Below are 114,531 nucleotides of genomic sequence, written 5' to 3' on the forward strand. Positions count from 1 at the left end.
CGAGGTCCTCGCGCAGGGCGTGTGCGAGCTGGGCCGCGCGGGCGCCGATCTCGGCGAAGGAGCGACGGTGCGGCTCGGCCTCACCGGTCCAGGTGGTCACCTGTGATGTCCCGTGGATCGTCGACCCGTGGGTCAGGATCCTCGAGATCAGCAGCGGTACGTCCTGCATGGTGCTCAGCACGGCGTCCTCCCGGGGCGACATTGCCTGCGCGGTGGTAAGAGTTGCGCTGATTCTGCGCACATACCGCTTGGTATGTCACTAGGACCGGGCGATCGATCACGTCACGGCTGCCGACGGAACCGCTCACCGGCGGCCGACACATCCGCTCAACTACGGACAAGCCCCAGCTCAGCGTCCTCGCGGAGCTTGCCGAGCGCGCGGGAGACGGCCGACTTCACCGTGCCCACCGAGACGCCGAGCACCTCGGCCGTCTGGACCTCGCTGAGGTCCTCGTAGTACCTGAGGACCACCATCGCCCGCTGCCGGGCCGGCAGCCGCATGATCGCCCGCCACATCGCGTCGCGCAGCGCCTGCTGCTCGGCCGGGTCGTCGCCGCCGGGCACCGGCTCCGGCTCGGGCAGCTCGTCGCAGGCGAACTCGTCGACCTTGCGCTTGCGCCACTGCGACGTCCGTGTGTTCAGCAGCGCCCGGCGCACATAGCCGTCGAGGGCGCGATGGTCCTCGATACGCTCCCAGGCGACGTACGTCTTGGCGAGCGCGGTCTGCAACAGGTCTTCGGCGTCGCTCGGGTTGCCGGTGAGCGAGCGGGCGGTACGCAGCAGCACCGGCTGGCGGGCCCTGACGTACGACGAGAACGACGGGTACGGAAGGGTCTGCGCCGCTGGTGCAGCGGCCTTCGACGCGCTGGTGCAGACGAGTGTGGTCATGGCTCAACGCTATGAGCGGGGCCACCTCCAGCGGATCGGCCGCAGGTCCCGAAGCGGGGTCCCCCTCAGGTTGTAGGGGTAGGGCTTGCTGCACCTCCTGTAGGTGGAGCGGAGGACCCGGGGTACTGCGGGTTCACCCCTGAGGGCCGGCGGTCAGTACGAGCCCCGACGTGGGCACGCCCGTCCCCGCCGTCACCAGGACCCGCTCCGCACCCGGTATCCGGTTCACCGCCGTCCCCCTGATCTGCCGGACGGCCTCCGCCACCCCGTTCATCCCGTGCAGGTACGCCTCCCCCAGCTGCCCGCCGTGCGTGTTGAGCGGCAGGCGTTCCTCGGCCACGAAGTCCGGTGCCTCGCCGGGTCCGCAGAAGCCGAGCTCCTCCAGCTGCAGCAGCACGAACGGTGTGAAGTGGTCGTAGAGGATGCCCACGTCGATGTCGGCCGGCGCGAGCCCCGAGGTCCGCCACAGCTGCCGGGCCACCACCGCCGTCTCGGGCAGGCCGGTCAGGTCGTCGCGGTAGAAGCTGGTCATCTGCTCCTGCGCGCGTCCCGCGCCCTGGGCGGCCGCCGCGATCACGGCCGGCGGGTGCGGCAGGTCGCGGGCCCGTTCCACGGAGGTGACGACGAGTGCCTGTCCGCCGTCCGTCTCCTGGCAGCAGTCCAGCAGCCGCAGCGGCTCGGCGATCCAGCGGGACGCGGCGTGGTCGGCCAGGGTGATGGGCCGGCCGTGGAAGTAGGCCGCCGGGTTGGTCGCCGCGTACCTGCGGTCGACGACGGCCACGTGCCCGAAGGCCTCCGGTGTCAGGCCGTAGGTGTGGAGGTAGCGCCGGGCCGCCATCGCCACCCACGACGCCGGGGTGAGCAGGCCGAACGGCAGCGCCCAGCCGAGCGCCGCGCCCTCCGCCGACGGCTCCCGGTGACGTACCCCGGAGCCGAAGCGGCGGCCCGAGCGCTCGTTGAAGGCCCGGTAGCAGACGACCACGTCCGCCACTCCCGCGGCGATCGCCAGGGCCGCCTGCTGGACGGTGGCGCAGGCCGCGCCGCCGCCGTAGTGGATCCGGGAGAAGAAGGAGAGCTCGCCGATGCCCGCCGCCTGGGCCACGGTGATCTCGGGGCTGGTGTCCATGGTGAACGTGACCATCCCGTCCACGTCCGCCGGGGTGAGGCCCGCGTCCGCCAGGGCCGCGCGCACCGCTTCGACGGCCAGGCGCAGTTCGCTGCGGCCCGAGTCCTTGGAGAACTCGGTGGCCCCGATGCCGGCGATGGCGGCGTGCCCGCCGAGTCCGTCCCGCCCTCGCAGGCTCATCCCGGAACCCTCACCGTCACCGTGCCCGTGACGTGCTTGCCGATGCCGTTCGCGCCGACGACCCGGACCGTCACCAGGTCCCCGTCGGCCTCCTCGACCGTGCCCGTCAGCACCATCGTGTCCCCGGGGTGGTTGGGCGCGCCGAGCCGGATCGCCACCCGGCGCAGCTGCGCCCGGGGCCCGAAGTGGTCGGTGATGTACCGGCCGACCAGGCCGTTGGTCGTCAGGATGTTCATGAAGATGTCGGGGGAGCCCTTCCGCCGGGCCAGCTCCGGGTCGTGGTGCACGTCCTGGTAGTCCCGGGAGGCGATCGCCCCGGCGACGATCAGGGTGCGGGTGATCGGGATCTCCAGGGGCGGGAGACGGTCGCCGGCGTTCACCGCGTCACCCCCTGGAAGACGGGCAGCACCAGCTCGTCGTCGTACCGCCGGAATTCCAGCCGCACCGGCATCCCGACGCGCACCTCGTCGTACGGCACCCCCACCACGTTGCTGACGATCCGCACGCCCTCCGCGAGCTCGATCAGCCCGACCGCGTAGGGGGGCTCGAAGGCCGGGAACGGCGGGTGGTGCATGACGACGTACGAGTAGACCGTGCCCTCGCCGCTCGCCTCGACGGTGTCCCACTGCGGGGAGCCGCAGCTGTTGCAGCCCGGCAGCCAGGGGAAACGCAGGGTGCCGCAGCCGGTGCAGCGCTGGATCAGCAGCGCGTGGCGCGCCACGCCCTCCCAGAAGCCGGCGTTGTCGCGGTTGACGACGGGGCGGGGGCGACGTTCCTTCGGGTCCTTCGGCCGGCCTGCGGGGGCGTATTTGAGGATGCGGAAGCGGTGGGTGCCGGCGAGTTCGCCGCCCGCCCTGATGTCCGTGCGGGTGGTGACGAAGTAGCCCGTCCCGAGCTTCGTGGTCTTGCGGCCGGACACCGACTCGATCACCGAGTCGAAGGTGATCTCGTCCCCGGGGCGCAGGGGGCGGAGGTACTCCTGCTCGCAGTCGGTGGCGACGACCGCGTCATGGCCCGACTCGTCCAGCAGGCCGAGGAGTTCTTCGTACGCCGCCGTGCGTTCCGGGCGGCGGGAGAGACCGGCCATGGTCCACGCCTGGAGCATGGTGGGGGGAGCGATGGCGTCCGGGCCGGCGTACGCCGGGTTGGTGTCGCCCACGGCCTCGCACCAGTGCCTGATCATCGGCTCGTTGACGGGGTCCCGGCCGACCCCGGTGGCGGCGGCCGGGCGGCCCTCGTAGGCCTTCAGGCGCGCCTCTAACTCGTCGTGGACCTCCGGCTCACCAGTCACAGTTTCTGACTGTCCGTCAGATCAAGTGCCTCGTCAAGCCCCCGACAGACACCGAAAACGCCTGCGCGGCGGTACCGAATCACCGCCGCCCAGGCGCTTGTCACCCCACGAAGCACACCCACACAGGACGCGGGCCGATGCCGGCACACCGGCCCGCTCAGCTCACCACCACAGCGGGGCGAAGCTGACGGCGGTACTGGCGTTGCCCTGGTTGACGGCCGTGAACGCCGAGCCGTTGACCTGGGCCGTGCCGCTCTGGTTGGAGGCACCCTCGCCGACGGCCTGCTGCCGGGTGGTGGCCGAGTTACCGAAGTTGTCGCCGCCGACGCCGCTGCCGAGGATGCCCTGCTCGGCCTCCGTTCCCGTCCGGCCCTCCACCCCGGAGCGCCGCATCCGCTCCCCCTTTCCTTTTTCGAACGTACGTACGAAACTAGGAGCATGGCCACCACCGACCGGCAGGCCACGACGCTGGCCCTCGCACACGCCCTGTCAGCCGCCGAACGCGGACTGGCCGTCATCCCCCTGTCCCGCGCCAAGCTCCCGGCGCTGCGCTCCCCGCACCGCGACGACCCCGTCCCCTCCCCCTGTCACGGCGAGTGCGGCCGGCTCGGCCACGGGGTCTACGACGCCTCCAGCGACCCGGCGCGCATCCGCGAACTGTTCGCCGCGGCGCCCTGGGCGACCGGTTACGGCATCGCCTGCGGCCTGTCCCCGCACCATCTGATCGGCATCGACCTGGACGTGAAGACCGGCACGGACTCCTCTGCCGCCCTACGGGAGCTGGCGCTGCGACACCTGTTCACCATTCCGCCGACGGTGGTCGTCGTGACCCCGTCCGGCGGGCGTCACCTGTGGCTGAGCGGCCCGCCCGACGTGGTCGTCCCCAACTCGGCGGGCCGCCTCGCCCCCGGCATCGACATCCGGGGCGCCGGCGGCTACCTCGTCGGCCCCGGCTCCCGCACCGGCCAGGGCGTCTACGCCGCGGCCCCGGGAACCGCCCATCTGGCCCCCGCCCCCTGCCCGCGCTCCCTGCTGCGCCTGCTCCTCCCGCCGCCCCGCGCCCACCACCCCACACCCCCGGCGACCGGCGGCCACGGCCAGGGCCTGGTGCAGTTCGTCCTCGCCGCGCACGAGGGCCAGCGCAACACCCGGCTGTTCTGGGCGGCCTGCCGGGCCTACGAGGACGGCATCGGCCCCGCGCTCGTGGACGCCCTGGTCGAGGCCGCACTCAATACCGGCCTGTCCGAGCGCGAGGCCCGGGCGACGATCGCGTCGGCGGCACGGATGACGGGGCACCGGCCGTGAGCGGCACCCCGTCCATGAGCACCGAAAGACCTCCATGCAACAGCACGTCAAATCGCCGGCCCTGGCGCTCGCCCGCCTCGTCCTGGCCTCCGGCCGCTCGGTGGATCTCGCCGAGCTGCGGTTCACGTCGACGTACGGCGACCTGCTGGAGGGCTATCCCTGCAAGCCGGTGAACGACCTGCGGATCCGAGGGCTGCTGCGCGCCGCCGAGCGGGCCCGCCCCGGCACACCGGTGCACCTGGTCCCGCCGCCGCGCGCATACCCCGACCAGTACGCGGGCGGCCTCGGGCCCGTCGAGGTCCTGCCCGCCGTGGCCTGCGTCGGCGCGTTCCACTCCACGGCTCTCGATCCGGCCCGCGACCCGGTCGCGTACCGCTCCCGTCTCACTGTTGTCTGGTTCCAGGCCACGCCTCGCCTGCCGTCGGGCTGCGACGCCGAGCCCGCGCTGCGGGACCTGGACTGGACGGGACTGGCCCGGGACGCCCGGGCGCTTGCGTAGGGTCGTCCAATGAACGTTTCCCGTACCCAACTGCTGTGCTGGCAGCTCGAGTTGACCTGGTCGTTGTTCGAGTACCACCTGGAGCGGCTGGAGCCGGAGGACTTCCTCTGGGAGCCCGTGCCGCACTGCTGGACGATGCGCAGGGGCCCCGACGGCACCTGGGTACCGGACTGGGCGGAGACCGAGCCCGACCCCGTGCCCGTCCCCACCGTCGCCTGGGTGAGCTGGCACATCGGCTGGTGGTGGAGCGTGGCCCTCGACCACGCCCAGGGCCGCCCGCCCCGCGACCGCACGGACGTCGTATGGCCCGGCGAGGGCACACCGACCATCGAGTGGCTGCGCGGCCTGCGCACGCAGTGGCTGGCCGTCCTGGACGGTCTCACGGACTCCGACCTGGACGCCGCGGCACGGTTCCCCTGGCCGAACGACCCCCAGTACACCGTCGCGCACATGGCGGCCTGGGTGAACGCGGAACTGATGAAGAACGTGACCGAGATCGGCCACCTGCGAATGCTACGCGCGGCGTCGGCCTGAGCAGGACCGCGATGCCGCTGTCGGTCTTACGTCCAGAACACAAATGGCAGGCCTGTGACCTGGGACAAAGCGGTTCGTTGAAGCGGGCATGCGATCTCGTCTGCTCTCCCGTGCCGCTGCTCTGCTCGTCGCGCTCGTCATCCTCCAGGGCGGTTCGTCCGCCCTGGCCGCCGAACCCGGCGGCGGTCGTGGCGGCGGTGGCGGCAGCCGGTCGGGGGCGATCGATCCGATCACGCCGTTCTCCCAGGGCGCCTCTGCGCTCGCCGGGATGGCCCAGCCGTTCTACAACGCGTTCAGCCAGGCCGTGTCAACGGGCCCGAGGGTCTAGGGGGTTCCGGGCGGTGCGTGACATCGTGGTGGCATGAGCATCGACGTTCGGCCGGCCACGGTCTTCGAGGACGTCCGTACCGTGCTGGGGCCCAAGTCGCCCGGCGCGAACGTCTGCTGGTGCCTGAGCTACCGGATCCCCTCCAAACGCAACAACGAACTGCGCGGCCCGGCCCGAGGCGAGTACGTCGCCGAGCTGTGCCGCGCGGATCCGCCCCCCGGCGTGCTCGCCTACGACGGCGACGAACCGGTCGGCTGGGCCGCCGTCGCCCCGCGCGCGGACACCTCCTTCGCCCGCAACCGCAAGATCCCGCACGTCGACGACCTGCCCGTCTGGTCGCTGTGGTGCGTCCGGGTACGCCCCGGTCACCGGAAGCAGGGCATCTCGCACGCCCTCATCGCCGGCGCGGTCGAGTTCGCCCGCGCCCACGGCGCACCGGCGGTCGAGGCGTACCCCCTCGACAACGGCGACGCCAAGGTCGACCTGACGATGGCGTACCCCGGCCTCCGGAAGAACTTCGAACGCGCCGGCTTCAGCTACGCGGCGGACACCACCTCGGTGCTGGCCGGCCATCCCCGGATCCTGATGCGGCTCGACCTGCGAGGCCACAGGCGCACGTAAAGGCCCGACCGCTGGCGACGGGGGATGCACCAGCGGTCGGGCTATGGCCAAGGGTAACAAGCGCTTGCCCATGGGAGTCGACGGTTCGTCAGCAAAGCCGGGGTTGTGACTCGTATCACTCAACTGCCTTGGTTACGGGGCCTGTTGTGCGGCCGGGCACCGTCAGGGCTCGCACGGCGGGTCGTACGACAGCCGGGGCAGGTACTCGCGCCAGGTCTCCGGCGTCAGCACGCCCCGGGTCATCGTGCAGACGCGGCGTGCGGCCTCGTCGACGTCCAGGTTCCAGAGCCGGATGGTGTCGGTGCCGCTCGACACCCCCAGCATGTGGTTGCTCGGGCTGAACGCCAGGAAGGTGCCGCTCTTGGCGTTGGGGCTCATCGACTGGCCGATCGGGCCGGCCTTGGAGGGGTCGGAGACGTTCCAGAGCCGGACGGTGCTGTCGTTGCCGCCGCTGGCCAGGGTGCGGCCGCCCCGGCTGAAGGTCAGTGACACGACCGCCTCCGTGTGGCCGGTGAGGCTCCTGCGCTGCGAGGCCTTGGAGGGGTCCTCGATGTCCCAGAGCCGGACCGAGTTGTCGTCGCCGCCGCTGGCCAGCGTGTGACCGTCGGGGCTGTAGGCGAGGACGTTGACGGCTCCGAGATGGCCCTTGAGAGGGGCGCCGCGTAGCACGGCACGTCCGCGGTCCGTCGCGTTCCACAGCCGGATGGTGCCGTCGGCACTGCCGCTGGCGAGCGTATGGCCGTCCGGGCTGAAGACGAGGGAGTTGACGTACCCCTTGTGACCGGTGAGGGGCGCGCCGATCGGACGGGGGCGGGACGGGTCGCCGACGTCCCACAGCTGGATGGTGCGGTCGTCGTAGGCGGTCGCCAGGAGGCGCCCGTCCGGGCTGAAGGCCAGCGGGTCGGCGAACCGGATGCGCAGGGGGACGGGCGACCCGTGGGGGACGGGGCGGTCCGGATCCCCGACGTTCCACAGCTGCACGGCCCGGTTTCCCGTCACCACCGCGAGGGTGCGGCCGTTGCTGGAGAACTCCAGGGAGCGTACGCCGCCCTTCGGCCGGAACGGTTCGCCCATCGGCACCGGCCTGCCGGGCTTGCGCACGTCCCACAGCCGGACCCGTCCGTCGAGCGCCGCCGTCGCGAGCACCCGCCCGTCCGGCCGGAACGCTCCGGTCCGGCCGATCATGTCCGCCGTCGGCAGCGACCACAGCCGGACCTTGTTGTCGCCCGTCCCGGTGGCGAGGGTGCGCCCGTCGGGGCTGAAGCCGAGCGCGTACATCTCGCCGCTGCTGCCCGCCAGGGGCCCGCCCACCTGCGACGGGTACGCCGGGTCACTGACCTTCCACAGACTCGCCGTGCTGTCCGCGCTGGCGGCGGCGAGCATGTTGCCGTCGGGGCTGAAGGCCACGGACCACACCGCCCCCGTGTGGCCGGTGAGCGGCGCTCCGATCGCTGCCGGGCGACGCCGGTCGGTCATGTTCCAGAGCCGGACGGTCTCGTCCGCGCTGCCGCTGGCGAGCGTACGGCCGTCGGGGCTGAAGGCCACGGAGTGCACCGTGTCGGTGTGGCTGGTCAGCGGCTCCCCGACCGGCTCCGGACGCCGGGGCTGCGTCACGTCCCACAGCCGGATCGTGCCGTCATCACCACCGGCCGCCAGCGTCCGGCCGTCCGGGCTGAACGCCACCGAGCGCACGGCGGCCTTGTGCCCGGTCAGCGGCTTGCCCAGGGCCTTCGGACGCTTCGGGTCGGCCACGTCCCACAGCCGTACGGTGTGGTCGTCGCCGACGGAGGCCAGCGTGCGCCCGTCCGGGCTGAAGGCGATCAGGTAGATCGTGCCGTCATGGCCGGTCAGCGGTCGGGCGAGCGGCTGCGGCTGGGCAGGGTCTGTCACGTCCCACAGCCGGATCGTGCCGTCGTCGGCGGCGCTGGCCAGGGTGCGGCCGTCCGGGCTGAAGACCGCGCTGCTCACCCAGCTGGTGTGGCCGGTGAGCGGCTTGCCCAGGGGCTTCGGGCGCTTGGGGTCGGCCACGTCCCACAGCCGTACGGTCCGGTCGTAGCTTGCGGTGGCCAGGGTCCGGCCGTCCGGGCTGAACGTCGTGAGGTAGACGGCGCCGGTGTGGCCGACCAGCGGCGTGGCCAGCGGGGCGTTCACGATGGAGATCAGACGGCTGTTCGCGCCCTTGTCGTCCGGCCGCAGCCGGTGTGCCACCAGGTCGAGCTGCGCCGACAGCGACGGATCCGTGTACTGGACGCGATCGGCCTGGGCGAGCACCTGCTCGAACACGGCCTCGTCCCGCTGCTTCCAGGCGACGACGGCCGCTCCGACGGCCAGCACCGCCAGCACGACCAGGGCCGCCACCGCGCTCCGGCTGATCCAGATGATGCGCCTGCGCAGCCTGACCGAGGCGGCCAGGAACTCCACCGCGCTGCGGGTCAGGAACGTGTCCCCGGCGGATTTCGCCCACCCGTGGGCCTGTTCCAGACGGGAGCCCCGGTAGAGCAGTGAGGTGTCGCGGTCGGACTCCTCCCAGGCCCGGCCGTCCTCCTCCAGGCGCTGGCGCAGCAGGTTGCCCTGCCGGTCCTCGTCGATCCAGTCGCGCAGCCGCGGCCAGGCGTGCAGCAGCGCCTCGTGGGTGATCTCCACGGTCTCCGCGTCGAGCGTCACCAGCCGGGCGCGGACCAGCGCCTCCAGGGACTCCTCGGTCTTGCCGGGGTCGGTCGACTCGTCCGCCAACTGGCGCCGGGTGCCCCTTCTGCGCGTGGCCTGGGTGTCCTCACCCAGCCGGACCAGCCGGAGCAGGAGCAGCCGGGCCGCCGTGCGCGCCGCCGGGTCGAGTCCGGACCAGGCCCGCTCGGCGGTCGCCGCGACCGCGCCCTGGATGCCGCCGGCCGCGCGGTACCCGGCGAGCGTCAGCCGGCCCGCCTTCCTGCGCTGCCAGGTGGCCAGCAGGGCGTGCGAGAGGAGCGGCAGCACTCCCGCGTCGTGCTCCCCCACAGCCCGAAAGGCGTGGGAGGGACCCCCACCGCGCGGGCCGTCGGCGCTCACCTCCCGGACGATCAGCTCCGCCAGGCCCGGCTCCAGCTCCAGGCCGACGGCCTTGGCCGGGCCCGTCACCGCCTCGCGCAGCTCCGCGGTGGTCAGGGGTCCGAGCACCATGTGCCGGTGCTGGAGCGCGTCGGCCAGTTCGGGATACCGGAGGCACCGCTCGTAGAAGTCGGCCCGTATGCCCAGCACCACGACCGCCGGGGCCGGGTCGCCGTCGCCGCCCGGCGAACAGGCGGCGTGCAGCACCTCGACGAACGCACGCCGCTCCGCCTCGTCGGGGCAGAGGGTGAACGTCTCCTCGAACTGGTCCACGATGACGACCGGCCGCGCGCCGGCCGGCGCCTCGCGCCGCGCCCAGGCGGCGACGGCGGCACGGATGTCACGGACGTCACGGCCCCTTTGGACGGGTGGGTCCACCGTGGTGCTTCGGACCCGTGGGTCCGCCGTGGTGGTGGCGACGGGGCCCTCGCCGGTGGGTTCGTCGGCCGCGATCACGGCCGAGACGACCGGGCCCAGTTCGGGGATGCACCGGGTCAGCTCCGCCAGCGGATCACCGCCGGGTACGAGCTGCACGACCTCCGTGGCCCGGCCCTCCCCACCGCCGTCGTCACCGCGGTCGCCGTCCTCGCCGTCGTCGTCCAGCGCGCCGTCCCGCAGTGCGGGCACCAGCCCGGCGTTCAGCAGCGAGGACTTCCCCGCCCCCGACGCACCCACGAGCATGACCAGGCCGCCCGTCTCCGCCACGGCCCGGAGCTGGGCGACGAGCGCGTCCGTGCTCCGCTCCCGGCCGAAGAACCACCGGGCGTCCTCCCTGCGGTAGGAGGCCAGGCCCCGGTACGGACACACCCCGCCGGGCGCCGGCGGGCCCTCGGCGGCGGACCGCTCCTGCTCCGCGGACGCCGCGCCGCGCTCGCCGACCGGGTCGGCCACCGCGGCTTCCCACAGCCGCTGCCACTGGCCGAGGTCGTACAGGCCCGGGGACACCGGCGTGGGCCGCGCCCGCCGCGCCTCGGGGATCAGCACGTGCAGCACCGCCGCGAGGGCGGTGAACTGAGCGGGTACGTTCCGTGCCCGGCGCCAGTCGCTGATGCGCTGCGCGGACACCCGGACGGGACGCCCGCGTTCGTCGACCCGCTGGAGCCGGACGACCGCTTCGGACACACGTTTGAGTGGAGGGTTCCCGGCTTCCTTGTACAGCAGTGCGAGGCGCTCCGCGAAAGCGGTGCGTGCCCCGGAGTCGGAACCCAAGGTCTCCACTCCTTAACTCCCCGCGCCTGGACGTCCGGACCGGAAAACTCACTCTATATGTCTGACCTGCGGTAATACCGCCTACCCGGAACCGGAGACTCCTCGTCGGTGGCCGAAACTGGCAGGATCCGGACGCAGCAGCGCACTCATCCGGTCGACTTCCAGCGAAGTCGGACGACCGCGACCCCACCGTTCGGCACCGGTCCCCACGAGGGGAGGGACCGGTGCCGGACGACGTGGTGATCCTCCCCACCAGGCCGCGCTCTGCAACCCCGGACGACTGACGACAACCCTGGATAACTGACGGACCGTCAGCTATGGTCGGCCTGCCGTTCGCCTGCCGCTGCCAAGGCCGGCCTGCCGTACCGCTTCCGGAGCGACGTACAGGGGTGAGCACAGTGCAGACACGTCCCGAGAGCCCACGACCGCAGGGCGCCCCGCGCTGGGTGGCGATGTTCCACCAGCCGGCCACGCAGACCTGGCGGGCAGCCGCGGAGTCGCCCCACCGCTCGCCCGTGCTGCACGCCCTCGGCGAGATGACACAGACCCTGCGGGCGCGTGGGGAAGAGGTGACCTGCGCCCTGTGGGGGCCGAAGGACGGCGAGTGGCACCGGTTCGACACGCCCCTGAAGCAGGCGTCGCGGTCCCAGCCGGGTCCGCAGGCCTCTGCCTCCGAACCGACCAAGCTGGCGCAGCGCATGACCGGCCGCCGCCACCAGGTCCTCATGTCCGGGCTGAGCAGGGCGGGCCTCTACGACCTCTCCCCCGAGGACGAGGCGACCGTCCAGGAACTCGTCGAACGGCTCGACGAGGCCGCCGTACGCCGGGTCGCCCACTGGCTCGCGGCGGCCGGCGCACGCTAGCCGGGCCGGTTCAGCCGGTCTCGCGCTGGGCAGTCAACACCTCAGGGCCCGCCGGCTTCCTGTATCGGCCGGTGGGGGACGAGGGGGATGAAGGGGATGAAGGGGCAGAAGATCTCTGTCGACCGCGAGCTCTGCTACGGCTCCGCCGAGTGCGTCCACAGGGCCCCGGCGGTCTTCGAGTTCGTCGACGGATTCGGTGTCGTCCGCCCGGGCCACGAACAGATGGGCGACGCCCCGGAGATCCTGGAGGCGGCGGAGAAGTGCCCCAGCCAGGCCATCAGCATCACTGACGCGTCCTCGTCACCGGACGGGCCGTAGCGAGGACCGGTGCCGGTACCGAGCCTGCTCGCGGTCTTCGCCCACCCCGACGACGAGTCCCTCACGGCGGGCGGCACCCTCGCCCGGCACGCGGCGGGCGCCCGCACGGCGGTCGTCACGGCCACCTGGGCGTCGGACACCCCGCGCGCCGCGGAACTGGCCGACGCGCTCCACATCCTCGGCGCAGACAAGCCACGCCTGCTGGGGTACGCCGACTCCCGCGTCCCGCGGTCGGCCCCGGGCAGACCACGCCTGTGCGACGCCCCGCTCGACGAGGCGGTGGGCGGCCTGGTCGCGCACATCCGGGACTTCCGCCCGGAGATCGTCGTCACCCACGACGCCTACGGCGGCCTGACCGGTCACGAGGACCATGTGCACACCCACCGCGTGACCCTGCTTGCGGTCCACGCCGCCGGACTCGAACGCCTCTACCCGGACGCCGGGGAGCCCTGGCAGCCGAGCGCCCTGTACCTGTCCACGCACCCGCACTCCGCCGTCCGGGAGTGGGGCGGACACCTGGCCCCCGCGGGCAAGGCGTTGCGCACGGTCCCGGACGACCGGGTCACGGCGACCGTCGACGTCACCCCCTGGCTGGACCGGAAGATCGCCGCCGTACTGGCGCACCGCACGGAGGTGCGACGGGGCGCCGCCCCGGGCCTGATCGCCGCCTTGCCGGAGGCCGAGCGGGGGCGGTTGCTCGGTACCGAGTGGTACGTCCGCCACGAGCTTGTCGCGACGGCGGGGACGGGGACGGAGCTTCTGCCGTAGGCGGGTGACCGGCTCAAGTCAGGGCCCCGCTCGCTCAGGTCGTCGATCGGCTCAGCTCAGTGCCCCACCGGAAAAGGCCACCGAAGCCCCGCCAACGCCCGGGCCCTGGCCTCCACGACGGCCATCCGGGCAGCGCGCTCGGCCCGGTCCACATGGGCCGTCTGCCCGGTCACCTGCCCCTCCCACTTCCGGTACAGCAGCCCCACCTCGCCCGAGAACCACCCCCGGCTCACGGCGTTCAGCGCGAGCAGCAGCCCCGTGTCCTCCGAAGCGGGCAGCGCCATCCAGCCGCCGAGGGCGAGCAGCAGTTCCCGCCGTACGAACAGCGACGCCGGATGGACCGGTGCGAGGAAGCCGTTGGCCTTCCAGTGCTCGAAGACGGCCCCGCGCTCGATCGGCCCCTGGTCGGGGTCGCCGGGAAAACCGACCGTCGACCCGTCGGGCATGAGGTCCAGTACCCGCGACGTCGCCCACCCGAGGCTGCGGTCGGCCTCCAGCGCCGCCAGATCCCGCGCGAGCGTGCCCGGCGGCAACTGGTCGTCGGCGTCCAGGACCTTCACGTACGCACTCTCGGCATGCGCCAGCGCGATGGTCCGGGCGACACCGGGCCCCCCGGCCCGGCCCTGCCGGAACGTCACCCGCTCGTCATCGGGCACGTACGGCCGTACGGCCTCGCTCTCCCCGTCCTCCTGGATCACCCACTGCCAGTCCCAGCCCTCCGGCAGCCACTGCTCGCACAGGGACTTGTGGGCCTCCGGCAGAAACCGGGCCGACGGGCCGTGCACAGCGGTGACGACGACGATGCGCCGGCTCACGCCGGCACTCTCGCTGCCACGACGGTTCTTGGCGGCCTCAGCACTTCTTCAGCGTTCCCTTGGTGTGCACGACTTCTGAGTCACAGACCCAGCCCTTGGTCTGGGTGCCGACGATACGACCGTAGATCCACTTGTTCCCGTAGGAGTTGTTGACGTAACACCAGTAGTAGAACGTCGTGCCCTTGACGAAGGTGCCCACCTTGCCGCACTCCGTGTACGGCCTGGTACGGACGTTGGCGGGCCCTGGCCGCTGCCGACGCCGAAGACGGCATCAACACTCAGCTGGTCCGGTCGCGGAATCTCTGGTCAGGACCCCGGTGCCGATGGCACCGGGGCAGTTGACGTGCTCGGACGCGGGCGCTGCCGCAACCCCAGGTCTCCTGTTGCGAATTGGAGAGAGGGCCCGGGCCCGTGGTGGTCAGCGATCTCTGCCGAGCAGCGCGGCGCCGGGCGTCCTCAGTCGTGCGGGTGCAGGACGACCTTGGTGTAGCCCTCCGTCCGCTTGTCGAACTTTTCGTACGCCGTCGGCGCCTGGTCGAGCGGCAGCTCATGCGAAACGACGAAGCTGGGCTGCGCACGGCCCTCGATGATCATGTCACGCAGCTGACGGTTGTAGCGCTTGACGTTGCACTGCCCGGTGCCCACGCGCAGCCCCTTTTCGAAGAGACGCCCGATGGCAACCACCAGCATGCCCTGCTTCGCCTGCTCGTCCGGTCCGCCGGGGTCGCGCGGGACGTACAGGCCCGGCACACCGAGAGCGCCCGTCGGCCGGACCGTCTCGACGAGCGAGTTCAGTACGGTCGCCGGTTCCTCGCGGTCCTCGCCACGTGCCTGGGCCTGGTAGCCGACGGCATCGATGCCCTTGTCCGTGCCTTCACCCGCGGTCTGCTCCCTGATCTGCTCCACCGGGTTGCCCTGGGTGAAGTCGATCGGTACGGCGCCGATCTCCTCCGCCTTCTGCAACCGCTCGGCCACCCGGTCGACCACGAACACCTTGCTCGCGCCGCGCAGGATCGCCGAGTAGGCGGCCATCAGACCGACCGGGCCACCGCCGTACACGGCGACGCTGTTACCGGGGCGCACGTCGGCCAGCTCGTTGCCGTGGTAGCCGGTCGGGAAGATGTCCGCCAGCAGGACGAAGTCGGTTTCCTTCTCGGTGCCCTCAGGGAGCTTCAGGCAGTTGAAGTCCGCGTACGGCACCCGTACGTACTCGGCCTGGCCCCCCACGAAGGGTCCCATCGCCACGTAGCCGTACGCACCGCCGGCGAAACCAGGGTTCACCGTCAGGCAGAAGCCGGTGAAGCCCGCCGTGCAGTTCTTGCAGAAGCCGCAGGCCACATTGAAGGGCATGACAACGCGGTCTCCGCGGCTGAGCGACGTCACACCGTCACCGGCCTCCTCGATGACGCCGAGGTTCTCGTGGCCGAAGACGATCCCCGGCTCGGCGGCCGTGCGGCCCTCGTACATGTGCAGGTCCGACCCGCAGATAGCGGTGGACGTGACACGGACGATCACGTCGTTCGGGTGCTGGATTCGGGGATCCTCCACTTGCTCGATCGCGACTTCGAACGGTCCCTTGTAGACGACGGCCCTCATGATCGAACCCTTCCACTGGGTGTGGTTGTTCGCTCACAGATCGGAACGGAGGCGCCGGGGGACCCGCTGCATCCGTCGGGACCAGGTCCCCAGCCTTGCAGCTCACCGGTCTTCTGTGTCTTGGCTCATACTCCAGCCTGGTGCATGATGAGATGATTTGCATCTAGAGGCTGCAAAGTCCTATTCCGCACCACTTCGGAAGGATTCAAAACCTTGTCGCGACGTCTCGGCACGCTCCTCGTCCCGGTATCCGGCCTGTCCGGCACGACCTATCCGGAAGGGACCCGGGTGGCCATACGGGGCAGCGGAGGCTCCGTCGACGGATTCGTCGACGGAGACTGGCTGCCGCTCGCATGGTGGGAGTTCGCGGACACCCAGCCCGAGGGCACCCCCGACACCCTGGCGTAGCGCCCGGCACGGGCAGGGGCGTGGTGCCCGGCCGGGGCGTGTCAGCCGGCCCGGGTCCCGTTTCGGTGTGCGGCGGGCCGGGGACTCGGAACCGGACAGCAAGGCCGGCCGGAGCGCGTGTGCGGCCAGCTGACTGCGCCTGCGCGCCGACCTTCGGTGAGAGGACGCGGCCATGGCGAAGATCCTGACGGTGCTTTATCCGGACCCCGTCGACGGCTACCCGCCCAGGTACGCCCGGGACGAGATTCCCGTCGTCAGCGGCTATCCCGGAGGGCAGACGGCGCCCACCCCCCAGAGCCTCGACTTCAAGCCGGGTGAGCTGGTCGGCTGCGTCTCCGGTGAACTGGGCCTGCGTCCGTTCCTCGAGGACCGGGGCCACACACTGGTCGTCACCTCCGACAAGGACGGGCCCGACTCCGTGCTGGAGCGCGAGCTCCCCGACACCGACGTGGTGATCTCGCAGCCGTTCTGGCCCGCCTACCTCACTCCTGACCGGATCCGGCGTGCGCCGCACCTGAAGCTGTCGATCACAGCCGGGATCGGTTCGGACCACGTGGACCTTCCGAGCGCCATCGAACACGACGTCACCGTCGCGGAGATCACTTACAGCAACAGCATCAGCGTGTCGGAGCACGCGGTCATGCAGATCCTCGCCCTGGTCCACAACTACCTGCCCGCCCATGAGTGGGTCACCGCCCGCCGAGGGTGGAACGTCGCCGACAGCGTCTCGCGGAACTACGACCTGGAGGGCATGGACGTCGGCGTTTTCGGTGCCGGACGGATCGGCCTGGCAGTGCTCCGCCGGCTGCGGCCGTTCGAGGTGAAGCTGCACTACAACGACGTGCACAGGTTGCCACCGGAGCTCGAGCGGGAGCTGGGGCTGACCTGGCATCCGGACGCCCGTTCCCTGGCGGCCGCCGTGGACGTGCTCTCCATCCACGCGCCGCTGCACGCCAAGACGGTGAACCTCTTCGACGACGAGATGCTGGCGACCATGAAACGCGGGTCGTACATCGTCAACACGGCTCGCGCGCTGATCGTCGACCGGGACGCCGTGGTACGCGCTCTGGAGCGAGGCCATCTGGCCGGCTACGCCGGTGACGTCTGGTACCCGGAGCCACCGGAAGAGGACCACCCGTGGCGCACCATGCCGCACGAGGGCATGACACCGCACGTATCCGGTTCGACGCTCTCCGCGCAGGCCAGGTACGCGGCCGGCGTGCGGGAAGTCCTGGAGTGCTGGCTGGACGGCCGCCCGATCCGTCAGGAGTACCTCATAGTGGAGGGCGGCAGGCTTGCCGGGACCGGGGCTCGCTCCTACACGGTCTGACACGTCCACCCACCGTGATCACCACGCAGAAGGGGTGCCTCCGTTGAGAGACACCCCTTCTGCCCTGCAAGGTCTATGACCTCGGCGGAGGCGGTGGGATTTGAACCCACGGTGACATCGCTGCCACGACGGTTTTCAAGACCGTTCCCTTCGGCCGCTCGGGCACGCCTCCCCGCGCCGGCCGTGATCGGCGGCGCGGGGACAAGGGTAACGGGTCGGTGCAGGCCGGTGTGGGTCAGTTGTCGCCGATGCGCGAGCCCAGGGTCACGTCGACCGTGTGCTGCTTGCCGTCGCGCTCATAGGTGATCGTGACCTTGTCGCCCGGCTGGTGGGTCCAGATCTCGCCGATCAGGGTGGGGCCGGAGTCGATCACCCGGTCGTCGAGCTTGGTGATGACGTCGCCGGGCTTGAGGCCCGCCTTGGCGGCCGGGCCGCCCGGCTCGACCGGTGCGGCGGCGCCGCCCGCGCCCTCCTTGGAGATCTGCGCGCCGCCCGAGGTGTCATCCAGGGAGACGGACGCGCCGATCTTCGCGTACACCGGCTTGCCGGTCTTGATCAGTTCCTGGGCGACGTACTCGGCCTGGTTGATCGGGATGGCGAAGCCGAGGCCGATCGAGCCGGACTGGCCGGTGCCGAAGCCGCCGTTGCCGGTGGACTGGATCGCGGAGTTGATGCCGATGACGTTGCCCTGCGCGTCCAGCAGTGGACCGCCGGAGTTGCCCGGGTTGATCGAGGCGTCGGTCTGCAGGGCGCTCATGTACGACGCCTGGCTGCCGCTGCCGTCACTGGAGGCGACCGGGCGGTTCTTGGCGCTGATGATGCCCGTCGTCACCGTGTCGGACAGGCCGAAGGGGGCGCCGATCGCGATGGTCGCGTCACCGACGGCCACCTTGTCCGAGTCGCCGAGGGTGAGCGGCTTCAGGTCGTTCGGGGTGTTCTTGAGCTTGATGACCGCAACGTCGTAGCCCTGCGCGTGCCCCACCACCTCGGCGTCGTACTTCTTGCCGCTCGGGAACGTCGCGGTGAGCTTGCCGCCGTCCACCGCGCCGGCCACGACGTGGTTGTTGGTGACGATGTGTCCCTGCTTGTCGAAGACGAAGCCCGTGCCGGTGCCGCCCTCACCGCTGTTGCTCTCGGCCTCGATCGTGACCGTGCTCGGCAGCGCCTTGGCGGCCACGCCCGCGACCGTGCCCGGGTCGCGCTTGACGTCACCGCCGCTGGTGGAGGCCGAGACCGTCGTCGAGCCGCTGTTCTCGTCGTTGTTCTTGGCCAGCGTGTAGCCGAGACCGCCGCCCAGGCCGCCCGCGGCCAGCGCGGCCACCAGGATCGCGGCGACCAGACCGCCGCGGCCACGGCCGGACTTCGGCGCCGGCTGCTGGTACGAGGAACCCCAGCCGCCGCCGGAACCGGAACCGTCGCCGCCGTACGCCGGGGAGCCCGGCGGCGGGGGCGGGGGCCAGGAGGGGTCGGGGGCGGAGGAGGAGACGCCGTGATGCGCGACGTCACCAGGAGCGCCCTGGCCGTGGGCGGACTGCCCCTGGGATTCCTGTCCGTACGGTCCCGGTCCCTGGGGTGCCTGTCCCTGCGGCGGCTGTCCCTGGGGGGCCGGAGCAGCGGGAGCGTCCACCGGCACGGGGGGTGCGGACGGGGCGGGGGGTACCGCGGTGCCCTCGTTCTCGGTGCTCACAGCTTCTCTCCTCGATCCACGGCTGTTTCCTGGGGCGCACTCGGTCACGCTTTTTCACGCTGGCGACGGTCCGGCGCGATACAGCTGTGCTTGTCCCTTTGTATGCCGTCAGCTTTTCCCACTGGCCGTCAGAGCACCATAAGCGGTGGCTGTGGGTCCGGGGCCATTCTTTATATAGGGCATTACTGACGAAAAGGATGCAATTCCAATGCCTCCGTCCGGACCTGTGAATCCGCCGGGTCCGTCCGACCAGACGCGTACCCGCGTGCGGTGGCACCATGACGCGGTGACTCACGCACGGCAGCATGGGATTCAAGTCGTCGCCCACCGCGGGGCCTCCGAGGACGCTCCGGAACACACCCTGGCCGCATACACCAAGGCGATCGAGGACGGCGCGGACGCCCTGGAATGCGATGTGCGCCTGACCGCCGACGGCCACCTGGTGTGCGTACACGACCGCCGGATCAACCGTACGTCCAACGGCCGCGGCGCGGTCTCCGCCTTGGAGCTCGCCGACCTCTCCGCCCTGGACTTCGGCTCCTGGAAGACAGGCGAGGCCTACAAGGGGCGCGACGAGGACCCCGACTGGGAGCACCGCCCGGAGGACCGTGAGGCGACGTCCGTCCTCACCCTGGAGCGGCTGCTCGAACTCGTCGCCGACGCCGGACGCCGGGTGGAACTGGCCATCGAGACCAAGCACCCCACGCGCTGGGCGGGGCAGGTCGAGGAGCGGCTGCTGGTCCTGCTGAAGCGGTTCGGACTCGACGCCCCGGCCACCGCCGAGGAGTCCCAGGTGCGGGTCATGAGCTTCTCGGCCCGCTCGCTGCACCGCGTGCGTGCCGCCTCGCCGACCCTGCCGACGGTCTACCTGATGCAGTTCGTCTCGCCCCGGCTGCGCGACGGACGCCTGCCCCTGGGCGTGCGGATCGCGGGCCCGTCGCTGCGGATCGTGCGCAACCACCCCGTCTACGTGGAGCGCCTGAAGCGGGCCGGCCACCAGGTGCACGTGTGGACCGTGAACGAGCCCGAGGACGTGGATCTCTGCGTCGGCCTGGGCGTCGACGCCATCATCACCAACCGCCCGCGCGCTGTGCTCGACCAACTCGGCCGCTGAGGTCCCACGGAGGTCCGACTCCTGGAGTCCGGCGGATGTCCGGAGGGGTCCGGCGGCAGTGGTCGACCACACAAGTCCCACCAGACCCACGCACACCTCTTGACCCCACCCATTGACGGGCGAGATCCTCGCGTCTCGGCCAAACCGATGAAATCCAGCCACACGATTACAAGGAGTGCTCCGGCGCGTTCGGTCCGTATTCGATCGTGGCGAATGCGTCACAGGACGTTGATTGGCCGGTTTCCGGTACAGGCCAATGGGGCATCCACACCGTGGCGTGGGGCGAAGGAGGTCTCGGGGGTGGCGTTGGTGGTGGCACAGGAGGTGCCCACGTCGTCGAGCATGGCCGTACCCCATGGCCCTGCGGGCGTGGGGGAAGCGAGGCACCGTATGCGCGCGCAGTTGCGCAGAGGTGGCGTAGCGGAATCGGTCATCGACGACGCTGTACTGATCCTTTCCGAACTTTTGAGCAACGCGTGCAAACACGGCAGGCCCCTGGGCGACGCGCTCTCCGGCGACGGTGACGTCCGTGCCGCGTGGCGCGTGGACCCCTCCGGCCGGCTCATCGTCGAGGTCACGGACGGCGGTGGCCCGACCCGCCCCGCCCCGGCGACCCCGTCGGTGACGGCACACGGCGGCCGCGGGCTGAACATCATCACCGCGCTGGCCGACGACTGGGGTGTCCGGGACGACATCCGCGGCGAGGTCACCGTGTGGGTCGTCGTCCACGCCGACGTGTACGACCCGGACGCCGGCCACCGCCGCGACGACTTCGCGACACGGGTCACGGCCCCGGCGGTGTCCCAGATACCCGGGCTGGACTTCGCGGACGCCTTCGACGACATGGACTGACCCGGCGCCGGCCGGACACGGCCTTTCCGGTCCCTCACGGTCGTCTTCGGGTCCCTCACGGTCCTGTTCCAGTACCTCACGGCCTTCTTCCGGGTCCCTTCCGGGGCGCCGCACCGCGCGCCGTTGTCCACAGGACCGGTGTTGTCCACAGGACCCCGTCACCCGTGGCGCGAACGGCTAGGCTCGCGACCGTACGAGACGAGCCGTAACCGGGAGACCCATCGATGGCCAAGAAGCGACCCCAGACGAAGGCCAAGCGCCCGCAGCTCACGGACGGAGAGATCCCGGTCGTCGGCGCCCGCGAGCCCTGCCCCTGCGGCAGCGGCCGCCGCTACAAGGCCTGTCACGGCCGGGCCGCGGCCCACGCCGCGACCGAGCTGGTGCACCGCCCCTTCGAGGGCCTGCCCGGCGAGTGCGACTGGGTGGCCCTGCGCGAGCTGGTCCCGGCGGCCACAGCCGGGCTGACGCTCAAGGACGGCCTCCCCGAGGGCGTCCCGGCGGTCACGCTGGCCACGGTCCTGCCGATGGCCTGGCCCGCCCTGCGCCGCGACGACGGCTCGGTCATGCTCGGCCTCCAGAACGACACCTCGTCGGGCGACATCAGCCGCGACCTCGCCGACATCCTCCAGCGCGCCCTTGAAGCCGAGCCCGGCACACCGGTGCAGGGCCGCCGCGCCCCGGCCGACGGTCCGCGGCTGCAGGATCTGCTCGACCCGGAGGGCGCCTTCGAGCCAGAAGTGCACAGCGGCTTCGAGTTCTGGGTGCCGGATCCGGAGAACGCCACCCCGGAGGTGACCGCCTCCCTGGAGCGGGCCAACGCCGCGGCCATCCCGACCGTCAAGCTCCAGGGCGTGGACGCCGCGTACTGGTGCGAGACGCCCGAGAAGAACCATCTGCGGTGGGTCATGCCCCACCCCGAGGAGCAGCTTTTGGACGCTCTCGCGCGGCTGCACGCGGCGGGCCGGTCAAGCCTCGGCGAGGGCACCCGCCTGGTGGGCTCCTTCCGCGCTCACGGGCTCACCGTGCCGGTCTGGGACCTGCCGAGCGGGGTCACGGCCGAAGACGTGGAGAAGCCGGCGGCGGAGTTCGCCGAGCGCCTCGCCGCCGCCCTGGCCACGGACGCGCCGCTCACCGCGGACGAGCGCCGCGCGCGTGGCGGCCTCACCAACCGGCAGGTCACACTCAGCTGACGGATCGTCACAGGGCCCGGTCCGGCCGCTCGGCCGGCCGGCCGGACCCTCGTGCTCCGGACAGGTGACGCCCTTCACAACTCCCGGCCGGGACAAGCCAGTCGGTGACTGGAAAGGGCGAGACCGAATTTGCGAACCGCCGATCTCTTGTTACCGTTCCTGTAGCCCGGTTGCTGGTGCATCCCCCGTCGCCAGCAACCGGGTCTTTCTCTGCGCGCGACGGTTCACGGAACGCAGCCTTTCGTCAACTGCCCGCTTCCGTAGGCGTGTTGCTCCCGGAGCGCAGCAGCAGCGGCCCCTGGCCGGCCTGTCGGGCGAACTCCGCGACCGCCGTGTACGCCGCCAGATCCCCGCGCGCGGGCTCGCGGGGCGTCTCACACGTCCCCGGCTCGTCCTCGGCACCCACCGCGCACGTGATGCGCACGGTCCGGGCGCCGGGCCCCATCAGGCTCAGTACGGCGTCCAGCGCCTCGCCGGTCGCATTGCGGTAGTAGGTCCGCGCCCAGGTGTCCGAGGCCTGCGTCACGACACAGGTCTGCGCCTCGACGCCGTCGGGGGTGGAGAGTTCGGGGCCGCAGCGCGCGGTGGTGGACAGGCCCGGGCCGAGCGCGGGGAGGCCGGCCGCGGCGGAAGACGCCTCGCCGTCCGCGGACGGCGAGGAGGAACGTACGGCGTCCCGTCCGGAACCGGACACGGAACCGCCGCGCACACCGGCACCGCCCGCCGAGCCCCCGGAATGTGTCGCATCCCCTGAATCCGGGGACCCAACGGAGAAATCCGGGGACCCCGCGGACGCCACCGCCAGCGGCAGTGCGACCGCGCACGCCGCCACGACGCCCGCGAGGGCGAGCAGTCGGAACTTCCGGGGTGGGAACTTTCGGGGTCGGACTTTTCGGGGGTCCCGGGAGCGGCCCCGGGAATGACGCGGCATGGCCCCGGAACATAACGCGCCGGGCCGGAACCCGGGCTCGGCGCGCCCGACAGCCCTAGAACTCGGGCGCGCTCACACCCGTACGAGTGAGGGCCTCGACCACGGCGTCCACCACGGCCTCCACATCGGGCACCCACGGCGAGGCCGAGCCGGGCAGTGGCGCCCGCTCCCAGCGGATCTCGCCCTGCCCCGTCTCGGACGGCGGCAGCGCCAGGTAGCCGCCCTCGCCGTGGAAGCGGAGGGAGCCGGGCACGAAGTCCTTGGCGTAGAGCAGTTCGCCGAGCTGCTCCATGGAGTACGGCTTCACGAGGATCGCCCAGCGGGCGGAGGACGCGACGACCGGGCCGAGCCGCATGCCCATGCTGTCGAGCGCGTCGAGGGCGCGGGCCGCCGGCAGGGCGGGCAGGGAGACCGCGCAGGGCGCCTTGCCGCCGGTGGCCAGGACGATCGGCGCCGTGGGCCGGTTGCCCCACCACCAGCGCACCATGCGCCCGTCCGTGGTGGCCGCGAGCAGGCCGGGGTCGAAGGGGTGCGCGCCGGGAACCGTGCATTCGGGGTCCGGACAGCCGCAGCGGCTGCGCCCCTCGGGGTCCGCCGCCACGCCCGGGAGTACGGGCCACTGCCATTGGGTCGCGTAGGTCAGGGCCGCGCCGATCAGCTCAGGCCTCCCGTCGCTGCGCTGGGACAGGAGCCTGCGTCGCCTTCCGAGGATCTCGCGCATGAGCGCTCGTTCCTTTCCGTTGCACGCCGGCAACACCGTGGTCCACATCACATCATGTGTCGATCACTTCACTGTGCGTACCTGTTGGCGCATCACACCCCTGCCGTGCGCAAGGGGAACCCCTATGGGTCGAGCATTGACTGCCTCCGCGGCCGTCCCGCCCATACTGCGTCTATTCAAAAGCACGGGCGTGGCGTAGGGGTGGCGAAGTATGGCGTTTGCCGTCGCGCGTATTTCTCTCCGCCTCCGCCACGGGAGGATGGGGCACGGTCGTCGGTGGCTAAGACGCTCGGCTCCGTCACCAGGTTCCGGGTAGTTCTCAACCACCCCTGGCCTTCACCGAGTACGTACCCATCGCGACCGTTGTGACGCTCCGTCGAGCAAGCCCAGTCGACCGCAATAAGCCGTCCCATGCGGCAGTTTTAAGCCAACTTTACATTTAGGCAAGAAGAAGGGGAGTTGTCCCCTCGGACCTCACGGACACCAGGAATCCCATCAGGACAATGCTGGACATCTCCTCACGAGTGCGTGTACATGTGGAGACACTGCTAGCGGCGCAGAATGACATGGGGGTTTGCGATGCTTTTGAGCAGTACGCGCTGGTCGGAAAGCCGGACGCCATGAACGCCCCGCACCCTCCGAAAGTGGCTGGAATCGATTCAACGGTTCCCTCGCCCGCACACACTGTCGCGCCCGTCGCGGCGGGCGGTACGTCCCCGTCCGCCCCGGCAAACCCCCCGGCCCCGCCGGGCGCGGTACTCCAGGACCGTCTCGCCGGCTGGGTCTCCGACCTCACCACCCTCCACGAACTGACCGAACGCCTGGCCCGCACCTCCGCGCTCGACGAGGCGCTCCAGGAATTGCTGCGGGCCGGCGCCGCCCTGGTGGGCGCCCGCCGCGGCCTCGTCGTCCTGGAACCCGGCGACGGCCTCGGCCCGGACACCACCATCGGCCTGGGCCTGGCCCGCGCCGACCTCGGCCACATCGAGACCGTGCCCCGCAGCGCCCTGTCCTACGGCCGGATCCTCGACGGACTGCCCGGCGGCGAGGACGGCATCACCGAGCCCGACCTGTTCGCCGAGGAGGGGATCGACCCCCGCCACCGCGAGGTCGCGGCCCGCCTCGGCTACGCCGCCAGTCACGCCCTCCCTCTGACGACCGAGTCCGCCGGCCGCCTCGGCGCCGTCGTATGGCTCTACGACGAACCCGCCGAACCGAACGAGCGGCAGCGCCACCTCGTCGGCCTGTACGCCCGGTACGCCGCCGAACACCTGGCCCGGCTCCTGGAACTGGAGCGCACGCGCGCGTCCATGGCGACCATGTCGGATGAGCTGCTGCCCGCGCGGCTGCCGCGGGTGGCCGGTGTCCAGCTCGCCGCCCGGCACCGCACCGGCCCGCGCGGCGGCGGCGACTGGTACGACGCGCTGCCGCTGCCCGACGCCGCCCTCGGCCTCGCCGTCGGGTCCGTCACCGGGGCGGGTCCCAGCGCGGTCGCCGCGATGGGGCGGCTGCGGGCGTCCCTGCGCGCCTACGCCGTGATGGAGGGGGAGGACCCGGTCGCCGTCCTGTCCGACCTGGAGCTGCTGCTGCGGCTGACCGAACCGGCCCGCTCGGCCACCGCCCTGTTCGGCTACTGCGAACCGGCCGCCCGCAAGATCACGCTGGCCGGTGCGGGACACAGCCCGCCGCTGCTGCTTGGACAGCGCCGCACCGAGTTCGTGGAGACGTCGGTCTCCGCCCCGCTGGGCATGCTCGCCTGCTGGGAGGCGCCGAGCGTGGAGATCCTCGCCGAGCCCGGAGAGACCGTTCTGCTGTACACCGACGGGCTGCTGCACCGCACCGGCGAGACCACCGACCGCGCCTTCGCCCGGCTGCACACGGCGGCGGCCGGAGTTCCCCGGGCACTGCGGCGCGACCCCGGCGCCATCGCCGACCACGTCCTGCGGAGCGTGCTGCCGGACGGGCTGGACGCGGCCGACGGTGCGGAGGACGTCGTGCTGCTGGCGGCGCGGTTCGAGTAACGCTCCTCGTCATAGCCCTGAGGACGCTTCCGCGCCGCCGTACAGTGGAGGGCGGTCCAGTGCCGTATCGAGGAGGATGACCGCCGTGGCAGAAGAGCCTTCGGACACCCCGGAGACTGCCGAAGAAGAGCCGATCAAGCAGCGGAAGAACGGACTGTACCCCGGCGTGTCGGACGAGCTTGCCGAGAACATGAAGAGCGGCTGGGCGGACACCGAGCTGCGTGATCTCCGGCCCATCCCCCAGGCCGCCGAGACCGCCGCCCGCCGGGCCGCGCTGTCCGCGCGCTTCCCGGGCGAGCGGCTGGTGATCCCCGCGGGGAACCTCAAGACCCGCTCGAACGACACCGAGTACGCCTTCCGCGCCTCCGTCGAGTACGCCTACCTCACCGGCAACCAGACCGAGGACGGCGTCCTGGTCCTGGAGCCCAAGGGCGAGGGCCACGAGGCGACGATCTACCTCCTGCCGCGGTCCAACCGGGAGAACGGCGAGTTCTGGCTGGACGGCCAGGGCGAGCTGTGGGTCGGCCGCCGCCACTCCCTCACCGAGGCGCAGAAGCTCTACGGCATCCCCGCCTCCGACGTGCGCGAGCTGGCCGGGGCGCTGCGCGAGGCCACCGGTCCGGTGCGGGTCGTGCGCGGCTACGACGCCGGCATCGAGGCCGCGCTGACCGACAAGGTCACCGCCGAGCGCGACGAGGAGCTGCGGGTCTTCCTCTCCGAGGCGCGGCTGGTCAAGGACGAGTTCGAGATCGGCGAGCTCCAGAAGGCCGTCGACTCCACCGTGCGCGGCTTCGAGGACGTGGTGAAGGTCCTCGACAAGGCCGAGGCGACCTCCGAGCGGTACATCGAGGGCACGTTCTTCCTCCGCGCGCGGGTGGAGGGCAATGACGTCGGCTACGGCACGATCGCCGCGGCCGGGCCGCACGCCTGCACGCTGCACTGGGTGCGCAACGACGGGCCCGTGCGGTCGGGCGATCTGCTGCTGCTCGACGCGGGTGTGGAGACGCACACGTACTACACCGCCGACGTCACGCGCACACTGCCGGTCAACGGCCGGTTCAGCGAGATCCAGCGGAAGATCTACGACGCCGTGTACGAGGCCCAGGAGGCCGGGATCGCGGCGGTGCAGCCGGGGGCGAAGTACCGGGACTTCCACGACGCCGCGCAGCGGGTGCTGGCCGAGAAGCTGGTCGAGTGGGGGCTGGTCGAGGGGCCGGTGGAGCGGGTGCTGGAGCTGGGGCTCCAGCGGCGGTGGACGTTGCACGGGACCGGGCACATGCTCGGGATGGACGTGCACGACTGCGCTGCCGCGCGGACCGAGACGTATGTCGACGGTGTGCTGGAGCCGGGGATGTGCCTGACCGTCGAGCCGGGGCTGTACTTCCAGGCCGATGATCTGACGGTGCCGGAGGAGTACCGGGGTATCGGTGTGCGGATCGAGGACGACATCCTCGTGACGGAGGACGGCAACCGGAATCTGAGTGCGGCGTTGCCTCGTCGGGCGGACGAGGTCGAGGCGTGGATGGCCTCCGTCAAGGGCTGAGTTCCGGGTGTGGGTGTGGGGGCTGGTCGCGCGGTTCCCCGTGAGGTGACGCCATCCGGCCAGCGGCCAAAAAACCGCAGGTCAACGGTAGTTGGCGTGTGAGATCATGGCCGACCTTGCCGGTCCGACTCGGGGAACAGGCGCGATCACCATGAAGAACGTCCAGACGGCGCTGACCATGCAGGACGCCATCCTCACCCTTCAGAAGTACTGGAGCGACAACGGCTGCATGATCACGCAGCCGTTGAACACCGAGGTCGGAGCCGGTACGGCCAACCCGGCCACGGCGTTGCGGGTGCTCGGTCCCGAGCCGTGGAGCGTCGCCTACGTGGAGCCGAGCGTGCGGCCGGACGACTCGCGCTACGGCGAGAACCCCAACCGGCTCCAGACCCACACCCAGTTCCAGGTCATCCTCAAGCCCGACCCGGGCAATCCGCAGGAGCTGTACCTGGGCAGCCTGAAGGCGCTCGGTGTCGATCTGGGCGCGCACGACGTGCGGTTCGTCGAGGACAACTGGGCCTCACCCGCGCTCGGCGCCTGGGGGCTGGGCTGGGAGGTCTGGCTGGACGGCATGGAGATCACCCAGTTCACCTACTTCCAGCAGGTCGGCGGTGTCGCCCTGGACCCGGTGTCGGTGGAGATCACGTACGGCCTCGAACGCATTCTGATGAACCTTCAGGGCGCGTCCCACTTCAAGGACATCGTCTACGCGCCGGGCATCACGTACGGGGAGGTGTTCGGGCAGAACGAGTACGAGATGAGCCGCTACTACCTCGACGACGCCGATCTCGACACCAACCACCGGCTCTTCGAGGCGTACGCGGCCGAGGCCCGGCGCCTGCTCGACCTGGAGCTGCCGGTCCCGGCGTGCACGTACGTGCTCAAGTGCAGCCACACCTTCAACGTGCTCGACGCGCGCGGCGCGATCAGCACCACCGAGCGGGCCAAGGCGTTCGCGTTGATGCGCGGCCTGACGCACGAGTCGGCCAAGCTGTGGGAGCGGCGGCGGGCCGCGCTGGAGCATCCGCTCGGGGTGGCGGCCGCGCCGGCCCCGGCCCGGCGGGCCGCGCTGCCCAAGGTGTCCGGCGTCGAGACGCTGCTGTTCGAGATCGGCGTGGAGGAACTGCCGTACGCCGACGTCCCCGCCACCACCGAGGCGGTGCGCGAGTCGGTGACCGCCAAGCTGGCCGCGACCCGCCTGCGGCACGGGGCGATCACCGTGATGGCCACGCCGCGCCGGATCGTGATCACGGTCGACGGCGTGCAGCCGCGCGAGCGGGACACCATGCGCACCGTGCGCGGCCCCAAGGTCGCCGCCGCCTTCAAGGACGGCGCTCCGACGCCTGCCCTGCTGGGCTTCGCGCGCAGTCAGGGGGCCGAGCCGACCGACGTGCGGATCGTCGACGTCAAGGGTGTCGAGTACGTGGCCGTCACCCGGCACGAGGAGGGGCGTCCGGCCGTCGAGGTGCTCAGCGATCTGCTGGCCGAGGTCGTGTCGGGGCTGCGTGCCGGCCGCAACATGCGGTGGAGCGATCCGGGTCTGTCGTTCTCACGGCCCGTGCGCTGGCTGCTCGCGCTGCTGGGCCGTACTCCCCTGCCCGTGGTGGTCTCCTCGCTCGCCGCGGGCGACACGACGCGGGTGCAGCGCCAGGCGCCCTACCCGGTCGTCCGCGTGACCTCGGCCGAGGGCTACCCGCACTTCCTGCACATGCACGGCATCCTGCTCGACCGGGAGGCCCGGCGCGGCGCGGTGGTCCGCGGTGCCCTGGAGGCGGCGGCCGAGGTGGGCGGGCGGATCGACGTGGCGGGCCAGGCCGATCTGATCGACGAGATCACCGACATCCTGGAGTTCCCGTATGCCGTGCGGGGGTCGTTCGACGAGCGCTATCTGGAACTGCCCGCGAGCGTCCTGACCACCGTGATGCGCAAGCACCAGCGCTATCTGCCGGTGCTGGACGGCGAGCGGCTGATGCCGCACTTCGTCACCTTCGCCAACGCCCTGTGCGACGACGACGTGGTGCGGGCGGGCAACGAGGCGGTGCTGCGGGCGCGTTACGAGGACGCCGCGTTCTTCTGGCGGGCGGATCTGAAGGTGCCGCCGGCGGAGTTCCGACGCCGACTGGACAAGCTGACGTTCGAGGACCGGCTCGGTACGGTCGCCGACCGCGCCGACCGCATCGCCTCCCTCGCCCTCGACCTGGCCTCACGCGCCGGGCTCACCGAGGAGGCGGTGGGCGTCGTCCGGCGCGCCGGTGCGCTGGCGAAGTTCGACCTGGCGTCGCAGATGGTGATCGAGTTCTCCGGACTGGCCGGGGTGATGGCCGAGGAGTACGCCCGCCGGGCCGGCGAGTCCGCCGAGGTCGCCCGGGCCCTGGCCGAGATGGAGCTGCCACGCTCCGCCGGCGGCGCCCTGCCGGCCGGGGACGCGGGCGCCGTGCTGTCGCTCGCCGACCGGTTCGACCTGGTGACGGGCATGTTCGTGATCGGCGCCGCGCCGACCGGGAGCTCCGATCCGTACGGGGTGCGCCGGGCCGCGATCGGGCTGCTCAACGTGGTGCGGAGTCTGCATGCCGTGGCCGGGGTGCGGGTGAGCGAAGGATTGCGCGCGGCGGCCGTACGGTACGCCGCGCAGGGCGTCGAGGTCCCCGCCGAGCGGGTCGCCGAGGCCGCCGAGCTGATCACCCGGCGTTATGAGCAGCAGCTCACGGACGCGGGGCACGAGCATCGGCTCGTTCAGGCCGTCCTGGTGTGGGCCGACCTGCCCTCCCACGGCGACCGCACGCTGGCCACGCTGGAGCGGCACATCGGCACGGAGGCGTTCGAGGCCCTTGCTGCAGCGTTCCAGCGGGTGGTGCGCATCCTGCCCGAGGGCGGCGTCGAGGCGGCGGATCTGTCATTGCTGACCGCGCCCGCCGAGCTGCGTCTCGCCGAGAGCGCCGACGCCGTGCGCCAGGCCCTGCACGGCCGCGAGGACGACCTCGGCGCGCTGATCGAGGTCTCCGCCCCGCTGGTCGAGGCGATCAGCGCCTTCTTCGACGAGGTGCTGGTGATGGACCCCGACCCGGCGGTGCGCGCGGCCCGGCTGGCGCTGCTCACTCAGGTGGCGGGGCTGGCGCGTACGACGCTGGACTGGGGCGCGCTGTAAGAGGCGGACGTTTTGAGGGGGCGGACGTTTCACGTGAAACACCGCGCCTCCGAACCGACAAGGCGTCGGCAGAGGTCAGACCGCCATCAGCGGCGCTGCGTCCTCGCGCCACTTGAGGACCTTGTCGAAGCTCACCACAGCCCCGCCCCGGCCCGGCTTGTTGCCGATGTGGACATGGTCGGCGAGCTCCTCGATGAGGCACAGCCCTCTGCCGTTCTCCGCGTCGGTGTGCGCGGGCCGGGTCGGCGGTCGGGACCGGCCGACGGAGGCCGCGGGGAACCCCGGGCCCGCGTCGGCGACCTCGATCCGGCACTTCTCACCGTCGAGGTACGCCGTGACCCGGTACGCCTCCGAACCGGGGCCGCCGCGCGCCCTGTCCCCGCCGTGCTCCACGGCGTTCGCGCAGGCCTCGCTGAGGGCGACGGAAAGGTCGTAGGAGATATCGGGATCGACGCCCGCGGTCTCCATCGTGCCGATCAGAAGGCGCCTGGCGAGCGGCACGCTCGCAGCTTCGCGCCGCAGATGGAGTGACCACCAGATGCTCATGCTCCAGCCTCCCGGCCGCGGCTCGACATACCGTTACGTATTGCCCTGAGTCTCCGCATGTAAGCGTGAAGTTGACGTGATGCCGCCCATACGGCGGATGCGCCCTATCCCTGATCGGTGTATGCGGGGCGGGCGGAACCAGAAAGTGATGTTCCGGTCGTACGGCATCTTGCGGACCTGCCGCACGAGGTCTGCGGGGCCAGTGCGATGATGAGCCCGCCATGACTGCCCCCCACGCGTGCGCGACGCGCTCCGGACTCACGCTCCGGATCCTGCGGGCCGCGGTGTTCGCCGCGGTCTGTGTCGTGCTGGCCGGGGCAGGTCACGCGCTCGCCTCCTGCGACGGCATTCCGCTGTGGACGCTGGGCGCCGGGTTCCTCGGAGTGGCCGCGGTGGCGGCACCGTTCGCCGGGCGCGTGCGCTCGCTGCCGGGGATCGCGGCGCTGCTCGCGGCCGGTCAGACGGTGTTGCACACGCTGTTCGGACTCGGTCAGCACGGTACGGCCGCCGCCACCTCGTCGTTGCCGGCGGGCGCGAGCGACGCCGCGCTGGTCCAGCAGGCCGCGCGGCTCGTGTGCGGCACGACGGCGGCGGCGATCAGCCCGGCGCAGGCCCACAAGATCCTCACCGACGCCCGGATCCAGCCGGCCACGGGCGCGCACACGCACCTGCCGGCGGACGCCGGGGCGTCGGCCTCGCTGTGGCCCTCCCTGCCGATGCTGCTCGGCCACGTCCTCGCGGCGATCGCCGCCGGCTGGCTGCTGCGTCACGGCGACCTGGCTCTGCTGCGACTCACCGAACTGTCGGCGCAGGGTGTCACGGAAGGGGCGCTCGTGCGCTCCCTGCGGGCCGCGCTCGCGCTGGTACGCGCCCTGCGCGCCGGGCTGCCGGCTGCGCCGGAGGCATGTCCGCGCCCCGTGCACGCCGTGCGACCCGCGCCTGCGATGCCGTGCACGACCGCACTTCAGCACACGGTGATCCGGCGCGGCCCGCCGGTCGCCACGGTTCGCGCATCCGCACTCGCCCTCGCCGCCTGACGCGACGCGACCACACTCCGCCTTTCGTACGATCCGGATGATTCGGACGACTTGGAGGAGGGCCGCCGTCGTGCGGCACGCGCGCGTGCGCGTATCCCTCTTCCACATCCGACCCGACTCACAGCGGAGTGCTCCTTCCATGAAGGCTTCCCGTATCGCCGCGGCCGGTGCCGCCGCCGGTGTCACCGTTCTCGCCTTGTCCGCCCCCGCCTTCGCGCACGTCACCGTGCAGCCCGAGGGCGACGCCGCCAAGGGCGGTTACGCGGTCGTCGACTTCAAGGTCCCCAACGAGCGGGACGACGCCTCGACCACCAAGCTCGAGGTCACCTTCCCCACCGACCACCCGCTGGCCTCGGTGATGCCGGAGCCGATGCCCGGCTGGAAGATCGAAGTCACCAAGTCCGAGCTGGACAAGCCGCTGGAGATGCACGGCGAGAAGATCTCCAAGGCCGTCACCAAGGTCACCTGGACCGCCGACGGCAAGGGCATCGAGCCCGGCTACTTCGAGAAGTTCCCGGTCTCGATCGGCCAACTGCCCGAGGACACCGACCAGCTGGTCTTCAAGGCCCTCCAGACGTACTCCAACAAGGAGGTCGTCCGCTGGATCGAGGTGCCGCAGGAGGGCCAGGAGGAGCCCGACAACCCGGCCCCGGTGCTGGAGCTGTCCGCCGCCTCCGAGGACGGGCACCACGCCTCCTCGGGCGACGAGGCCTCCGACGCCAAGTCGGCCGAGAATGCCTCCGCCGACACCGCCGCCGACACCGCCTCCTCCGACAGCACCGACACCACCGCCCGCGTCCTGAGCATCGTCGGCATCGTGGTCGGCGCGGCGGGCGTCGCCTACGGCGTGCTGGCCGGGCGTCGGCGCACCAACGCCTGACGCCGCTTCCGTTGCACGGCGCGTGCCGGGTTCCCGCCCCCGGACGGGGGCACCCCCGGTGCGCGCCGGATCACCGACATCTGGGACATTTTTCTATGCGCACCAAGACCTTCGCCGCGGCCGCTGTGCTCGCCGCGGCCTCCCTGACCCTGACCGCCTGCGGCAGCGGCAACGACAGCGACACGCCCGTCGCCGTGGTGTCGGAGCAGGCCGGTACCGACAAGGCCGCCACCGTCCTCGACAAGCCGTTCGAGAAGCCGGACCTGGTCCTCACCGACACGCAGGGCAAGAAGTACGACCTCCGCAAGGAGACCGAGGGCAAGCCCACGCTGATCTACTTCGGCTACACCCACTGCCCCGACGTGTGCCCGTCGACGATGAGCAACATCGCCGTGGCCAAGAAGCAGCTGCCCAAGGCCGAGCAGGACGAACTGCGCGTCGTGTTCGTCACCACCGACCCGGGCCGCGACAAGCCCGCCGAGCTCGGCAAGTGGCTCAAGGGCATCGACTCGAAGTTCATCGGCCTCACCGGCGACTTCCCGACCATCCAGGCCGGCGCCCGCACCCTCGGCATCTCCATCGATCCGCCGCACAAGGACAAGAACGGCAAGATCATCTCCGAGCACGGCACCCAGGTCATCGCCTTCTCCCCGAAGACCGACGGCGGCTATGTGCTCTACGGCGAGGACGCCACCGTCGACGACTACACCAAGGACCTCCCCAAGATCGCCAAGGGGGAGAACCCGTGAGGCGGCGACTCGGCACCGCGGCCCTCGTCATAGCCGGGGCACTGGCCCTGGCGGGCTGCGGCGGTTCGGACTCGGGATCCGGGGACTCCGGTTCCGGGAGTGGCAAGGCGGAACTCTCCGTGGGCTCCGCGTACATGCCGCAGCCCGTCTCCGACGAGATGGCGGCCGGCTTCTTCACCGTCACCAACAAGGGCGGTGCCGCCGACGAGCTGACCTCGGTCACCAGCGACGTCGCCGGCCAGGTCACCGTGCACGAGACCGTCGGCTCAGCCATGCAGGAGGTCAAGAGCCTGAAGGTCCCCGCCCACGGCGAACTCGTGCTGAAGAGCGGCGGCAACCACCTGATGTTCGAGCAGCTGAAGCGCAAGCCGAAGGAAGGTCAGACGGTATCCGTCGAGCTCCACTTCGCCCACTCCGGCCCCGTCGAGGTCGAGATCCCGGTGAAGTCGGCGACCTACCGCCCCAAGACCGGACACTGAGGGAGGGACCCCTGTGACGCAGACCATCGCCCCCCGCGTCCGGACCGTGGTGCTGCTGCTCCTGGCCGCGGCCTGCGCACTCCTCGCCGGCGCCGGACCGGCCTCCGCGCACGCCGCGGTGACCGGCAGCGACCCCGCGCAGGGGGCGGTGGTCGACAAGGCACCGGCCCGGATCTCGCTCACCTTCTCCGAGCAGGTCGCGATGTCCGGCGACTCGCTGCGCGTGCTCGACCCCGAGGGCAAGCGCGTCGACGCGGGCGAGCCGTCCAACGTCAGCGGCACGACGTACGCCGTGCGGCTCCATTCCGGCCTGCCCGACGGCACCTACACGGTCGCCTACCAGGTGGTGTCCGCGGACAGCCACCCCGTCGCCGGCGCCTACACCTTCTCCGTCGGCGCCCCGTCCAAGACGTCCGTGACGGTCTCCGGACAGGCGGCCGACGACGGCGTGGTCGGCTGGCTGTACGGCTTCGGGCGGTACGTGTCCTACGCCGGGTTCATCGTGATGGCCGGCGGCGCCGCCTTCGTACTCGCCTGCTGGCCACGCGGCTGCGGAGTGCGGCCCGTGCAGCGGTTCGTCGTCTCCGGGTGGCTCGCGCTCACCGCCGCGACCCTCGCCCTGCTGCTCCTGCGCGGCTCCTTCACCGGCTCCGGGAAGGTCGCCGACATCTTCGACCTGTCCCTGCTCGGTCAGGTGCTCCAGACCAAGACCGGCGCGGCCCTGGTGTCCCGGCTGCTGCTGCTCGCCGCGGCGGCGCTGTTCATCGCCGTGCTGTTCGGGGCCTACGACAAACGGGAGGACCCCCAGGAGAAGCGGGACCTGACCTTCGGTCTCGCCATCGGCGGCGGCGTCGTGGCGGCGGGGCTCGCCGCGAGCTGGGCGATGTCCGAGCACGCCTCGGTCGGACTCCAGGCGGGCATCGCCATGCCGGTCGACGTCGTCCATCTGCTCGCCGTCGCCGGGTGGCTCGGCGGGCTGGGCGCGCTGCTGGTCGCCCTGTACCGGGCCCCCGCCGACGCGCCCGTCGACGCGTCGGCAGTTCGCCGCTTCTCCCGGCTCGCCTTCGGCAGCGTCCTCGCACTGATCGCGACCGGGACGTACCAGTCCTGGCGCCAGCTCGGCTCCTGGTCGGCCTTCACCGACACCCGCTACGGACAGCTGCTCCTCGCCAAGATCGCCCTCGTGGCCGTCCTGGTCGGCGTCGCGTGGGTCTCACGCCGGTGGACGGGGCGGCTGGCGGAGACGGTGCCGGCAGCGGCGGAGCGGGAGAAGGCGCGGGTCGGAGCAGGGGCTGAGGCCTCTGGTGACGCGGTGCCCGAGGTGGCCGGTGCCGACCGGACCGACACGGACACCGAGACCGACACCGACGCCGGCGAGCAGTGCGATCCCGAGCCCGCCGACACCGAGCGGGCCGCGCAGCTCGCCCGGCAGCGGGCCGCCCGGGACGCCGCCCGGCAGAAGCGGCTGCGGGACGCCGACCCGAACCGTTTCGGCCTGCGCCGCTCCGTGCTGGCCGAAGCCGGCATCGCGGTCGTCCTGCTCGCCGTCACCACCGTCCTCACGCAGACCGAGCCGGGACGCACGGAACAGGACGCCAGGGCCGCCACTTCGTCCTCCTCGTCCACCTCGCCCGACACGGGCGTGTCCGGGGCACTGACCCTGAACATGCCCTTCGACACCGGCGGCGAGAACGGCAAGGGCATCGTCACCGTCGACCTCGACCCCGCACGCGTGGGCGACAACGAGATGCACGTCTACGTGGAGCGGCCCGACGGCCAGGCCTTCGACATCCCCGAAGTCAAGGTCGACTTCACCCTGAAAGCCAAGGACATCGGGCCGCTGCCCGTCGTCCCCGACCACATCGCAACCGGACACTGGTCGGCGAACGGAGTGCAGATCCCCATGGCCGGCGACTGGAAGGTCGACGTGACCGTGCGGACCTCCGACATCGACGAGGTGACCGTCTCCAAGAACGCGCAGATCGGCTGAACCACCATGGCTGACCAGTCCATTCCGGAAACCCGTACCCCCGGCACGGCCCCGGCGGAGACCGAAGCGGCCCCGGCCGACGAGGGCATCCCACGGCGACGCCTGCTCGGCACCGCCGGCGCCACCGGGCTCGTGCTCGGCACGGCAGGCGCGGCCGTCGGATACGCCGCCGCCCCCACCGAGGCCGCCGCTCCGCTCGCCTCGCTCGGCACCGACCGGGCGATGTTTCACGGGAAACATCAGCCCGGCATCACCGACGGCCTCCAGGCCCGCGGCCACCTCGTCGCCTTCGACCTGGCGGCGGGAGCCGGCCGCAAGGAAGCCGCCGCCCTGCTGCGCCGCTGGTCGGAGACGGCCCGGCGGCTGATGGCGGGCGAGCCGAGCGCCCACGACGACACCGACGTGGCACGTGACGCCGGCCCCTCGTCGCTGACGATCACCTTCGGCTTCGGCCACAGCTTCTTCGGCCGGACCGGCCTGGTGAAGCAGCGCCCGACCGCCCTCGACCCGCTGCCCGAGTTCTCCTCCGACCACCTCGACAAGAACCGCAGCAACGGCGACCTGTGGGTGCAGATCGGCGCCAACGACGCCCTCGTGGCCTTCCACGCCCTGCGCGCGATCCAGAAGGACGCGGGCTCGGCCGCCCGGGTCCGCTGGCAGATGAACGGCTTCAACCGCTCACCGGGCGCCACCGCCCACCCCATGACGGCCCGCAACCTGATGGGCCAGATCGACGGCACCCGCAATCCGAAACCGAGCGAGGCCGACTTCGATCAGCGCATCTTCGTGCCGCAGAAGGGCGAACCGGCCTGGATGGCGAACGGCTCCTACGCCGTCGTACGCCGGATCCGCATGCTCCTCGACGACTGGGAGAAGCTCTCCGTCAAGGCGCAGGAGGACGTGATCGGCCGCCGCAAGTCCGACGGCGCGGCGCTGTCCGGCGGCACCGAGACCACCCCGATGGATCTGGAGAAGACGGACGCCAAGGGCAACCTCGTCGTCCCGATCAACGCCCACGCCCGGATCACGCGGCCCGACCAGAACGGCGGCGCGGCGATGCTCCGCCGCCCGTTCTCCTTCCACGACGGCATCGACCCGGACGGCGTCCCCGACGCGGGCCTGCTCTTCATCTGCTGGCAGGCCGATCCGCTGCGCGGCTTCGTGCCGGTGCAGCGCAAGCTCGACCGCGGGGATGCCCTGTCGCAGTTCATCCGGCACGAGTCGAGCGGGCTGTTCGCGGTGCCCGGTGGGGCCGCCGAGGGCGAGTATGTGGGACAGAAGTTGCTGGAGGGGTGACAGCTGAGCTCTGTGCGGGTTGTTGGGGATAGCGCTTCCGCGAGCCCATTAGGGTGAGGTCATGCCAGCGAGCTATGCGTATCTCGGCCCCGAGGGCACCTTCACCGAAGTCGCCCTGCGCACGCTTCCCGAGGCCGCCACCCGGGAGCTCATCCCGTACGTGTCCGTCCAGTCCGCGCTCGACGCGGTACGAGCCGGCGAGGCCGAGGCCGCGTTCGTGCCGATCGAGAACTCCGTCGAGGGCGGCATCACCACCACCCTCGACGAGCTGGTCGCCGGCGCGCCGCTGATGATCTACCGCGAGGTGCTGCTGTCGATCACCTTCGCGCTGCTGGTCCGCCCGGGCACCAAGCTGTCGGACATCAAGACGGTCTCCGCCCACCCGGCCGCCCAGCCGCAGGTGCGCAACTGGCTGAAGAAGAACCTCCCGGACGCCCACTGGGAGTCGGCCGCCTCGAACGCGGACGCCGCCAGGCTGGTCCAGGAAGGCCAGTACGACGCCGCCTTCGCCGGCGAGTTCGCGGCCGCCCGCTACGGCCTCGAAGCCCTGGAGACCGGGATCCACGACGCGGAGAACGCCCAGACGCGGTTCGTGCTGGTCGGCCGGCCCGCCCGGCCCGCGGCGCCGACCGGCGCGGACAAGACCTCCGTGGTGCTGTGGCAGCGCGACGACCACCCCGGCGGCCTGCGCGACCTGCTGGGCGAGTTCGCCACCCGCGGCATCAACCTGATGCTGCTCCAGTCCCGGCCCACCGGCGCGGGCATCGGCAATTACTGCTTCTGCGTCGACGCCGAGGGCCACATCTCCGACCGCCGGGTGGCCGAGGCCCTGATGGGCCTGAAGCGGATCTGCCTCCAGGTGCGCTACCTCGGCTCCTACCCGCGCGCGGACATGAAGCCGGGGGATGTCCAGCCTCCGCGGCTGGGTACGTCGGACGACGAGTTCGTGGCGGCGGCGGACTGGGTGGCGCGGTGCCAGGACGGCCGGTTCTAGGACCGGTTCCGGGCGGGCTTCAAGCTGGTCGTACCTGCTGATTGTCGTTATCCACAGAAGTTATCCACAGGTCCGCTTCTCGACCTGGGGACAAGTCGACAACGAGGCGTGAGTCAGTCGACAAATCGCCCTACGGGCCCCTGATGTGTCCATCGGCGGGCAGGTCACCCTTCGTCCACCGTTTTCCCTTGCGTAACTCTTCGGGGTGACCCATTTCCACTCGAAAGTGAGGGTAGGGCAGGTTTGTATCGGGAATTCTTCGGTGCGGACGGGTCTTCCGGAGTGATCAATTCCGAAGTCCACAGATCTTCCACACAGCCTGTGGATAACTCTTCGGCGGGTGTGGATCCCTGTGGACAACCGAGTCCCAAGTCCCGTTTCCCACAAGGGATTCGAGTCAATGCCGCGCCCTGCGGATGCCTCGTTCCGGGGAGAGAGGGTCGATTTATTGACACTGCACGCAATTCGCCCATAACGGTACGTAAGCCACACCCGGAATAGTGAGTCGTGGGCGGTCATCCCACACCGGTAGCCTTGAGCGCGTGATTGACCTTCGCCTGCTCCGTGAGGACCCCGACCGTGTGCGCGCGTCGCAGCGCGCCCGTGGAGAGGATGTCGCGCTCGTCGACTCCCTCCTGTCTGCCGACGAGCGGCGCAGGTCGTCCGGCGTCCGCTTCGACGAGCTGCGCGCCGAGCAGAAGGCGCTCGGCAAGCTCATCCCCAAGGCCTCCGGAGACGAGAAGGCCGAGCTGCTGAAGAAGGCGGGTCAGCTCGCCGCCGACGTCAAGGCCGCCGACGCGGACCGCGACGCGGCCGCCGCCGAGACCCAGGAGCTGCTCCTCCGCCTCGGCAACCTCGTCCACTCGGACGTACCCGTGGGCGGCGAGGAGGACTTCGTCACGCTGGAGACGCACGGCACGATCCGCGACTTCACCGCCGAGGGCTTCGAGCCCAGGGACCACCTGGAGCTCGGCCAGATCCTCGGCGCGATCGACGTCGAACGCGGCGCCAAGGTCTCCGGCTCGCGCTTCTACTTCCTGACGGGCGTGGGCGCCCTGCTGGAGCTCGCCCTGGTGAACGCGGCGATGGCCCAGGCCACCGCGGCCGGCTTCACGCCGATGCTGACCCCGGCCCTGGTCCGCGCCCAGTCCATGGCGGGCACCGGCTTCCTCGGCCAGGCCGCCCAGGACGTCTACCACCTCGCGAGCGACGACCTCTACCTGGTCGGCACGTCCGAGGTCGCGCTCGCGGCGTACCACATGGACGAGATCCTCGATGCCGACAAGCTCCCGCTGCGGTACGCCGGCTTCTCGCCCTGCTTCCGCCGCGAGGCCGGCTCGCACGGCAAGGACACCCGGGGCATCTTCCGGGTGCACCAGTTCGACAAGGTCGAGATGTTCTCCTACGTGGCTCCGGAGGACTCGCAGGCCGAGCACCAGCGGCTGCTGGAGTGGGAGAAGCAGTGGCTGACCTCGCTGGAGCTGCCGTACCGCGTGATCGACGTGGCGAGCGCCGACCTGGGCGCCTCGGCGTCCCGCAAGTTCGACTGCGAGGCGTGGATCCCGACCCAGGGCAAGTACCGCGAGCTCACCTCGACCTCGGACTGCACCGAGTTCCAGTCCCGCCGACTGTCGATCCGCGTCCGTGAGGGCAAGCAGGTCCGGCCGCTGGCCACGCTCAACGGCACGCTGTGCGCCGTGCCGCGCACGATCGTGGCGATCCTGGAGAACCACCAGCAGGCCGACGGCTCGGTGCGGGTGCCCGAGGTACTGCGCCCGTACCTGGGCGGCCGGGAGGTCCTGCAGCCGGTGGCCAAGTGACCACCGTCGGTTTCCCGTACCAGCTGATCGCCACCGACCTCGACGGGACGCTGCTGCGTTCCGACGAGTCGGTGTCGCCCCGCACCCGTGACGCGCTCGCCGCGGCCACCGCGGCGGGCGCCGCGCACATCGTCGTCACCGGCCGCGCGGTCCCGTGGACCCGGCACATCCTCGACGACCTCGGCTACCAGGGGCTGGCCGTCTGCGGCCAGGGCGCGCAGGTGTACGACGCCGGCGCCCACCGGCTGCTGACGTCGGTGACGCTGGACCGGCAGCTGGCCGGGGTGGCGCTGGCCAAGATCGAGGCGGAGGTCGGCCCGCTGTACCTGGCGGCGAGCCGCGACGGCCTGGCCGGCGAGGTGCTGGTGGGTCCCGGCTACGCGACCCACGGCAACCTGCCCGCGACCCCGTTCACGGACGCGTCGGATCTGTGGACCGCGCCGCTGAACAAGCTGTACATCCAGCACCCGACGCTCTCGGACGACGAGCTGTGCGAGGCGGCCAGGCGCACCGCCGGCGGTTTCGTCACCGTTGTCATGGCGGGCGAGGGCATCGTCGAACTCCTGCCCCTGGGCCTGTCCAAGGCAACCGGTCTGTCCCTGGCGGCCCGCAGGCTCAAGGTGAAGGCGGCCGACACGATCGCCTTCGGGGACATGCCCAACGACATACCGATGTTCGCCTGGGCCTCCTACGGTGTCGCGATGGCGGACGCCCATGAGGAGCTGAAGGCGGTGGCCGACGAGGTGACGTCCTCGAACGAGGAGGACGGGATCGCGGTCGTGCTGGAGCGGTTGCTGGGCTGAACGCCGGGCTCATTGCCCGGTGTTCACGGCGCTCGGCGGAGGATGCACGAATCGAACGTGCGCGGGCTTTTCCAGGCCCGACCATGACTCGCTTTTGATCGAACACAGCGCAAGCCAGTGCCTTACCACTCGGCCAATCCTCCGGGTGGGCGGCCCACGCGAGTGCGATTCGCGTGCTCGAAGCGGCCGCCCCGGGCAGCTCCCCGTATGGGGCGGGCTCCACGGAGGGGTAGCGACTACTCCGGAACCCGCCGCGGGCTGCCCTGAAGGGAGCTGGACGTACTGCCGTGCATGGGCATCGTCCCGCTCCTCTCCCAGAACGTGGCGCCGGACTCATCGTCCGGCAGGGACGACAACTACTCTGCCCGCCGGACGAATTGGGCGCCACTGAATAAATCGGCGGCCGGTCCGGCTAGCGCCTGCGCCACCTGCGCCTGCGGGCCTTGCTGAAGAACCAGCCCGCGGGTGGCTCGTCGGAGCGCCAGGGCTGTGGCTCCGGCTCCTCGCGGCGCCAGCGCTCGGCGAGCATCCGGGCGCGGGCGGACGGCTCGGAGGTACCGGCGGAGCGTATGAAGTCCTCGTCCAGGACTACGCCGTCGAGGTCGTCCCAGGTGCCGTCCCCGGCCCCGGATCCGGACTGCCCGTGGTCATCGTAGTGAGCCCCCTCGCCCGCCATCCCCGTCCCCTCCCAGCCTTCCAACTCCCGTGCGTTTCCTTACATCCTGTTTGCCCAGTGTGCCCCGGCAGAGGTGAAGCCCCCGTCAAGGCCGGGGCACGTCACTCCTCGCCGGCGAGTGTCAGCGAGCGCAGCTTCTGACCGGCGTACCAGGTGGCCAGCGCCGTGACGGCCACCAGCAGGACCGTCGCCGTGGTGAGGCCGACGTCCGAGGTCACCATGTCGGCGCCGGACACCTTCTGGGCCACGGCCAGCGCCCACTGCTGGACGCTCAGCGTGCGCGCGCCCGGCACCAGGGAGCCGAACAGGGCCTCCCAGACCAGCGCGTAGACGAGCCCGAACACCACCGCGTGCCGGGAGACCGTGCCGAGCAGCAGGAACAGGGCCGCGTAGGCGATGGACGCGACGAGTGCCGCCACCGTGTAGGCCACGGCGATCTGCTGGCCGTTGCCGTTCAGGATGAAGCCGGCGATGAGCGTCGGCACCGCGGAGAACACCATCGTCACCGCGATCGCGACGATCAGCTTGGTGAAGATGATCGTCGGCCGTTTGATCGGCTTGGACAGCAGGTACACCACCGAGCCGTCGTCGATCTCCGGTCCGATCGCGCCGGTCCCGGCGATGACACCGATGATCGGCACCATCGTGGCGAGGGCGAGGCCGCCGAGCAGATTCGCCGCCGTCTGGTCGTCCGCCCCGGCGAGGAAGCGCACCACCACCGAGATGGCGATGAGCAGCAGCGGCAGGGCTCCGAGGATGAGGGCCCGGCGTCGGCCGAGCAGGGCCCGGTAGGTGAGCCGGGCGACTGTGGGGTCGTACATCATGGCCTCCTACGCCGCGACGAGGTACGAGAAGACGGACTCGAGGGACTCGTCGGACGGCGAGACCGTGAGCAGCCGGATGCCGTGGTCCCTGGCCACCCGCGGCAGCAGGGCCGTGAAGCGGCCGAAGTCGACGGCCTGGATGCGCAGCGCGCCCTCGGCGAGGTCGACCTCGATGCCGGACGTCGACGGGTCGGCGATCAGCGCGGCCGCGAGGGCGCGGTCGTCGCTGGAGCGCACCAGGTAGCGGTGCGGCCGGTCGGTCATCAGGCGTCGGATCTTGCGGAAGTCACCGCTGGCGGCGTGCCGGCCGGCGACGACGACCTCAATGTGCCAGGCCAGTTGCTCGACCTCTTCGAGGATGTGGGACGAGAACAGCACCGTGCGGCCCTCGTCGCCCATGCGCCGCAGCAGGTCCATGAGCTGCATGCGCTGGCGCGGGTCCATGCCGTTGAAGGGCTCGTCCAGCAGGAGCAGCGACGGGTCGTGGACCAGGGCGGAGGCCATCTTCACGCGCTGGCGCATGCCCTTGGAGTACGTCTGGATCTTGCGGTCCTGCGCGTACTCCATCTCGACCGTCGCGAGCGCCTTCTGGGCCGCCTTGGCGCCCAGGCCGTGCAGCTCGGCGTTGGCCAGGACGAACTCCTGCCCGGTGAGGAAGTCGTACATCGCCTCCCGCTCGGGGACGACGCCGATGTGCTGGTAGATCTGCTCGTTGCGCCACACCGGCTGGCCGTCGAGGGTGACCGTGCCGGTGGAGGGGGCCAGGAAGCCGCCCATCATGTTGATGAGGGTGGACTTTCCGGCGCCGTTGGGGCCGAGCAGGCCGGTGACGCCGGGGCCGACGGTCATGGTGATGTCGTTGACGGCGACCACGTTGCCGAACCAGCGGGAGACGTGGTCGATGGAGAGCGTGGTCACAGTCCCACCTTCTTGTAGCGGCGCATCAGGAGGCCGTAGCTCGCCGCGATCAGGCCCAGGGCGAGGAGGACGTAGACGACGCCCTCGGCGTTGCTCGGGCCCACCCCGCCGGGGAAGGCGGAGGTCGCGCCCAGGAACGCGGACTGCACGCCGTCGATGATCGTGATCGGCGAGAACAGGCCGATCCACGGCACGGCGTCGCCGCTGCCCTGTGCGTCGGCGATGGCCTGGAGGGTGGAGACCGCGCCGTAGGTGATCGTCAGCACGGCGATCACGGCCGCGATACCGAAGCCGCGGCGCGGGGTGAACGACGCGATGACGAGGCCGATACCGGCGAACAGCAGCGAGAGCAGTGCCACGGAGACCAGTCCTTGTGCGAATCCCTTGGTCTGGTCGGCGAAGTCGAGCTTGGCCAGCAGCGCGCCCACGTAGAGCACGAGCAGGGGACCGGCGGTGAGGATGAACAGCGCCGAGGCCAGCGCCGCGAACTTGGCGCGGACGTAGTCGGCGGTCTCGATCGGCCGCGAGAAGTACAGCGGCACGGTCTTGAAGCGCAGGTCGCGCGAGACGGACTGGGGCGCCTGCGAGGCGACGTACAGGCTGATGACCGCCTGCATGACGATCGCGTAGCGCGTGTAGTCCACGGGCAGGGCGTTGGCCTTGGTGGCGACCGCGACGGCGACCATGATGGCCGCGGGCACGCACATCACCACGAACAGCAGCATGGGCAGCACTTTGGACTTGACCGAGCGGCCGAGGCCGTAGGAGCCGCGCAGCGACTGCGAGTACAGGGAGCGGCGGGCATAGGCGCGGCCCAGCCGGGGGCCGTCGTAGCTGCGGTAGCCGATGTTGTGGATGCGGGTCTGGTCACCCGGCGCCGGGGCGGATGTCCCCGTGGAGTGCTCAACCGCCATGGCCGACCGCCTCCTTCCGCTGCTCGTACTGGTCACTGGTCGTGAAGACCTCGGAGATGTGGTGCCTGCGCTGCTCCATGCGCACCAGGCCGAGTCCGAGGTCCGCGATCACGTCCCGGACCAGGTCGTACGTCTCCTCGCCCTGGGCGGTGAGCAGCAGGATGTGGCCGGCGCCCGGCAGGCCGCTGCCGTCCTCGACGCTCACCCCGCGCGCGTGCAGCGCGTCGCGCATCGCGCGGGTGCCGTCCGGGTGCTCGTCGGTGTCGGTGACCTCGATCGCGAGGGTCGTCGTGGTCTGGGTGAAGTCCGTGGTGGAGCTGGAGCGCAGGAGCTTGCCGCCGTCGATGACGACGACGTGGTCGCAGGTGCGCTCCAGTTCACCCAGCAGGTGCGAGGTGACCAGGACCGAGATGCCGAAGTCGGTGTGGATCCGGCGGATCAGGCCGAGCATCTCGTCGCGGCCGACCGGGTCGAGGCCGTTGGTCGGCTCGTCGAGGAAGACCAGCTGCGGATCGTGCACGAGGGCCTGCGCGAGCTTCACGCGCTGCTTCATACCGGTCGAGTAGCCACCGATGGGGCGGTAGCGCTCCTCGTACAGGCCGACGTGGCGCAGGGTGTCGGCGGTACGCTCGCGTGCGGCGGTGGGCGGCAGGCCGGACATGCGCGCCATATGGACGACGAACTCGGTGGCCGAGACGTCCGGCGGCAGGCAGTCGTGCTCGGGCATGTAGCCGACACGCTCGCGGATGTCGGCGCCCTTGGTGGCGACGTCGAGGCCGAGCACTTCGGCGCGGCCCTCGGTGGCGGGGGACAGACCCAGCAGGATCTTGATCAGTGTGGACTTGCCGGCTCCGTTGGCTCCGACGAGTCCGGTCACACCGGGCCCGACGTCCACGGAGAGCCGGTCAAGCGCGGTCACCCTGGGGAACCGCTTGCTCAGGCTTTCGGTCGCGATCACAGTCACGCTTCGAAGGTAGGGGCAGCGATCGTGGCGGTCGTCACTCCGCAGAGCTGTCTTCGGGTCAACCTGGAGTAGTACGGGCCCTTAGGGGACCTGCTTCTTGAGAGTTACCACGACCGGGAACAGGCGCGGGACCACGCCGGGGAGCACTCTATTGACGAACTCTCTAACAACTGCCAGATTCGCCGGATGACGTTGCTCACGGGCGCGCGGGAGCGCTGGGTGCGGACCGGCGGAGTCGAGCTGTGCGTGGCCGAGGTGGGTGATCCGCGGCGGCCGACGGTGGTCCTGGTGCACGGCTACCCAGACAGCAAAGAGGTGTGGTCCGAGGTCGCCGCGCGTCTCGCCGGGCACTTCCACGTGGTGGCGTACGACGTCCGCGGGCACGGCCGGTCGACGGCGCCACGGCCGCTGCGGGGCGGGTTCACACTGGAGAAGCTGACGGACGACTTCCTGGCCGTCGCGGACGCGGTCAGCCCGGACCGGCCGGTGCATCTGGTCGGGCACGACTGGGGCTCGGTGCAGGCCTGGGAGTTCACCACCGTGCGGCGCACCGAGGGCCGCATCGCCTCCTTCACCTCCATGTCCGGGCCGTCCCTGGACCACTTCGGCCACTGGATCAACAGCCGTGTGAAGCGGCCGACCCCGCGCCGGGTCGGCCAGCTCCTCGGGCAGGGCGCCAGGTCCTGGTACGTGTACCTGCTGCAGACGCCCGTGCTGCCCGAGCTGGCCTGGCGCGGCCCGCTCGGCAAGTGCTGGCCCCGGGTTCTGGAACGCGTCGAGAAGGTGCCCCGGGGTGACTACCCGACCTCGTCCCTGCCGTCGGACGCGGCACACGGGGCCTGGCTGTACCGGGACAACGTCCGGCCCCGGCTGCGCAGGCCACGCCCGGACGCGTACGCCCACGCGCCCGTGCAGATCGTGACGCCCCTGGAGGACCGGTTCCTGTCGGAGCGGCTCCACGACGGACTGGAGCAGTGGGTTCCGCAGCTGACCCGCAGGACCGTTCAGGCGGGGCACTGGATCCCGCGCACCCGTCCGGATCAGCTGGCCTCGTGGATCGAGGAGTTCGTGACGTCCGTGGAGAGCGGGCGGCCCCCGTTGGCGGCGAGCGGCAGGCACGCCGAGCGGTTCGGCGGGCAGCTCGTGCTGGTCACCGGGGCGGGCAGCGGCATCGGGCGGGCGACGGCGCTGGCGTTCGCCGAGGCCGGCGCGCGCGTGATCGCCGTCGACCGGAACGCTGAGGCGGCGGCCAGCACCGCCGAGTCGTCCCGCCTGACGGGCGCCCCCGCGGCCTGGGCGGAGACGGTCGACGTCTCCGACGAGCAGGCCATGGAGAAGCTCGCCGAGAAGGTCACCACCGAGTACGGCGTGGTGGACGTCCTGGTGAACAACGCCGGGATCGGACTGTCCGGTTCCTTCTTCGACACCACGCCCGAGGACTGGAAGAAGGTCCTCGACGTCAACCTGTGGGGTGTGATCCACGGCTGCCGGCTCTTCGGCCGGCGGATGGCCGAGCGCGGGCAGGGCGGCCACATCGTGAACGTGGCGTCGGCGGCGGCGTACCAGCCGTCCCGGGCGCTGCCCGCGTACAGCACCTCCAAGGCGGCCGTGCTCATGCTCAGCGAGTGCCTGCGGGCGGAACTCGCCGGGCAGGGGATCGGTGTGACGGCGGTCTGCCCCGGCTTCGTCAACACCGCCATCACGTCCACGGCGCACTTCGCCGGGGTCGACGCCGGCGAGGAGAAGCGGCTCCAGCAGCGCGCCGCCCGTCTGTACGGGCTGCGGAACTACCCGCCGGAGAAGGTCGCCGCCGCGATCCTGCGGGCGGTGGTACGCAACCAGGCCGTGGTCCCGGTCACGCCGGAGGCGCGGGGCGCGCGCTGGCTGTCGCGGTTCGCGCCGGGGGCACTGCGGCGGATCGCGCGGGTGAAGCCGCCGGTATGACCCCAAGGCGCTTGATCTGAAGGCCAGTTGTCCACAGAATCGCCAATTCCCCTGTGGATAACACCACTTGGCTGTGGATCAAACCTCCAGGGGAAACTCGATCGCGTGATTCAGGTCTCTCCCGCACCCTGATGGGATGGACGCAAGACGCACCGTCAAGGTGTCGAAGTACCTCTCGAAGCATCTGCGCCACCAGCCGGAGCAGATCGGGCTGGCCCTGGACGAGGGTGGCTGGGTGGAGATCGACACGCTGATCGCCGCAGCCGCCGCCCACGGCTTCCCCTTCACCCGTGATGAACTCGACCACGTCGTCGCCACCAACGACAAACGGCGTTTCGCCGTCGAAGACACCCGGATCCGCGCCAGCCAGGGCCACAGCGTCCAGGTCGACCTCGGCCTGCCGACGGCGACCCCGCCCGCGTACCTCTACCACGGCACCGTCGCCCGCACCCTGGACGCCATCCGGGCCCAAGGGCTCAAGCCGATGAACCGGCATGCCGTGCATCTCTCCCCCGACCGCGAGACCGCGACCCGCGTCGGCGCCCGCCGCGGCCGGCCGATCGTGCTGACCGTGGACGCGGCCGCCATGCACCGCGACGGTCATGTCTTCCATGTGAGCGCGAACGGTGTGTGGCTCACCCAGGCCGTACCGCCACGGTATCTGCGCTTTCCCGGGCCCGCTGACCTGCTGTGCAGGACGAGCCGCGCACGGTGACTGTTTCACGTGAAACACCGGTCACCCGCGATGCCCCCTTAGGCTCGATGCCATGAGTCTGCGTCTGAGCACCGTGATCCTCCCCTACCGCCGCTGGCTGGAGGGCGGCCGTTCGACCTGGACACGCGCCGAGCAGCTCGGCTTCCACACCGCGTACACCTACGACCACCTGTCCTGGCGCAGCTTCCGGGACGGCCCCTGGTTCGGCGCCGTACCGACCCTCACCGCCGCCGCGACCGTCACCGACCGGCTGCGGCTGGGCACCCTGGTGACCTCGCCGAACTTCCGGCACCCGGTGACCCTCGCCAAGGAGCTGATCTCCCTCGACGACATCTCCGGCGGGCGGGTCACGCTGGGCATCGGCGCGGGCGGCTCCGGCTTCGACGCCACCGCGCTCGGCCAGGAGCCGTGGACCCCGCGCGAGCGCGCCGACCGCTTCGCCGAGTTCGTCCCGCTGCTCGACCGGCTGCTCAGCGAGGACGCGGTGTCGTACGAAGGCGACTTCTACTCGGCGCACGAGGCACGGAACGTCCCCGGCTGTGTGCAGCGCCCCAGGTTGCCGTTCGCGGTGGCCGCGACAGGGCCGCGCGGGATGCGGCTCGCCGCCCGGTACGGGCAGGCCTGGGTGACCACCGGCGACCCCAAGCTGTACGAGAACGGCACTCCTGAACAGTCGGTTCAGGCCATTCGCGGTCAGGCGGAGAAGCTCGCCGACACCTGCGCCGAGATCGGCCGGGACATGAGCGACCTCGACAAGGTCCTGCTCACCGGATTCACCCCGGATCGTGGCGGCCCGCTCCAGTCCCTGGACGCCTTCGTCGACTTCGCCGGCCGGCACACGGAACTGGGCTTCACGGAGATCGTGATCCACTGGCCCATTCCCGACTCGCCCTTCGCGGCGGACGAGAAGGCGTTCGAGCAGATCGCCATGGAGGCGCCGGCGCAGTTGCGCTGAGGTCCCTCGGGCGGCTCGGGTGCGGTCGGGCCGAGGCCTCGGGCGGCTCCGGTGGAGTTGCGCTGCCCCCTGCGGGAGGCGCCCTCGGGATGTTCCTCGTGAGGGCGGTATCCACTCACCTGTGCGGACTCCCGCCCGCCCGTGCAGGCATATGCGGGACAATGGCCGGGTGACCTCAGCGACCCGACAGCCCGAGACCGCGGCCGAGACCCTCCCGCCGCGGCTGATAGCCACCGACCTCGACGGCACGCTGCTGCGCGACGACAAGTCGGTGTCCCCCCGCACGGTGGCCGCGCTGGCCGCCGCCGAGGAGGCGGGCATCGAGGTCTTCTTCGTCACCGGCCGCCCGGCCCGCTGGATGGACGTCGTCAGCGACCATGTGCACGGCCACGGACTGGCGATCTGCGGCAACGGCGCCGCCGTGGTCGACCTGCACGGCGGCCCCGGCTCCCACCGGTTCGTGAAGGTACGGGAGCTGGAGCGGGCGAACGCGCTGGACGCTGTACGGCTGCTGCGTGATGCGGCTCCGGGCACGGTGTACGCGGTGGAGCAGACGTACGGCTTCTACCAGGAGCCGGCCTACCCGAAGCTGCACATGGAGATCCCCGACAGCCTCGCCCCGGCGGAGGAACTGCTGTCGCCGGACCACCGTGCGGCAGGGGAGCCGGTGCTGAAGATCCTCGCCTACCACCCCGAGATGGATCCCGACGCCTTCCTGACCCTGGCCCGGCTCGCCATCGGCGACCGTGCCAACGTGACCCGCTCCAGCCCCAGTGCCCTGCTGGAGATCAGCGGTCCCGGGGTGTCCAAGGCCAGCACGCTCGCCCTGTGCTGCGCCGAGCGCGGCATCTCGCACGAGCAGGTCGTCGCCTTCGGCGACATGCCGAACGACGTGGAGATGCTGACCTGGGCCGGCCGGTCCTACGCGATGGGCAACGCCCACCCGGACGTGATCGCCGCGGCCTCGGGACGGACGGTCGCGAACAACGAGGACGGGGTGGCGGTCGTGATCGAGCAGCTGCTCACGGAACTGCCGTAGCTGTCGCGGCCATGGGGATGCGGCTGCGGCTCCCGCCGGGGTCAGAGCGACACCCCTCGCGCCGCCAGCCATGACACCGGATTCACGGAGGAGCCCATCTCCGGCGTGACCCTGGTCTCGAAGTGCAGATGTGGTCCGGTGGAGTTGCCCGTACTGCCCGACTGGCCGATCCACTGGCCGGGTCTGATGTGCTCCCCCTGGTCGACCGCGACAGACGCGAGATGGGCGTACTGCGTGTAGTAGCCGCCCGCGTGCCTGAGCACGATTTCGATGCCGAAGGGCCCACCGCAGGACACCTTTTCCACCCGGCCCGCGCCCACGGCCCGCACGGGCGTGCCGATCGGCACCGCGAAGTCCTGCCCGGTGTGCCGGCTCGACCACCGCGCACCGCCGCTGCCGTAGGACGCGGACAGCTCGTACGTCTCCACGGGTGCGACCCAGTCGCTCGTGAAGCCCGTCTCCGGCTGGTCGAGCCGCACGGCCCCACGGCACGCTCCGGCGGCGACCGAGGCGTCCGCCTGCCCCTGGAGCCGCGAGCGTGCCGTTTCCAGCTTCTGCTCGATGTCCGCCTTGAGACCGGCGAGTTGCGTGTTCCGCTTCTCCAGCGCCTGCCAGTGGGCCGCGGCCTTGGCCTCGTCCGCGGCGAGCCGTGCCTCGGCCCGGCGGCTCTTGGAGATCGCGTTGTTCACGGCGAGGTTCGTTTGCGAGAAGGCGTGCTGACCTCGCATCAGGTCGTCGGGGCCGTCGGCGAGGATCATCTGCGCGGCCACCGGCAGACCACCGCTGGAGCGGTACTGGGCGCGGGCGATCCGGCCCAGGTCCTCGTGCAGAGCCGCGATGTGCCGCCGCTGACCGTCCAGGAGCTCCTCGGCCCGCTGGGCTCTGGCCCGTTGCTCCTCGGCCTCCTCGCGCCCCGCCTCGTACTGCTGTGTCGCCACCGCGGCCTCCTCGTACAGCCGCGCCACCTCGGCGCTGAGACCCGAGTCCCCGTCGGTGCCGCTCCCGGGTCCCTTGTGCGCCGCCGTCGGCCGGGCCGCGAGGACCGCCAGTGCACACAGCAGAACCGGAACGAGCAGCCGCTGGCGGCGATATGAGCGCATGTCAGTGATCGTCGCCCAGGCGGATCGCCCCGGCCCTGTTCTCGTCGTACGGTTGGGGGACCGGCTGCCCCGAACGGCTCAGTGCGGCGCCGGTCGTGTCCCCGCTAGGGTGCGGCCACCAGCGACTCCGACGCCGCCTCCCGCTCCGCCATCTCCCGCAACGGCCCGTCCACGGCCACGATCTCCGCGTACGCCCCGCGCTGCACGACACGTCCCCGGTCCAGCACGATCACCTCGTCCACCGCCTCAAGACCCGCCAGCCGGTGCGTGATGAGCAGCGTCGTACGACCCTCGGTGGCGGCCAGCAGGTCGGCGGTGAGCGCGTCCGCGGTCGGCAGGTCCAGGTGTTCGGCGGGCTCGTCGAGCACCAGGACGGGGAAGTCGGCGAGGAGTGCCCGGGCCAGCGCCAGCCGCTGCCGCTGTCCTCCCGACAACCGTGCCCCGTGCTCGCCGACGAGCGTGTCGAGCCCGTCGGACAGGCCGCCGGCCCAGTCCAGCAGCCGGGCCCGGCCGAGCGCGGCACGCAGTTCGTCCTCGGTGGCGTCCTTCTTGGCGAGCAGCAGGTTCTCGCGCAGCGAGCTGTCGAAGAGGTGCGCGTCCTGCGCGCACAGCCCGACGAGCCCGCGTACGTCGTCCCCGTGCAGCGCGTACGCGTCCACGCCCGCCAGCGTGTACGAACCCGCGTTCGCGTCGAGGAAGCGCAGCAGCACCTGCGCCAGCGTCGTCTTGCCGGAGCCGGAGGGTCCGACCACGGCGACCCGGCGGCCCTCTTCGAGGGTGAGGTCCAGCCCGGCGAGCGCGTCCCGGTTCTGCCCCGCGTGCCGCGCGGCCAGTGCCTTGACGGCGATTGGGAACGGCGACGCGGGCGCCTGCCGGGGGTGCTCGGGCTCCCCCACGGGCTCCGGGGCGTCCAGCACCTCGTACACCCGCTCGGCGCTCCGGCGCACCCGCTGCCGGTACTGCACGGCGAGCGGCAGCCCGAGCACGGCCTCGAAGGCGGCCAGCGGCGTGAGGACGACGACGGCCATGGTCACGCCGTCCAGCCGTCCGGCGGCGACCGCCTGGGCGCCGACCAGGGCGGCGGCCGTGACGGTCAGGCCGGAGATCAGCGCGGTGAGCCCGTCGCCGAGTGCCGTGGCGGTGGCGGCGCGCGAGGCGATCCGGGTGAGTGCCCCGTCGGCCTCGCGGGCCTGGGCGGTCCGCGCGGGCAGGGCACCGGCGACGGTCAGCTCCGCGGTGCCGGTGAGCAGATCGGCCACCCGCGTCGCGAGCACCCCGCGGGCGGGCGCCAGCCTGTGCTCAGCTCGCCGTGCGACGGCACCCGTGACGAGTGGCACGCCCGCCCCCGCCGCCAGCAGCCCGGCCGCGAGCACGGCCCCGGCCTCCGGCAGCAGCCACGCCGTGAAGCCGACGGACGCGGCCGACACGACGACGGCCGCCCCGGCCGGCAGCAGCCACCGCAGCCAGTAGTCCTGCAACGCGTCCACGTCCGCGACCAGCCGGGACAGCAGATCGCCCCGGCGGGTCCGGCGCAGCCCGGCGGGCGCCAGCCGCTCCAGCCTGCGGAACACCGCGACCCTGGTGTCCGCCAGCATCCGCAGCACGGCGTCGTGCGAGACAAGGCGCTCGGCGTACCGGAACACGGCCCGCCCGATCCCGAAGGCCCGTGTCGCCGTCACGGCCACCATCAGATACAGCACGGGCGGCTGCTGCGAGGCCCGCGAGATCAGCCACCCGGAGGTGGCCATGAGCCCTACGGCACTCCCGAGCGCGAGACTCCCGAGCAGCAGCGCGAGTCCCAGCCGCCCGCGCCGGGCACCGGACATGGCGCGGACGCGCGCGAGGACCCCGCTCGAAGCGGACCGGCCGCCGGGCTTGGTCGGAGAGGCCGCGGCGGGCAGCTCGACCTCGGCGGAAACCGGTCCGGTATTCCGGACCGCGGCGGATGCGACAGACACCGCGGAGGACGCGACAGGCACCGGGGCAATCCCGGGCTCCGCCAGCCGCACCACCCGGTCCGCCACCCCCAGCAGCGCCGGCCGGTGCACCACCAGCAGCACCGTCCGCCCGGCCGCCAGCCGCCGTACCGCCGTCACGACCTCGGCCTCGGTGGCCCCGTCCAGCGCGGCCGTCGGCTCGTCGAGCAGCAGCACGGGCCGGTCCGCGAGGAACGCCCGGGCCAGCGCGAGCCGCTGCCGCTGCCCGGCGGACAGCCCGGCCCCGTCCTCGCCGAGCGCGGTGTCCACACCCTCGGGCAGCGCGTCCACGAACTCCAGCGCCCCGGCGTCCCGCAGCGCCCGCCGTACGGCGTCGTCGTCGGCGTCGGCGTCGGGCCGCGCCAGCCGTACGTTCTCGGCGATCGTCCCGGCGTACAAATGCGGCCGCTGCGGCACCCACGCGATCCGGGACCGCCACTGCTCCAGGTCCACGTCGGCGAGGTCGACTCCCCCGACCCGCACCCGTCCCTCGGCCGGCTGCACGAACCCCAGCAGGGCGTTGAGCAGCGTCGACTTGCCGGCGCCGCTCGGCCCGACGAGCGCGACCGTCTCCCCGGGGTCGACGGTGAAGGACACGTCCGAAACGGCGTCCGCCGAACGCCCCGGGTACCGGACGGTCAAGCCCTCGAAGGACAGCGCACCTTCCGGCACGGCCCCGGAGCCGGACGCCGGGACGGGCGTCTGAAGGACCTCGAAGATCTCCTCGGCCGCGGCGAGCCCCTCCGCCGCCGCGTGGTACTGCGCCCCGACCTGCCGCAACGGCAGATACGCCTCCGGCGCCAGAATCAGGATGACCAGGCCGATGTACAGGTCCATCTCGCCGTGCACCAGCCGCATGCCGATCGTCACGGCCACCAGCGCCACCGAGATCGTCGCGAGCAACTCCAGCGCGAAGGAAGAGATGAAGGCGATCCGCAGCGTCCGCATGGTCGCCTGCCGGTACTCGCCTGTGATCCGCCGGATCGACTCGGCCTGCGCCTTGGCCCGCCCGAAGACCTTCAGCGTCGGCAGCCCCGCGACGACGTCCAGGAAGTGACCGGACAACCGCGACAGCAGCCGCCACTGACGGTCCATCCGGGACTGGGTGGCCCAGCCGATCAGCACCATGAAGACCGGGATGAGCGGCAAGGTGCCCACGATGATGGCCGCGGAGACCCAGTCCTCGGTGACGATCCGCGCCAGCACCGCCACCGGCACGACCACCGCGAGACCCAACTGCGGCAGATACCGCGAGAAGTAGTCGTCGAGGGCGTCGACACCCCGGGTGGCCAGGGCGACGAGCGAACCGGTCCGCTGCCCGCTCAGCCAGCCCGGCCCCAGCTGGGCGGAACGCTCCAGCAACCGTCCCCGCAGCTCGGACTTCACCGCCGCGCTCGCCCGGTGCGCGGCGAGCTCGGTGAGCCAGCCGACCAGCGCCCGGCCGACCGCGACGGCCGCCAAGAGCAGCAGGGGAGTGCCGAGTTCGGACACCGCCATGCGGTGCTGGAACGCGCCGACCACCACCTCGGCGATGAGCATCGCCTGGGCGATGACCAGCCCCGCCCCGATCGCCCCCAGGGCGATGACCGCCACCAGGAAGACCCGGGTGGCACGGGCGTACCGGAGCAGACGCGGATCGATTGGTTTCACGTGAAACACACCTCAGTGCACGGTCTCGGCGATGTGCTGCGTACCGATCCGCTTGCGGAACACCCAGTACGTCCAGCCCTGGTAGAGCAGGACGACCGGGGTGGCGATCCCGGCACACCACGTCATGATCTTCAGTGTGTACGGGCTGGACGAGGCGTTGGTGACCGTCAGGCTCCAGTCCGGGTTCAGCGTCGACGGCATGACGTTCGGGAACAGCGTCAGGAAGAGCATCGCCACCGTGGCCACGATGGTGAGCCCCGACAGGGCGAACGCCCAGCCCTCACGCCCCGCCCGCGCCGCGACCATGGCCACGACGAGCGACGCCACGGCCGCGACCAGTGCGACGAGCGACGCTCCGTCACCTCGGTCGGACTGCGTCCACAGCAGGAAGGCGAGGGCCAGCAGGGCGGTCACCATCCCGACCCGCAGCGCCAGCTTCCGCGCCCGCTCCCGGATCTCCCCGACCGTCTTGAGCCCGACGAACACCGTCCCGTGGAAGGTGAACAGCGCCAGCGTGACCAGACCGCCCAGGAGCGCGTACGGGTTGAGCAGGTCCAGAACACCACCGGCGTAGTTGAAGTCCTGGTCGATCTTCACGCCCCGCACGATGTTGCCGAAGGCCACACCCCACAGGAACGCCGGGATCAGCGAGGTCCAGAAGATCGCCGTCTCCCAGTTGCGCTGCCAGTTCTCCTCGGGCCGCTTGGCGCGGTACTCGAAGGCCACACCCCGGACGATGAGGCAGACCAGGACGAGCAGCAGAGGCAGGTAGAAGCCGGAGAAGAGCGTGGCGTACCACTCGGGGAAGGCGGCGAAGGTGGCACCGCCCGCCGACAGCAACCACACCTCGTTGCCGTCCCAGACGGGACCGATGGTGTTGATCAGCACCCGCTTCTCGGGCCGGTTGCGCGCCAGCAGCTTCGTGAGCACACCGACCCCGAAGTCGAAGCCCTCCAGAAAGAAGTAGCCGGTCCACAGGACGGCGATCAGGACGAACCAGACGTCGTGCAGTTCCATGACTGTGCAGCTCCCTCGGCCTAGTACGAGAAGGCCATCGGCTTGTCGGCGTCACGGGAGTCGCCGCCGATCTTCGTGGGCGGGTTGAGGTCGGCCTCGGTGAGCTCCGGCGGGCCCGCCTTGACGTACTTGACCAGCAGCTTGACCTCGACGACGGCGAGGATCGCGTACAGCGTGGTGAAGACGGCCATCGAGGTGATGACCTCGGCCTGGGAGACCCCGGGGGAGACCGCGTGCCGGGTCTGGAGCACGCCGTAGACGACCCACGGCTGGCGGCCCATCTCGGTGAAGATCCAGCCCCAGGAACTGGCGATCAGCGGGAAGCCCAGAGTGAGGATCGCGATGCGCCAGTACCACTTGGTGAGGGTTGGACCGAGGGCCTTCTTCGGCAGGAGCACGAGATGCGGCACCTCGTCCTCGCCCACTCGAAGATGCTGCGGCAGCAGGAACTTCTTGCGGGTCAGCCACAGTCCGGCCAGGCCGATGGCGAACGACGTCATGCCGAAGCCGATCATCCAGCGGAAGCCCCAGTAGGCGACGGGGATGTTGGGCCGGTAGTCGCCGGGCCCGTACTTCTCCTGCTCGGCCTTGTTGACGTCGTTGATGCCGGGCACGTACGAGGTGAAGTCGTCCTTGGCGAGGAAGGACAGCAGGCCGGGGATCTCGATGGCGACCTCGTTGTGCCCCTTGTCCACGTCACCGATGGCGAAGACCGAGAAGGGCGCCGGCTTCTCGCCGTCCCACAGCGCCTCGGCCGCAGCCATCTTCATCGGCTGCTGCTGGTACATGATCTTGCCGAGGACGTCGCCGCTGACCGCGGTGAGCAGACCGCCGACGACGACGGTGACGAGGCCCAGCCGCAGCGAGGTCTTCATCACGGGGACGTGCTTCTTGCGGACGAGGTGGAAGGCGGCGATGCCGACCATGAAGGCGCCGCCGGTCAGGAAGGCCGCGGTGAGCGTGTGGAAGACCTGGGCGAGCGCGGTGTTCTGGGTCAGCACCAGCCAGAAGTCGGTGAGCTCGGCCCGCCCCTTGGCCTCGTTGATCCGGTAGCCGACCGGGTGCTGCATCCAGGAGTTGGCCGCGAGGATGAAGTACGCCGACAGGATCGTGCCGATCGAGACCATCCATATGCAGGCCAGGTGGATCTTCTTGGGCAGCTTGTCCCAGCCGAAGATCCACAGGCCGATGAAGGTGGACTCGAAGAAGAAGGCGATCAGGGCCTCGAAGGCGAGCGGCGCGCCGAAGACGTCACCGACGAAGCGCGAGTAGTCGGACCAGTTCATGCCGAACTGGAACTCCTGCACGATGCCGGTGACCACACCCATCGCGATGTTGATCAGGAAGAGCTTGCCCCAGAACTTCGTCGCCTGGAGGTACTTCTCCTTCTCCGTCCGCACCCAGGCGGTCTGCAGTCCGGCCGTCAGGGCGGCCAGCGAGATCGTCAGGGGGACGAACAGAAAGTGGTAGACGGTGGTGATGCCGAACTGCCATCGCGCCAGGGTCTCCGGCGCCAAAGCCAGGTCCACGTCGCCGCTCCTTACATACGCTTGTGAAAGCGTTCACATTCACAAGCCATTATGCAGCACGGACTTTCGAGCCGTTGAGGGGGCCCCCGTCGCGGTCAACCCCTTGGCGGGAACTTCAACATATTGTTGAATATGCGGCGTGCAGACGACACCGCTCCAGATACGGATCTCCTGGCCCGCATGCCATCTCACCGCGACCCTCGACGACACCCCGACCACCCGGGCCCTCGCCAAGGCGCTGCCCTTCGCCTCGACCGCCCGCACCTGGGGCGAGGAGGTGTACTTCGACACAGGAGTGTCCGTTTCACGTGAAACGGACGCCCGGGAGGTTGTCGAGGCGGGCACGGTCGCCTTCTGGACCGACGGCGACGCCCTCGCCCTCCCCTACGGGCCCACGCCGATCTCACGAGTCGACGAGTGCCGCCTCGCCAGCCCGTGCAACGTCCTGGGCCGCATCGACGGCGACCCTGGAGTGCTCGCGACGGTGCGGGACGGCGACCCCGTGCGTGTGGAACTCGTAGACGCCTGACCCGGCTCGCGGAGCCCTACAGCTCCTTGCGGAACCCTTCCGCCACCTTCAGGAAGATGTCGTTCGCCTCATTCTCCCCGACCGTCACCCGCACACCCTCACCCGGGAACGGCCGGATCACCACGCCCGCCTGCTCGCACGCCTGAGCGAACGGGACCGTGCGCTCCCCCAATCGCAGCCACACGAAGTTGGCCTGGGTCTCGGGCACCGTCCAGCCCTGGGATCGCAGCCCGTCGACCACGCGCGTGCGCTCACACACCAGCGAGCCGACCCGGCCGAGCAGTTCGTCCTCGGCACGCAGCGAGGCGATCGCCGCCTCCTGCGCGAGCTGGCTCACTCCGAACGGGACCGCCGTCTTGCGCAGCGCAGCGGCCACCGGCTCATGGGCGATGGCGAACCCGACGCGCAGACCGGCGAGGCCGTAGGCCTTGGAGAAGGTCCGCAGGACGCAGACGTTGGGCCGGTCGCGGTAGAGCTCGACACCATCCGGCACCTGGGGGTCGCGGATGAACTCGCGGTAGGCCTCGTCGAGCACCACCAGCACATCACCGGGCACGCGGTCGAGGAAGCGCTCGAGTTCCGCCCGCCGCACGACCGTGCCCGTCGGGTTGTTGGGGTTGCAGACGAAGATCAGCCGGGTCCGGTCGGTGATCGCGTCGGCCATCGCGTCGAGGTCGTGCACATCACCGGACGTCAGCGGCACCTGCACCGACGTAGCGCCGCTGATCTGCGTGATGATCGGGTACGCCTCGAAGGACCGCCAGGCGTAGATGACCTCGTCGCCGGGGCCGGAGGTGGCCTGGATCAGCTGCTGGGCGACACCGACCGACCCGGTGCCGGTGGCCAGGTGGGTGAGGGGCACGCCGAACCGCTCGGACAGCTCGTTCATCAGCGCCGTACAGGCCATGTCCGGGTAGCGGTTGAAGTTGCAGGCCGCCGCCGTCACCGTCTCCATCACACCCGGCAGCGGCGGGTAGGGGTTCTCGTTGGAGGACAGCTTGTAGGCCACCGGCCCGCCCGCGGCGGCCGGCTTGCCCGGCTTGTAGGTGGGGATCCCCTCCAGCTCGGCGCGCAGCTTGGGGCTCGTCTCACTCACCGCAGTCCTCCTCGCGAAGACCGGCGGCCCATGACCGCCGCCGACATCCAATACTCCTCACCTTATGAGGATTCGGCACCGCTGCGTATAGCCACGACGCAGCGACGAACGCCGGCCTCGTGTGCCCCACCGACATCAGGGGCATCGCCGCACGAAGGCATACGAATCCGGGGCGCGCCGCACATATATCTATGCGCCGGTGGTGCACGCCGTGGCGCGCATCCCCCGTGCAGGTGAGTTGAGACCTCTTCGCAACATCGCCCACTAGGCAGGCCCGTGCGGGCCGACAAGTCACGTACTGGCATGGGAGCGCTCAACGCCCTTGTTTTCCAAAGCAATTGACGTTAAATGATCATGCAGAAACGTGCCTGTCAACGCGTGCATATGCGTCCGCACTACCCCACCGCATGAGCCCTACTATCGGCTCGCCATGACAGCAGCAGGGAAGCACCAGGTGAGCCGCGCGGAAACCTCACGTCGAGGCAGTCGGCCGGGTCGGGCGGGTATCAGAGACGTGGCCGCCGCCGCCGGAGTGTCCATCACGACCGTCTCCGACGCCCTCAACGGCAAGGGCCGGCTCCCGGACGCCACCCGGCGCCATGTCCGAGAGGTCGCCGACCGGCTGGGCTACCGCCCCTCGGCCGCCGCCCGGACCCTCCGTACCGGCAAGTCGGGACTCATCGGCCTGACCGTGACGACGTACGGAGATGAACCTTTCACCTTCACCGAGTTCGCCTACTTCGCCGAGATGGCGCGAGCCGCCACCTCCGCCGCGCTCGCCCGCGGCTACGCCCTCGTCATCCTGCCGGCGACCTCGCGCCACGACGTGTGGTCGAACGTCGCCCTGGACGGCACGGTCGTCATCGACCCCTCCGACCAGGACCCGGTGGTCAGCGAACTCGTCCGGCAGGGTCTGCCGGTCGTCTCCGACGGACGCCCGGCCGGCTCACTGCCGGTCACGGCCTGGGTCGACAACGACCACGAGGCCGCCGTCCTCGGCATCCTCGACCACCTGGCCGACGCCGGCGCCCGCCGCATCGGCCTGCTGACCGGCACGACGACCGACACGTACACCCACCTGTCGACCACCGCGTACCTGCGCTGGTGCGAGCGCGTCGGCCAGGATCCGGTGTACGAGGCCTACCCGGCGCACGATCCGTGCGCGGGCGCCGTCGCCGCCGACCGGCTCCTGGCCCGCCCCGACCGGCCCGACGCGGTCTACGGGCTGTTCGACCCGAACGGCACCGACCTGCTCGCCGCCGCCCGCCGCTACGGCCTGCGCGTCCCGGACGACCTGCTGCTGGTCTGTTGCAGCGAGTCCACCGTGTACGCCAACACCGAGCCGCCCATCACCACACTCTCCCTGAAACCGCGCCGCATCGGCACGGCGGTCGTGCAGCTCCTCATCGACGCCATCGAGGGAGCGGACTCGGACCGACCGGTGGAGCAGGTGATACCGACGGAGCTGATCGTGCGCACGTCGTCCCAGCGGCGCTCGCCGCGCACGACGGTCAGCCCGCCGCGGTCCCCCGAGGGGACGTAGCCCGAACACCCGGGTAAAGGGAAGTTCGCACTCCTGGGGAGAAACAGGGCCGGTCCCCCGGAGAGAAGGGATCGTTCTCGCGAAGAGAAGGAAAGCAAGGACGGTCACACGGTGGTCAAAGCCCGGCCCAATCGGGGCGAAAGCCGCGGTGAACTGGACTCTTGCTCTGATTCACCACCCCTGGGTCATCACATGGCGCGATCCGCATTCCTATGATGGGCCCACGACACCGACGGGCCGCTACGACCAGGCAGTCCGATGCGGTGCAGATGCGGCGCGATGGTGGAGGGGTCGATGACTCAGGGGGCCGGTCAGGGACCCGAGGTGGAGCGGACGGCGACGTTGCGCGACTTCCGGGTGCCCGCGTACGTCCACGAGGCCGGTCCGTACGTCGACAGCGCCCACTCCGGCGAGGTGGCCCCGCCGACCGAGGAGACCTACCCCGAGGGGTACACGCCGACCGAGCGCGATCTTCCCGTGATCCACCGGGGAGACACCGTCCAGGTGACCGTCGACCCCGAGGCCGTCGCGGCCCCGCAGGCCGACACCGGGCAGGGCCCGCTGTACGTGGTGGGTGACGTGCACGGCTACCTCGACGAGCTGGTGGCGGCCCTCCAGGACAAGGGCCTCCTCGATACCGCCGGTCACTGGTGCGCGGGCACCGCCCGGCTGTGGTTCCTCGGCGACTTCACCGACCGCGGACCGGACGGCATCGGCGTGATCGACCTGGTGATGCGGCTGTCCGCCGAGGCCGCCGCGGCCGGCGGTTACTGCAAGGCGCTCATGGGCAACCACGAGCTGCTGCTGCTCGGCGCCAAGCGGTTCGGCGACACCCCCGTCAACTCCGGCGCGGGCACCGCCACTTTCCAGGCGGCCTGGCTGCTCAACGGCGGCCAGAAGACCGACATGGACCGCCTCCAGGACCACCACCTGCAATGGATGGCCCGCCTGGACGCCGTCGAGGAGGTCGACGGCCATCTGCTCGTCCACTCCGACACCACCGCCTACCTCGACTACGGCCGCTCCATCGAAGAGGTCAACGACACCGTCCGCGAGACGCTCACGCGCAACGACGCGGACGAGGTCTGGGACCTGTTCCGCAAGTTCACCAAGCGGTTCTCCTTCCGTGACGAGGGCGGCGCGGACGCCGTGCGCTCCCTGCTGGATACGTACGGGGGCACCCGCATCGTTCACGGACACAGCCCGATTCCGTATCTGCTGGGGGAGGTCGGTTCCGAGGAGGACGAGGACAGCACCGACCCCGTGGTCGAGGGACCGCACGTCTATGCCGACGGACTCGCCATCGCCATGGACGGCGGCGTGACCATGGCCGGAAAGCTGCTGGTCCAGCAACTGCCGCTGGGTACGTGAGCGTTCACCGGGCAGGCGTTTCCCGTCACAGGACCGGACCGGTGAGGGGTCAATTTCGGTAAACCCCCTGTCACGGCCCACCTTCACGGCTCTACCATCGGCTTATCCGTAGCAGGCTCCCCTCCGTTTCTGCCCGACGGCTCGTCAGCATGCCGAGCCCCAAGCCCTACGGAGCATCGGGGGATGCACATGAACAGCGTTCCGCAGCACCTGCTGAGCGAGGACCGCCAGGAATACGAGCGGATCCTCGATGAGGCGCTGCGCTCCGCCCCACACCGTCCGGAACTGGCCGCTGTCGGACAGCGGCTCAACCCCGAACAACTGCGCACCATGGCGCTGAACGCCACCGCGCTCATCACGGCGGCCGCGTCGACCGAGTACCAGCACTACGTCAAGGTCCGCGAGGAACTGCGCCAGCCGGCGCCGTCCAGCCAACCGGCCGTGCGTGAATCCGGCTCCTCCGAGCCGGACACGGGCGCGGCAGGCCTCGCCGCCACCATGGGGGAGGTCGCCGAGACCGCCGGCGCGGGCGCCATCGCCGTCGTCGCCGTCCTCGCCCCCGTCCTCGCCGGAACCGCCGCGGCGATCTTCCTGCTCGTCGGCTACATCCTCCAGATGCTCAACCCCGAGCAGACGTTCGCCCGGACCATGCTCACCACGGGCTGGGTGTTCGGCGCCGTGACCGCGGTCGCGATCCTCGTCGCCGCGGTGGGACTGCTGATCACCGCCCTGCGCAACAAGCCGACGGCCGAAAGCGGTCCGCACGGCGAACTGCAGGGGGAAGTGGACCGGGCCAGGGAGGCCTGGCGCGAGGCCCTGCTGGAACAAGGCATCCTGCCCTTCCTCCGGGAGGCCCTCGTCGACCCGAGTACGGCCGCCGCGCTGCACCACACCTCCCCGTCCACGCCGGTCAGCCGCATCCCGCACCTCGGCTACGACCGCCCGGGTTTCACCAGCCCTAAGGACGGCAACCGCGGCTCGCGGCCGAGCTTCAGCAGCCCGGACTACACCAGCCCGGACTTCGGAGGACCGGAACACCAGCCGGAGTAGCCGTCGGGTCTGCGCCAGGGACCAGACCGCTCCCGCGGGCCAGGGGACCAGGGACCACCGGTCCCCGGCCCTCGGCCTGTGTGCGGGCGGATCAGTCCGCGATGGGCAGGTACACGCGGTTCCCGCTCGCCGCGAACTCCTTCGACTTCTGGGCCATGCCGTCCTCGATCTCGGCCTGTGTGCCGCCGTGTTCACGGCGGATGTCCTGTGAGATCTTCATGCTGCAGAACTTGGGACCGCACATCGAGCAGAAGTGAGCCGTCTTGGCGGGCTCCGCCGGCAGGGTCTCGTCGTGGTACTCCCGTGCCGTGTCCGGGTCGAGGGCGAGGTTGAACTGGTCCTCCCACCGGAACTCGAAACGGGCGTCGGACAGCGCGTCGTCCCACTCCTGGGCACCCGGGTGTCCCTTGGCGAGGTCCGCTGCGTGGGCGGCGATCTTGTAGGTGATGACGCCGGTCTTGACGTCGTCACGGTTCGGCAGGCCCAAGTGCTCCTTGGGCGTGACGTAACACAGCATGGCCGTGCCCCACCAGGCGATCATCGCGGCACCGATGCCGGAGGTGATGTGGTCGTACGCCGGCGCGACGTCGGTGGTCAGCGGGCCGAGCGTATAGAACGGAGCTTCATCGCAGATCTCCTGCTGAAGGTCGATGTTCTCCTTGATCTTGTGCATCGGGACGTGGCCCGGGCCTTCGATCATGGTCTGTACGTTGAAACGCTTCGCGATCCGGTTGAGTTCCCCGAGAGTCCTGAGTTCGGCGAACTGCGCCTCGTCGTTGGCGTCCGCGATCGAGCCCGGCCGCAGGCCGTCGCCGAGGGAGTACGTGACGTCGTACGCGGCGAGGATCTCGCAGAGCTCCTCGAAGTTCTCGTACAGGAACGACTCCTTGTGGTGCGCGAGGCACCAGGCGGCCATGATCGAGCCGCCGCGCGAGACGATGCCGGTCTTGCGGTTGGCCGTCAGTGGCACGTACGCCAGGCGCACGCCCGCGTGGACCGTCATGTAGTCCACGCCCTGCTCGGCTTGTTCGATGACGGTGTCCTTGTAGATGTCCCAGGTCAGCTCCTCGGCCCGGCCGTCGACCTTCTCCAGGGCCTGGTAGAGCGGCACGGTGCCGATGGGGACGGGGGAGTTGCGCAGCACCCACTCGCGCGTGGTGTGGATGTTGCGGCCGGTGGACAGGTCCATGACCGTGTCGGCACCCCAGCGGGTCGCCCAGGTCATCTTCTCGACCTCCTCCTCGATGGAGGACGTCACCGCGGAGTTGCCGATGTTGGCGTTGACCTTCACCAGGAACCGCTTGCCGATGATCATCGGCTCGATCTCCGGGTGGTTGACGTTGGCCGGCAGCACCGCCCGGCCCGCCGCGATCTCGTCGCGGACCACCTCGGGCGAAACGTTCTCCCGGATGGCCACGTACTCCATCTCGGGCGTGATCTCGCCGCGGCGGGCGTACGCGAGCTGCGTGACCGCCTTGCCGTCCTTGCCGCGACGCGGCTGGCGCGGCCGTCCTGGGAAGACGGCGTCGAGGTTGCGCAGGCCCCCGCGCGGCGAGGTGTGCTTGATGCCGTCGTCCTCGGGACGGACAGGTCGGCCCGCGTACTCCTCGGTGTCGCCACGGGCGATGATCCAGTTCTCGCGCAGCGGCGACAGGCCCCTGCGGACGTCGGTGTCGACGAGCGGATCGGTGTACGGGCCCGACGTGTCGTACAGCGTGACCGACTGCCCGTTGGTGAGATGCACCTGACGGACCGGCACCCGCAGGTCGGGGCGAGAGCCCTCGACATACGCCTTGTGCCAGCCGATGGACTTCCCGGCCTCCTCGGACTGTGCGTCCTGAACGGAGGCAGGCGTGCGTGCGTCCTTGTTGGTCATGAGACCTACTCCCTACGCCGGCATTACCCGGTAACAGGTTCGGCGGTCGACGCAGCGGCTTCCGTCTGCCGACGTTTCGTGTGAAACATCACTCGACTTCGGTGATGTTTCATGTGAAACATCGCTGGGACGGAGGTCAGCGCCCTCTCAGCCCGGTGCTCCGAGCTCCCGCGTGTACAAAAGGTGCCTCCACGCTAGCGGCAATTCTGGCGCGGTGAACAGAGGGCCCCCCTCGTTCTTGCGATGATCGGTCGGTGACCACGACGCAGCGTCCTCCTTACCCACCGCCCGAACCGCCCCGCGGATCCGGCGCCGGCACCGGCAACGGCCGTGGGCGCGGGCACGATTTCGCCGCCCCGGGCGGGCTGGGGCCTGCCCGGGGACAAGCGCCCGGGCACGGGCCCGGTCCCAGGAACGGGCAGGGCGCCGACCCGGCCGGGGCGTATGGTGCCGGCTCCGGAGGCTGGCACGGCTCCGGCCCCGAGGGAGGCGACAGGCCCGGCGAAGGCCACGGTCACGGGGGAGGCGACGGACACGGCGAAGACCATGGTCACGGCGAAGGACACGGTCCCGGCGGCGGCCACGGGCACGGCGGAGGCGGCGGTCACGGAAACGGACCCGGCCCCGCGCCGGGCGGCGGACACGGGCACCCGCACGGTCACAACCACGGTCCTGCCACGCCCGTCTCCATGCACCTGCGCAAGGTCATCGCGGCGGTCCTGATCCCCTTCGCCGCTGCCGTGCTGGTCGGTCTCGCCGTGCTGTGGCCGGGCGGCGCCCCGCCGCACGAGCGCACCGGCGTCGGCTTCGACCGGCAGACGCAGCAGGCCTCGGTCACCAAGGTCGTGGAGGTGAGCTGCAAGGAGGCCGGCGCCTCGGGTGTCCCGCCGACCGGCGACACCTCCACCGCCGAGGGTTCCTCCGCGGTGCAGCAGGAGAACGGCACCTGCAAGCGGGCGACGATCCGGGTCGACAGCGGCAAGGACAAGGGCCGCACCTTCACCGAGATCGTCCAGCCCGATCAGTCCCGCCAGCTGCACGAGGGCCAGGAGGTCGTGGTCGCCTACGAGCCCTCCGCGCCGAGGGACCTCCAGTACTCGGTCACCGACATCAACCGACGCCTGCCCATGGCGCTGCTCGCCGGCATCTTCGCCCTCGCCGTCGTGGTCGTCGGGCGGCTGCGCGGTGTCATGGCCCTGGTCGCGCTGGCCATCAGCTTCCTGGTGCTGAACCTCTTCATCCTGCCCGCCATCCTCCAGGGCTCGAACCCGCTGCTCGTGGCGGTGGTGGGCGCGAGCGCCATCATGCTCATCGCCCTGTATCTGTGTCATGGCCTGTCGGCCCGGACATCCGTGGCGGTGCTCGGCACCCTCATCTCACTGCTGCTGATCGGCGTCCTCGGCTCGCTGTTCATCGGCTGGGCCGCGCTCACGGGCAACACCGACGACAACACCGGTCTGATCCACGGCCTCTACCCGACGATCGACATGAGCGGTCTGCTGCTCGCCGGCGTCATCATCGGCTCGCTGGGTGTGCTCGACGACGTGACGGTCACGCAGACGTCGGCGGTCTGGGAGCTGCACGAGGCCAACCCGTCCATGGGCTGGCGCGGCCTCTACCGCGCGGGTATCCGGATCGGCCGCGACCACATCGCCTCGGTCGTCAACACGCTCGTCCTCGCCTACGCGGGTGCCGCCCTGCCGCTGCTCCTGCTGTTCTCCATCGCGCAGAGCGGTGTCGGGACGGTCGCCAACAGCGAGCTGGTCGCGGAGGAGATCGTGCGCACGCTGATCGGTTCGATCGGCCTGGTCGCCTCGGTGCCGGTCACCACGGCCCTGGCCGCGCTGGTGGTCTCGGCCGACCGCCCGGGAGCGCAGCCCGCCGTGGAGGCCGCCGTGGCCCCGGCACGCGGGGGGAAGGGCCGGCGCCGCAAGCGCTGACGGCTCGCCAACTCAGAAGCCATCTGTCCCGCCGTACGGAGAAGCGTTCCTGCACAGCTCGGCGGCATCCGGTGAAGCGTTACTCCACCGTTCCGCCCGACGGATGTCTCAGCCGGCGCCCTGTTCCGCCAGGATGCGGTCCAGGGCCTCGTCGAGATGGGCGTCGAAATCGGCGAGCGAGCCTTCCTGGCCCAGCGGCACCAGCTTGTCGGTGCGGTCGAGGAAGGCGACGAGCGGTGCCGTCGACGACCGGAACAGCGCCTGGTCACTGCCCACCTGAAGCCGGATCAGCACCTCGCCCAGCGAGTCCGGTTCGACGGGCGTGACCCGCACGTCGCCCTCCCCGCACGGACGGCCGACCCCGTCGATCAGCAGCTCCCGGCCGAAAGCCCATGTCACCGGGGCATCACCGGGCAAGTGGAAGGTGAGCCGCACGGCATAGGGATCACTGGTCTCATAGCGCAGCTCCACCGGAATGCGGAAGGAGAGCTCCTCGGACACGAGAAAGCTCATCATGACCTCTGCCTGTACGGACTCGCGCATCGCTAACCCCGTCATTCGCCGTGGACTGGCCGGGAACGAACCTCTGACACTTGGTGGAATCTTGCTGAACGTACACAGCAGATCACAAGGAGTGAGTTTTCACATACTGATAGAGAGCGCGAGCGACCCGAGCAGACGCCCGACTTCGCCCTGCAACTGGCGGGCCGCCGGCAGCAGCCGGTCCTCCTGGTGGGCAGGCAGGGAGATGGCCAGCGTCGCGGCCGTGGTGCCGAGGGTGAGCGGAATCGCCGCGCAGACGGCGCCAAGGGCGTACTCCTGACGCTCGATCACAGGTTCCATGCGCCGCACTCGCTCCAGACGGCGCAGCAGGCTGTGGTTGTCCCGCACGGTGTACGGCGTGAGGGCCTGCACCGGATAGCGGTCGAGGTGGTCCCGTCGGGCCTCCTCGTCCAGCTGGGACAGCAGGCACTGCCCGATGGCGTGCGCGTGCCCGGTCTCCCGGAAGTCGGCCCACTCCTCGACCGCGGGAGTGCCCGGGGTGTCGGAGACGCACATGACCTCGATCTCGCCCTCGCGGTACACCGCGTAGTACACGGGGACGCCGAGCATGTCCCGCCAGTGTGCGAGCGCGTCGACGACGGTGCTGCGACGTTTCTGCCGTGCCCCGCTGCTGCTCAGCCGCTCGGCAGCCTCACCGAGGAAGAACAGGCCCTTGTCCCGGCGGAGATAGCCCTCGTGCACGAGGGTGCGCAGCAGGTGGTAGGTCGTGGGCAGGGCCAGCCCGGTCTCCCGGGCCAGCTGCTTGGCGGGGGCGCCGTATTCGTGCGCGGCGACGGTCTCCAGCAGGCGCATCGCGCGCTGCACGGATCCGATGAGGGTCGCCGGAGGGGGTGGCGTGGCGGGAGGCGGTTGCTCGGAGGGTGACGCCGAGCGGGGTTGCGCGGGGACGGTGTGCAGGTGGACACGTGCGGTGTCAGCCGGGGCCAAGGGTCACTCCCGAAGCGCGAGGGGGTAGACCGTGCCGATGGACACGGGCGGGGGTGTACGCCGCTCGCGGGGGACGTCCCCGCGTCGAGTTCCGGACTCTATTCGTCTGCCACCGCACGCAGACGGCCCGGAGGGGAAACTTCCCCCGGCCGAGGGAACCGGTGGCCCCGGGTGTTTCCCGCTACCCCCACCGGTTTCCCACGGGTCTCACCAGTCGCTGCGCGACGATGAACTCGACGTGAACTTCCGTACGACGTAGATCAGTCCGCCGACCAGCGCCACGAAGACCAGCACCTTGAAGAGCAGTCCGATGACGAACCCGACCACGTTGGCGATCAGCCCGCCGAACACGACCAGGGCGATGACCGGCACCGCGATCCACTTCACCCACCACGGCAGTCCCGTGAAGATCTCTCGCATCGCCCTCGTCCTTACCTCTCCGCCCGTTCGAGTGCCGGGTCCTGTCGGTACCTCTGGATCTCTGATGTCCTGCACTCGATGCTAGGTCCGAAAGAGGGCCCGGCGGGGGCCTCGCGCCCCTTGTCTCCCCCTGACCGAACCCCTAGGGAACCCCGAGACGGTCCGTCACCTCTCGGGCGGAGAGAAGACCACCAGCACCCTCAGGTCCTCGGTGATGTGGTGGAACTTGTGCGCGACGCCGGCCGGTACGTAGATCACGCTGCCGCGTGCCACCTGCGTCGTCTCCAGGCCGACGGTGATCGCGGCGCGGCCGCTCACAACGAAGTAGACCTCGTCCTGATTGTGCGGCTTCTGTGGATCCTGATCGCCCGCATCGAGGGCGTACAGGCCGACCGACATGTTCTGCTCCCGCAGAAACTGCAGGTAGGCGCCCTCGTTGGCGGCGCGCTCCGCCTCCAGTTCATCCAGCCGGAATGCCTTCATCGCCTTGTCCGCCCCTGCCTCTTGTGCCCATGCCCGATCAGGTCTGCCACGATCAGACACATGATGAATTTCCTAGTCAAGACGATCGCCAACGCGGGTGCCCTGGCAGTCGCCGTATGGCTGCTCGACAAGATCACCCTGACCGGTGACAGCACGGGCAAGAAGATCGGCACCCTGATCATCGTCGCGCTGATCTTCGGCCTGGTGAACTTCCTGGTCAAGCCGGTCGTCAAGCTCCTCAGCCTCCCGCTGCTGATCCTGACGCTCGGCCTGTTCACCCTGATCGTCAACGCGCTGATGCTGCTGCTCACCTCGTGGCTGGCCGACCAGCTCGACCTCAGCTTCCACGTGGAGGGCTTCTGGACGGCCGTCCTGGGCGGCCTGATCATCTCTGTCGTCTCCTGGGCGCTGAACGTCGTCCTGCCCGACAAGGACTGAGCGCGCATGACGTACCGCGTCTGCTTCGTCTGCACGGGCAACATCTGCCGTTCCCCGATGGCCGAGATCGTCTTCCGCGCGCGCGTGGCGGAGGCCGGTCTCGACGGCCTGGTCGAGGTCGACAGCGCCGGCACGGGCGGCTGGCACGAGGGCGACGGCGCCGACCCGCGCACGGTGGCCGTCCTGGCGGAGAACGGCTACGCCACCGGCCACACGGCCCGGCAGTTCCAGCCGTCGTGGTTCTCCCGCCTCGACCTGGTCGTCGCCCTCGACTCCGGCCACCTCAGGGCGCTGCGCCGCCTCGCTCCCACGGAACAGGACGCGCAGAAGGTGCGTCTGCTGCGTTCGTACGACCCCCCCGCAGGCGACGACCTCGACGTGCCGGACCCCTACTACGGAGGCGCCGAGGGCTTCGAGGAGTGCCTTGAGATGGTGGAGGCGGCGAGCGCCGGTCTGCTCGCCGCGGTGCGTGGGGACGTGGAGGGACAGGCGGCATGAGCGAATCCGCGACGGGCGACGCGCATCGGGTGACAGGCGACGCCGGTCCGGCGGCGGGTGCCGCGGGGCGGGTGCCGCGCGCCGTCGACCAGATGGCCGCGGATGCCGGTGACGGCACGCGCGCGGTGCGGGCCGGGCTGCCCGAGCCGGCCAAGTACGAGCCCACCCTGCCCGGCCCGGTGTTCGCCGCCCACTACCACCTGCCGGGCGAGCCCACCGGCCCCTACACATACGGCCGCGACGAGAACCCGACCTGGACGCTGCTGGAGCGCGCCGTCGGCCAGCTGGAGGCGCCCGGGCAGGACGGCGTCGAGACGCTCGTGTTCGCCTCCGGCATGGCCGCGACCTCGGCGGTGCTCTTCTCCCAGCTGCGCGCCGGGGACATATGCGTCCTGCCCGACGACGGCTACCAGGCGCTGCCCCTGGTGCGCGCCCAGCTGGAGGCGTACGGCATCGAGGTGCGCACCGCCCCCACCGGCGGCGACGCCCAGCTCGACGTCCTCGACGGCGCGAAGCTGCTGTGGATCGAGACCCCGTCGAACCCCGGGCTCGACGTGTGTGACATCAGGCGGCTCGCAGAGGCGGCACATACGCGTGGCGCCCTGGTGGCCGTGGACAACACCCTCGCGACACCGCTCGGCCAGCGCCCTCTGGAGCTCGGCGCCGACTTCGCGGTGGCCAGCGGCACCAAGCAGCTCACCGGTCACGGCGACATCCTCCTGGGCTACGTCGTCGGCCGGGATCCCGAGGCCATGGCCGCCGTACGCCGCTGGCGCAAGATCGTCGGTGCCGTTCCCGGGCCGATGGAGGCCTGGCTCGCGCACCGTTCCATCGCGACGCTCCAGATGCGGGTCGACCGGCAGAGCGCGACGGCCCTGGCGGTCGCCGAGGCGCTGCGCGAGCGGCCCGAGGTGACCGGGCTGCGCTATCCCGGGCTGCCGGGCGACCCCGCGCACAAGATCGCCGCGCAGCAGATGCGGCGCTTTGGGTGCGTGGTGTCGTTCACGCTGCCCACACGCGCGCGTGCCGACCGTTTTCTCGACGCCCTGCGGCTCGTGGACGACGCGACGAGCTTCGGCGGAGTGCGGTCCACGGCCGAACGGCGCGGACGCTGGGGCGGCGACGCGGTGCCGGAGGGCTTCATCCGCCTGTCGGTCGGCGCCGAGGATCCGGAGGACCTGGTGGCCGATGTGCTGCGGGCGCTGGACGCGTCGGCGGCCTGACCCTCCCCCACGGACGGTCCGAGCCTCCCCCCTCGTGGCTCGGACCGTCCCCCGGTTCCGCGCGCAAGAACCGCGCGACCAAGGCTAGTTGACTCTCTGTCAGTGTCCAATCACAGTAGCGACAGAGACCTATCGACTTATTTATAGTTGGGCGCGGTCGGGGGGCGGGAGCGGGGCCGAAGAGGGGAGAGCGGTGTGGATCTGGCCTTGCTGCGGACCTTCGTGACCGTGCACCGGGCCGGTTCCTTCACCCGCGCCGCCGCCCTGCTCGGCCTCTCCCAGCCGGCCGTCACCTCACAGATCCGCACGCTGGAACGGCAGCTGGGCCGCCCCCTGTTCCTGCGGCAGGCCCGCGGCGTGACCCCGACCAGCATCGGCGATGAACTCGCCCACAAGGCCGCACCGCATCTCGACGCCTTGGTGGAGATAACCGAGACCGGTCTCGACGACGACTCCTCCTTACGGACGCTGCACCTCGCCGGGCCTTTGGAGTTCACCGCGGAACGGGCCCTGCCCGCCCTCACGGAGCTGACCGGTGAGGACGGCCAGGGCTTCGCCTTGCGCGCTTCCTTCGGGAACGCCGAGGAAACGCTGGAAGGGCTTTCCGCCGGGCATCATGATCTGGCCATCAGCACGGCCCGTCCGCGCGGTGCCCTGCTCACGGCGACTGCGCTCTGCGACGAGGAGCACGTCCTGGTCGCCGCCCCGCGCTGGGCCGAACAGACCGGCGCCGGGCAGCCGGACCGCAAGCCGGAGCCGGCCCTGGAGCAGGTGCCCGTGGTGGAGGTGCACGAGTCGCTGCCCTTCGTCTCCCGCTACTGGGCCTCCGTCTTCGACTCGCGCCCGGCCGCTCCCGGCACCGTCGTCGCCCCCGACCTGCGTGCGGTCCTGGCGTGCGCGGTCGCGGGCGCGGGCTTGGCGGTGCTGCCCCGCTATCTGTGCGCGGAGGCGTTGGAGCGAGGTGACGTCGTCGCCCTGCACGAGCCTGCGGTGCCGCCGCTGCGTACGTACTTCCTGGTGGTGCGCACCGGGACGCTCGCGATGCCCCATATCGCGCGGGCCCACGAGTGGTTGCAGCGGGCGGCGGCCGACTGGTGCTGACGAGGCGCCCGAGGGCGGGTGCCAGGTTGCGCGGGCGCGGATGACGGCTGCCCGGACAGTGCCTCACTCTGAGAGCCCGTCCGGTGACGTTTCGCGATGTTTCACGTGGAACCAGCCGGGCCACATTTCACCCATGACCGTCCGACCTGTGGTCAAGCGCACCGCCCGTGCCGTTCTGCTGGATGGTGACGACCTGATCCTGATCAAGCGCACCAAGCCGGGCATGGATCCCTACTGGCTCACTCCCGGCGGCGGGGTCGAGCCCAGCGACTCGACCGTCGTCCACGCCCTGCACCGCGAGGTGTACGAGGAACTCGGCGCGAAGATCACCGACGTGGTGCCCTGCTTCGTGGACACCGTGGAGCACATCGGGGACGACGGCGGCGCGACCGGCGTGAAGGTGCAGCACTTCTTCGTCTGTCACCTGGAGTCCATGGACCCCTCCCTGCGCCACGGCCCCGAGGTGGACGAGCCCGTCGGCGAGTACGAGATCGTGCGCGTGCCCTTCACCCGGGTCGGAATCGCCTCCGTCCATCTCGTTCCGCTGTCGCTGCGGCACTACCTGGACGGCAACATCGAGGGCGTACGCGCCATGCACGCCCCCGACCTGGGCTGACACCGAGCGCGGATCAGGACCCGGTCGCGACCAGTTCCTCCACGGAGTCGTGCCGTATGCGCTCCGACGGAATGCCGATGTCCCGCAGGGCGTCCACACCGCTGCGGATCATCCCGGGCGGACCCGACAGGTAGGCGTCGTACTCGTGCCACGGCCCGTAGGCGCGTACCGCGTCCGGAAGCTGCTGGTGTGCCTGCTGGTCGATGATCGCGCGGACCGAGAGCCAGGGGTGGCTCTGCTGGAGGCGGAGCATGGTGTCGATGTCGTACAGGTCGTGGTCGGTGCGGGCCCCGTAGAAGACCTCGACCTGCCGGCGTTCGCCGTGCTCGGCGACGTCCTCGACCAGCGCCTTGATGGGGGCTATGCCGGTGCCGCCGCCCAGGCAGAGCAGTCCGCTGTCGGTGGTGTGGTCGACGGTCATGGAGCCGGCGGGCGGGCCGAGCCGGACGATGTCACCGGGGCGGGCGCGGTGCACCAGGGCGTTGGAGACCCAGCCCGCCGGGACGGCCTTCACGTGGAACGACAGCAGGCCGTCGGAGCGGGGCGCCGAGGCGAAGGAGTAGTGCCGCCATATCCGGGGCCACCAGGGGGTCTCCAGGCTCGTGTACTGCCCGGCGAGGAAGGGGTAGGGCTGGTCGGGGCGGACGGTGACGACCGCGACGTCCGGGGTCCTGAGGTCGTGCGTGACGATCTCGGCGTACCACCAGGCCGGGGCACGCAGTTCGTCGGCGGCCGCCGCGTCGATCATGATCTGGGAGATCGCGGTGTACGTCCGGACCCAGGCCGCCTCCATCTCCTGATCCCAGACCCCGGCGGCGTACTTGCTCAGCGCGCCGATCAGGCATTCGCCGACGGCCGGATAGTGCTCGGCCCGCGTTCCGTACTTCCGGTGGCCCCGGCCGAGGTTCTGCAGGTAGTCGACCAGGACATCGGTGTTGTCGATGTGCTCGGCGGCCGTGAGCAGCGCTCTGAGCAGCCGGTCCCGCTGGGTGTCCATCGCGGCCGGGAAGAGTGAGCGCAGGTCGGGGTGGCGGACGAAGAGCAGGGCGTAGAAGTACGAGGTGACCTTGTCGGCCACGGGCGCGACCTCTGCCATGGCGCGGCGAATGAGGATGGCGTCCGGTGACGCTTCCGCGGCCGGGGCGGGGGCGGCTGGTTCCGGGGGCGACACCGGTGCGGGCCGCTGGACGGGTACGCGCGGCTCGGCGGGAGGAGCCGTGGCGGCGGCGAAGGGCGCATGGGCCGGTGGGACCGTCGTGGGCGCGTGTCGTGGCGACGAGGCCGCGAGAGAAGGGGCGGAGGGTGCGGGAGAGGAGGTGAAGGGTGCCGGAGAGGGGGTGGAGGGTGCGGCTATGGGGCCGGGCGCGGGTATCGCGTCCGGGGATTCGCGCTCCTGGTCCGGCGCACCGGTGCTCGCGCCGTCTGGAGCGCCGTCTGTCGTCGAGGCGGGTGGAGCCACTGCGCCGTCTGCCGGTGCCGCCGGGTCGGCCGTCTGCCGGCCCACCGGGCGTATCACGGCCGGTCGACGGCCGTCCGGCGTCTCGGGCTCGTTACCCGGCGTCGGCGTCGGCTTGTTGCGGGGCGTGAACCAGCCGCTCCCGCCGCCAGAAGTGCCGTTGTCGGCCGACGTGGTGGTCGGAGCGTCCATGGTGTGCCTCGCCTCGAGCATCTTTCGGTCGGTCTGCGCACTTCCCCAGTCGGAAGGTGCCTGCTTTCCCCCGTGGACGGACTGCGTTCCCATCCGGTGTCGCGGCCAATGCGGCCACATTCAACCCGTGTTTCGGCTCTGTACGGACAAGTAAGACAAGAGTGTGACATTGACCGCAGTACTCTCACCTGAGCTTCCCACTCGCCTGGGCGGCTCGGTCGCATATCCGGAAACGCGGGTCTTCGATCTCTCCGTCCCATTAGGCTGCATTGCCCTGTACGCGGCCCACACAGAACGGGGCGCCCGCCCCGGACGTGAACCGGAGTCGACCCTACCGGCCACCGCTGTGCACACAAGTCCCCCCTTGCCCCGTCACGAATGAGGGCAGGGCGCGAATCATCGGTACCGTCAATAGCGGGCGACGGGCTTGTGTTTCACGTGAAACGTCCGGCGTCTGTCCGCGCTCTGTGCAGTCGGCTAAAACTAGCCAAAAGCTCGTATCTGTCCGGGGAAAGCGGTGGACGTCAGGGGCTCCGGTCGGACAGCCTGACCTGCGTGCCGACTCCTTCCCTTGCCTCCCTGCCCATCCGCCGTCTGACGCTCCGCGATCTCGCCGCCTGCGCCGACTTGTCCGAGGACCGGGGGTGGCTACGGGAGGAGCACAAGTGGGGCTTCCTCCTCACGGCCGGGAAGGGCTACGGCATCGACGACCCCGACGGCGGCCTCGTGAGCGCCTGTGTCGTCACCGAGTACGGACCGCCGGAGCGCCCCGCCCTCGCGGCGATCGGCATGGTCCTGGTCGCCGCACGGCACACCCGACAGGGCGTGGGACGCCGACTGATGCGCCACGTCGTCTCCGCGATGGGCACCACACCCCTCACCCTGCACGCGACACCGTACGGCCAACCCCTCTACGAGGAACTCGGCTTCAAGGTCACCGGGCGGGCAGAGATGGTGTGCGGGCGTTTCACTCCAGGCGGGCCGCAGCCGGCGGTCGCCACCCGTGCCGCGACCGCCGAGGACCTCACTGCGATCCTCCGGCTCGACGAGCAGGCGTTCGGGACCGACCGCACCCACATCATCACCCGACTGCCGGCCTTCGCCGACCAGCTGCGTGTGGCGGAGGAGGACGGGCGGATCATCGGGTACGCGGCCGCCTGGCCCAACATGGATACGCATGTCGTCGGCCCGCTCATCGCGCGTGACACGTCGGTGGCCCAAGCACTCATCGCCTCCCTCGCAGCCCACACCGACCGTCCCCTGCGCACCGACATCGACGTACGGCACACCGAGCTGCTCGCGTGGGCGAAGGAGCGAGGTCTGGTCTCCGTCGCCTTCAACTCGGTGATGTCGTACAGGATCACCGAGCTGCCCGGGGACTGGAGTCGTCGGTTCGCCCCGGTCACGGTCGCGGCGGGCTGAAGGGCCCTGATACGACGAACGCCGACTCCCCAGGGGTTCGGGGAACCGGCGTCGTCTCGCTGAAGGGGCCCGGTCAGGCGAGGGCCTCCACGGCGGCTGTGGCGAAGGCGTGGTCCTGCTCCGGCGCACCACCGCCGACACCGATCGCGCCGATCAGGCGGCCGTCGCGGTGCACCGGCACACCGCCGGCGATGAACAGCAGCGGCCGGTCGAGCGCGGTGGGCAGGGTGTGGAAGAGGCCTCCGGGCTGCACGGCGTCCACGAGGTCGGCGGTGGGCGCGTTCAGCTGGAGGCCGTGTAGGTCTTGCGGGTGCTGGTCTCGCCGGAGATCAGCACGGCACGGTCGTCACGCCGGAAGGCGAGCAGATGGCCGCCCGCGTCCAGGATGGTGACGCTCACGGTGACATCCGCGGCCTCGGCGGCACGCCGGGCGGCGGTGACGAGGACGTCGGCGTCGTGAGTGGTCAGTGGGGCGACCGCGGTGGTGGTGCTCATGAGGTGGTTCTCCTAGAAACGTGCAGGGTCGTGCTGGTCCGGGCCGGGGAAGAGGCAGTGAGCCTGGTCGGCCCGGTGGCTCAGTGGTGGACGGCGGTCCGCTGCTCGGTCGGCGCGGATTCCGTGACGACGGTGCTGGGGGCACCGGCACGGCGTTCGAGGGCGGCCGAGAGGAAGGCCAGGCCCAGGGCTCCCGCGGCCAGGGCGGCACCGACCCAGTTGGGGGCGGTGTAGCCGAAGCCCGCCGCGATCACGAGGCCGCCCAGCCAGGCGGACAGGGCGTTGCCGAGGTTGAAGGCGCCGATGTTCACGGCGGAGGCCAGCGTCGGCGCGCCGTGCGCCTGGTCGAGGACCCGCTTCTGGAGCGGCGGGACGCTGGCGAAGCCCAGGGCACCGATCAGGGCGATCGTGACGGCCGACAGCAGCTTGTTGTGCGCGGTGAGGGTGAACAGCGCCAGGACGACGGCCAGGGCGCCCAGGGAGACGTACAGCATGGGCATCAGGGCGCGGTCGGCGAACTTGCCGCCCACGAGGTTGCCGCCGACCATGCCGATGCCGAAGAGGACCAGCAGCCAGGTGACGGAGCCGTCGGCGAAGCCCGCGGTGTGGGTCATCATCGGAGCGATGTAGGTGATGGCCGCGAAGACGCCGCCGAAGCCGAGGACGGTCATCGCCATCGCGAGCAGCACCTGCACGTTCTTGAAGGCGGCGAGTTCGTGCCGCAGGCGCACCCCCTCAGGCTTGGGCATGTCGGGGACGAGCCGGGCGACACCGGCCAGGCCGATGACGCCGAGGGCGGCGACGATGCCGAAGGTCACCCGCCAGCCGACGGACTGCCCGACGAGCGTGCCCAGCGGGACGCCGACGACGTTGGCGACGGTCAGGCCGGTGAACATCATCGCTATGGCTCCGGCCTTCTTGTCCGGGGCGACGAGGTCGGCCGCGACGACCGAGCCGATACCGAAGAAGGCGCCGTGGGCCAGCGAGGCGACGACCCGGCCGATCAGCATGACGGCGAAGGCGGGAGCGAGTGCCGAGAGCAGGTTGCCGACGATGAACAGGCCCATCAGCAGCATCAGCATCCGCTTGCGGGAGACCTTGGTGCCCAGACCGGTCATCAGCGGGGCGCCGAACATGACACCGAGGGCATAGCCGGTCACCAGATATCCGGCGGTGGGAATGGAGACCCCGTAGTCGCCCGCGACCTCGGGCAGCAAGCCCATGATCACGAACTCGGTCGTTCCGATTCCGAAGGCCCCGATCGCGAGGGCCATAAGCGCGAGAGGCATGGAGGGGTACACCTTCCCAGACGATTGCAGGAGCGCTTTGCGTGCGCTGAACAATAGTTGCACACGCGGGCTACATGCAACAGCCGTCAATTGCGGGCCTGCTCTATCCTGGGTGTCAGCCGCTCCGGGACGGAGGAAACGCCAATGACAGCGACGGACCCCGCGCTCACCGCTCTCGCCCAGAGCTGGTGCGCCCTCTCCCTGCTGCACGGGAGGATCGAGGCCCACATCGAGCGCGCCCTACAGGCCAAGCACGATCTGAGCGCGCGCGAGTACTCCCTGCTCGACGTGCTGAGCCGGCAGCACGACGGGGACGGAGGGCATCTCCAGATGAAGCAGGTCGCCGACGCGGTCGTCCTCAGCCAGAGCGCCACCACGCGTCTGGTCACCCGGCTCGAGGACCGCGGACTCCTGGAGCGCTACCTCTGCCCCACCGACCGCCGGGGCATCTACACGAACGTCACCGAGGCGGGCCTCAAGCTGCTCGAAGAGGCACGGCCGACCAACGACACCGCCCTGCGCGGGGCCCTCGACGAGGCGGCGAAGAACCCCGAGCTGGCCCCGCTGGTCCGAGTCGTGGAGACGCTGAAGGCTCCGGTACCCGCGTAGGGGCCGCTCGCACCGGCAGTTCCTGCGTAAGGTCCGGCCGTTCCTGCGTACGGCCCGGCCGTTGCTGCGTAGGGTGCGGCCCATGGGAGATCTTGAGATACGCCCCGCGGCCGCCGACGACGTACCCGCGATCGTCGGCATGCTCGCGGACGACCCCTTGGGCGCACAGCGCGAGTCACCAGACGACCTGACCCCGTACTTGACCGCGCTGGAGCGGCTCAGCGCCGACCCGAACCAGCACTTGATCGTGGCGGTCCGGGAGGGCCGTGTCGTCGGCACGCTCCAGCTCTCGATCATTCCCGGGCTGTCCCGGCGCGGTGCGACCAGGTCGATCATCGAAGGCGTACGCGTCCATGCCGATGAGCGCGGCAGCGGCCTGGGGACACAACTCATCGAGTGGGCGATCGACGAATCCCGGCAGCAGGGCTGCCAGTTGGTCCAGCTGACCTCCGACACCACACGCACCGACGCCCACCGCTTCTACGAACGGCTCGGCTTCACGGCCTCCCACACGGGCTTCAAGCTCCCGTTGTGACCGACGTGGATGGGGCTCTGTTTCACGTGAAACAGAGCCCCATCCACGTCACCGTCTAACCGATCCCACGCCAACCCTCCGGGTCGACCCCACCCGGCACAGGAGCCCCTTGGTCGTACGGCTGACGCGTGAACACGAACGAACCGAGGTCCAGATGGCTCACGGATCCGTCCGGCCGCCGTACGGCCTTCAGCAGCTCTCCGGCGTAGTAACCCTCCAGGCCGGTCCAGGTGCCATCGCCGTTCGGGCGGAACCGCGAGCGTCGCCCGTTGCCGGACAGCGGCTCCAGCGAGGCGAGCCCGTCGGCCGTGAGCCGCAGGGCGAAGGCATACGTGCCCCAGTACCACTGCCCTGTCAGCTCCAGCATCGACGGGTCGACATCACGCAGTGGCTTCCACGGGGCGGGGATGCGCGGCTCCGCCTCGGCGACGATACGGACGAGATCGGCGGCGACGCCGGACACCAGCGGGCCCGAGGTGCAGTTGGCCAGCACGACCGCCGCCACGTCGTCCTCCACGCTGATGCTCACATTCGCCAGGAAGCCCGGCAGGGATCCGCTGTGCCCCACGAGCAGCCGGCCGTGCCGGCGCTGAATCTGCATGCCGAGGCCGTATGCGTCACCGGACATCACATCCGCGGCTTCCGCAGGCGCCGCCGGGGTCCGCATCTCCCGCAGGGACTCGGCGCTCAGCACCCTCTCGTCGCCCTTCACCAGGAAGGCCGCGAACCGGGCCAGATCTGCCGTGGTCGACCAGAGTTGACCAGCGGGTGCCATACGACCGAGGTCCTCGGCGGGCTCGGGCAGCAGCACGTCCGCCCAGGGGTGCACGGCCCAACCGCCCGCGTGCGGGGCCTGTGGTCGCACATCGGTCCGATCGAGCCCCAGCGGTTCGAGCACTTCACGCCGTAGTACCTCCTCCCAGGAGGTCCCCCGCAGCTCCTCCACGAGCGCGCCCAGCAACGTGTAGCCGGGGTTCGAGTAGTGATGCCGTCGGCCGACGGGGTGCAGGAGAGGCTGCTCACCGAGCACATCGGACAGATCCGGCCGCAGGGACCCGGGCGTGCGCTCCCACCACGGACCAGGCGACTCGGCCGCCAGCCCGCCCGTGTGCGCGAGCAGTTCGGCGATCGTGGCCTCCCCCGCGCCGGTACCCGGCACGTACTTCTCCAGTGGGTCACCAAGCCCAAGCAGTCCCTCGTCCCGCAGACGCATCACGAGAACGGCGGTGAAGGTCTTGGTGATCGAGCCGATGCGGTACTGGACGTGCTCGTCGGGCTCTTGCCCCTCCACCGATGTCCGGGCACCGTTCCACACCGCCCGCCCGTCCCGGACGACGGCCGCGACCAGCGACGGGGCCCGCCCCTGCGCCTGAGCCACGGCGATCCGGTGCAGCAGCGCACGACTCGTTGCGGGAAGCAGCTCTTCCTGAGGTGTCGTCATGGTCCAAGTCCACCTGGCCCGGCCCGGCGAGTCGACCTCATTTCGCCGCCGGCACCGCCTCAGGTCTGCGCCATGTCAACGAACCGCGAGTAGTGACCCTGGAAGGCGACCGTGATCGTCGCCGTCGGGCCGTTTCGGTGCTTGGCCACGATCAGGTCGGCCTCGCCCGCGCGCGGCGACTCCTTCTCGTAGGCGTCCTCACGGTGCAGCAGGATGACCATGTCGGCGTCCTGCTCGATGGAACCGGACTCACGCAGGTCGGAGACCATCGGCTTCTTGTCCGTGCGCTGCTCGGGACCACGGTTCAGCTGGGAGAGCGCGATGACCGGGATCTCCAGCTCCTTGGCCAGCAGCTTGAGGTTACGGGACATGTCCGAGACCTCCTGCTGGCGGCTCTCGGACCGCTTCGAACCACCGGACTGCATCAGCTGGAGGTAGTCGATGACCACCAGCCGGAGGTCGTTGCGCTGCTTGAGGCGGCGGCACTTGGCACGGATCTCCATCATCGACAGGTTCGGGGAGTCGTCGATGTAGAGCGGGGCCGCCGAGACGTCCGGCATCCGCCGGGCCAGGCGCGTCCAGTCCTCGTCCGTCATCGTGCCGGACCGCATGTGGTGCAGGGCGACCCGGGCCTCGGCGGACAGCAGACGCATCGCGATCTCGTTGCGCCCCATTTCGAGCGAGAAGATCACGCTCGGCAGGTTGTTCTTGATCGAGGCGGCCCGCGCGAAGTCCAGCGCGAGCGTCGACTTACCCATGGCGGGACGCGCGGCGATGACGATCATCTGGCCCGGGTGCAGCCCGTTGGTGAGCGAGTCGAAGTCCGTGAACCCCGTGGGTACACCGGTCATCTCGCCGCTGCGCGAGCCGATCGCCTCGATCTCGTCGAGCGCGCCCTCCATGATGTCGCCGAGCGGCAGATAGTCCTCGCTGGTGCGCTGCTCGGTGACCGCGTAGACCTCCGCCTGGGCGCGGTTGACGATCTCGTCGACGTCGTCGTCGGCCGCGTATCCCATCTGCGTGATGCGCGTACCCGCCTCGACCAGGCGGCGCAGCACGGCCCGCTCGTGGACGATCTCCGCGTAGTAGGCGGCGTTGGCGGCCGTGGGCACCGTCTGGACGAGGGTGTGCAGATACGAGGCCCCGCCGACCTTGTTGATCTCGCCGCGCTTGGTGAGTTCGGCGGCGATCGTGATGGGGTCGGCCGGCTCGCCCTTGGCGTAGACGTCGAGGACGGCCTGGTAGATCGTCTCGTGTGCGGGCTTGTAGAAGTCGTGGCCCTTGAGGATCTCGACGACGTCGGCGATGGCGTCCTTGGAGAGCAGCATGCCGCCGAGGACGGACTGCTCTGCCTCGATGTCCTGCGGTGGTACTCGCTCGAACGCCGGGCCGGCGTCGCCCTCCCATGCTCCGCTGTCCCGGCCGCGCTCGTGCTGCTCGTCGCGGCCCCGGGCTCCGTCGCCACGTCGGCGGGAGGCGGGCAGACGATCACTGGGACCGCTGTCGGCCCACGGGTCGTCCAAGGGCTCGGAAATGCTCACCGAGCCACCTCCTCCCGTCCGCCGCAGCAGACCTCGCCGTGCCCCTCTTTTCTACGGCACGGCACTGACAAATGAGACGCCCAACTCCGGTTAGCCAACGCCGGTTTTGTGCTGTTTTGAAAACCGGCGGACGGAGCGGGCGCCGGACCACGTTAGGCCTGTCGGCACCGTCAGCCAATCTGGTTATCCACAGGCCATGTGGACGACGGCCCAGATGCTGTGGAGAACTCCTCAAAACCTGTGCACGACCCGGTGGACAGGCCTGTGAACAAGCACCTAGCCGTTTCGAAGAGATGGCTCTGACCTGCGACTTTACCGTCCACCGGCTGTGCAGAAGAAAAACTTCCCCAACCGGCGCAAGATCGCTTCGAATGGTGCACAGCAGTGCGCACCGCTGGACGGAAGGTAAGGGGTGCAAAACCTTTGCATCTCTTACCTGTGGACGATTAGATTGGTGCACATGACACAGGCCCCCGCGCGCCGCCGAACCGGCCGGAGACAGCACGACCGAGAGATCGTCGCGTTGGCCGTGCCGGCCTTCGGTTCCCTCGTCGCCGAGCCACTCTTCCTCATGGCCGACACCGCCATCGTGGGCCATCTGGGCACAGCCCAACTCGCTGGCCTCGGCGTCGCCTCCGCCCTGCTGATGACCGCCGTCAGTGTCTTCGTCTTCCTCGCCTACGCCACGACAGCGGCGGTCGCCCGTCGCGTCGGCGCGGGTGATCTCCAGGCCGCCATCCGTCAGGGCATGGACGGCATCTGGCTGGCACTGCTCCTCGGCGCTGCCGTCGTCGCCGTCCTCCTGCCGACGGCATCCGCCGTCGTGGACCTCTTCGGCGCCTCGGATGCGGCGGCTCCCTTTGCGACCACGTACCTGCGCATCTCCGCGCTCGGCATACCGGCCATGCTCATCGTCCTCGCCGCCACCGGAGTGCTGCGCGGCCTCCAGGACACCAAGACCCCTCTCTACGTGGCCATCGCCGGCTTCGTCGCCAACGGCGCTCTCAACGCGGGGCTCGTCTACGGCGCCGACCTGGGGATCGCCGGCTCCGCCTGGGGCACCGTCATCGCCCAGTGGGGCATGGCCGTGGTCTATCTCGCGGTGGTTCTGCGCGGTGCGCGCAAGCACGGTGCCTCGCTTCGCCCGGACGCCGCCGGGATCAGGGCCTCCGCACAGGCCGGTGTACCCCTGCTGGTTCGCACTCTCTCCCTGCGGGCGATCCTGATGATCGCCACGGCGGTCGCCGCCCGTCTCGGGGATGCCGACATCGCCGCACACCAGATCATCCTGTCCCTGTGGAGCCTGCTCGCCTTCGCCCTCGACGCCATCGCCATCGCGGGACAGGCCATCATCGGGCGCTACCTCGGAGCCGGTGACGCACAAGGCGCCCGCGACGCATGCCGTCGCATGGTCGAATGGGGGATCGCCGTCGGAGTCGTCCTGGGCATTCTGGTCGTCATCACCCGCCCGGCGTTCCTGCCCCTGTTCACCAGTGACTCCGCGGTCAAGGACGTGGCGCTGCCCGCCCTGCTCATCGTCGCCCTCTCACAGCCGATCTCAGGCATCGTCTTCGTCCTGGACGGAGTCCTGATGGGCGCCGGCGACGGCCCCTATCTGGCATGGGCGATGCTGCTCACTCTGGCCGTCTTCACCCCGGTCGCTCTGCTGGTGCCGGTGCTGGGCGGCGGGCTCACCGCTCTCTGGGCCACCATGACGCTGATGATGACCGTGCGGATGCTGACGCTGTGGCTCCGGACCCGCTCGGGCCGCTGGGTCGTGACGGGCGCGACTCGCTGACCCGCGGACTTGGCCCTCACTGACTGTTTCACGTGAAACACGACGTTTCACCAACACGGTGTTTCACGTGAAACGGCGATGGGGTCGCACCCCGAAGGGTGCGACCCCATCGCTCACTGCCTCAGCGAGCGCGGCACTCAGGCCGCGACGACCTCGATGTTGACCTTGGCGGCAACCTCGGGGTGCAGACGCACGGACGTCTCGTGAGCGCCGAGCGTCTTGATCGGCGAGCCCAGCTCGATGCGGCGCTTGTCGACCTCGGGGCCACCGGAAGCCTTGATCGCGGAAGCGATGTCGGCCGGGGTGACGGAACCGAAGAGACGACCGGCGTCGCCGGAGCGGACAGCCAGGCGGACCTTGACGCCCTCGAGCTGGGCCTTCACCTGGTTGGCCTGCTCGATGGTCTGGATCTCGTGGATCTTGCGAGCACGACGGATCTGCTCGACGTCCTTCTCGCCACCCTTGGTCCAGCGGATAGCGAACTTCCGCGGGATCAGGTAGTTGCGAGCGTAACCGTCCTTGACGTCGACGACGTCGCCCGCGGCACCGAGGCCGGAGACCTCGTGGGTGAGGATGATCTTCATGTGTCGGTCACCCTTCCCTTATCGCGCGGTGGAGGTGTAGGGCAGCAGCGCCATCTCACGGCTGTTCTTGACGGCCGTGGCGACGTCACGCTGGTGCTGCGTGCAGTTGCCGGTCACGCGGCGGGCACGGATCTTGCCGCGGTCGGAAATGAACTTCCGCAGCATGTTCGTGTCCTTGTAGTCCACGTACGTGACCTTGTCCTTGCAGAAAGCGCAGACCTTCTTCTTCGGCTTGCGCACAGGCGGCTTCGCCATGGTGTATCTCCTGTGTGATCAAGAAGTTGGGGTGCGAGCCCGCCCTAGAAGGGGGGCTCGTCCGAGTAGCCGCCGCCCTGCTGGCCGCCGCCGGAGCCACCGCCCCAGCCGCCGCCACCGCCCTGGTTGCCACCGGCGGGAGCGCCGGTCGCCCACGGGTCGTCAGCGGGAGCGCCGCCGCCCTGCTGGCCGCCACCGGGGCCGCCGCCCCAGCCGCCGCCACCCTGGCCGCCACCGCCACCGCCGCCGCCGTAGCCGCCCTGGCCACCGCGGCCGGTGGTCTTGGTGACCTTGGCCGTGGCGTTGCGCAGGCTGGCGCCGACTTCCTCGACGTCCAGCTCGTAGACCGTGCGCTTGACGCCCTCACGGTCCTCGTAGGACCGCTGCTTCAGCCGGCCCTGCACGATGACGCGCATGCCTCGCTGGAGCGACTCGGCGACGTTCTCCGCCGCCTGACGCCAGACCGAGCAGGTCAGGAAGAGGCTCTCGCCGTCCTTCCACTCGTTCGTCTGGCGGTCGAAGGTGCGGGGAGTGGACGCGACACGGAACTTCGCGACGGCCGCACCGGAGGGGGTGAAGCGCAGCTCGGGGTCGTCGACAAGATTGCCGACCACCGTGATGACGGTCTCGCCTGCCATGGGGAACCTCTCGGCGGGTTTGCTCTGGCTGCTTGCTACTCGAATCCCGGAATCAGCTGAGCGTGTGAGCTCAGTGCATCTCGGGACGGAGGACCTTGGTCCGGAGGACCGACTCGTTCAGGTTCATCTGGCGGTCGAGCTCCTTGACGACCGCAGGCTCGGCCTGCAGGTCGATGACCGAGTAGATGCCCTCAGGCTTCTTCTTGATCTCGTACGCGAGACGACGACGGCCCCAGGTGTCGATCTTCTCGACCTTTCCGCCGCCGTCACGGACGACAGAGAGGAAGTTCTCGATCAGCGGGGAGACAGCGCGCTCCTCGACGTCGGGGTCGAGGATGACCATCACCTCGTAGTGACGCATGTGGAACCCACCTCCTTTGGACTCAGCGGCCACGGTCGTTCCGTGGCAGGAGGGTTGTGATGCGTAGCAACGGTATCGGCCACCACTGACAGCCGGGGGTTCTGTGGAGAAACCCCTACCGTGACATGGGCAGACACCGGTGCGGACGGTACAGAGTACCCGCACAGCGGCTTGCGGTTGAAATCCGGCCGCCAGGGCAGCCAATCTGTACACATCGGGTGTGTATGGCGCTACGATGCGCCGACTTTCGCAGGAGGTGCCCTATGGCACAGGCATTGCGACCCAACACCGCCGGCGGCCTCTTCGCCACGGACGGCAAGCCCCACCCCCTCCAGGACACCCTGCTCGCGGTGACCCTGGTGCTGGGCATCACGTCGTTCATCACGGCACTGGTCGACGAGGACCTGCATCTGCTGAGCTCCTGGACCGGGCTGGTGGGCATTCTCACCGGTGCGTACGGCCAGTGGGTCTCGGAGACGACGAGGGAGCGCTTCGGCCTGATCCTCGGCCTCGGTGCCGCGGGCGTCGGGTTCTTCCTGGGCATGGCGCACGGCGGTCTCTTCGGCGGTCTCATCGACTGACGCCAGGCACATCCTTCTGAACACCGGGTGCCGCCCCGGCCGCCCACGGGCCGGGGCGAAGGGTCCGTACGCCCAACCGGCGCGCATCCAAGGCGCAGTAGGCTTCGCGCGAGAGCCGGAGCCCCTGACCCTATGGGGACACACCAGCCCGAGGAGCGCCCCGAAATGAGCCTGACCCTGAGGACCATCAGTCGCGAGCAGCATCTGGCCTACATCCAGAGCCTGCCGTCGGCGAGCCACATGCAGGTCCCGGCCTGGGCTGACGTCAAGGCGGAGTGGCGCTCCGAGAACCTCGGATGGTTCGACGACAGGACGGGCGAGCTGGTCGGTGCCGGTCTGGTCCTCTACCGGCAGCTTCCCAAGATCAAGCGCTACCTCGCCTATCTGCCCGAGGGCCCGGTCATCAACTGGTTCGCACCGAATCTCCAGGACTGGATCGAGCCGATGCTGGCGCACCTGAAGCAGCAGGGTGCCTTCTCGGTGAAGATGGGCCCGCCGGTGGTCATCCGGCGCTGGGAGGCCACCTCGATCAAGCAGGGCATCCAGAACCCCGACGTGAAGCGGCTGCGCGACATCGAGGCCGACCACATCGAGCCGCGCGCCTTCGAGGTCGCCGACAAGCTGCGCCGCATGGGCTGGCAGCAGGGCGAGGACGGCGGCGCCGGCTTCGGCGACGTCCAGCCCCGCTACGTCTTCCAGGTACCGCTGGCCAACCGTTCCCTGGAAGAGGTCCACAAGAACTTCAACCAGCTGTGGCGCCGCAACATCAAGAAGGCCGAGAAGGCCGGCGTCGAGGTCGTCCAGGGCGGCTACCAGGACCTCGAGGAATGGCAGCGGCTGTACGAGATCACGGCCGTGCGCGACCACTTCCGGCCTCGCCCGCTGTCGTACTTCCAGCGCATGTGGACGGCCCTCAACAGCGAGGACCCCAACCGCATGCGGCTGTACTTCGCCCGGCACAACGGCGTGAACCTCTCGGCGGCGACGATGCTGATCGTCGGCGGGCACGTCTGGTACTCCTACGGCGCCTCCGACAACATCGGCCGTGAGGTCCGGCCGTCGAACGCGATGCAGTGGCGGATGCTGCGCGACGCCTACGCGCTCGGCGCCACCGCCTACGACCTGCGCGGTATCTCCGACTCGCTGGACGAGACCGACCACCTCTTCGGTCTGATCCAGTTCAAGGTGGGTACGGGCGGCCAGGCCGCCGAGTACCTCGGCGAGTGGGACTTCCCGCTGAACAAGCTGCTGCACAAGGCGCTCGACATCTACATGTCGCGCCGCTGATCTCACGCTCAGTGCTTCTATACCTCTGATACGGCAACCGCTGATACACGGCAACCACGAGAAAGGTTCCAGGTCCGGCCATGGCGCTCACGCTCTACGTCGACACCGCGCGCTGGCGGGCGCACCACAAGCACGTGCAGGAGCAGTTCCCGGGCCTCGTGCCGGTCTGCAAGGGCAACGGCTACGGCTTCGGGCACGAGCGGCTGGCGGAGGAGGCCACACGGCTGGGCTCGGACGTCCTCGCCGTCGGCACGACGTACGAGGCCGCCCGGATCAAGGACTGGTTCGGCGGTGACCTGCTGGTGCTGACGCCATACCGGCGCGGCGAGGAGCCCGTGCCCCTGCCGGACCGGGTCATCCGCTCGGTGTCGTCGATAGACGGCGTGTACGGCCTCGTCGGTGCCCGCGTGGTGATCGAGGTGATGTCCTCGATGAAGCGGCACGGCATCGGCGAGCAGGATCTGCCCCAGTTGCACGCCGCCATCGAGAACGTCCGCCTGGAAGGCTTCGCGATCCACCTCCCGCTGGACCGCACCGACGGCTCGGACGCGGTCGAGGAGGTCATCGGCTGGATGGACCGGCTGCGCGCCGCCCGGCTGCCTCTGCACACCATGTTCGTCAGCCACCTCAAGGCCGAGGAACTCATCCGGCTCCAGCAGCAGTTCCCGCAGACCCGGTTCCGTGCCCGCATCGGCACGCGGCTGTGGCTGGGGGACCACGAGGCCACCGAGTACCGCGGCGCTGTCCTGGACGTCACGCGCGTGGCCAAGGGCGAGCGCTTCGGCTACCGCCAGCAGAAGGCGGCCTCCGACGGCTTCCTGGTGGTTGTGGCGGGCGGTACGTCGCACGGGGTGGGGCTGGAGGCCCCCAAGGCGCTGCACGGCGTCATGCCGCGTGCCAAGGGCGTCGCCCGGGCCGGCCTCGCGACGGTCAACCGGAACCTTTCTCCGTTCGTCTGGGGCGGCAAGCAGCGCTGGTTCGCCGAGCCGCCGCACATGCAGGTCTCGATCCTGTTCGTGCCCGCGGACGCGCCGGAGCCGAAGGTCGGCGAGGAGCTCGTGGCCCATCTGCGGCACACCACCACGCAGTTCGACCGGATCGTGGACCGCTGACGGCACTCACCGACGGGTCCAGCACAGCAAGAAGGCCGTACACGGTTTCCCGTGTACGGCCTTTCGCGTCGTTCACTCAGAGCGAACCGCCCGGCGCGTCCCGCCTGCCCCACTCGACCTGGGGCCCGTCGAACTGAGCGGCCGCGTGCCGGGCGGGACGGGCCGCGGGGCCGAGGGCAAAGACGTCCTGAGCGCCGTCGAGCACTCCGCCCGAGGGATCGTCGTCCCCGGACCGGCGGACAGGATCCCGCTCCGGCATGAAGATGTCGCGCACGACCACGACGCAGAGATACAACGTGCCCAGCAGGTGCAGGCCGATGGCCCAGTGATAGCCGTCGGTGGGCAGCCCCTTGTGGGCGTCTCCGCTGGTCGTGTACGCGAGGTACATCCAGATCCCCAGGAAGTAGGCCACCTCGCAGACCTGCCAGATCAGGAAGTCCCGCCACTTCGGCCGGGCCAGGACGGCCAGGGGCACCAGCCACAGGACGTACTGCGGCGAGTAGACCTTGTTGGTGAGGATGAACGCCGCGACAATCAGGAAGGCCAGCTGGGCAAACCGCGGTCGGCGCGGTGCGGTCAGCGCGAGCACGGCGACACCCGCGCAGCACACCAGCATCAGCAGCGTGGCGAGCGTGTTTACGGTGTCGGTGCTGAGCGGGTTGTCCGAGTTCTGGGCCATGATCAGCCAGAAGGAGCCGAAGTCGACGCCCCGTTCCTGGCTGAAGGTGTAGAACTTCGACCAGCCCTCGAACGCGAAGAGCATCACCGGCCCGTTCACGACGACCCAGGCGATGATCGCACCGCCCAGGGCCGCCCCGAACTCACGCCACTTGCCCGCGCGCCAGCACAGCACCAGCAGCGGTCCGAGGATCAGGAAGGGATAGAGCTTGGCGGCCGTGGCGAGTCCCAGCAGGACACCGAAGGCGAGGGAGCGGCCGCGCGACCACATCAGCATCGCCGCGGCCGTCAGGGCGACCGCCAGCAGGTCCCAGTTGATGGTCGCCGTCAGTGCGGCAGCAGGCGCCAGGGCAACCAGCAGGCCGTCCCAGGGACGCCGGGCATGGGTGCGGGTCACGCAGACGGCGATGACGGACGCGCACACCATCAGCATTCCGGCGTTGACCATCCAGTACCACTGCTCCTGGTCCTGGATGCTGCCGCTGCCGGGCGTGAGCCAGGAGGCGACCTCCATGAAGACGCCGGTGAGCACCGGGTACTCCAGGTACTGCATGTCGCCGGGGAGCTTGTCGAAATACGGCACGAGCCCGTCGGCGAAGCCACGCCCCTGGTAGAGGTGCGGGATGTCCGAGTAGCACGCGTGCGTGTACTGGGAGCTGGCACCGAAGAACCAGGCGCCGTTGTAGCAGGGCGCCTTCTGGACCAGGCCGAGGGCGAACATGCCGATCGCCACCAGCGCGATCACCCTCACGGGGGTCCACCAGGACGCCCCGAGCAGGGCACGCCGCCCGAGCGGGCCGCCGATCAGCTCACTGCCGGCCGCGGCGACCTCGTCCTCGTGTGTCGGTCGCACCGGCTCCGGCTCGTGGACGCTCGCTTGCGTCGATTCTGCACTGGGCATGCCGCACATCCTGCCGTACGTGTCTGTCCATACGCCGAGGGCCGCCGCACCGGGTAGGTGCGGCGGCCCATGTTTCACGTGAAACACCTTCGCGTTTCACGTGAAACACCCAAGCCGGGCGATCGGTCGGCTATCCGGCGGGGCCTCCGAAGATGCCTCCGTTGCCGTTGCCTCTGGTGTTGCCGCCGGTCTCGCTGGTATCGCTTGGCAAGGGCGAGGGCGTCACGTCTCCGCCTGCACCTCCGCCGTTCTCCGTACCGCCGTCGTTCTCACACCCGAAGAACCCACAGGTGTCACTCGGCGACGGCGACGGAGACGTCGGGGTCTCGCTGGGCGTGGGCGACGAGGACGGGGTTTCGCTGGGCGTGATGCTCGGGGTCGGGGTCGGCGACGGAGCACCCAGCGCGTCCTGGATCTCGCCGATCTTCTCGGCCTCCGGGAAGCCGGGGTCGGTCTCGCCCTTCAGCGCGGCCTTCATGTACTCGGTCCACACCTGGGTGGGAGTGTCACCACCGTGGATGGACTTTTCACCCGCCGTGCCGTTCATGGAGAGCAGCTTGGCGCTCTTGGGATCCTCGCGGAACATCGCGACCGAGGTCGACAGCTGCTGGGTGTAGCCGACGAACCAGGCCGACTTGTTCTCGTCCGTCGTACCGGTCTTGCCAGCCGCCGTACGGCCCAGGGCCAGCGCGTTCTTACCCGTACCGTTCTGGATGACGTTCTCCAGGACGTTCGTGACGTTGTGCGCCACCTTCTCGGGCATCGCCTGCGTGATGCGCGGCTTGTCGAAGCCTTCGACCTCCTGCCCGTTGGACTTGACGCTGGTCACCGAGTACGGGGCGGCCTGCTTGCCGGCGGCGGCGAACGTCGCGTAGGCATCAGCCATGCGGATCGCACTGGGAGTCGACGTACCGAGCGCGAACGACGGGTTGAGGGTGGCGAAACTGGCGTCCAGGATGCCGGCCTTCTCAGCCACGTCCCGCACGTTCCTCATCCCGACGTCCATGCCGAGCTGGACGAACGGGGTGTTCACGGACTGCTCCATCGCCTTCCGCAAGCTGATGTAGCCCCACGGGTGTTCGCTCTCGTTCTCCTGGTAGAACGGTGTGTTGTCCTTCTTCAGGACGTAGGAGCCGTCGTTGTTCCTGACCTTGAGGTGATCGTTGCCGTTGTACTTGCTGAGCGGCGAGAGGGGACCGTCACTGCGGTAGGTGCCGTTCTCCATGGCGGCGGCCAGCACGAACGGCTTCCACGTCGAACCGACGGGGACACCCGAGGTGTCCGCGTTGTTGTTGAAGTGGCCCTTCTCGTAACCCGCACCACCGTAGAGCGCGACGATCGCGCCGTCCTTGGGCTTCACCGACGCCGCGCCGAACTGGACGTGCTTGTCCAGCTCACGCTTCTCCGGGTTCAGCTTTTCCTTCTCGACCTTCTTCACGGCCTTGGCCAGCGCCTCGACCTTGTCCTTGTCGAAGGTGGTCTTGATCTGGTAGCCGCCCTGGTCGAACTGCTTCTCCGTGATGTTGGAGTGGTTCAGGACGTACTTCTTGGCCGTGTCGGCCAGGTAGCCGATCTGCCCGGTCATGCCCTTGGACGCCTTGCGGGGCTCCGGCATGGGGTACTTCTTGATCGCCTCCTGGTATTCGGCGTCGGTGATCCTCTTGTCGTTGTGCATCTGCTCGAGGATCCAGCGCCAGCGCAGCTCCGAGCGCTTGCGGTTGGCGGAGGCGCTCGCCGTCTCGTCGATGCCCTCGTTGCCCGCGGGGTCGTAGTACGTCGGACCCTTCAGAAGAGCGGCGAGGAAGGCGCACTCACTCGGCTTGAGGTCCTTCGCTTCCTTGCCGTAATAGGCCTGGGCGGCGGCCTGGATGCCGTAGGCGCCACGACCGTAGTACGAGGTGTTCAGGTATCCCCGGAGGATGTCCTGCTTGGAGAGCTTGGTGCCCACCTTGATGGAGATGAACATCTCCTTGAACTTTCGGGTGACCGTCTGTTCCTGGCTCAGGTAGGTGTTCTTGACGAACTGCTGGGTGATCGTCGAACCGCCCTGCGTGTCACCGCCTCGGGCCATGTTGGCCACGGCGCGGGCGATACCCATCGGGTCGACGCCGGAGTCCTGGTAGAAGGTCTTGTTCTCGGCCGAGATCACGGCCCACTGCATGGCTTTGGGGATCCGGTCGATCGTGACGTTCTGCCGGTTCTGGCCACTGCCCGCCGCGACCATCTGGCTGCCGTCGGCCCAGTAGTAGACGTTGTTCTGCGACAGCGCCGCCGCGTTCTCCTCGTTGGGGACGCCGACCATGGCGTACCCGATACCCGCCACGGCCACCAGGCTGCCGAAGAAGCCGATGCACAAGCCGGAGACGAGCTTCCAGGACGGCATCCAGCGGCGCCAGCCGTACTTTCCGGCCCGCGGATAGTCGATCAGACGCTTCTTGTCGGAATAGGCGGCCGCGCGCCCCCTGCCTCGCCCGGGCCCGGCCGGACCGCCGGGAGCGGCACGTCGGCCACCACGGCCCGGTTCGGCCGCTCTGCGTCGGCCGCCTCCGGTACTTCTCTGCGCCGCACGCCGGGCCTCGGCACGGCCGCCGTACGGACGCTCCTCACCCCCCGAGTCGTAGGAGCCCGACCCATAGGATTCGGACGGAGACCCGGTGGCGCCTCGCGGGGCCGCGCGGCGACCGGAGGACGAGCCGGACTGGCCGCGTCGGGCCGCGGCACGTCCGCCTCCCTGCGGCTGCGGCGGTTTGCGACGGTGCTCGCTCATCGAACGACTACTCCTCGGGCAGGCGCACCTTTGCGCGCCTGGAAACGGCGGCTGGTTTCCGGTCCCCCCGAAGTACGGATGCGGTCGGCCCCGCATTCATCGGTCCCGCATGCACCCGTACTACACCGAAGACGACGACGCTCTCAGGCGTCACTTGGTTCCCGGTGATGTGCATGGCGCACAGACTACGCACCGTCAAAACCTGCCGAGGCCTGAAGTTCACCTCAAATCAGGCAACTCGCGTCCGATGAATCGGTGATGTGATCCCGTTCACCACACTCCCTCTTGTCGCATCCTGAAGGCCGTTCTATCGTCGTGATGTATCGAGTCGATACATCAGCGCGACACATCGGGCCGACACATCGATCTGAGACCTCGGACCGAGACATCGGGTACCGCGGCAGAGAGGAGGCGACGATGAGCCGGCGTTCCGGGATCCTCGAGTTCGCCGTACTCGGCCTGCTCCGCGAATCTCCGATGCACGGCTACGAGCTGCGCAAACGACTCAACACGTCACTGGGTGTGTTCCGTGCGTTCAGCTACGGGACCCTTTATCCCTGCCTCAAAACGCTGGTCGCCAACGGCTGGCTGATCGAGGAGCCGGGGAACGACACCGAGGCCGCTCCCCTCACCGGCCGCCGCGCCAAGATCGTCTACCGGTTGACGGCGGAGGGTAAGGAGCACTTCGAGCAGTTGCTCTCGCAGACCGGGCCCGACGCGTACGAGGACGAGACATTCGCCGCCCGTTTCGCTTTCTTCGGGCAAACCTCACGCGATGTGCGCATGCGCGTGCTGGAGGGTCGCCGGAGCCGGCTGGAGGAGCGCCTGGAAAAGATGCGCCTCTCCCTGGCCCGGACCCGGGAGCGCCTCGACGACTACACGCTTGAGCTCCAGCGCCACGGGATGGAGTCCGTGGAGCGCGAAGTGCGCTGGCTGAACGAGCTCATCGAGAGCGAGCGGGCGGGGCGGGACCTGAAGGATTCCGCCTCGAGGGAGCCCGGTTCGCGTGACACCACATCTGGAGCGTCGGGCGGCCTGCCCCGGACCGGGGACGACCCCCGTCCGGATACGCCCGACGACACCGCCACGTGAGAACCCGCTGAAGGGCCTCACTCGTACACACAGGGAGCAACCGGAATGGGTTCGGTTCGCGTAGCCATCGTCGGTGTGGGCAACTGCGCCGCATCGCTGGTGCAGGGAGTCGAGTACTACAAGGACGCCGATCCGGCGGCCAGGGTGCCGGGCCTGATGCACGTCCAGTTCGGCGACTACCACGTCCGCGACGTCGAGTTCGTCGCCGCGTTCGACGTGGACGCCAAGAAGGTCGGCCTCGACCTGGCGGACGCCATCGGCGCCTCCGAGAACAACACCATCAAGATCTGCGACGTACCCAGCACCGGTGTGACGGTCCAGCGCGGCCACACCCTCGACGGCCTCGGCAAGTACTACCGCGAGACCATCGAGGAGTCCGCCGAGGAGCCGGTCGACGTCGTCCAGGTCCTCAAGGACAAGCAGGTCGACGTCCTCGTCTGCTACCTGCCCGTCGGTTCGGAGGACGCGGCGAAGTTCTACGCCCAGTGCGCCATCGACGCCAAGGTCGCCTTCGTCAACGCCCTTCCGGTCTTCATCGCCGGCACCAAGGAGTGGGCGGACAAGTTCACCGAGGCGGGCGTCCCGATCGTCGGCGACGACATCAAGTCCCAGGTCGGCGCCACCATCACGCACCGGGTCATGGCGAAGCTGTTCGAGGACCGGGGCGTCATCCTGGACCGCACGATGCAGCTGAACGTCGGCGGCAACATGGACTTCAAGAACATGCTCGAGCGCGACCGCCTCGAGTCGAAGAAGATCTCCAAGACGCAGGCCGTCACCTCCCAGATCCGCGACCGCGACCTGGGCGAGGGCAACGTCCACATCGGCCCGTCCGACTACGTCGCCTGGCTGGACGACCGCAAGTGGGCCTACGTCCGCCTCGAGGGCCGCGCCTTCGGTGACGTCCCGCTGAACCTGGAGTACAAGCTGGAGGTCTGGGACTCCCCGAACTCCGCCGGCGTCATCATCGACGCCCTGCGCGCCGCGAAGATCGCCAAGGACCGCGGCATCGGCGGTCCCGTGCTCTCCGCATCGAGCTACTTCATGAAGTCCCCGCCCGTCCAGTACTACGACGACGAGGCCCGCGAGAACGTCGAGAAGTTCATCGCGGGTGAGGTCGAGCGCTGAGGCGCCGCAACCAGTCGCTCCTGCCAGGGCTGTGAGGGTCCCCGGGTCGTACGACTCGGGGACCTTCTCCGTGTGTGAGGCTGTGCCCCATGGCCGTCGTCCGTGACCTGCGTGTCCTGTTGCGCTTCCAGGGCTTCAGGCGCCTGCTCGGCGTGCGCCTGCTCTCCCAGGGCGCCGACGGCGTCTACCAGGTCGCACTCGCCGCGTACGTGGTCTTCTCACCGGAGAAGCAGACCTCGGCAGCCGCGGTCGCCTCCGCGATGGCCGTGCTGCTGCTCCCGTACTCCCTCGTCGGCCCCTTCGCCGGTGCCCTGCTGGACCGCTGGCGGCGCCGCCAGGTCCTGCTGTACGGCAGCCTGCTGCGCGCGCTGCTGGCTTCCGCCACGGCCCTGCTGATACTCAGTCCGGCTCCGGACTGGCTCTTCTACGTCTCCGCCCTGTGCGTCACCGCCGTCAACCGTTTCGTCCTCTCCGGCCTGTCCGCCGCCCTGCCCCGCGTCGTCGACGCCGAGCGCCTCGTCATCGCCAACTCCCTCTCCCCGACCGCCGGGACGCTGGCGGCGACAGCGGGCGGCGGTGTCGCCTTCGTCGTCCGCCTTGTCGTGGCGGACTCCGACGCCGCCGTGGTGCTCGTGGGAGCCGTCCTGTATCTGTGCGCCGCCCTGGCGTCGCTCAGCATGGCGCGAGAACTCCTCGGTCCCGACCGGAGCTTGGTGCGCGAGCGGATCGGGACGGCTCTCAAGGGCACCGCTCGCGACCTGGTGGCCGGCGTACGTCACCTGGCCGCGCCGCCGCGCCGGGAAGCGGCCTGGGCGCTCGCGGCGATGGCGCTGATGCGCTTCTGCTACGGCGCCCTGCTGGTGATGCTGCTGATGCTCTGCCGGTACGCGCTCACCACGACCCCGGACGACGGACTCGCCCTGCTGGGACTGGCGTTGGGCTTCTCCGGCGCCGGCTTCTTCGCGGCGGCCGTGGTGACGCCCTGGACCGCCGGACGGCTCGGGCCGGGCCGCTGGATCGTCGTGTGCGCGGGGGCCGCCGCGCTGCTGGAGCCCGCTCTCGGGCTGCCGTTCGCCACGGCCCCTCTGCTGACCGCGGCCTTCGTCCTGGGTCTGACCACCCAGGGCGCGAAGATCGCCACGGACACGATCGTCCAGTCCTCCGTCGAGGACGGCTTCCGTGGCCGGATCTTCTCCGTCTACGACGTCCTTTTCAACGTCGCTTTCGTCGGCGCCGCCGCCGTCGCCGCCCTGATGCTGCCGCCGGACGGCCGATCCGTGCCGCTGGTGATCACGATCGCCGTTATCTACGCGGCAGTAGCCGTAACTATGGGCCGGTTTGGCCGCCAGTAAGTGTCACATCAATGACACAGAGCCACATCCGGCTACTGCAGTGTCGGTGGGGACCGATAACTTACGTGGGCCTTATCTCGCGACATGTTCGCGTCACTCACCCATTGTTCTAGGGGGACCCCAAGTGACTACTCCGCCGCCTCAGGGCAACCCGTTCGCACAGGGCCAGCCCGCGGGCAGCCCCAGGCCCCGTACCCGCCGCAGGGGGGCTACCCCCAGCAGCCCGGCCAGCCCGGCTTCCCGCCTCAGGGGGCGGCTCCGTACGCTCCGGTTCCGGCGCAGCCGACCGGCCGCAAGCTCAGCTTCAAGACCATCAAGAACATCGCCATCGTCATCGCGGTGGCGAGCATTGCCATCGGCGGCTACATAACCAGCCGGGACGACGCCAAGACAGCGGCCGTCGGCAGCTGCATGCACCGCGGCAGCACCAACGACAACAACCCGGACCTCGAAGTCGTCGAGTGCAGCGACGCGAAGGCTCAGTTCGTGGTGCTGGCCAAGATCGAGGGCGCGTACCTCACGCAGACCATGGCGTCGAGCAAGTGCGAGGCCGAAGCCAAGGACTTCCAGTACACGTACACCGAGAGCGGTGACGGCAAGGACTTCCTGCTCTGCCTGAAGGACAAGAAGTAGGGCAGACAAAGCGAGGGGCGGTGTTTCACGTGAAACACCGCCCCTCGGTCGTCTCCCGGCGGTCATGTTTCACGTGAAACATGACCCCGTTTCACAGCCTCAGCCCTCCTGCTCGGCCCACCACTCCTTGAGCGCGGCCACCGCGAAGTCATACTCCATCGGGCCGTTCTCCAAGCGCAGCTCCAGCATGTGCTTGTACGCACGGCCGATGACCGGGCCGGGACCGACGCCGAGGATCTCCATGATCTGGTTGCCGTCGAGGTCGGGGCGGATCGAGTCCAGCTCCTCCTGCTCCTGAAGCTTGGCGATCCGCTCCTCCAGACCGTCGTACGCACGCGACAGGGCAGCCGCCTTGCGCTTGTTGCGCGTGGTGCAGTCCGAGCGGGTCAGCTTGTGGAGGCGGTCGAGGAGCGGGCCGGCGTCACGGACGTAGCGGCGGACCGCCGAGTCCGTCCACTCGCCGGTGCCGTAGCCGTGAAAGCGCAGGTGGAGTTCGACCAGACGTGAGACGTCCTTCACCAACTCGTTGGAGTACTTCAACGCCGTCATGCGCTTCTTGGTCATCTTCGCCCCGACCACCTCGTGGTGGTGGAACGAGACCCGGCCGTCCTTCTCGAAGCGACGCGTGCGGGGCTTGCCGATGTCGTGCAGCAGAGCGGCCAGGCGGAGGGTCAGGTCGGGACCGTCGTCCTCCAGCGCCATCGCCTGTTCCAGGACGATCAGCGTGTGGTCGTAGACGTCCTTGTGCCGGTGGTGCTCGTCACGCTCCAGGCGCAGGGCCGGCAACTCGGGCAGCACGCGGTCGGCGAGGCCCGTCTCGACGAGCAGTGTCAGGCCCTTGCCCGGATACGGCGAAAGGATCAGCTTGTTCAGCTCGTCCCGCACCCGCTCGGCCGAGACGATCTCGATACGCCCGGCCATCTCGTTCATCGCCGCGACCACCTCGGGGGCAACCTCGAAGTCGAGCTGAGCCGCGAAGCGCGCGGCCCGCATCATCCGCAGCGGATCGTCCGAGAAGGACTCCTCCGGGGTGCCAGGGGTACGCAACACACGCGAAGCGAGATCCTCGAGCCCGCCGTGCGGATCGATGAACTCCTTCTCCGGCAGCGCGACGGCCATCGCGTTCACCGTGAAGTCGCGGCGGACGAGGTCCTCCTCGATGGAGTCGCCGTACGACACCTCAGGCTTGCGTGAGGTCCGGTCGTACGCCTCCGACCGGTAGGTGGTCACCTCGATCTGAAAGCGTCGATCAGCGCCTCCGACGCGGGCATCCTTCTGCGCTCCGACCGTGCCGAAGGCGATCCCGACTTCCCAGACGGCGTCCGCCCACGGGCGCACGATCTTGAGTACGTCCTGGGGGCGGGCGTCGGTCGTGAAGTCCAGGTCGTTGCCGAGCCGGCCCAGCAGCGCGTCCCGGACCGAGCCGCCGACCAGGGCAAGTGAGAACCCGGCCTCCTGGAAGCGGCGGGCGAGGTCGTCGGCGACAGGAGCGACCCGCAGCAGTTCACTCACCGCGCGGTGCTGCACCTGGCTCAGGGCGCTGGGCGTTTCTTCGTTGACGTTCGGCACAACAGAAGAGGGTACGTGGCCCGGGCGTCCCCGAGCTCCCCCTATTGCGCATGCAGACACGTCCGTCAATACGCGCACAAGGGAGGCCCTTGCGATGGAGATGCCTGCTCCCTGCCATACAGCGACATACCAGACAACGCGGTGCCGGGCCGCGATCTTGTGGAACGGACCGCGGCACTTCCCCTCAGCGCGCATCGTTACCATGCGTGGACGCACATTCCGACGACCACTGACGACGACGAGGGACGGGCGAGCGCGTGGCCGAGGCGGCAGACTTCCAGGGGACCAGTGCCTCACCTGCCCGCCGGTGGCTGCGGCGCACCGGGGCACTGCTCGCCGGTGCGCCCCTGCTGGCCGGACTCCTCCAGTTGCCCGCCGCGACGCCGGCGGAGGCGGCAGGGCAGGAGTCCCCGCAGGCTGCCTCCGGCGCGGGCTCGGTGTCCGTCGCTGTCGACTCGCTCAGCCCCAGCGCCCCCACCGAGGGGGACACGGTGACCGTGACGGGCACGGTGACCAACACCGGCAAGCAGCCGGTCACCGACGCCCATGTCGACCTGCGGATGGGGCCCTCACTCGACACCCGCTCCTCCATCGACGCCCTCGCCAAGAAGAGCGACGACGTCCAGGGCCCCGCCGGCGAGCCGGTCGGCGGCAAGTACACCGAGAAGTTCTCCAAGCTCACCCCCGGCGTCGCGGAGCCCTTCACCATCTCCGTGCCGGTCGACGAGCTGGACCTCGGCCAGGACGGCGTCTACCAGCTGGCCGTCGCGCTCTCCGGTGAGACCGCCGCGCAGCCCTGGGACCAGGTTCTCGGCGTCCAGCGCACGTTCCTGCCGTGGCAGCCGGAGGAGGCCGGCACGAAGACGAAGACCACGTTCCTGTGGCCGCTCGTCTCCGATGTCCACATGACGGCCGAGACGGGGTCGAACGAGCAGCAGACGCCGGTCTTCAGCAACGACGACCTCGCCGAGGAGATCTCCCCCGGCGGCCGTCTCGAGCAGATGGTGTCGCTGGGCAAGGGCCTGGACATCACCTGGGTGATCGACCCGGACCTGCTGGCGTCCGTCGACGCGATGACGAAGAACTACCAGGTCAGGGGCGAGGACGGCGCCACCACCTCCGGTCGGCACCAGGCAGTCGCCAAGCAGTGGCTCTCCGAGCTCCAGCAGGCCGTGGCGGGCAAGGAGATCGTCGCCCTGCCGTTCGGCGATCCGGACCTGGCCTCGCTCGCCCACAACGGCACGACCGTCACCGGCTCGCTGAGCCACCTCAAGGAGGCCACCGACGCCGTCGACAACACGGTGCAGACGATCCTCCACGTGAAACCGTCCACGGACTTCGCGTGGCCCGTGGACGGCGCCGTCGACCCGTCGATCATGAAGGTCGCGACCTCCGCGGGCGCCGACAAGGTGATCGCCCGCAGCGACAGCCTCCAGGACAACCTGTCGTACACGCCCTCCGCGGCCCGGCCCATCGGCGGCGGCACCACGGCTGTCGTCGCGGACTCCAGGATGTCCACGGCGTTCCAGGGCAACCTGACGAAGGCCTCCGCGTCCACGCTCGCCGTGCAGCGCTTCCTGGCCCAGAGCCTGACGCTCGGCCTCCAGACCGGCAAGCAGCGCAGCGTCGTCGTCGCCCCCCAGCGCACTCCCTCCGTGAACCAGTCGCAGGCGATGGCCGAGGCGCTGGGAGCCCTCCAGGGCGGGCACTGGTCCGAGTCACAGGACCTCTCGGCAGCCGCCAAGGCCAAGCCGGACCCGGCGGCCAACAGGAAGGTGCCGCCCGCCGACGCGTACCCCCCCTCGTTGAGCAAGCAGGAGCTGCGGCGAGACGCCTTCGAGCAGATTGCGAAGACGCAGCACAATCTCGACAACTTCAAGGTGATCCTCACCGACGAGTCCCGGGTGGTCACCCCCTTCGGGCGGGCCCTGAACCGCGAGATGTCCACGTCGTGGCGTGGCCGGGGCGTCGAGGCGGTGGGGTACCGCCAAGACGTCGAGTCCTACCTCGACGGCCTGATCGACGGGGTCAAGCTGATCAAGAAGTCGGAGACCAAGCTCTCCGGCCGCAGCGCCACGATCCCGGTGACCGTCCAGAACAACCTGGTCCAGGGCGTCGAGCACCTGAAACTGCGGCTCACGTCGCGGAACCCGACGCGACTCAAGATCGGCGGCGACGCCTACGAGGAGCAGCCGGTCGCGGTGAACGGCGGGCACAGCCAGTCCGTGAAGTTCACCACGTCCGCCAACGCCAACGGCCGGGCGAAGGTGGTCGCCCAGCTGTACACGGAGGACGGCCAGAGGTACGGCGAACCCGTCACCTTCGACGTGAAGGTCACCGAGGTCACGGCCACCGTGATGCTGGTCATCGGCGGCGGCGTCCTGCTCTTGGTCCTTGCCGGCTTCCGTATGTACACCCAGCGCAAGCGCGCCGCCACCCGCGAGGCGGCAAAGGACGCCACCGCGGAGGCGGACGACGACGTCGACAGCCCGGTCGGCGCCGCGCAGAACCCGGAAGCCCCCGGCGACCGTCTCGAGGAGGAGTCCGAGGCCGGCTCCCGGGCAGACGCCCCGCAGCAGCCGAGTGACCCGGCCCCGGACACCGCACCGGAAAGCGCCGACCCGTCCGGCACGGGTGAGAGAGTGGACCGTTGAGATGTCGTGGCCGGTGGGCCCGGGACGATGAGGTGGGGTAACCATGAACGCGCCGTACGACGGTGACCACGGCCGTGGCGTGGGCAGCTCGGGCCACCCCGAGTCGGGCGGGCCCGAGGGCTCGCCACCCGAACACGGCCAGGTGCCACCGCAGCCGCCCGCGGACATGTACCTCCAGGACGCCTACGCCCAGGACCCCTACCGGGCACAGGACCTCTCCGCCCAGGACCCGGTCGCCGAGGCGCTCTACGACCGCGCCGCGCACCCCCCGCCCCCTCCGGGCACGTACCAGCCGCAGCAGCTGTACGCCCAGCCGCCGCAGTCGCCGTACGCGCCCGACCCGCGGGTGTGGGCCCAGACGCCCCCACCGGAGCCGGAGGGCCCGACGCGGCACCTGCCGTACGGTGACGACGCCCGGACCACCCAGTTCGTGGGCGTGGACGACCTCGTCTCCCAGGCGGGCGAGCCGCGCCAGGAGCCGGACGCGTTCGCGCATCTCTTCCGGGACCAGCAGCAGGGCAGCGGCCACCCGTCCTACGAGTCGCCGTCGGTCCCCGGCCCGTCCCCGGCCCCGGGCCAGATGGCGCAGGGGCAGTACGCGGCGCAGAGCCCGTACACGGCGGACCAGTACCCGCCTCCCGGCGAGACCGTGGCGACGCCGACGGTGGACGGCACCCCCGCCCCGGAGCCCGCTGCCTCGCCCGCTCCGAAGAAGGGCGGCCGCGCCGCGGGCCTGATGAAGTCCAGCGCCGTGATGGCGGCGGGCACGATGGTCTCCCGCCTCACCGGCTTCATCCGCTCCGCGCTGATCGTGTCGGCCCTGGGCGTCGGTCTCCTCGGTGACACCTTCCAGGTCGCCTACCAGCTGCCGACGATGATCTACATCCTCACGGTCGGCGGCGGTCTCAACTCCGTCTTCGTGCCGCAGCTGGTGCGCGCCATGAAGGAGGACGAGGACGGCGGCGAGGCGTACGCCAACCGCCTGCTGACCCTCGTCATGGTGACACTCGGCTCGCTCACCGCGCTCTCGATCTTCGGCGCGCCCCTCCTGATCCGCATGCTGTCCGACCCGGTCGCCAGCGACCCGGCGGCGAACCAGGTCGGCATCACCTTCGTCCAGTACTTCCTGCCCTCGATCTTCTTCATGGGCATCCACGTGGTGATGGGGCAGATCCTCAACGCCCGCGGGAAGTTCGGCGCGATGATGTGGACCCCGGTCCTGAACAACATCGTCATCATCGTGACGCTGGGCATGTTCATCTACGTCTACGGCACCGCGGCCGACTCCGGGATGAAGGTCACGAACATCCCGCCGGAGGGTCAGCGCCTCCTCGGCATCGGCGTCCTGCTCGGTCTCATCGTCCAGGCTCTGGCGATGATCCCGTACCTGCGCGAGACCGGCTTCCGGCTGCGACTGCGCTTCGACTGGAAGGGCCAGGGCCTCGGCAAGGCCGTCACGCTCGCCAAGTGGACGGTCCTGTTCGTCCTCGCCAACCAGGCGGGCGCCATGATCGTCATCCAGCTGTCCACCGCGGCCGGCAAGGCCTCACCGGTCGACGGCACCGGCTTCGCCGCCTACGCCAACGCACAGCTGATCTGGGGCCTGCCGCAGGCCATCATCACGGTCTCCCTCATGGCCGCCCTGCTGCCGCGTCTGTCGCGCTCGGCGGCCGAGGGCGACGGCGGTGCCGTCCGCGACGACATCTCCCAGGGCCTGCGCAACACGGCGGTCGCCATCGTGCCGATCGCGTTCGGCTTCCTCTCGCTCGGCATCCCCATGTGCACGCTGATGTTCGGCTCCTCGGGCACCAGTGAGGCCACCAACATGGGCTTCATGCTGATGGCATTCGGTCTCGGCTTGATTCCGTACTCCGTGCAGTACGTCGTTCTGCGCGCCTTCTACGCCTACGAGGACACCCGAACTCCCTTCTACAACACGGTCATCGTGGCCGCGGTCAACGCGGGCGCCTCGGCGGTCTGCTACTTCGTCATCCCGTCGCGCTGGGCCGTGGTCGGCATGGCCGCCTCGTACGGCCTGGCCTACGCGATCGGCGTCGGCGTCGCCTGGCGTCGGCTGCGCAAGCGGCTGGGCGGGGACCTCGACGGTGCCCGTGTCCTGCGGACCTACGCCCGGCTGTGCATCGCTTCGATCCCGGCGGCCCTGCTCAGCGGCGCGGCCTGCTACGGCATCGGCCACACGCTCGGCCAGGGCGTCCTGGGCTCACTCGCCGCCGTGCTGGCGGGTGGTGTCGTTCTGCTCGGGATCTTCTTCGTCGCCGCCCGCCGCATGCGCATCGAGGAACTCAACTCGCTGGTCGGCATGGTCCGCGGACGCCTGGGACGCTGAGTCGGGGGAGGAGGCGCACAACCATCGTCAGCCACCGCGTGTCGTGCATAGCGGCGGACTGTGGGCACAATTGGTTTCGGCGTCGGACGGCGTGCAACGGATGCCGGGCGGCGCGCAATGGATGGGGAGGCAGGAACGACGGTGGCGGAACGGAGTACGGCTGCCGTCGACGTGGCAGACAACAGCGACGAGTCGTCGCTGACCGCACAGGCGGACCAGTCCACGGCCGACGGGGTGGCCAAGAACCGGGAGCGGGACACGGACAGCGACGAGGTACAGGAGAGCACCCGGACCGACGGTCCCGGGAAGACCTCGCCGCCTGAACTGCACAGTGGTCACAAACTCGCCAGACGCTACCGCCTCGAGGAGTGCGTCACCCGTCTGGACGGTTTCAGTAGTTGGCGTGCCGTGGACGAGAAGCTCCGCCGTGCCGTCGGCGTACACATTCTGCCCGCGGACCACTCACGGGCCCGGTCCGTCCTGGCCGCCGCCCGCTCCTCCGCCCTGCTGGGCGACCCGCGCTTCGTCCAGGTGCTGGACGCGGTGGAGGAGAACGACCTCGTCTACGTCGTCCACGAGTGGCTTCCGGACGCGACGGAACTGACCACGCTCCTCGCCTCCGGGCCGCTGGAGCCGTACGACGCCTACCAGATGGTCACCCAGATCTCCTCCGCCATGGCCGCCGCCCATCGCGAAGGTCTCGCCCATCTACGGCTGAACCCCAATGCCGTCCTGCGTACCTCGACCGGCCAGTGGCGCATCCGCGGACTCGCGGTGAACGCCGCGCTGCGGGGCATCGCGTCCGACACCCCGCAGCGCGCCGACACCGAGGCCATCGGCGCCCTGCTGTACGCGGCGCTCACCCAGCGCTGGCCGTACGAGAGCGACGCCTACGGGCTGTCCGGCTTGCCGAAAGACATCGGCCTGATCGCGCCCGACCAGGTGCGTGCCGGTGTGCACCGCGGCCTTTCCGAACTCTCCATGCGCGCGCTCGTCAACGACGGCGCCACCGCCTCCCGGCACGAGTCGCCGTGCACCACGCCGGAGGAGCTGGTGAAGGCGATCGGCGAGATGCCCCGCATCCGCCCGCCGGAGCCGGCGTTCACCGCCCCGCCCGAGTACCAGCGCACGTCGTACCAGCAGGGCACGTACGGCCGCCAGGCCCCGCGCCCCGGTGCCACCCAGCCGGTCCCGACCCCGCCGCCCCCGTTGCAGAGCCGTACGGGCAAGGCCCTGAAGTGGGCCGTGTCCGCGCTCCTCATCGCCGCGCTGGGCCTCGGCAGCTGGCAGCTGGCAGACGCGCTGATGGACCAGGGCGGCAAGGCCGACGACCCGAACCAGACCCAGAACAACGAGGACAGCGACAAGAACAAGAATTCTCCGGCACCGAAGCCGATCGCCATCAAGGACTCCGAGGAGTACGTCGCGAAGGGCGATGCCCAACACCCCTCCGACGTGAGCAAGACCTACGACGGCAACACGTCCACGGGCTGGCGTACCAGCAGCTACCTTGACGGCCCGGAGATGGTGATAAAGCCCGGTGTCGGCATCGTCTACGACCTCGGGTCCGAGAAAGAAGTCTCGGCCGCGACTCTCTCGCTGCGGTACGGCGGCGACCACACCACGGTCGAGCTGTACGCGACCGACTCCCTGGGGTCGTCCACACCGCTGAGTTCCATGAAGGAGCTGGGCAAGGTGACGACGAGCAGCACCTCCGCGAAGGTGACCGTCGACAAGCCTCAGAAGAGCCGCTACCTCCTGGTTTGGCTGACAGCCCTGCCGTACTCCGGCGACGACCCCGCCAACTACAGCAATCCGGGCTACAAGCAGGCCATCACCGAAGTGAAGTTCACGGGCTGAGAGCCGACAGAGGGGAGGGGGTTCGATGGCGGACCGCGCCGAGCACGGCGGTGTAAGTGATCAGGACCTCCTCGCCCGGCACGTCGAGGGTGACCCCGACGCCTTCGGTGAGATCGTGCGGCGGCACCGCGATCGCCTCTGGGCCGTCGCCCTGCGGACGCTCGGAGACCGCGAGGAGGCCGCTGACGCGGTGCAGGACGCCCTCGTTTCCGCCTACCGGGCCGCCCACACCTTCCGGGGCCAGTCGGCCGTCACAACGTGGCTGCACAGGATCACGGTGAACGCCTGCCTGGACCGCGCCCGCAAGGTCGCCTCCCGCAAGACCTCTCCCGTCGACGACACCGAGCGCCTGGAGCAGCTGCTGGAGCCGCACGAGTCGGCTTCGGCGCCCGCCGAGCGCAACGATCTCCACCGGCAGCTCATCGAAGCCCTGGGGACCCTGCCGACCGACCAGCGAGCGGCGCTCGTCCTGGTGGACATGCAGGGCTACCCGGTCGCGGAGGCGGCCCGCATCCTCGACGTGCCCACCGGCACGGTGAAGAGCCGATGCGCGCGCGGCAGAGCCAGACTCCTGCCGCTGCTGACCCATCTACGGCCGGACAGCAGCGGTGAGAGCAAGAAGCCGGGCGGAGAGCGGAACCGGACGCAAGGGCCAGCCGTCCCACCCGCAGCGGGACCGCGCCGAGCGGAACCACCGGACACAGGACCCAGCGACCCAGCGGCAGTGAAGGGCGGAGGTGGACGAGCGTGACGTCGACGACAGACATGGCCGGGCACCCGGACGTCGCCGAGATCTCCGACCTCGCCGAGGGCGTCCTCCCACCGTCCCGGAGCACCGACGTACGCCGGCATCTGGAGGGGTGCGAGCTCTGCGCGGACGTCTACGCGTCCCTGGAGGAGATCCGCGGGCTGCTCGGCACGCTGCCGGGCCCGCCACGCATGCCCGCCGATGTCGCAGGCCGCATCGATGCCGCCCTCGCCGCCGAGGCCCTGCTGAACGCCACGGGGCCGGAGGCCGCAGCGAGCCAGACACCGGTAAGTGCTCCTCGTTCCCCGTCCGAGGACGACAGCGGTGCGCATGTTTCACGTGAAACATCGACGCCCGACGACCGGCCCGCCGGGCGTCCCCGCTCTGCCACCACCGGCCCGGGCCGCAAGGGCCGCACTCGGAACGGGCGCCGGAGGATCGCCGTTCTGGGGACCGTCTTCACCGTCGCCGCCCTGGGACTGGGCTCCGTCCTGCTGTCGTCACTCGGCGACGGCAAGCCCCCGCATGACACGGCGGGCGGACAGCAGACCACCACCGCTGACACCTTCTCCGAGGGCAAGCTCGAGAAGCAGGTCACCGATCTCCTGGCGGAGAACCAGAGCGAGAAGGGCGGCTCCCGCACCCCCTTCGGCGCGGAGACCGCCCCCGGTAGCAACCATCACCAGGTCTTCAGGGAGCCCACAGTGCCCGGCTGCGTCCGCGACGGCATCGGACGCAAGGACACGGCCCTCGCTGTCGAGAACGGCAGGTATCAGGGGAAGAAGGCCATGCTGGTGTTGCTCCCCGACGCTTCCGACGCCACTCGGGTCACCGCCTACATCGTCGACGCGACCTGTGTGGATCACTCGGCGACGACCGCCGCGGGCAAGGTCCTTCTTCAGCGCTCGTACCCGTCCGCCTGAGACACGTCCGCCTCTTCATCCTGCGCGGTACCCCGCACAGGGCCGCTTCTCCGTGTGCCCGGACACAGCGGGAATGCGCGCCCCTTAGGATCCGTTGGGTGGGGTGAGAGTTCCAAGAGAAACTCCCACCGGTCGAACGACGCAGTCCAGAGACGAGGAATCAAGCCGTGAGCGACGTCCGTAACGTGATCATCATCGGCTCCGGGCCCGCCGGCTACACGGCGGCGCTCTACACCGCGCGCGCGTCGCTGAAGCCACTGGCGTTCGAGGGCGCCGTCACCGCCGGCGGTGCGCTCATGAACACCACCGACGTCGAGAACTTCCCTGGCTTCCAGGACGGCATCATGGGCCCCGAGCTCATGGACAACATGCGCGCCCAGGCGGAGCGCTTCGGGGCCGAGCTCATCCCGGACGACATCGTCAACGTCGACCTGACCGGTGAGATCAAGACCGTCACGGACACGTCCGGTACCGTCCACCGGGCCAAGGCCGTCATCGTCGCCACCGGCTCGCAGCACCGCAAGCTCGGTCTGCCGAACGAGGACGCCCTCTCCGGCCGTGGGGTGTCCTGGTGCGCCACCTGTGACGGGTTCTTCTTCAAGGACCAGGACATCGCCGTGATCGGTGGTGGCGACACCGCCATGGAGGAGGCCACCTTCCTCTCGCGGTTCGCCAAGTCCGTGACCGTCGTCCACCGCCGCGACACGCTGCGCGCCTCCAAGGCCATGCAGGAGCGCGCCTTCGCCGACCCGAAGATCGCGTTCGTGTGGGACAGCGAGGTCGCCGAGATCCAGGGCGACCAGAAGCTCTCGGGCCTGAAGCTGCGCAACCTCAAGACCGGCGAGCTTTCGGACCTGCCGGTGACCGGTCTCTTCATCGCCATCGGCCACGACCCCCGCACCGAGCTCTTCAAGGGGCAGCTCGACCTGGACGACGAGGGCTACCTGAAGGTGGACGCGCCGTCGACGCGCACCAACCTGACCGGTGTCTTCGGTGCCGGCGACGTGGTCGACCACACCTACCGTCAGGCGATCACCGCAGCAGGGACCGGCTGCTCCGCCGCTCTCGACGCCGAGCGCTACCTCGCCGCCCTCGCGGACGAGGAGCAGCCCGAGCCCGAGAAGACCGCTGTCTGACCCCTCTCCCTACCCGCCCCACGCACCAACCAGTTAAGGAGCCCGCCGTGGCCGGCACCCTGAAGAATGTGACCGACGACTCCTTCGAGCAGGACGTCCTCAAGAGCGACAAGCCCGTCCTGGTGGACTTCTGGGCCGCCTGGTGCGGTCCGTGCCGCCAGATCGCGCCGTCCCTCGAGGCGATCGCCTCCGAGTACGGCGACAAGATCGAGGTCGTCAAGCTGAACATCGACGAGAACCCGGGTACGGCCGCCAAGTACGGCGTCATGTCCATCCCGACCCTGAACGTCTACCAGGGTGGCGAGGTCGCCAAGACCATCGTGGGCGCCAAGCCGAAGGCCGCGATCGTTCGCGACCTTGAGGAGTTCATCGCCGAGTGAACCGGCGGAGCCGTCTGAGCGACGGTGCGTGTTTCACGTGAAACACGAATGGGCCAACCCGAAAGGGTTGGCCCATTCGTTTGACTGCTTCCTCTACAGCGGCCGCAGTGCCGGCTCCTTCTGTACGGCTCCCAGGAGCCGGTCCAGCGCCATCTCGACGTCTTCCTTCCAGGAAAGCGTCGACCGCAGTTCCAGCCTCAGCCGGGGATAGGTGGGGTGCTGCCGGACCGTCTTGAAGCCCACCGCCAGGAGATGGTCGGCGGGCAACACACAGGCCGGTTCCTTCCAACGCGCGTCTCCGAACGCCTCGATCGCCTTGAACCCGCGCCGCAGCAGATCCTTGGCGACCGTCTGAACCATCACCCGGCCGAGCCCCTGCCCCTGGTATCCCGGCACGATGAACGCGGTCATCAGCTGAACCGCGTCGGGGGAGACGGGACTCGTGGGGAACGCCGTGGCGCGCGGGACATAGGCGGGAGGGGCGTAGAGCACGAAGCCCACCGGTACATCGTCGACGTACACGACACGACCGCAGGATCCCCAGTCCAGCAGAACGGCCGAGATCCAGGCTTCCTTCTCCAGAGCGGACTCGCCCGTCTTTACCGCGGCCTCACCGCTGACCGGGTCAAGCTCCCAGAAGACACACGAGCGACAGCGCTTGGGAAGGTCCTGAAGGTTGTCCAACGTGAGCGGTACGAGCCGGCGCCCCATGAAGGCTGTTCCTCGCTTCCTTGGCCTGCCGCGTCGCGGGCGGCTGTCAGAGCGCTCCGTTCCCTGAGGAGACTGCCGATGAACCCACCGACCGCCCCCAGCCCCAAACCGGCGCTCACCAGTCCGGTGCGGCTCATCGTTCGCATGGCCCCTGCCTTCCTCTGAGAGGTGCTGCCGGGTGGTTGCGCCGTATCCGATCGCATCGTATCCACGATGCGATTCCATCGATACCGCCAGAAAGGAAAGAGCGGGCCACGTTCCGGCACACACCGGACATGGCCCGCTCTGTCATCCACAACAGAGGCTCCTGCCGGAGGCTCAGGACTCGCTCTCCTCGGAGTCGTCCTCCAGGAGGCTCTTCTGCAGAACCGGTCCCTCGCCCGGAGCGAGTGAGCCGAGGATCCGCTCAAGGTCCTCCATCGAGGCGAACTCGACGGTGATCTTGCCCTTCTTCTGGCCCAGATCGACCTTCACTCGCGTCTCGAAGCGGTCCGAGAGTCGCGTGGCGAGCTCGGACAGCGCGGGAGAGACACGGGCACCGGCGCGCGGGCCCTTGGGCCGCTGGGCCTTCTGGGGACGTGAACCCATCAGGGTCACGATCTCCTCGACGGCCCGCACCGACAGGCCCTCAGCCACGATGCGGTGGGCCAGCCTGTCCTGCTCCTCCGAGTCCTCGACGGACAGCAGGGCCCGCGCGTGGCCGGCGGAGAGCACTCCGGCGGCGACCCGGCGCTGCACCGCCGGCGAGAGCTTCAGCAGGCGCAGGGTGTTGGAGACCTGCGGGCGGGATCGGCCGATGCGGTCCGCCAGCTGGTCGTGCGTGCAGTTGAAGTCCCGCAGCAACTGGTCGTAGGCGGCTGCCTCTTCCAGCGGGTTCAGCTGGGCACGATGCAGGTTCTCCAGCAGAGCGTCCAGAAGGAGCTTCTCGTCCTCCGTGGCCCGGACGATCGCCGGGATCGCCTCCAGCCCCGCCTCGCGACAGGCCCGCCAGCGGCGCTCGCCCATGATGAGCTCGTAGTGGGCGGGACCCACCTGCCGTACGACGACCGGCTGGAGGAGCCCCACTTCCTTGATGGAGGTGATGAGCTCGGCCAGCGCGTCCTCGTCGAAGACCTCACGAGGCTGCCGCGGGTTCGGCGTGATGGAGTCGAGGGGGATCTCGGCGAAGTGCGCCCCGATGGGCGAGGCAGGTGCGGCGGGAGCACTGGGCTGCGCCGGCTCCTCTGTTTCACGTGAAACAGTCGGCAGCGTCGCCACCTTCGCTGCGGCCACCCCACGGTCGTTCGGCAGCACGGGCACTGCTGCGGGGGATGAGGAAGCGGCGCTCCCCGCCGCAGCCTGGGCTACCGACTTCTCCGTCGGCGCAGCAGGGATCAGTGCGCCGAGACCACGGCCCAGCCCCCTCCGTCGCTCGCTCACTGAATGCCCTCCACCATGCTCGGGTCGTTCTGCTGTGCGCCGATGTGGGCATGCGTGGCGTCATAGCTGATGCCAACGCCCTTCAGCGCGATCTCTCGTGCCGCCTCAAGGTAAGAGAGGGCACCACTTGATCCAGGATCGTAAGTCAGGACCGTCTGCCCGTAACTCGGCGCCTCGGAGATACGGACGGACCTGGGAATGCTCGTCCGCAGCACCTCGTCGCCGAAGTGGGTGCGCACCTCTTCCGCGACCTGGGACGCGAGGCGCGTCCGGCCGTCGTACATGGTGAGCAGGATGGTCGACACGTGCAGGGCGGGGTTGAGGTGCCCCCGCACCAGGTCGACGTTACGCAACAACTGACCCAGGCCTTCCAGCGCGTAGTACTCGCACTGGATCGGGATCAGAACCTCCTGGCCGGCCACCAACGCATTAACCGTCAGGAGGCCGAGCGAGGGCGGACAGTCGATGAGGATGTAGTCCAGCGGCTGCTCGTACGCCTGGATGGCGCGCTGCAGCCGGCTCTCCCGTGCCACCAGGGACACCAGCTCGATCTCCGCACCGGCGAGATCGATCGTGGCAGGGGCACAGAAGAGGCCCTCAACATCGGGGACCGGCTGGACGACCTCGGAGAGCGGCTTACTCTCCACCAACACGTCGTAGATGGACGGAACTTCGGCGTGATGGTCAATGCCCAGCGCGGTGGACGCATTGCCCTGTGGGTCGAGGTCGACCACCAGAACCCGGCCACCGTGCAGGGCCAGTGATGCGGCAAGGTTGACGGTTGTCGTCGTCTTGCCCACACCGCCCTTCTGGTTGGCGACCACCATGATTCGGGTCTGCTCGGGCCGTGGCAGGCCCTCGCCGGCGCGGCCTAGAGCCTCCACCGCCAATTGGGCAGCACGACCGATGGGAGTGTCGTCCATCGGAGGCGGTGTTTCACGTGAAACATCCGCCCCCATCGACTCGGTACGGGGACCGGGGACCGGATCGGTCATCGGTCCCGCGATGTTGGCGTCGGACCGCAAGGATTCACTCTCCTCGACTTCAGGCTCGCAATGAACAGAGCCTCCCATGTCTTCGGGGTCGTGAACCAGTGAGGCCTTCCGTTCTGTGGAGAAATCCACCTCTGTGGACAACTCAGTTCCCTCATCGAGTGACCCGAGAGGCTTACGGTCGCGGGGTTCGGCCGCAGCGCGGCCACGACTGATGATGCCGTGCAGCAGTGAGCGACGTTTCACGTGAAACACGATGCACAGCAGTCGGGGCCGGATTGTCGCGACACTCCGGCATGCATAGGTTTGGCAGCTTGTGTGGAGTACGTCTCGTCGTCAGGACGGATCAGCGTCGTCGGGCCGGATCAGTGTCCCCAGGATGGATCAGCGTCGTCGGCGGGCACGCCCCGTGCGAGCCGCCTTGGCACGCTTCGCAGCGAAGCGCACACCTCCGGGGCTCTCCCCGACCTCGACCCGTACGACCGTGGACATCGGGTCCACCACGCCCTCACCGACATGCAGGATGGACGTCTCCACCGCACCCAGCTTGCTCAGGGCCGCCGACGCGCTCTTCAGCTCCTCCTCGGCGGCGTCGCCCTTGAGCGCGAGCATCTCCCCGTACGGCCGAAGCAGAGGGATGCCCCACGTGGCGAGGCGGTCGAGGGGAGCGACGGCTCGGGCCGTCACGACGTGGACGGGCTGGATCTTCCCCATGACCTCCTCGGCCCGGCCGCGCACGACGGTCACATGATCGAGGCCGAGCAGTTCCACGACCTCGGTGAGGAAGTTCGTACGCCGCAGCAGAGGCTCCAGCAGCGTGATCTTCAGGTCCTCCCGGACCAGTGCCAGCGGAATGCCGGGGAGGCCGGCGCCCGAGCCGACATCGCACACCGTCACGCCCTCGGGCACGACCTCCGAGAGCACCGCGCAGTTCAGCAGGTGCCGCTCCCACAGGCGGGGCACTTCACGCGGGCCGATGAGACCGCGCTGCACGCCCGTCTCAGCGAGCAGCTCGGCATACCGCACCGCATCCGCGAAGCGATCACCGAACACCTCGCGCGCCTGCTCGGGCGCGGGGGGAAGCTCCGCTGCCTCCGTCACGGGGGACCGTCCTTCCGTACCGCGTCAGCGCACCGAGCGCCGACACCAGAACCACCAGAACTATCAGGCTGACAAAGTTCGGCCCCGCCTGCGCAACAGACGGGGCCGGGGAGCGTAGGGGCCGATCAGGCGGGAAGCACGACGACGAAGCGCTGCGGCTCCTCGCCCTCGGATTCGCTGCGCAGGCCCGCGGCCTTGACCGCGTCGTGCACGACCTTGCGCTCGAACGGCGTCATCGGCTTCAGCTTCACGGCCTCACCGCTGCTCTTGGCCTCGGCGGCGGCCTTGGCGCCCAGCTCGGACAGCTCGGAGCGCTTCCGGGCGCGGTATCCCGCGATGTCGAGCATCAGACGGCTGCGGTCACCGGTCTCCCGGTGCACGGCCAGACGGGTGAGCTCCTGGAGCGCCTCCAGCACCTCACCGTCACGGCCGACCAGCTTCTGCAGGTCGCGGCTGCCCGTGTCGCTGATGATCGAGACAGAGGCACGGTCGGCCTCGACGTCCATGTCGATGTCGCCGTCGAGGTCGGCGATGTCGAGCAGACCCTCCAGGTAGTCCGCCGCGATCTCGCCCTCCTGCTCCAGGCGGGTCAGGGTGTCTGCACCCTCGGCAGCGGCGGAGGTGGTGCCTTCCGTCACGGGATGGACTCCTTCTTACTTCTTGGACGGGGACTTGGGCCGCTGCGGACCCTTGCGCTGTCCGGACTGGGCCTTGCTGCGGGTACCGCCGGCGGGCTTCGCGCCGCCCTTCTTGGCAGCGGCGGCGGGCTTGGCGTCCTCGGGCTCGTCGGACTTGGTGAGTGACGTCTTCGGCTCGGACTCACCAGCCGCCTTCGCTGCACCGGACTGCCGCTGAGCCTTGGTCTGCCGCTTGGGCTGCTGGCGCTTCGCCATACCGGTGGTCGGCGTACCGTCCTCGGCTTCGACGGCGGCTACGGTGTCGCTCTTGATCACGGTGCCGTCGGCCTGGGCGACGAGGCCGGCCTTGCTCAGGCCGTTGATGAACTTGCGCTCGAACTCGTTGCGGTCGCGTCCCTTGGCGACGATCGCCTTGACGATGACCTTGTCACGGCGCCGGCTGACCTTGCTGTGCTGCGTGACGTGCTTGTGCAGGCGCTCCAGGTACGCGGCCTGGGCCTTGGAACCCGGGGTCGGGTTGTTGTGGATGACGTACATCTGCTGGCCCATGGTCCACACGTTGGTGGTCAGCCAGTAGACGAGGACACCGACGGGGAAGTTGATGCCGAAGACGGCGAACATGATCGGGAAGACGTACATCAGCATCTTCTGCTGCTGCATGAACGGCGTCTTCACCGTGGTGTCGATGTTCTTCGTCATCAGCTGGCGCTGCGTGAAGAACTGCGACGCCGACATCAGGACGATCATGACGGCGGTGACCACGCGGACGTCGGTGAGGGAGGCACCGAGTGCTTCCACCTTCGACGAGCTGTCGGTGAACTTCACCGCGAGCGGCGCACCGACGATGTGTGCCTTCTGCGCGCTCTCCAGAAGGCTGGTGTTGATCACGCCGATGGTGTCGTTCGACGCGATGCTGTTCAGCACGTGGTACAGGGCGAAGAAGAACGGGGACTGCGCCAGGATGGGAAGGCACGAGGACAGCGGGTTTGTACCCGTGTCCTTGTACAGCTTCATCATCTCTTCGGACTGACGCTGCTTGTCGTTCTTGT

General features: G+C 70.0%; 101 protein-coding genes, 2 tRNA genes, 3 pseudogenes and 1 riboswitch (2 of these 107 cut by a window edge). Of the genes and pseudogenes, 57 read left to right on the plus strand and 49 right to left on the minus strand.

Annotated features, from left to right (window positions below; genetic code table 11):
* From ACIBNA_RS08635 to ACIBNA_RS08660, 6 genes and pseudogenes are all read right to left on the minus strand, one after another.
* Positions 1 to 202: the 5' end (the start) of a long-chain fatty acid--CoA ligase gene (locus ACIBNA_RS08635; RefSeq protein ID WP_399164718.1), read on the minus strand. It extends 1,475 nt beyond the left edge of the window; 202 of the gene's 1,677 nt are visible here — the first part of the coding sequence; it begins with the start codon at positions 200 to 202; the stop codon falls past the left edge of the window.
* Between the two features lie 125 nt (positions 203 to 327).
* Complete coding sequence (locus ACIBNA_RS08640; RefSeq protein ID WP_274817515.1) at positions 328 to 888, minus strand: SigE family RNA polymerase sigma factor; 561 nt, start codon at positions 886 to 888, stop codon at positions 328 to 330.
* 133 nt (positions 889 to 1,021) lie between these two features.
* A complete protein-coding gene (locus ACIBNA_RS08645) occupies positions 1,022 to 2,194 on the minus strand; it encodes a lipid-transfer protein (protein WP_399164492.1) in 1,173 nt (390 codons plus the stop codon).
* Positions 2,191 to 2,574 carry a MaoC family dehydratase gene (locus tag ACIBNA_RS08650; RefSeq protein ID WP_399164493.1) on the minus strand — a complete coding sequence of 128 codons (384 nt, stop codon included), beginning with the start codon at positions 2,572 to 2,574 and terminating at the stop codon, positions 2,191 to 2,193. The genes ACIBNA_RS08645 and ACIBNA_RS08650 overlap by 4 nt, the downstream gene beginning before the upstream one ends.
* Complete coding sequence (locus ACIBNA_RS08655) at positions 2,571 to 3,485, minus strand: bifunctional MaoC family dehydratase N-terminal/OB-fold nucleic acid binding domain-containing protein (RefSeq protein WP_399164494.1); 915 nt, start codon at positions 3,483 to 3,485, stop codon at positions 2,571 to 2,573. Before ACIBNA_RS08655 ends, ACIBNA_RS08650 begins: the two co-directional genes overlap by 4 nt.
* Positions 3,486 to 3,647: 162 nt before the next feature.
* A pseudogene (locus ACIBNA_RS08660) lies at positions 3,648 to 3,827 on the minus strand (hypothetical protein); the annotation flags it as partial.
* Positions 3,828 to 3,923: 96 nt separating this feature from the next.
* Between ACIBNA_RS08660 and ACIBNA_RS08665 the strand changes: the two are divergent.
* The 5 genes from ACIBNA_RS08665 to ACIBNA_RS08685 all read left to right on the plus strand — a co-directional run bounded on the left by ACIBNA_RS08665 (position 3,924) and on the right by ACIBNA_RS08685 (position 6,772).
* Positions 3,924 to 4,790: a bifunctional DNA primase/polymerase gene (locus ACIBNA_RS08665; protein ID WP_399164495.1), complete on the plus strand. Its 867-nt coding sequence runs from the start codon at positions 3,924 to 3,926 to the stop codon at positions 4,788 to 4,790.
* Between the two features lie 34 nt (positions 4,791 to 4,824).
* Positions 4,825 to 5,289 carry a hypothetical protein gene (locus ACIBNA_RS08670; RefSeq protein ID WP_399164496.1) on the plus strand — a complete coding sequence of 155 codons (465 nt, stop codon included), beginning with the start codon at positions 4,825 to 4,827 and terminating at the stop codon, positions 5,287 to 5,289.
* 9 nt (positions 5,290 to 5,298) lie between these two features.
* Positions 5,299 to 5,823 (plus strand): DinB family protein, encoded by a 525-nt coding sequence (locus ACIBNA_RS08675; protein ID WP_399164497.1) that lies wholly within the window; start codon positions 5,299 to 5,301, stop codon positions 5,821 to 5,823.
* 88 nt (positions 5,824 to 5,911) lie between these two features.
* On the plus strand, positions 5,912 to 6,151 hold the full coding sequence (locus ACIBNA_RS08680) for a hypothetical protein (RefSeq protein WP_399164498.1): 240 nt from the start codon (positions 5,912 to 5,914) through the stop codon (positions 6,149 to 6,151).
* A gap of 33 nt (positions 6,152 to 6,184) precedes the next feature.
* Positions 6,185 to 6,772: a GNAT family N-acetyltransferase gene (locus ACIBNA_RS08685; RefSeq protein WP_399164499.1), complete on the plus strand. Its 588-nt coding sequence runs from the start codon at positions 6,185 to 6,187 to the stop codon at positions 6,770 to 6,772.
* A gap of 162 nt (positions 6,773 to 6,934) precedes the next feature.
* Here ACIBNA_RS08685 and ACIBNA_RS08690 read toward each other — a convergent pair whose 3' ends face one another.
* Positions 6,935 to 11,074 (minus strand): hypothetical protein, encoded by a 4,140-nt coding sequence (locus ACIBNA_RS08690; protein WP_399164500.1) that lies wholly within the window; start codon positions 11,072 to 11,074, stop codon positions 6,935 to 6,937.
* A gap of 389 nt (positions 11,075 to 11,463) precedes the next feature.
* Between ACIBNA_RS08690 and ACIBNA_RS08695 the strand changes: the two genes are divergently transcribed.
* The 3 genes from ACIBNA_RS08695 (at position 11,464) to ACIBNA_RS08705 (ending at position 13,014) form a co-directional block, all read left to right on the plus strand.
* Entirely contained in the window at positions 11,464 to 11,928 is a 465-nt protein-coding gene (locus ACIBNA_RS08695; RefSeq protein ID WP_399164501.1) for a hypothetical protein, read from the plus strand.
* 87 nt (positions 11,929 to 12,015) lie between these two features.
* Positions 12,016 to 12,246 (plus strand): ferredoxin, encoded by a 231-nt coding sequence (locus ACIBNA_RS08700; protein ID WP_399164502.1) that lies wholly within the window; start codon positions 12,016 to 12,018, stop codon positions 12,244 to 12,246.
* Between the two features lie 9 nt (positions 12,247 to 12,255).
* Positions 12,256 to 13,014 (plus strand): PIG-L deacetylase family protein, encoded by a 759-nt coding sequence (locus ACIBNA_RS08705; RefSeq protein ID WP_399164503.1) that lies wholly within the window; start codon positions 12,256 to 12,258, stop codon positions 13,012 to 13,014.
* A 56-nt stretch (positions 13,015 to 13,070) separates the two neighbouring features.
* Here the strand turns inward: ACIBNA_RS08705 and ACIBNA_RS08710 are convergent, their stop codons facing one another.
* The 3 genes from ACIBNA_RS08710 to ACIBNA_RS08720 form a co-directional block, all read right to left on the minus strand.
* Positions 13,071 to 13,829: a glycosyltransferase family 2 protein gene (locus ACIBNA_RS08710; protein WP_399164504.1), complete on the minus strand. Its 759-nt coding sequence runs from the start codon at positions 13,827 to 13,829 to the stop codon at positions 13,071 to 13,073.
* 37 nt (positions 13,830 to 13,866) lie between these two features.
* Positions 13,867 to 14,028 (minus strand): hypothetical protein, encoded by a 162-nt coding sequence (locus tag ACIBNA_RS08715; RefSeq protein WP_399164505.1) that lies wholly within the window; start codon positions 14,026 to 14,028, stop codon positions 13,867 to 13,869.
* Between the two features lie 257 nt (positions 14,029 to 14,285).
* Positions 14,286 to 15,425 (minus strand): glutathione-independent formaldehyde dehydrogenase, encoded by a 1,140-nt coding sequence (locus ACIBNA_RS08720; RefSeq protein ID WP_399164506.1) that lies wholly within the window; start codon positions 15,423 to 15,425, stop codon positions 14,286 to 14,288.
* 213 nt (positions 15,426 to 15,638) lie between these two features.
* Here ACIBNA_RS08720 and ACIBNA_RS08725 point away from each other — a divergent pair, with 213 nt between their 5' ends.
* The gene (locus ACIBNA_RS08725; protein WP_274817529.1) at positions 15,639 to 15,833 is read left to right on the plus strand and encodes a hypothetical protein; all 195 of its coding nucleotides are present in this window, start codon (positions 15,639 to 15,641) and stop codon (positions 15,831 to 15,833) included.
* Positions 15,834 to 16,005: 172 nt separating this feature from the next.
* On the plus strand, positions 16,006 to 17,163 hold the full coding sequence (locus ACIBNA_RS08730; RefSeq protein ID WP_399164507.1) for an NAD-dependent formate dehydrogenase: 1,158 nt from the start codon (positions 16,006 to 16,008) through the stop codon (positions 17,161 to 17,163).
* An 85-nt stretch (positions 17,164 to 17,248) separates the two neighbouring features.
* Here ACIBNA_RS08730 and ACIBNA_RS08735 read toward each other — a convergent pair.
* A tRNA-Ser gene (locus ACIBNA_RS08735) sits at positions 17,249 to 17,335 on the minus strand.
* Positions 17,336 to 17,398: 63 nt separating this feature from the next.
* A complete protein-coding gene (locus ACIBNA_RS08740; RefSeq protein ID WP_399164508.1) occupies positions 17,399 to 18,850 on the minus strand; it encodes a S1C family serine protease in 1,452 nt (483 codons plus the stop codon).
* Between the two features lie 286 nt (positions 18,851 to 19,136).
* Between ACIBNA_RS08740 and ACIBNA_RS08745 the strand changes: the two genes are divergently transcribed.
* The 3 genes from ACIBNA_RS08745 to ACIBNA_RS08755 all read left to right on the plus strand — a co-directional run bounded on the left by ACIBNA_RS08745 (position 19,137) and on the right by ACIBNA_RS08755 (position 22,006).
* Positions 19,137 to 19,964: a glycerophosphodiester phosphodiesterase gene (locus ACIBNA_RS08745; RefSeq protein ID WP_399164509.1), complete on the plus strand. Its 828-nt coding sequence runs from the start codon at positions 19,137 to 19,139 to the stop codon at positions 19,962 to 19,964.
* 213 nt (positions 19,965 to 20,177) lie between these two features.
* Positions 20,178 to 20,816: an ATP-binding protein gene (locus ACIBNA_RS08750; protein WP_399164510.1), complete on the plus strand. Its 639-nt coding sequence runs from the start codon at positions 20,178 to 20,180 to the stop codon at positions 20,814 to 20,816.
* A 224-nt stretch (positions 20,817 to 21,040) separates the two neighbouring features.
* Complete coding sequence (locus ACIBNA_RS08755; RefSeq protein WP_399164511.1) at positions 21,041 to 22,006, plus strand: DUF5926 family protein; 966 nt, start codon at positions 21,041 to 21,043, stop codon at positions 22,004 to 22,006.
* Positions 22,007 to 22,250: 244 nt separating this feature from the next.
* Here the strand turns inward: ACIBNA_RS08755 and ACIBNA_RS08760 are convergent, their stop codons facing one another.
* Both ACIBNA_RS08760 and ACIBNA_RS08765 read right to left on the minus strand, forming a co-directional pair.
* Positions 22,251 to 22,937 (minus strand): hypothetical protein, encoded by a 687-nt coding sequence (locus ACIBNA_RS08760; RefSeq protein WP_399164512.1) that lies wholly within the window; start codon positions 22,935 to 22,937, stop codon positions 22,251 to 22,253.
* Between the two features lie 55 nt (positions 22,938 to 22,992).
* On the minus strand, positions 22,993 to 23,658 hold the full coding sequence (locus ACIBNA_RS08765; RefSeq protein ID WP_399164513.1) for a bifunctional DNA primase/polymerase: 666 nt from the start codon (positions 23,656 to 23,658) through the stop codon (positions 22,993 to 22,995).
* A gap of 503 nt (positions 23,659 to 24,161) precedes the next feature.
* Here ACIBNA_RS08765 and ACIBNA_RS08770 point away from each other — a divergent pair.
* From ACIBNA_RS08770 to ACIBNA_RS08780, 3 genes are all read left to right on the plus strand, one after another.
* Positions 24,162 to 25,679 carry a PP2C family protein-serine/threonine phosphatase gene (locus ACIBNA_RS08770; protein ID WP_399164514.1) on the plus strand — a complete coding sequence of 506 codons (1,518 nt, stop codon included), beginning with the start codon at positions 24,162 to 24,164 and terminating at the stop codon, positions 25,677 to 25,679.
* 76 nt (positions 25,680 to 25,755) lie between these two features.
* On the plus strand, positions 25,756 to 27,222 hold the full coding sequence (locus ACIBNA_RS08775) for an aminopeptidase P family protein (protein WP_399164515.1): 1,467 nt from the start codon (positions 25,756 to 25,758) through the stop codon (positions 27,220 to 27,222).
* Between the two features lie 151 nt (positions 27,223 to 27,373).
* On the plus strand, positions 27,374 to 30,367 hold the full coding sequence (locus tag ACIBNA_RS08780; RefSeq protein WP_399164516.1) for a glycine--tRNA ligase: 2,994 nt from the start codon (positions 27,374 to 27,376) through the stop codon (positions 30,365 to 30,367).
* Between the two features lie 75 nt (positions 30,368 to 30,442).
* Here the strand turns inward: ACIBNA_RS08780 and ACIBNA_RS08785 are convergent, their stop codons facing one another.
* On the minus strand, positions 30,443 to 30,913 hold the full coding sequence (locus ACIBNA_RS08785) for an ATP-binding protein (RefSeq protein ID WP_399164517.1): 471 nt from the start codon (positions 30,911 to 30,913) through the stop codon (positions 30,443 to 30,445).
* 221 nt (positions 30,914 to 31,134) lie between these two features.
* Between ACIBNA_RS08785 and ACIBNA_RS08790 the strand changes: the two genes are divergently transcribed.
* The 9 genes from ACIBNA_RS08790 to ACIBNA_RS08830 all read left to right on the plus strand — a co-directional run bounded on the left by ACIBNA_RS08790 (position 31,135) and on the right by ACIBNA_RS08830 (position 40,961).
* Entirely contained in the window at positions 31,135 to 31,950 is an 816-nt protein-coding gene (locus ACIBNA_RS08790; protein WP_399164518.1) for a hypothetical protein, read from the plus strand.
* Between the two features lie 139 nt (positions 31,951 to 32,089).
* A complete protein-coding gene (locus tag ACIBNA_RS08795; RefSeq protein ID WP_399164519.1) occupies positions 32,090 to 32,830 on the plus strand; it encodes a YcnI family protein in 741 nt (246 codons plus the stop codon).
* A 95-nt stretch (positions 32,831 to 32,925) separates the two neighbouring features.
* Positions 32,926 to 33,579, plus strand: coding sequence for an SCO family protein (locus ACIBNA_RS08800; protein ID WP_399164520.1), 654 nt, complete (start codon positions 32,926 to 32,928; stop codon positions 33,577 to 33,579).
* A complete protein-coding gene (locus tag ACIBNA_RS08805; RefSeq protein WP_399164521.1) occupies positions 33,576 to 34,058 on the plus strand; it encodes a copper chaperone PCu(A)C in 483 nt (160 codons plus the stop codon). Before ACIBNA_RS08800 ends, ACIBNA_RS08805 begins: the two co-directional genes overlap by 4 nt.
* A gap of 13 nt (positions 34,059 to 34,071) precedes the next feature.
* Complete coding sequence (locus ACIBNA_RS08810) at positions 34,072 to 36,048, plus strand: copper resistance CopC/CopD family protein (protein WP_399164522.1); 1,977 nt, start codon at positions 34,072 to 34,074, stop codon at positions 36,046 to 36,048.
* A 6-nt stretch (positions 36,049 to 36,054) separates the two neighbouring features.
* On the plus strand, positions 36,055 to 37,344 hold the full coding sequence (efeB, locus tag ACIBNA_RS08815) for an iron uptake transporter deferrochelatase/peroxidase subunit (protein WP_399164523.1): 1,290 nt from the start codon (positions 36,055 to 36,057) through the stop codon (positions 37,342 to 37,344).
* Positions 37,345 to 37,405: 61 nt separating this feature from the next.
* Positions 37,406 to 38,338 carry a prephenate dehydratase gene (pheA, locus tag ACIBNA_RS08820; protein ID WP_399164524.1) on the plus strand — a complete coding sequence of 311 codons (933 nt, stop codon included), beginning with the start codon at positions 37,406 to 37,408 and terminating at the stop codon, positions 38,336 to 38,338.
* Positions 38,339 to 38,880: 542 nt separating this feature from the next.
* Complete coding sequence (serS, locus tag ACIBNA_RS08825; protein WP_399164525.1) at positions 38,881 to 40,158, plus strand: serine--tRNA ligase; 1,278 nt, start codon at positions 38,881 to 38,883, stop codon at positions 40,156 to 40,158.
* Positions 40,155 to 40,961, plus strand: a complete 807-nt coding sequence (locus ACIBNA_RS08830) for an HAD family hydrolase (RefSeq protein WP_399164526.1) — start codon at positions 40,155 to 40,157, stop codon at positions 40,959 to 40,961. Before serS ends, ACIBNA_RS08830 begins: the two co-directional genes overlap by 4 nt.
* Positions 40,962 to 40,997: 36 nt before the next feature.
* Here ACIBNA_RS08830 and ACIBNA_RS08835 read toward each other — a convergent pair.
* The 6 genes from ACIBNA_RS08835 to ACIBNA_RS08860 form a co-directional block, all read right to left on the minus strand.
* Positions 40,998 to 41,104, minus strand: a tRNA-OTHER gene (locus tag ACIBNA_RS08835).
* Between the two features lie 269 nt (positions 41,105 to 41,373).
* Complete coding sequence (locus ACIBNA_RS08840) at positions 41,374 to 41,637, minus strand: hypothetical protein (RefSeq protein ID WP_399164527.1); 264 nt, start codon at positions 41,635 to 41,637, stop codon at positions 41,374 to 41,376.
* 101 nt (positions 41,638 to 41,738) lie between these two features.
* Positions 41,739 to 42,458, minus strand: a complete 720-nt coding sequence (locus ACIBNA_RS08845) for an ABC transporter permease subunit (protein WP_399164528.1) — start codon at positions 42,456 to 42,458, stop codon at positions 41,739 to 41,741.
* Between the two features lie 9 nt (positions 42,459 to 42,467).
* Entirely contained in the window at positions 42,468 to 43,379 is a 912-nt protein-coding gene (locus ACIBNA_RS08850; protein ID WP_399164529.1) for an ABC transporter ATP-binding protein, read from the minus strand.
* Entirely contained in the window at positions 43,376 to 44,293 is a 918-nt protein-coding gene (locus ACIBNA_RS08855) for an ABC transporter permease (protein WP_399164530.1), read from the minus strand. Before ACIBNA_RS08855 ends, ACIBNA_RS08850 begins: the two co-directional genes overlap by 4 nt.
* Complete coding sequence (locus tag ACIBNA_RS08860) at positions 44,283 to 45,251, minus strand: ABC transporter ATP-binding protein (RefSeq protein WP_399164719.1); 969 nt, start codon at positions 45,249 to 45,251, stop codon at positions 44,283 to 44,285. Before ACIBNA_RS08860 ends, ACIBNA_RS08855 begins: the two co-directional genes overlap by 11 nt.
* Positions 45,252 to 45,443: 192 nt before the next feature.
* On the opposite strand from ACIBNA_RS08860, the gene ACIBNA_RS08865 reads away from it, so the two are divergent.
* From ACIBNA_RS08865 to ACIBNA_RS08880, 4 genes are all read left to right on the plus strand, one after another.
* Positions 45,444 to 47,201 carry an SDR family oxidoreductase gene (locus ACIBNA_RS08865; RefSeq protein WP_399164531.1) on the plus strand — a complete coding sequence of 586 codons (1,758 nt, stop codon included), beginning with the start codon at positions 45,444 to 45,446 and terminating at the stop codon, positions 47,199 to 47,201.
* Positions 47,202 to 47,337: 136 nt separating this feature from the next.
* Entirely contained in the window at positions 47,338 to 47,916 is a 579-nt protein-coding gene (locus tag ACIBNA_RS08870; protein WP_399164532.1) for an RNA 2'-phosphotransferase, read from the plus strand.
* 52 nt (positions 47,917 to 47,968) lie between these two features.
* Positions 47,969 to 48,871, plus strand: coding sequence for an LLM class flavin-dependent oxidoreductase (locus tag ACIBNA_RS08875; protein ID WP_399164533.1), 903 nt, complete (start codon positions 47,969 to 47,971; stop codon positions 48,869 to 48,871).
* Between the two features lie 151 nt (positions 48,872 to 49,022).
* Complete coding sequence (locus tag ACIBNA_RS08880; protein ID WP_399164534.1) at positions 49,023 to 49,910, plus strand: Cof-type HAD-IIB family hydrolase; 888 nt, start codon at positions 49,023 to 49,025, stop codon at positions 49,908 to 49,910.
* A 41-nt stretch (positions 49,911 to 49,951) separates the two neighbouring features.
* Here the strand turns inward: ACIBNA_RS08880 and ACIBNA_RS08885 are convergent, their stop codons facing one another.
* From ACIBNA_RS08885 to ACIBNA_RS08900, 4 genes are all read right to left on the minus strand, one after another.
* A complete protein-coding gene (locus ACIBNA_RS08885) occupies positions 49,952 to 51,010 on the minus strand; it encodes a M23 family metallopeptidase (protein ID WP_399164535.1) in 1,059 nt (352 codons plus the stop codon).
* A 104-nt stretch (positions 51,011 to 51,114) separates the two neighbouring features.
* Complete coding sequence (cydD, locus tag ACIBNA_RS08890; RefSeq protein WP_399164536.1) at positions 51,115 to 54,636, minus strand: thiol reductant ABC exporter subunit CydD; 3,522 nt, start codon at positions 54,634 to 54,636, stop codon at positions 51,115 to 51,117.
* Between the two features lie 12 nt (positions 54,637 to 54,648).
* Positions 54,649 to 55,653 (minus strand): cytochrome d ubiquinol oxidase subunit II, encoded by a 1,005-nt coding sequence (gene cydB / locus ACIBNA_RS08895; protein ID WP_399164537.1) that lies wholly within the window; start codon positions 55,651 to 55,653, stop codon positions 54,649 to 54,651.
* 20 nt (positions 55,654 to 55,673) lie between these two features.
* Positions 55,674 to 57,182, minus strand: coding sequence for a cytochrome ubiquinol oxidase subunit I (locus tag ACIBNA_RS08900; RefSeq protein ID WP_399164538.1), 1,509 nt, complete (start codon positions 57,180 to 57,182; stop codon positions 55,674 to 55,676).
* 139 nt (positions 57,183 to 57,321) lie between these two features.
* Here ACIBNA_RS08900 and ACIBNA_RS08905 point away from each other — a divergent pair, with 139 nt between their 5' ends.
* Positions 57,322 to 57,711 carry a cyclophilin-like fold protein gene (locus tag ACIBNA_RS08905; RefSeq protein WP_399164539.1) on the plus strand — a complete coding sequence of 130 codons (390 nt, stop codon included), beginning with the start codon at positions 57,322 to 57,324 and terminating at the stop codon, positions 57,709 to 57,711.
* Between the two features lie 16 nt (positions 57,712 to 57,727).
* Here the strand turns inward: ACIBNA_RS08905 and hisC are convergent, their stop codons facing one another.
* On the minus strand, positions 57,728 to 58,807 hold the full coding sequence (hisC, locus tag ACIBNA_RS08910; protein ID WP_399164540.1) for a histidinol-phosphate transaminase: 1,080 nt from the start codon (positions 58,805 to 58,807) through the stop codon (positions 57,728 to 57,730).
* 430 nt (positions 58,808 to 59,237) lie between these two features.
* Here hisC and ACIBNA_RS08915 point away from each other — a divergent pair, with 430 nt between their 5' ends.
* The 3 genes from ACIBNA_RS08915 (at position 59,238) to ACIBNA_RS08925 (ending at position 62,771) form a co-directional block, all read left to right on the plus strand.
* On the plus strand, positions 59,238 to 60,350 hold the full coding sequence (locus tag ACIBNA_RS08915; RefSeq protein WP_399164541.1) for a LacI family DNA-binding transcriptional regulator: 1,113 nt from the start codon (positions 59,238 to 59,240) through the stop codon (positions 60,348 to 60,350).
* A 279-nt stretch (positions 60,351 to 60,629) separates the two neighbouring features.
* A complete protein-coding gene (locus tag ACIBNA_RS08920; RefSeq protein WP_399164542.1) occupies positions 60,630 to 61,721 on the plus strand; it encodes a metallophosphoesterase family protein in 1,092 nt (363 codons plus the stop codon).
* Positions 61,722 to 61,904: 183 nt separating this feature from the next.
* Complete coding sequence (locus ACIBNA_RS08925) at positions 61,905 to 62,771, plus strand: hypothetical protein (protein ID WP_399164543.1); 867 nt, start codon at positions 61,905 to 61,907, stop codon at positions 62,769 to 62,771.
* Between the two features lie 91 nt (positions 62,772 to 62,862).
* Here the strand turns inward: ACIBNA_RS08925 and thiC are convergent, their stop codons facing one another.
* Positions 62,863 to 64,647, minus strand: a complete 1,785-nt coding sequence (thiC, locus tag ACIBNA_RS08930; protein WP_399164544.1) for a phosphomethylpyrimidine synthase ThiC — start codon at positions 64,645 to 64,647, stop codon at positions 62,863 to 62,865.
* A riboswitch (TPP riboswitch) is annotated at positions 64,640 to 64,829 on the minus strand. It overlaps the preceding gene by 8 nt.
* Before the next feature lie 72 nt (positions 64,830 to 64,901).
* Between thiC and ACIBNA_RS08935 the strand changes: the two genes are divergently transcribed.
* Positions 64,902 to 66,587 (plus strand): YibE/F family protein, encoded by a 1,686-nt coding sequence (locus tag ACIBNA_RS08935; RefSeq protein WP_399164545.1) that lies wholly within the window; start codon positions 64,902 to 64,904, stop codon positions 66,585 to 66,587.
* A gap of 108 nt (positions 66,588 to 66,695) precedes the next feature.
* Here ACIBNA_RS08935 and ACIBNA_RS08940 read toward each other — a convergent pair whose 3' ends face one another.
* The 4 genes from ACIBNA_RS08940 to ACIBNA_RS08955 all read right to left on the minus strand — a co-directional run bounded on the left by ACIBNA_RS08940 (position 66,696) and on the right by ACIBNA_RS08955 (position 68,981).
* Positions 66,696 to 67,130 (minus strand): SsgA family sporulation/cell division regulator, encoded by a 435-nt coding sequence (locus tag ACIBNA_RS08940; RefSeq protein ID WP_020271172.1) that lies wholly within the window; start codon positions 67,128 to 67,130, stop codon positions 66,696 to 66,698.
* A gap of 99 nt (positions 67,131 to 67,229) precedes the next feature.
* Complete coding sequence (locus tag ACIBNA_RS08945; RefSeq protein ID WP_399164546.1) at positions 67,230 to 67,955, minus strand: IclR family transcriptional regulator; 726 nt, start codon at positions 67,953 to 67,955, stop codon at positions 67,230 to 67,232.
* A 330-nt stretch (positions 67,956 to 68,285) separates the two neighbouring features.
* Entirely contained in the window at positions 68,286 to 68,498 is a 213-nt protein-coding gene (locus tag ACIBNA_RS08950; protein WP_399164547.1) for a DUF5326 family protein, read from the minus strand.
* A gap of 165 nt (positions 68,499 to 68,663) precedes the next feature.
* Positions 68,664 to 68,981, minus strand: a complete 318-nt coding sequence (locus ACIBNA_RS08955) for a cupin domain-containing protein (protein ID WP_059414731.1) — start codon at positions 68,979 to 68,981, stop codon at positions 68,664 to 68,666.
* A 60-nt stretch (positions 68,982 to 69,041) separates the two neighbouring features.
* Here ACIBNA_RS08955 and ACIBNA_RS08960 point away from each other — a divergent pair, with 60 nt between their 5' ends.
* From ACIBNA_RS08960 to ACIBNA_RS08980, 5 genes are all read left to right on the plus strand, one after another.
* Positions 69,042 to 69,419, plus strand: a complete 378-nt coding sequence (locus ACIBNA_RS08960) for a phage holin family protein (RefSeq protein ID WP_399164548.1) — start codon at positions 69,042 to 69,044, stop codon at positions 69,417 to 69,419.
* 6 nt (positions 69,420 to 69,425) lie between these two features.
* On the plus strand, positions 69,426 to 69,917 hold the full coding sequence (locus ACIBNA_RS08965) for a low molecular weight protein-tyrosine-phosphatase (protein WP_399164549.1): 492 nt from the start codon (positions 69,426 to 69,428) through the stop codon (positions 69,915 to 69,917).
* The gene (locus ACIBNA_RS08970; RefSeq protein ID WP_399164550.1) at positions 69,914 to 71,140 is read left to right on the plus strand and encodes a cystathionine gamma-lyase; all 1,227 of its coding nucleotides are present in this window, start codon (positions 69,914 to 69,916) and stop codon (positions 71,138 to 71,140) included. The genes ACIBNA_RS08965 and ACIBNA_RS08970 overlap by 4 nt, the downstream gene beginning before the upstream one ends.
* Before the next feature lie 195 nt (positions 71,141 to 71,335).
* The gene (locus ACIBNA_RS08975) at positions 71,336 to 72,241 is read left to right on the plus strand and encodes a LysR family transcriptional regulator (protein WP_399164551.1); all 906 of its coding nucleotides are present in this window, start codon (positions 71,336 to 71,338) and stop codon (positions 72,239 to 72,241) included.
* 133 nt (positions 72,242 to 72,374) lie between these two features.
* Positions 72,375 to 72,857: an NUDIX domain-containing protein gene (locus ACIBNA_RS08980; RefSeq protein ID WP_399164552.1), complete on the plus strand. Its 483-nt coding sequence runs from the start codon at positions 72,375 to 72,377 to the stop codon at positions 72,855 to 72,857.
* A 13-nt stretch (positions 72,858 to 72,870) separates the two neighbouring features.
* On the opposite strand, the gene ACIBNA_RS08985 is transcribed toward ACIBNA_RS08980, so the two are convergent.
* Entirely contained in the window at positions 72,871 to 74,505 is a 1,635-nt protein-coding gene (locus tag ACIBNA_RS08985) for a globin domain-containing protein (protein ID WP_399164553.1), read from the minus strand.
* A gap of 555 nt (positions 74,506 to 75,060) precedes the next feature.
* On the opposite strand from ACIBNA_RS08985, the gene ACIBNA_RS08990 reads away from it, so the two are divergent.
* Positions 75,061 to 75,927 carry a GNAT family N-acetyltransferase gene (locus ACIBNA_RS08990; protein ID WP_399164554.1) on the plus strand — a complete coding sequence of 289 codons (867 nt, stop codon included), beginning with the start codon at positions 75,061 to 75,063 and terminating at the stop codon, positions 75,925 to 75,927.
* 73 nt (positions 75,928 to 76,000) lie between these two features.
* On the opposite strand, the pseudogene ACIBNA_RS08995 reads toward ACIBNA_RS08990, so the two are convergent.
* A pseudogene (locus ACIBNA_RS08995) lies at positions 76,001 to 76,422 on the minus strand (heme-binding protein).
* An 80-nt stretch (positions 76,423 to 76,502) separates the two neighbouring features.
* Positions 76,503 to 77,711: an MFS transporter gene (locus ACIBNA_RS09000; RefSeq protein WP_399164555.1), complete on the minus strand. Its 1,209-nt coding sequence runs from the start codon at positions 77,709 to 77,711 to the stop codon at positions 76,503 to 76,505.
* Between the two features lie 144 nt (positions 77,712 to 77,855).
* Here ACIBNA_RS09000 and ACIBNA_RS09005 point away from each other — a divergent pair, with 144 nt between their 5' ends.
* Both ACIBNA_RS09005 and ACIBNA_RS09010 read left to right on the plus strand, forming a co-directional pair.
* Positions 77,856 to 78,320, plus strand: a complete 465-nt coding sequence (locus ACIBNA_RS09005) for a MarR family winged helix-turn-helix transcriptional regulator (RefSeq protein WP_399164556.1) — start codon at positions 77,856 to 77,858, stop codon at positions 78,318 to 78,320.
* A gap of 82 nt (positions 78,321 to 78,402) precedes the next feature.
* A complete protein-coding gene (locus ACIBNA_RS09010) occupies positions 78,403 to 78,855 on the plus strand; it encodes a GNAT family N-acetyltransferase (protein ID WP_399164557.1) in 453 nt (150 codons plus the stop codon).
* A gap of 55 nt (positions 78,856 to 78,910) precedes the next feature.
* Here the strand turns inward: ACIBNA_RS09010 and ACIBNA_RS09015 are convergent, their stop codons facing one another.
* A complete protein-coding gene (locus ACIBNA_RS09015; protein WP_399164558.1) occupies positions 78,911 to 80,296 on the minus strand; it encodes a serine hydrolase domain-containing protein in 1,386 nt (461 codons plus the stop codon).
* A gap of 59 nt (positions 80,297 to 80,355) precedes the next feature.
* Positions 80,356 to 81,837 (minus strand): replicative DNA helicase, encoded by a 1,482-nt coding sequence (dnaB, locus tag ACIBNA_RS09020; protein ID WP_399164559.1) that lies wholly within the window; start codon positions 81,835 to 81,837, stop codon positions 80,356 to 80,358.
* Between the two features lie 460 nt (positions 81,838 to 82,297).
* On the opposite strand from dnaB, the gene ACIBNA_RS09025 reads away from it, so the two are divergent.
* Positions 82,298 to 83,635 carry an MATE family efflux transporter gene (locus ACIBNA_RS09025; RefSeq protein WP_399164560.1) on the plus strand — a complete coding sequence of 446 codons (1,338 nt, stop codon included), beginning with the start codon at positions 82,298 to 82,300 and terminating at the stop codon, positions 83,633 to 83,635.
* Positions 83,636 to 83,772: 137 nt separating this feature from the next.
* Here the strand turns inward: ACIBNA_RS09025 and rplI are convergent, their stop codons facing one another.
* The 4 genes from rplI to rpsF form a co-directional block, all read right to left on the minus strand.
* Entirely contained in the window at positions 83,773 to 84,219 is a 447-nt protein-coding gene (rplI, locus tag ACIBNA_RS09030; RefSeq protein ID WP_010032778.1) for a 50S ribosomal protein L9, read from the minus strand.
* Between the two features lie 18 nt (positions 84,220 to 84,237).
* A complete protein-coding gene (gene rpsR / locus ACIBNA_RS09035) occupies positions 84,238 to 84,474 on the minus strand; it encodes a 30S ribosomal protein S18 (protein ID WP_003949403.1) in 237 nt (78 codons plus the stop codon).
* Between the two features lie 44 nt (positions 84,475 to 84,518).
* Positions 84,519 to 85,112 carry a single-stranded DNA-binding protein gene (locus ACIBNA_RS09040; protein ID WP_399164561.1) on the minus strand — a complete coding sequence of 198 codons (594 nt, stop codon included), beginning with the start codon at positions 85,110 to 85,112 and terminating at the stop codon, positions 84,519 to 84,521.
* A gap of 70 nt (positions 85,113 to 85,182) precedes the next feature.
* Complete coding sequence (gene rpsF, locus ACIBNA_RS09045; RefSeq protein ID WP_190199270.1) at positions 85,183 to 85,473, minus strand: 30S ribosomal protein S6; 291 nt, start codon at positions 85,471 to 85,473, stop codon at positions 85,183 to 85,185.
* Between the two features lie 263 nt (positions 85,474 to 85,736).
* On the opposite strand from rpsF, the gene ACIBNA_RS09050 reads away from it, so the two are divergent.
* The 3 genes from ACIBNA_RS09050 (at position 85,737) to ACIBNA_RS09060 (ending at position 88,453) form a co-directional block, all read left to right on the plus strand.
* Positions 85,737 to 86,054 carry a hypothetical protein gene (locus ACIBNA_RS09050; RefSeq protein ID WP_274817593.1) on the plus strand — a complete coding sequence of 106 codons (318 nt, stop codon included), beginning with the start codon at positions 85,737 to 85,739 and terminating at the stop codon, positions 86,052 to 86,054.
* A gap of 165 nt (positions 86,055 to 86,219) precedes the next feature.
* Complete coding sequence (femX, locus tag ACIBNA_RS09055; RefSeq protein ID WP_399164562.1) at positions 86,220 to 87,341, plus strand: peptidoglycan bridge formation glycyltransferase FemX; 1,122 nt, start codon at positions 86,220 to 86,222, stop codon at positions 87,339 to 87,341.
* Positions 87,342 to 87,421: 80 nt separating this feature from the next.
* The gene (locus ACIBNA_RS09060) at positions 87,422 to 88,453 is read left to right on the plus strand and encodes an alanine racemase (RefSeq protein WP_399164563.1); all 1,032 of its coding nucleotides are present in this window, start codon (positions 87,422 to 87,424) and stop codon (positions 88,451 to 88,453) included.
* Between the two features lie 76 nt (positions 88,454 to 88,529).
* Here the strand turns inward: ACIBNA_RS09060 and ACIBNA_RS09065 are convergent, their stop codons facing one another.
* Both ACIBNA_RS09065 and ACIBNA_RS09070 read right to left on the minus strand, forming a co-directional pair.
* Positions 88,530 to 90,041: a glycosyltransferase family 87 protein gene (locus ACIBNA_RS09065; RefSeq protein ID WP_399164720.1), complete on the minus strand. Its 1,512-nt coding sequence runs from the start codon at positions 90,039 to 90,041 to the stop codon at positions 88,530 to 88,532.
* A 121-nt stretch (positions 90,042 to 90,162) separates the two neighbouring features.
* A complete protein-coding gene (locus tag ACIBNA_RS09070) occupies positions 90,163 to 92,799 on the minus strand; it encodes a transglycosylase domain-containing protein (RefSeq protein ID WP_399164564.1) in 2,637 nt (878 codons plus the stop codon).
* 417 nt (positions 92,800 to 93,216) lie between these two features.
* Between ACIBNA_RS09070 and ACIBNA_RS09075 the strand changes: the two genes are divergently transcribed.
* From ACIBNA_RS09075 to ACIBNA_RS09090, 4 genes and pseudogenes are all read left to right on the plus strand, one after another.
* Complete coding sequence (locus ACIBNA_RS09075) at positions 93,217 to 93,891, plus strand: helix-turn-helix transcriptional regulator (RefSeq protein WP_399164565.1); 675 nt, start codon at positions 93,217 to 93,219, stop codon at positions 93,889 to 93,891.
* A 45-nt stretch (positions 93,892 to 93,936) separates the two neighbouring features.
* Positions 93,937 to 95,019 (plus strand): inositol-3-phosphate synthase, encoded by a 1,083-nt coding sequence (locus ACIBNA_RS09080; protein WP_399164566.1) that lies wholly within the window; start codon positions 93,937 to 93,939, stop codon positions 95,017 to 95,019.
* 89 nt (positions 95,020 to 95,108) lie between these two features.
* Positions 95,109 to 96,371 (plus strand): MFS transporter, encoded by a 1,263-nt coding sequence (locus ACIBNA_RS09085; RefSeq protein WP_399164567.1) that lies wholly within the window; start codon positions 95,109 to 95,111, stop codon positions 96,369 to 96,371.
* Between the two features lie 124 nt (positions 96,372 to 96,495).
* Positions 96,496 to 97,004, plus strand: a pseudogene (locus tag ACIBNA_RS09090) (hypothetical protein).
* 99 nt (positions 97,005 to 97,103) lie between these two features.
* On the opposite strand, the gene ACIBNA_RS09095 reads toward ACIBNA_RS09090, so the two are convergent.
* On the minus strand, positions 97,104 to 98,573 hold the full coding sequence (locus ACIBNA_RS09095; RefSeq protein ID WP_399164568.1) for a CCA tRNA nucleotidyltransferase: 1,470 nt from the start codon (positions 98,571 to 98,573) through the stop codon (positions 97,104 to 97,106).
* A 257-nt stretch (positions 98,574 to 98,830) separates the two neighbouring features.
* Between ACIBNA_RS09095 and ACIBNA_RS09100 the strand changes: the two genes are divergently transcribed.
* From ACIBNA_RS09100 to trxA, 7 genes are all read left to right on the plus strand, one after another.
* Positions 98,831 to 101,227 carry a DUF6049 family protein gene (locus ACIBNA_RS09100; protein ID WP_399164569.1) on the plus strand — a complete coding sequence of 799 codons (2,397 nt, stop codon included), beginning with the start codon at positions 98,831 to 98,833 and terminating at the stop codon, positions 101,225 to 101,227.
* Between the two features lie 43 nt (positions 101,228 to 101,270).
* Positions 101,271 to 103,574: a murein biosynthesis integral membrane protein MurJ gene (gene murJ / locus ACIBNA_RS09105; RefSeq protein ID WP_399164570.1), complete on the plus strand. Its 2,304-nt coding sequence runs from the start codon at positions 101,271 to 101,273 to the stop codon at positions 103,572 to 103,574.
* 141 nt (positions 103,575 to 103,715) lie between these two features.
* Positions 103,716 to 105,434 (plus strand): protein kinase family protein, encoded by a 1,719-nt coding sequence (locus ACIBNA_RS09110; RefSeq protein WP_399164571.1) that lies wholly within the window; start codon positions 103,716 to 103,718, stop codon positions 105,432 to 105,434.
* Positions 105,435 to 105,459: 25 nt separating this feature from the next.
* Positions 105,460 to 106,185, plus strand: a complete 726-nt coding sequence (gene sigM / locus ACIBNA_RS09115) for an RNA polymerase sigma factor SigM (RefSeq protein WP_399164572.1) — start codon at positions 105,460 to 105,462, stop codon at positions 106,183 to 106,185.
* Complete coding sequence (locus ACIBNA_RS09120; protein ID WP_399164573.1) at positions 106,182 to 107,105, plus strand: anti-sigma factor family protein; 924 nt, start codon at positions 106,182 to 106,184, stop codon at positions 107,103 to 107,105. Before sigM ends, ACIBNA_RS09120 begins: the two co-directional genes overlap by 4 nt.
* Before the next feature lie 167 nt (positions 107,106 to 107,272).
* Positions 107,273 to 108,241, plus strand: coding sequence for a thioredoxin-disulfide reductase (gene trxB / locus ACIBNA_RS09125; RefSeq protein WP_399164574.1), 969 nt, complete (start codon positions 107,273 to 107,275; stop codon positions 108,239 to 108,241).
* Between the two features lie 47 nt (positions 108,242 to 108,288).
* Positions 108,289 to 108,621 carry a thioredoxin gene (trxA, locus tag ACIBNA_RS09130; RefSeq protein WP_010032728.1) on the plus strand — a complete coding sequence of 111 codons (333 nt, stop codon included), beginning with the start codon at positions 108,289 to 108,291 and terminating at the stop codon, positions 108,619 to 108,621.
* Positions 108,622 to 108,714: 93 nt separating this feature from the next.
* Here trxA and ACIBNA_RS09135 read toward each other — a convergent pair whose 3' ends face one another.
* From ACIBNA_RS09135 to yidC, 6 genes are all read right to left on the minus strand, one after another.
* Complete coding sequence (locus tag ACIBNA_RS09135) at positions 108,715 to 109,332, minus strand: GNAT family N-acetyltransferase (protein ID WP_399164575.1); 618 nt, start codon at positions 109,330 to 109,332, stop codon at positions 108,715 to 108,717.
* 318 nt (positions 109,333 to 109,650) lie between these two features.
* Positions 109,651 to 110,751, minus strand: coding sequence for a ParB/RepB/Spo0J family partition protein (locus ACIBNA_RS09140; protein WP_399164576.1), 1,101 nt, complete (start codon positions 110,749 to 110,751; stop codon positions 109,651 to 109,653).
* A complete protein-coding gene (locus ACIBNA_RS09145; protein ID WP_078945117.1) occupies positions 110,748 to 111,824 on the minus strand; it encodes a ParA family protein in 1,077 nt (358 codons plus the stop codon). The genes ACIBNA_RS09140 and ACIBNA_RS09145 overlap by 4 nt, the downstream gene beginning before the upstream one ends.
* A 303-nt stretch (positions 111,825 to 112,127) precedes the next feature.
* Positions 112,128 to 112,844, minus strand: coding sequence for a 16S rRNA (guanine(527)-N(7))-methyltransferase RsmG (gene rsmG / locus ACIBNA_RS09150; protein ID WP_274817610.1), 717 nt, complete (start codon positions 112,842 to 112,844; stop codon positions 112,128 to 112,130).
* Positions 112,845 to 112,969: 125 nt separating this feature from the next.
* Positions 112,970 to 113,482, minus strand: a complete 513-nt coding sequence (locus ACIBNA_RS09155; protein WP_010032717.1) for a R3H domain-containing nucleic acid-binding protein — start codon at positions 113,480 to 113,482, stop codon at positions 112,970 to 112,972.
* 15 nt (positions 113,483 to 113,497) lie between these two features.
* A protein-coding gene (yidC, locus tag ACIBNA_RS09160) for a membrane protein insertase YidC (RefSeq protein ID WP_399164577.1) crosses the window boundary here: on the minus strand, positions 113,498 to 114,531 show its 3' portion. The gene runs 241 nt beyond the window's last position; only the last 1,034 of its 1,275 coding nucleotides appear in the window; its start codon lies off the right edge, out of view; its stop codon occupies positions 113,498 to 113,500.

Origin of the sequence: Streptomyces sp. NPDC050164, from assembly GCF_044459945.1 — a bacterium.
In the GTDB taxonomy this organism is placed as follows: domain Bacteria; phylum Actinomycetota; class Actinomycetes; order Streptomycetales; family Streptomycetaceae; genus Streptomyces; species Streptomyces coeruleorubidus_A.

Bases quoted from the DNA above. Each gene is read 5' to 3' on its own strand.
- ACIBNA_RS08785 (WP_399164517.1), bottom strand. From the start codon at position 30,913: ATGAGCATCTGGTGGTCACTCCATCTGCGGCGCGAAGCTGCGAGCGTG.
- ACIBNA_RS08770 (WP_399164514.1), top strand. From the start codon at position 24,162: ATGCTGGACATCTCCTCACGAGTGCGTGTACATGTGGAGACACTGCTA.
- murJ (WP_399164570.1), top strand. From the start codon at position 101,271: ATGAACGCGCCGTACGACGGTGACCACGGCCGTGGCGTGGGCAGCTCG.
- ACIBNA_RS08765 (WP_399164513.1), bottom strand. From the start codon at position 23,658: ATGCGCGAGATCCTCGGAAGGCGACGCAGGCTCCTGTCCCAGCGCAGC.
- ACIBNA_RS08840 (WP_399164527.1), bottom strand. From the start codon at position 41,637: ATGGCGGGCGAGGGGGCTCACTACGATGACCACGGGCAGTCCGGATCC.
- ACIBNA_RS08730 (WP_399164507.1), top strand. From the start codon at position 16,006: ATGGCGAAGATCCTGACGGTGCTTTATCCGGACCCCGTCGACGGCTAC.
- ACIBNA_RS08845 (WP_399164528.1), bottom strand. From the start codon at position 42,458: ATGTACGACCCCACAGTCGCCCGGCTCACCTACCGGGCCCTGCTCGGC.
- ACIBNA_RS08880 (WP_399164534.1), top strand. From the start codon at position 49,023: ATGCGGGACAATGGCCGGGTGACCTCAGCGACCCGACAGCCCGAGACC.
- ACIBNA_RS08775 (WP_399164515.1), top strand. From the start codon at position 25,756: ATGACCGCCGTGGCAGAAGAGCCTTCGGACACCCCGGAGACTGCCGAA.
- ACIBNA_RS09070 (WP_399164564.1), bottom strand. From the start codon at position 92,799: ATGAGCGAGCACCGTCGCAAACCGCCGCAGCCGCAGGGAGGCGGACGT.
- ACIBNA_RS09145 (WP_078945117.1), bottom strand. From the start codon at position 111,824: ATGGGAGGCTCTGTTCATTGCGAGCCTGAAGTCGAGGAGAGTGAATCC.
- ACIBNA_RS08755 (WP_399164511.1), top strand. From the start codon at position 21,041: ATGGCCAAGAAGCGACCCCAGACGAAGGCCAAGCGCCCGCAGCTCACG.
- ACIBNA_RS08985 (WP_399164553.1), bottom strand. From the start codon at position 74,505: ATGGACGCTCCGACCACCACGTCGGCCGACAACGGCACTTCTGGCGGC.
- ACIBNA_RS08780 (WP_399164516.1), top strand. From the start codon at position 27,374: ATGAAGAACGTCCAGACGGCGCTGACCATGCAGGACGCCATCCTCACC.
- ACIBNA_RS08870 (WP_399164532.1), top strand. From the start codon at position 47,338: ATGGACGCAAGACGCACCGTCAAGGTGTCGAAGTACCTCTCGAAGCAT.
- ACIBNA_RS08920 (WP_399164542.1), top strand. From the start codon at position 60,630: ATGGTGGAGGGGTCGATGACTCAGGGGGCCGGTCAGGGACCCGAGGTG.
- femX (WP_399164562.1), top strand. From the start codon at position 86,220: ATGAGCCTGACCCTGAGGACCATCAGTCGCGAGCAGCATCTGGCCTAC.
- sigM (WP_399164572.1), top strand. From the start codon at position 105,460: ATGGCGGACCGCGCCGAGCACGGCGGTGTAAGTGATCAGGACCTCCTC.
- ACIBNA_RS08885 (WP_399164535.1), bottom strand. From the start codon at position 51,010: ATGCGCTCATATCGCCGCCAGCGGCTGCTCGTTCCGGTTCTGCTGTGT.
- ACIBNA_RS09025 (WP_399164560.1), top strand. From the start codon at position 82,298: ATGACACAGGCCCCCGCGCGCCGCCGAACCGGCCGGAGACAGCACGAC.
- ACIBNA_RS09085 (WP_399164567.1), top strand. From the start codon at position 95,109: ATGGCCGTCGTCCGTGACCTGCGTGTCCTGTTGCGCTTCCAGGGCTTC.
- ACIBNA_RS08750 (WP_399164510.1), top strand. From the start codon at position 20,178: ATGCGTCACAGGACGTTGATTGGCCGGTTTCCGGTACAGGCCAATGGG.
- ACIBNA_RS08760 (WP_399164512.1), bottom strand. From the start codon at position 22,937: ATGCCGCGTCATTCCCGGGGCCGCTCCCGGGACCCCCGAAAAGTCCGA.
- ACIBNA_RS08970 (WP_399164550.1), top strand. From the start codon at position 69,914: ATGAGCGAATCCGCGACGGGCGACGCGCATCGGGTGACAGGCGACGCC.
- ACIBNA_RS08685 (WP_399164499.1), top strand. From the start codon at position 6,185: ATGAGCATCGACGTTCGGCCGGCCACGGTCTTCGAGGACGTCCGTACC.
- ACIBNA_RS08960 (WP_399164548.1), top strand. From the start codon at position 69,042: ATGATGAATTTCCTAGTCAAGACGATCGCCAACGCGGGTGCCCTGGCA.
- ACIBNA_RS08645 (WP_399164492.1), bottom strand. From the start codon at position 2,194: ATGAGCCTGCGAGGGCGGGACGGACTCGGCGGGCACGCCGCCATCGCC.
- ACIBNA_RS08795 (WP_399164519.1), top strand. From the start codon at position 32,090: ATGAAGGCTTCCCGTATCGCCGCGGCCGGTGCCGCCGCCGGTGTCACC.
- ACIBNA_RS09015 (WP_399164558.1), bottom strand. From the start codon at position 80,296: ATGACGACACCTCAGGAAGAGCTGCTTCCCGCAACGAGTCGTGCGCTG.
- ACIBNA_RS09080 (WP_399164566.1), top strand. From the start codon at position 93,937: ATGGGTTCGGTTCGCGTAGCCATCGTCGGTGTGGGCAACTGCGCCGCA.
- ACIBNA_RS08720 (WP_399164506.1), bottom strand. From the start codon at position 15,425: ATGAGGGCCGTCGTCTACAAGGGACCGTTCGAAGTCGCGATCGAGCAA.
- ACIBNA_RS08790 (WP_399164518.1), top strand. From the start codon at position 31,135: ATGACTGCCCCCCACGCGTGCGCGACGCGCTCCGGACTCACGCTCCGG.
- ACIBNA_RS08675 (WP_399164497.1), top strand. From the start codon at position 5,299: ATGAACGTTTCCCGTACCCAACTGCTGTGCTGGCAGCTCGAGTTGACC.
- ACIBNA_RS08915 (WP_399164541.1), top strand. From the start codon at position 59,238: ATGACAGCAGCAGGGAAGCACCAGGTGAGCCGCGCGGAAACCTCACGT.
- ACIBNA_RS08875 (WP_399164533.1), top strand. From the start codon at position 47,969: ATGAGTCTGCGTCTGAGCACCGTGATCCTCCCCTACCGCCGCTGGCTG.
- ACIBNA_RS09005 (WP_399164556.1), top strand. From the start codon at position 77,856: ATGACAGCGACGGACCCCGCGCTCACCGCTCTCGCCCAGAGCTGGTGC.
- ACIBNA_RS08940 (WP_020271172.1), bottom strand. From the start codon at position 67,130: ATGCGCGAGTCCGTACAGGCAGAGGTCATGATGAGCTTTCTCGTGTCC.
- rpsF (WP_190199270.1), bottom strand. From the start codon at position 85,473: ATGCGTCACTACGAGGTGATGGTCATCCTCGACCCCGACGTCGAGGAG.
- ACIBNA_RS08865 (WP_399164531.1), top strand. From the start codon at position 45,444: ATGACGTTGCTCACGGGCGCGCGGGAGCGCTGGGTGCGGACCGGCGGA.
- ACIBNA_RS09075 (WP_399164565.1), top strand. From the start codon at position 93,217: ATGAGCCGGCGTTCCGGGATCCTCGAGTTCGCCGTACTCGGCCTGCTC.
- ACIBNA_RS08680 (WP_399164498.1), top strand. From the start codon at position 5,912: ATGCGATCTCGTCTGCTCTCCCGTGCCGCTGCTCTGCTCGTCGCGCTC.
- thiC (WP_399164544.1), bottom strand. From the start codon at position 64,647: ATGACCAACAAGGACGCACGCACGCCTGCCTCCGTTCAGGACGCACAG.
- ACIBNA_RS08925 (WP_399164543.1), top strand. From the start codon at position 61,905: ATGCACATGAACAGCGTTCCGCAGCACCTGCTGAGCGAGGACCGCCAG.
- ACIBNA_RS09050 (WP_274817593.1), top strand. From the start codon at position 85,737: ATGGCACAGGCATTGCGACCCAACACCGCCGGCGGCCTCTTCGCCACG.
- ACIBNA_RS08700 (WP_399164502.1), top strand. From the start codon at position 12,016: ATGAAGGGGATGAAGGGGCAGAAGATCTCTGTCGACCGCGAGCTCTGC.
- ACIBNA_RS08955 (WP_059414731.1), bottom strand. From the start codon at position 68,981: ATGAAGGCATTCCGGCTGGATGAACTGGAGGCGGAGCGCGCCGCCAAC.
- ACIBNA_RS08950 (WP_399164547.1), bottom strand. From the start codon at position 68,498: ATGCGAGAGATCTTCACGGGACTGCCGTGGTGGGTGAAGTGGATCGCG.
- ACIBNA_RS09010 (WP_399164557.1), top strand. From the start codon at position 78,403: ATGGGAGATCTTGAGATACGCCCCGCGGCCGCCGACGACGTACCCGCG.
- rpsR (WP_003949403.1), bottom strand. From the start codon at position 84,474: ATGGCGAAGCCGCCTGTGCGCAAGCCGAAGAAGAAGGTCTGCGCTTTC.
- ACIBNA_RS08980 (WP_399164552.1), top strand. From the start codon at position 72,375: ATGACCGTCCGACCTGTGGTCAAGCGCACCGCCCGTGCCGTTCTGCTG.
- ACIBNA_RS08965 (WP_399164549.1), top strand. From the start codon at position 69,426: ATGACGTACCGCGTCTGCTTCGTCTGCACGGGCAACATCTGCCGTTCC.
- pheA (WP_399164524.1), top strand. From the start codon at position 37,406: ATGCCAGCGAGCTATGCGTATCTCGGCCCCGAGGGCACCTTCACCGAA.
- ACIBNA_RS09065 (WP_399164720.1), bottom strand. From the start codon at position 90,041: ATGTGCGGCATGCCCAGTGCAGAATCGACGCAAGCGAGCGTCCACGAG.
- ACIBNA_RS09040 (WP_399164561.1), bottom strand. From the start codon at position 85,112: ATGGCAGGCGAGACCGTCATCACGGTGGTCGGCAATCTTGTCGACGAC.
- ACIBNA_RS08855 (WP_399164530.1), bottom strand. From the start codon at position 44,293: ATGGCGGTTGAGCACTCCACGGGGACATCCGCCCCGGCGCCGGGTGAC.
- rplI (WP_010032778.1), bottom strand. From the start codon at position 84,219: ATGAAGATCATCCTCACCCACGAGGTCTCCGGCCTCGGTGCCGCGGGC.
- ACIBNA_RS09060 (WP_399164563.1), top strand. From the start codon at position 87,422: ATGGCGCTCACGCTCTACGTCGACACCGCGCGCTGGCGGGCGCACCAC.
- ACIBNA_RS08670 (WP_399164496.1), top strand. From the start codon at position 4,825: ATGCAACAGCACGTCAAATCGCCGGCCCTGGCGCTCGCCCGCCTCGTC.
- ACIBNA_RS09000 (WP_399164555.1), bottom strand. From the start codon at position 77,711: ATGCCTCTCGCGCTTATGGCCCTCGCGATCGGGGCCTTCGGAATCGGA.
- ACIBNA_RS08640 (WP_274817515.1), bottom strand. From the start codon at position 888: ATGACCACACTCGTCTGCACCAGCGCGTCGAAGGCCGCTGCACCAGCG.
- ACIBNA_RS08665 (WP_399164495.1), top strand. From the start codon at position 3,924: ATGGCCACCACCGACCGGCAGGCCACGACGCTGGCCCTCGCACACGCC.
- ACIBNA_RS08800 (WP_399164520.1), top strand. From the start codon at position 32,926: ATGCGCACCAAGACCTTCGCCGCGGCCGCTGTGCTCGCCGCGGCCTCC.
- ACIBNA_RS09135 (WP_399164575.1), bottom strand. From the start codon at position 109,332: ATGGGGCGCCGGCTCGTACCGCTCACGTTGGACAACCTTCAGGACCTT.
- efeB (WP_399164523.1), top strand. From the start codon at position 36,055: ATGGCTGACCAGTCCATTCCGGAAACCCGTACCCCCGGCACGGCCCCG.
- cydB (WP_399164537.1), bottom strand. From the start codon at position 55,653: ATGGAACTGCACGACGTCTGGTTCGTCCTGATCGCCGTCCTGTGGACC.